Annotated in this window: 89 protein-coding genes, 2 tRNA genes and 2 pseudogenes (2 of these 93 running past the window's edge); 26 read left to right on the forward strand and 67 right to left on the reverse strand. The window is 48.7% G+C overall.

The window, feature by feature from the left end:
- The 7 genes from mutS to DW915_RS02525 form a co-directional block, all read right to left on the reverse strand.
- On the reverse strand, window positions 1–449 hold the 5' end (the start) of the coding sequence (mutS, locus tag DW915_RS02495; protein ID WP_118741546.1) for a DNA mismatch repair protein MutS. 2,188 nt of this gene lie to the left of the window's left edge; 449 of the gene's 2,637 nt are visible here — the first part of the coding sequence; it begins with the start codon at window positions 447–449; the stop codon falls past the left edge of the window.
- A gap of 280 nt (window positions 450–729) precedes the next feature.
- Window positions 730–1,497 carry a hypothetical protein gene (locus DW915_RS02500; RefSeq protein ID WP_022461039.1) on the reverse strand — a complete coding sequence of 256 codons (768 nt, stop codon included), beginning with the start codon at window positions 1,495–1,497 and terminating at the stop codon, window positions 730–732.
- 18 nt (window positions 1,498–1,515) lie between these two features.
- Window positions 1,516–2,181 carry a hypothetical protein gene (locus DW915_RS02505; protein ID WP_118741489.1) on the reverse strand — a complete coding sequence of 222 codons (666 nt, stop codon included), beginning with the start codon at window positions 2,179–2,181 and terminating at the stop codon, window positions 1,516–1,518.
- A gap of 22 nt (window positions 2,182–2,203) precedes the next feature.
- On the reverse strand, window positions 2,204–3,301 hold the full coding sequence (locus tag DW915_RS02510) for a hypothetical protein (RefSeq protein WP_022461041.1): 1,098 nt from the start codon (window positions 3,299–3,301) through the stop codon (window positions 2,204–2,206).
- Between the two features lie 187 nt (window positions 3,302–3,488).
- On the reverse strand, window positions 3,489–5,123 hold the full coding sequence (locus tag DW915_RS02515; protein WP_118741490.1) for an ABC transporter ATP-binding protein: 1,635 nt from the start codon (window positions 5,121–5,123) through the stop codon (window positions 3,489–3,491).
- Window positions 5,113–6,852 (reverse strand): ABC transporter ATP-binding protein, encoded by a 1,740-nt coding sequence (locus DW915_RS02520; protein WP_118741491.1) that lies wholly within the window; start codon window positions 6,850–6,852, stop codon window positions 5,113–5,115. Before DW915_RS02520 ends, DW915_RS02515 begins: the two co-directional genes overlap by 11 nt.
- Window positions 6,842–7,354: a MarR family winged helix-turn-helix transcriptional regulator gene (locus tag DW915_RS02525; RefSeq protein ID WP_022461532.1), complete on the reverse strand. Its 513-nt coding sequence runs from the start codon at window positions 7,352–7,354 to the stop codon at window positions 6,842–6,844. The genes DW915_RS02520 and DW915_RS02525 overlap by 11 nt, the downstream gene beginning before the upstream one ends.
- Before the next feature lie 190 nt (window positions 7,355–7,544).
- Between DW915_RS02525 and DW915_RS02530 the strand changes: the two genes are divergently transcribed.
- Window positions 7,545–8,945, forward strand: coding sequence for a sodium-dependent transporter (locus DW915_RS02530; RefSeq protein ID WP_118594444.1), 1,401 nt, complete (start codon window positions 7,545–7,547; stop codon window positions 8,943–8,945).
- Between the two features lie 204 nt (window positions 8,946–9,149).
- On the opposite strand, the gene DW915_RS02535 is transcribed toward DW915_RS02530, so the two are convergent.
- Window positions 9,150–10,904, reverse strand: coding sequence for a glycoside hydrolase family 13 protein (locus DW915_RS02535; protein WP_118741492.1), 1,755 nt, complete (start codon window positions 10,902–10,904; stop codon window positions 9,150–9,152).
- 342 nt (window positions 10,905–11,246) lie between these two features.
- Between DW915_RS02535 and DW915_RS02540 the strand changes: the two genes are divergently transcribed.
- A complete protein-coding gene (locus DW915_RS02540; RefSeq protein ID WP_055228127.1) occupies window positions 11,247–12,248 on the forward strand; it encodes a LacI family DNA-binding transcriptional regulator in 1,002 nt (333 codons plus the stop codon).
- Here DW915_RS02540 and DW915_RS02545 read toward each other — a convergent pair.
- Together DW915_RS02545 and pdxR are read right to left on the reverse strand one after the other, a co-directional pair.
- Window positions 12,243–13,010: a GNAT family N-acetyltransferase gene (locus DW915_RS02545; protein ID WP_022461528.1), complete on the reverse strand. Its 768-nt coding sequence runs from the start codon at window positions 13,008–13,010 to the stop codon at window positions 12,243–12,245. The two genes, DW915_RS02540 and DW915_RS02545, sit on opposite strands and share 6 nt — an antisense overlap.
- Before the next feature lie 124 nt (window positions 13,011–13,134).
- A complete protein-coding gene (pdxR, locus tag DW915_RS02550) occupies window positions 13,135–14,550 on the reverse strand; it encodes a MocR-like pyridoxine biosynthesis transcription factor PdxR (protein ID WP_118741493.1) in 1,416 nt (471 codons plus the stop codon).
- Between the two features lie 158 nt (window positions 14,551–14,708).
- Between pdxR and pdxS the strand changes: the two genes are divergently transcribed.
- Together pdxS and pdxT are read left to right on the forward strand one after the other, a co-directional pair.
- Window positions 14,709–15,590 carry a pyridoxal 5'-phosphate synthase lyase subunit PdxS gene (pdxS, locus tag DW915_RS02555; RefSeq protein ID WP_118741494.1) on the forward strand — a complete coding sequence of 294 codons (882 nt, stop codon included), beginning with the start codon at window positions 14,709–14,711 and terminating at the stop codon, window positions 15,588–15,590.
- Complete coding sequence (gene pdxT, locus DW915_RS02560; RefSeq protein ID WP_118741495.1) at window positions 15,590–16,162, forward strand: pyridoxal 5'-phosphate synthase glutaminase subunit PdxT; 573 nt, start codon at window positions 15,590–15,592, stop codon at window positions 16,160–16,162. The genes pdxS and pdxT overlap by 1 nt, the downstream gene beginning before the upstream one ends.
- A 151-nt stretch (window positions 16,163–16,313) precedes the next feature.
- On the opposite strand, the gene DW915_RS02565 is transcribed toward pdxT, so the two are convergent.
- The gene (locus DW915_RS02565; protein WP_118741496.1) at window positions 16,314–17,438 is read right to left on the reverse strand and encodes a DUF362 domain-containing protein; all 1,125 of its coding nucleotides are present in this window, start codon (window positions 17,436–17,438) and stop codon (window positions 16,314–16,316) included.
- Between the two features lie 180 nt (window positions 17,439–17,618).
- Between DW915_RS02565 and DW915_RS02570 the strand changes: the two genes are divergently transcribed.
- A complete protein-coding gene (locus DW915_RS02570; protein ID WP_118741497.1) occupies window positions 17,619–18,278 on the forward strand; it encodes an HAD family hydrolase in 660 nt (219 codons plus the stop codon).
- Between the two features lie 78 nt (window positions 18,279–18,356).
- Here DW915_RS02570 and DW915_RS02575 read toward each other — a convergent pair whose 3' ends face one another.
- The 3 genes from DW915_RS02575 to DW915_RS02585 form a co-directional block, all read right to left on the reverse strand.
- Window positions 18,357–20,222 (reverse strand): phage tail tip lysozyme, encoded by a 1,866-nt coding sequence (locus DW915_RS02575; protein WP_118741498.1) that lies wholly within the window; start codon window positions 20,220–20,222, stop codon window positions 18,357–18,359.
- Window positions 20,223–20,489: 267 nt separating this feature from the next.
- Entirely contained in the window at window positions 20,490–21,719 is a 1,230-nt protein-coding gene (locus DW915_RS02580; RefSeq protein ID WP_118741499.1) for an MYG1 family protein, read from the reverse strand.
- Between the two features lie 297 nt (window positions 21,720–22,016).
- Complete coding sequence (locus DW915_RS02585; RefSeq protein ID WP_118741500.1) at window positions 22,017–22,229, reverse strand: FeoA family protein; 213 nt, start codon at window positions 22,227–22,229, stop codon at window positions 22,017–22,019.
- A 286-nt stretch (window positions 22,230–22,515) separates the two neighbouring features.
- Here DW915_RS02585 and DW915_RS16010 point away from each other — a divergent pair, with 286 nt between their 5' ends.
- Window positions 22,516–22,731, forward strand: a complete 216-nt coding sequence (locus DW915_RS16010; RefSeq protein WP_243033772.1) for a hypothetical protein — start codon at window positions 22,516–22,518, stop codon at window positions 22,729–22,731.
- Window positions 22,732–22,809: 78 nt separating this feature from the next.
- On the opposite strand, the gene DW915_RS02595 is transcribed toward DW915_RS16010, so the two are convergent.
- The 4 genes from DW915_RS02595 to DW915_RS02610 form a co-directional block, all read right to left on the reverse strand.
- On the reverse strand, window positions 22,810–23,796 hold the full coding sequence (locus DW915_RS02595; protein WP_118741501.1) for a U32 family peptidase: 987 nt from the start codon (window positions 23,794–23,796) through the stop codon (window positions 22,810–22,812).
- Window positions 23,797–23,886: 90 nt separating this feature from the next.
- Entirely contained in the window at window positions 23,887–25,281 is a 1,395-nt protein-coding gene (locus DW915_RS02600; protein ID WP_118741502.1) for a hypothetical protein, read from the reverse strand.
- A 122-nt stretch (window positions 25,282–25,403) separates the two neighbouring features.
- A complete protein-coding gene (locus DW915_RS02605) occupies window positions 25,404–28,778 on the reverse strand; it encodes a TRAP transporter large permease subunit (protein WP_118741503.1) in 3,375 nt (1,124 codons plus the stop codon).
- The gene (locus tag DW915_RS02610; RefSeq protein ID WP_055217787.1) at window positions 28,775–29,275 is read right to left on the reverse strand and encodes a TRAP transporter small permease; all 501 of its coding nucleotides are present in this window, start codon (window positions 29,273–29,275) and stop codon (window positions 28,775–28,777) included. Before DW915_RS02610 ends, DW915_RS02605 begins: the two co-directional genes overlap by 4 nt.
- 684 nt (window positions 29,276–29,959) lie before the next feature.
- Between DW915_RS02610 and miaB the strand changes: the two genes are divergently transcribed.
- The gene (gene miaB, locus DW915_RS02615; RefSeq protein WP_118741547.1) at window positions 29,960–31,399 is read left to right on the forward strand and encodes a tRNA (N6-isopentenyl adenosine(37)-C2)-methylthiotransferase MiaB; all 1,440 of its coding nucleotides are present in this window, start codon (window positions 29,960–29,962) and stop codon (window positions 31,397–31,399) included.
- A gap of 76 nt (window positions 31,400–31,475) precedes the next feature.
- On the opposite strand, the gene DW915_RS02620 is transcribed toward miaB, so the two are convergent.
- Entirely contained in the window at window positions 31,476–32,777 is a 1,302-nt protein-coding gene (locus tag DW915_RS02620) for an MATE family efflux transporter (protein WP_158581004.1), read from the reverse strand.
- A 172-nt stretch (window positions 32,778–32,949) separates the two neighbouring features.
- On the opposite strand from DW915_RS02620, the gene DW915_RS02625 reads away from it, so the two are divergent.
- The gene (locus tag DW915_RS02625) at window positions 32,950–33,825 is read left to right on the forward strand and encodes an AraC family transcriptional regulator (RefSeq protein ID WP_118741505.1); all 876 of its coding nucleotides are present in this window, start codon (window positions 32,950–32,952) and stop codon (window positions 33,823–33,825) included.
- A gap of 92 nt (window positions 33,826–33,917) precedes the next feature.
- On the opposite strand, the gene DW915_RS02630 is transcribed toward DW915_RS02625, so the two are convergent.
- Window positions 33,918–36,647: a beta-mannosidase gene (locus tag DW915_RS02630; protein ID WP_158581005.1), complete on the reverse strand. Its 2,730-nt coding sequence runs from the start codon at window positions 36,645–36,647 to the stop codon at window positions 33,918–33,920.
- A gap of 287 nt (window positions 36,648–36,934) precedes the next feature.
- On the opposite strand from DW915_RS02630, the gene DW915_RS02635 reads away from it, so the two are divergent.
- A complete protein-coding gene (locus tag DW915_RS02635; RefSeq protein WP_118741548.1) occupies window positions 36,935–38,722 on the forward strand; it encodes an aminopeptidase P family protein in 1,788 nt (595 codons plus the stop codon).
- Window positions 38,723–38,804: 82 nt separating this feature from the next.
- On the opposite strand, the gene DW915_RS02640 is transcribed toward DW915_RS02635, so the two are convergent.
- The 3 genes from DW915_RS02640 to DW915_RS02650 all read right to left on the reverse strand — a co-directional run bounded on the left by DW915_RS02640 (window position 38,805) and on the right by DW915_RS02650 (window position 41,121).
- A complete protein-coding gene (locus DW915_RS02640; RefSeq protein ID WP_118741507.1) occupies window positions 38,805–39,548 on the reverse strand; it encodes an amino acid ABC transporter ATP-binding protein in 744 nt (247 codons plus the stop codon).
- Complete coding sequence (locus DW915_RS02645; protein ID WP_022462369.1) at window positions 39,538–40,227, reverse strand: amino acid ABC transporter permease; 690 nt, start codon at window positions 40,225–40,227, stop codon at window positions 39,538–39,540. Before DW915_RS02645 ends, DW915_RS02640 begins: the two co-directional genes overlap by 11 nt.
- Before the next feature lie 93 nt (window positions 40,228–40,320).
- Complete coding sequence (locus DW915_RS02650; protein WP_330422667.1) at window positions 40,321–41,121, reverse strand: transporter substrate-binding domain-containing protein; 801 nt, start codon at window positions 41,119–41,121, stop codon at window positions 40,321–40,323.
- Between the two features lie 100 nt (window positions 41,122–41,221).
- Between DW915_RS02650 and DW915_RS02655 the strand changes: the two are divergent.
- Window positions 41,222–41,419: pseudogene (locus DW915_RS02655) on the forward strand (SDR family NAD(P)-dependent oxidoreductase); the annotation flags it as partial.
- A 296-nt stretch (window positions 41,420–41,715) separates the two neighbouring features.
- Here DW915_RS02655 and DW915_RS02660 read toward each other — a convergent pair.
- The 5 genes from DW915_RS02660 to DW915_RS02680 form a co-directional block, all read right to left on the reverse strand.
- Entirely contained in the window at window positions 41,716–44,022 is a 2,307-nt protein-coding gene (locus tag DW915_RS02660) for a GH36-type glycosyl hydrolase domain-containing protein (RefSeq protein WP_242856384.1), read from the reverse strand.
- A complete protein-coding gene (locus DW915_RS02665) occupies window positions 44,003–46,492 on the reverse strand; it encodes a glycoside hydrolase family 3 protein (protein ID WP_055217770.1) in 2,490 nt (829 codons plus the stop codon). Before DW915_RS02665 ends, DW915_RS02660 begins: the two co-directional genes overlap by 20 nt.
- A gap of 5 nt (window positions 46,493–46,497) precedes the next feature.
- Window positions 46,498–48,915: a glycoside hydrolase family 3 N-terminal domain-containing protein gene (locus DW915_RS02670; protein WP_055266005.1), complete on the reverse strand. Its 2,418-nt coding sequence runs from the start codon at window positions 48,913–48,915 to the stop codon at window positions 46,498–46,500.
- An 87-nt stretch (window positions 48,916–49,002) separates the two neighbouring features.
- Window positions 49,003–50,409: an MFS transporter gene (locus DW915_RS02675; RefSeq protein ID WP_055217766.1), complete on the reverse strand. Its 1,407-nt coding sequence runs from the start codon at window positions 50,407–50,409 to the stop codon at window positions 49,003–49,005.
- A 24-nt stretch (window positions 50,410–50,433) separates the two neighbouring features.
- Window positions 50,434–52,869, reverse strand: coding sequence for a beta-galactosidase (locus DW915_RS02680; RefSeq protein WP_238061592.1), 2,436 nt, complete (start codon window positions 52,867–52,869; stop codon window positions 50,434–50,436).
- A 151-nt stretch (window positions 52,870–53,020) separates the two neighbouring features.
- Here DW915_RS02680 and DW915_RS02685 point away from each other — a divergent pair, with 151 nt between their 5' ends.
- Window positions 53,021–54,205, forward strand: coding sequence for a helix-turn-helix domain-containing protein (locus DW915_RS02685; protein ID WP_118741508.1), 1,185 nt, complete (start codon window positions 53,021–53,023; stop codon window positions 54,203–54,205).
- A gap of 372 nt (window positions 54,206–54,577) precedes the next feature.
- On the opposite strand, the gene DW915_RS02690 is transcribed toward DW915_RS02685, so the two are convergent.
- The 14 genes from DW915_RS02690 to DW915_RS02750 all read right to left on the reverse strand — a co-directional run bounded on the left by DW915_RS02690 (window position 54,578) and on the right by DW915_RS02750 (window position 72,315).
- Window positions 54,578–55,168, reverse strand: coding sequence for an IS630 family transposase (locus DW915_RS02690; RefSeq protein ID WP_118741509.1), 591 nt, complete (start codon window positions 55,166–55,168; stop codon window positions 54,578–54,580).
- Between the two features lie 84 nt (window positions 55,169–55,252).
- Window positions 55,253–55,579 (reverse strand): helix-turn-helix domain-containing protein, encoded by a 327-nt coding sequence (locus DW915_RS15860; RefSeq protein WP_173828668.1) that lies wholly within the window; start codon window positions 55,577–55,579, stop codon window positions 55,253–55,255.
- Between the two features lie 97 nt (window positions 55,580–55,676).
- Window positions 55,677–55,889, reverse strand: coding sequence for a DUF378 domain-containing protein (locus DW915_RS02700; RefSeq protein ID WP_055217760.1), 213 nt, complete (start codon window positions 55,887–55,889; stop codon window positions 55,677–55,679).
- A gap of 161 nt (window positions 55,890–56,050) precedes the next feature.
- The gene (gene gatB, locus DW915_RS02705; protein ID WP_055217758.1) at window positions 56,051–57,487 is read right to left on the reverse strand and encodes an Asp-tRNA(Asn)/Glu-tRNA(Gln) amidotransferase subunit GatB; all 1,437 of its coding nucleotides are present in this window, start codon (window positions 57,485–57,487) and stop codon (window positions 56,051–56,053) included.
- A 15-nt stretch (window positions 57,488–57,502) separates the two neighbouring features.
- On the reverse strand, window positions 57,503–58,963 hold the full coding sequence (gene gatA / locus DW915_RS02710) for an Asp-tRNA(Asn)/Glu-tRNA(Gln) amidotransferase subunit GatA (RefSeq protein WP_118601557.1): 1,461 nt from the start codon (window positions 58,961–58,963) through the stop codon (window positions 57,503–57,505).
- 16 nt (window positions 58,964–58,979) lie between these two features.
- Complete coding sequence (gatC, locus tag DW915_RS02715) at window positions 58,980–59,273, reverse strand: Asp-tRNA(Asn)/Glu-tRNA(Gln) amidotransferase subunit GatC (protein WP_022462350.1); 294 nt, start codon at window positions 59,271–59,273, stop codon at window positions 58,980–58,982.
- Between the two features lie 39 nt (window positions 59,274–59,312).
- Complete coding sequence (gene aspS / locus DW915_RS02720; RefSeq protein WP_022462351.1) at window positions 59,313–60,641, reverse strand: aspartate--tRNA(Asn) ligase; 1,329 nt, start codon at window positions 60,639–60,641, stop codon at window positions 59,313–59,315.
- A gap of 194 nt (window positions 60,642–60,835) precedes the next feature.
- On the reverse strand, window positions 60,836–60,985 hold the full coding sequence (locus DW915_RS15675) for a hypothetical protein (protein ID WP_158555021.1): 150 nt from the start codon (window positions 60,983–60,985) through the stop codon (window positions 60,836–60,838).
- A 167-nt stretch (window positions 60,986–61,152) separates the two neighbouring features.
- Window positions 61,153–62,367 carry an LL-diaminopimelate aminotransferase gene (locus tag DW915_RS02725; protein WP_022462353.1) on the reverse strand — a complete coding sequence of 405 codons (1,215 nt, stop codon included), beginning with the start codon at window positions 62,365–62,367 and terminating at the stop codon, window positions 61,153–61,155.
- Window positions 62,368–62,394: 27 nt separating this feature from the next.
- A complete protein-coding gene (locus tag DW915_RS02730) occupies window positions 62,395–62,943 on the reverse strand; it encodes an ANTAR domain-containing response regulator (protein ID WP_022462354.1) in 549 nt (182 codons plus the stop codon).
- A gap of 23 nt (window positions 62,944–62,966) precedes the next feature.
- The gene (glnA, locus tag DW915_RS02735; protein ID WP_022462355.1) at window positions 62,967–64,298 is read right to left on the reverse strand and encodes a type I glutamate--ammonia ligase; all 1,332 of its coding nucleotides are present in this window, start codon (window positions 64,296–64,298) and stop codon (window positions 62,967–62,969) included.
- Between the two features lie 139 nt (window positions 64,299–64,437).
- Complete coding sequence (locus DW915_RS02740; RefSeq protein WP_118741510.1) at window positions 64,438–65,922, reverse strand: glutamate synthase subunit beta; 1,485 nt, start codon at window positions 65,920–65,922, stop codon at window positions 64,438–64,440.
- Between the two features lie 14 nt (window positions 65,923–65,936).
- Entirely contained in the window at window positions 65,937–70,475 is a 4,539-nt protein-coding gene (gene gltB, locus DW915_RS02745; protein WP_118741511.1) for a glutamate synthase large subunit, read from the reverse strand.
- A 229-nt stretch (window positions 70,476–70,704) separates the two neighbouring features.
- A complete protein-coding gene (locus tag DW915_RS02750) occupies window positions 70,705–72,315 on the reverse strand; it encodes a CTP synthase (RefSeq protein ID WP_118741512.1) in 1,611 nt (536 codons plus the stop codon).
- A 464-nt stretch (window positions 72,316–72,779) separates the two neighbouring features.
- Between DW915_RS02750 and purF the strand changes: the two genes are divergently transcribed.
- From purF to DW915_RS02770, 4 genes are all read left to right on the forward strand, one after another.
- Window positions 72,780–74,216: an amidophosphoribosyltransferase gene (gene purF, locus DW915_RS02755; protein ID WP_022462359.1), complete on the forward strand. Its 1,437-nt coding sequence runs from the start codon at window positions 72,780–72,782 to the stop codon at window positions 74,214–74,216.
- Between the two features lie 117 nt (window positions 74,217–74,333).
- Window positions 74,334–76,034 (forward strand): S8 family peptidase, encoded by a 1,701-nt coding sequence (locus tag DW915_RS02760; protein WP_118601552.1) that lies wholly within the window; start codon window positions 74,334–74,336, stop codon window positions 76,032–76,034.
- A gap of 146 nt (window positions 76,035–76,180) precedes the next feature.
- Window positions 76,181–76,423, forward strand: coding sequence for a helix-turn-helix transcriptional regulator (locus DW915_RS02765; RefSeq protein WP_022462361.1), 243 nt, complete (start codon window positions 76,181–76,183; stop codon window positions 76,421–76,423).
- 92 nt (window positions 76,424–76,515) lie between these two features.
- A complete protein-coding gene (locus tag DW915_RS02770) occupies window positions 76,516–76,800 on the forward strand; it encodes a hypothetical protein (RefSeq protein WP_055217743.1) in 285 nt (94 codons plus the stop codon).
- An 89-nt stretch (window positions 76,801–76,889) separates the two neighbouring features.
- Here the strand turns inward: DW915_RS02770 and DW915_RS15865 are convergent, their stop codons facing one another.
- Window positions 76,890–77,039 carry a hypothetical protein gene (locus tag DW915_RS15865; protein WP_172680771.1) on the reverse strand — a complete coding sequence of 50 codons (150 nt, stop codon included), beginning with the start codon at window positions 77,037–77,039 and terminating at the stop codon, window positions 76,890–76,892.
- Window positions 77,040–77,176: 137 nt separating this feature from the next.
- On the opposite strand from DW915_RS15865, the gene DW915_RS02780 reads away from it, so the two are divergent.
- Both DW915_RS02780 and DW915_RS02785 read left to right on the forward strand, forming a co-directional pair.
- Window positions 77,177–77,539, forward strand: a complete 363-nt coding sequence (locus DW915_RS02780; RefSeq protein WP_118741513.1) for a hypothetical protein — start codon at window positions 77,177–77,179, stop codon at window positions 77,537–77,539.
- A complete protein-coding gene (locus DW915_RS02785) occupies window positions 77,536–77,835 on the forward strand; it encodes a hypothetical protein (protein ID WP_022461427.1) in 300 nt (99 codons plus the stop codon). The genes DW915_RS02780 and DW915_RS02785 overlap by 4 nt, the downstream gene beginning before the upstream one ends.
- Window positions 77,836–77,911: 76 nt before the next feature.
- Here the strand turns inward: DW915_RS02785 and pgsA are convergent, their stop codons facing one another.
- From pgsA to DW915_RS02810, 5 genes are read right to left on the reverse strand one after another with little or no spacing between them, the layout of a single operon-like run.
- Window positions 77,912–78,448: a CDP-diacylglycerol--glycerol-3-phosphate 3-phosphatidyltransferase gene (gene pgsA, locus DW915_RS02790; protein WP_022461426.1), complete on the reverse strand. Its 537-nt coding sequence runs from the start codon at window positions 78,446–78,448 to the stop codon at window positions 77,912–77,914.
- Complete coding sequence (gene rimO, locus DW915_RS02795; RefSeq protein ID WP_055217739.1) at window positions 78,445–79,770, reverse strand: 30S ribosomal protein S12 methylthiotransferase RimO; 1,326 nt, start codon at window positions 79,768–79,770, stop codon at window positions 78,445–78,447. Before rimO ends, pgsA begins: the two co-directional genes overlap by 4 nt.
- A 1-nt stretch (window position 79,771) precedes the next feature.
- The gene (gene rpoZ / locus DW915_RS02800) at window positions 79,772–80,050 is read right to left on the reverse strand and encodes a DNA-directed RNA polymerase subunit omega (RefSeq protein WP_022461424.1); all 279 of its coding nucleotides are present in this window, start codon (window positions 80,048–80,050) and stop codon (window positions 79,772–79,774) included.
- A gap of 15 nt (window positions 80,051–80,065) precedes the next feature.
- Window positions 80,066–80,680 (reverse strand): guanylate kinase, encoded by a 615-nt coding sequence (gene gmk / locus DW915_RS02805; RefSeq protein WP_022461423.1) that lies wholly within the window; start codon window positions 80,678–80,680, stop codon window positions 80,066–80,068.
- The gene (locus tag DW915_RS02810; protein WP_055218332.1) at window positions 80,673–80,951 is read right to left on the reverse strand and encodes a DUF370 domain-containing protein; all 279 of its coding nucleotides are present in this window, start codon (window positions 80,949–80,951) and stop codon (window positions 80,673–80,675) included. Before DW915_RS02810 ends, gmk begins: the two co-directional genes overlap by 8 nt.
- A gap of 151 nt (window positions 80,952–81,102) precedes the next feature.
- Between DW915_RS02810 and DW915_RS02815 the strand changes: the two genes are divergently transcribed.
- Together DW915_RS02815 and DW915_RS02820 are read left to right on the forward strand one after the other, a co-directional pair.
- Window positions 81,103–82,845, forward strand: coding sequence for an Rqc2 family fibronectin-binding protein (locus tag DW915_RS02815; RefSeq protein ID WP_022461421.1), 1,743 nt, complete (start codon window positions 81,103–81,105; stop codon window positions 82,843–82,845).
- A 215-nt stretch (window positions 82,846–83,060) separates the two neighbouring features.
- Complete coding sequence (locus DW915_RS02820) at window positions 83,061–85,529, forward strand: cation-translocating P-type ATPase (RefSeq protein WP_118741514.1); 2,469 nt, start codon at window positions 83,061–83,063, stop codon at window positions 85,527–85,529.
- A 90-nt stretch (window positions 85,530–85,619) separates the two neighbouring features.
- Here the strand turns inward: DW915_RS02820 and DW915_RS02825 are convergent, their stop codons facing one another.
- The 3 genes from DW915_RS02825 to DW915_RS02835 all read right to left on the reverse strand — a co-directional run bounded on the left by DW915_RS02825 (window position 85,620) and on the right by DW915_RS02835 (window position 91,007).
- Entirely contained in the window at window positions 85,620–86,183 is a 564-nt protein-coding gene (locus DW915_RS02825; RefSeq protein ID WP_118741515.1) for a TIGR01440 family protein, read from the reverse strand.
- 94 nt (window positions 86,184–86,277) lie between these two features.
- Entirely contained in the window at window positions 86,278–88,683 is a 2,406-nt protein-coding gene (gene leuS, locus DW915_RS02830; RefSeq protein WP_055265982.1) for a leucine--tRNA ligase, read from the reverse strand.
- Between the two features lie 233 nt (window positions 88,684–88,916).
- A complete protein-coding gene (locus tag DW915_RS02835; protein WP_055217732.1) occupies window positions 88,917–91,007 on the reverse strand; it encodes an elongation factor G in 2,091 nt (696 codons plus the stop codon).
- Window positions 91,008–91,405: 398 nt separating this feature from the next.
- Here DW915_RS02835 and DW915_RS02840 point away from each other — a divergent pair, with 398 nt between their 5' ends.
- Window positions 91,406–92,518: a prephenate dehydrogenase gene (locus tag DW915_RS02840; protein ID WP_055217730.1), complete on the forward strand. Its 1,113-nt coding sequence runs from the start codon at window positions 91,406–91,408 to the stop codon at window positions 92,516–92,518.
- A 34-nt stretch (window positions 92,519–92,552) separates the two neighbouring features.
- On the forward strand, window positions 92,553–93,836 hold the full coding sequence (gene aroA, locus DW915_RS02845; protein ID WP_022461415.1) for a 3-phosphoshikimate 1-carboxyvinyltransferase: 1,284 nt from the start codon (window positions 92,553–92,555) through the stop codon (window positions 93,834–93,836).
- Between the two features lie 151 nt (window positions 93,837–93,987).
- Here the strand turns inward: aroA and DW915_RS02850 are convergent, their stop codons facing one another.
- From DW915_RS02850 to DW915_RS16530, 11 genes and pseudogenes are all read right to left on the reverse strand, one after another.
- On the reverse strand, window positions 93,988–94,902 hold the full coding sequence (locus DW915_RS02850; RefSeq protein WP_243033773.1) for a phosphatidylserine decarboxylase: 915 nt from the start codon (window positions 94,900–94,902) through the stop codon (window positions 93,988–93,990).
- Window positions 94,899–95,534 carry a CDP-alcohol phosphatidyltransferase family protein gene (locus DW915_RS02855; RefSeq protein WP_118741516.1) on the reverse strand — a complete coding sequence of 212 codons (636 nt, stop codon included), beginning with the start codon at window positions 95,532–95,534 and terminating at the stop codon, window positions 94,899–94,901. Before DW915_RS02855 ends, DW915_RS02850 begins: the two co-directional genes overlap by 4 nt.
- A complete protein-coding gene (locus DW915_RS02860; protein ID WP_118741517.1) occupies window positions 95,518–96,579 on the reverse strand; it encodes a lysylphosphatidylglycerol synthase transmembrane domain-containing protein in 1,062 nt (353 codons plus the stop codon). The genes DW915_RS02855 and DW915_RS02860 overlap by 17 nt, the downstream gene beginning before the upstream one ends.
- A complete protein-coding gene (locus DW915_RS02865) occupies window positions 96,569–97,243 on the reverse strand; it encodes a phosphatase PAP2 family protein (RefSeq protein WP_022461411.1) in 675 nt (224 codons plus the stop codon). Before DW915_RS02865 ends, DW915_RS02860 begins: the two co-directional genes overlap by 11 nt.
- A 228-nt stretch (window positions 97,244–97,471) precedes the next feature.
- Window positions 97,472–98,497, reverse strand: coding sequence for a tRNA preQ1(34) S-adenosylmethionine ribosyltransferase-isomerase QueA (gene queA, locus DW915_RS02870; RefSeq protein ID WP_118594501.1), 1,026 nt, complete (start codon window positions 98,495–98,497; stop codon window positions 97,472–97,474).
- Window positions 98,498–98,664: 167 nt separating this feature from the next.
- Complete coding sequence (locus DW915_RS02875) at window positions 98,665–102,036, reverse strand: AAA family ATPase (protein ID WP_118741518.1); 3,372 nt, start codon at window positions 102,034–102,036, stop codon at window positions 98,665–98,667.
- Window positions 102,033–103,166: an exonuclease SbcCD subunit D gene (locus DW915_RS02880; protein ID WP_118741519.1), complete on the reverse strand. Its 1,134-nt coding sequence runs from the start codon at window positions 103,164–103,166 to the stop codon at window positions 102,033–102,035. The genes DW915_RS02875 and DW915_RS02880 overlap by 4 nt, the downstream gene beginning before the upstream one ends.
- A gap of 131 nt (window positions 103,167–103,297) precedes the next feature.
- Window positions 103,298–103,371: transfer RNA gene (locus DW915_RS02885), tRNA-Met, on the reverse strand.
- Window positions 103,372–103,392: 21 nt separating this feature from the next.
- Window positions 103,393–103,465 (reverse strand) — tRNA-Val (locus DW915_RS02890).
- Between the two features lie 429 nt (window positions 103,466–103,894).
- Window positions 103,895–104,107 (reverse strand): glycoside hydrolase family 2 protein, encoded by a 213-nt coding sequence (locus tag DW915_RS16525; protein ID WP_118741520.1) that lies wholly within the window; start codon window positions 104,105–104,107, stop codon window positions 103,895–103,897.
- A pseudogene (locus DW915_RS16530) lies at window positions 104,058–104,246 on the reverse strand (glycosyl hydrolase 2 galactose-binding domain-containing protein); the annotation flags it as partial. The pseudogene DW915_RS16530 and the gene DW915_RS16525, both read right to left, overlap by 50 nt.
- Before the next feature lie 355 nt (window positions 104,247–104,601).
- On the opposite strand from DW915_RS16530, the gene DW915_RS02905 reads away from it, so the two are divergent.
- The 5 genes from DW915_RS02905 (at window position 104,602) to DW915_RS02925 (ending at window position 110,122) form a co-directional block, all read left to right on the forward strand.
- Window positions 104,602–105,360: a formate/nitrite transporter family protein gene (locus DW915_RS02905; RefSeq protein ID WP_055217715.1), complete on the forward strand. Its 759-nt coding sequence runs from the start codon at window positions 104,602–104,604 to the stop codon at window positions 105,358–105,360.
- Window positions 105,357–107,456, forward strand: coding sequence for a DNA topoisomerase (locus DW915_RS02910; protein ID WP_118741522.1), 2,100 nt, complete (start codon window positions 105,357–105,359; stop codon window positions 107,454–107,456). Before DW915_RS02905 ends, DW915_RS02910 begins: the two co-directional genes overlap by 4 nt.
- Before the next feature lie 48 nt (window positions 107,457–107,504).
- Window positions 107,505–108,176 (forward strand): acyltransferase, encoded by a 672-nt coding sequence (locus DW915_RS02915; RefSeq protein ID WP_055267582.1) that lies wholly within the window; start codon window positions 107,505–107,507, stop codon window positions 108,174–108,176.
- A gap of 217 nt (window positions 108,177–108,393) precedes the next feature.
- Window positions 108,394–109,086, forward strand: a complete 693-nt coding sequence (locus DW915_RS02920) for an iron-sulfur cluster assembly scaffold protein (protein WP_055217708.1) — start codon at window positions 108,394–108,396, stop codon at window positions 109,084–109,086.
- Window positions 109,087–109,111: 25 nt separating this feature from the next.
- On the forward strand, window positions 109,112–110,122 hold the full coding sequence (locus tag DW915_RS02925; RefSeq protein WP_055217706.1) for a GGGtGRT protein: 1,011 nt from the start codon (window positions 109,112–109,114) through the stop codon (window positions 110,120–110,122).
- 447 nt (window positions 110,123–110,569) lie between these two features.
- Here the strand turns inward: DW915_RS02925 and asd are convergent, their stop codons facing one another.
- From asd to DW915_RS02950, 5 genes are all read right to left on the reverse strand, one after another.
- Window positions 110,570–111,655 carry an aspartate-semialdehyde dehydrogenase gene (gene asd, locus DW915_RS02930; protein WP_055217704.1) on the reverse strand — a complete coding sequence of 362 codons (1,086 nt, stop codon included), beginning with the start codon at window positions 111,653–111,655 and terminating at the stop codon, window positions 110,570–110,572.
- A gap of 87 nt (window positions 111,656–111,742) precedes the next feature.
- On the reverse strand, window positions 111,743–113,122 hold the full coding sequence (gene argH, locus DW915_RS02935) for an argininosuccinate lyase (protein ID WP_118741550.1): 1,380 nt from the start codon (window positions 113,120–113,122) through the stop codon (window positions 111,743–111,745).
- A 193-nt stretch (window positions 113,123–113,315) separates the two neighbouring features.
- Window positions 113,316–114,209, reverse strand: a complete 894-nt coding sequence (locus DW915_RS02940; protein WP_118741523.1) for a recombinase family protein — start codon at window positions 114,207–114,209, stop codon at window positions 113,316–113,318.
- Window positions 114,210–114,281: 72 nt separating this feature from the next.
- Complete coding sequence (locus tag DW915_RS02945; RefSeq protein WP_118741524.1) at window positions 114,282–115,220, reverse strand: DNA/RNA non-specific endonuclease; 939 nt, start codon at window positions 115,218–115,220, stop codon at window positions 114,282–114,284.
- Window positions 115,217–115,343: the 3' portion of a hypothetical protein gene (locus DW915_RS02950; RefSeq protein WP_055217698.1), read on the reverse strand. It continues 290 nt past the right edge of the window; only the last 127 of its 417 coding nucleotides appear in the window; the start codon falls outside the window, past its right edge; its stop codon occupies window positions 115,217–115,219. Before DW915_RS02950 ends, DW915_RS02945 begins: the two co-directional genes overlap by 4 nt.

The following is a 115,343-nucleotide window of genomic DNA, read 5'->3' on the forward strand; positions in this document are numbered from 1 at the left end:
TCCGTGACGAGGCACTGGCCGGTCGAGATATCTGCTGTAGAGATACCGAAGCATCCCTCCATGCAGACGATCGACATGATGTAGTTGTTCTTCGTCTCATCAAGTCCCTGCGGGATCAGCGTCGTACCCGGTGTGACAACGCGGATGACTTCGCGCTTTACCATGCCCTTTGCCTGTTTCGGGTCCTCCATCTGCTCGCAGATCGCAACCTTATGGCCGTTCTCTACAAGACGGTTGATATACCCTTCTGCAGCGTGATACGGGATACCGCACATCGGAGCGCGATCCTCCATGCCGCAGTCCTTTCCGGTCAGCGTAAGCTCAAGTTCTTTGGATACCAGGGTGGCATCCTCGAAGAACATTTCGTAGAAATCACCTAAGCGGTAAAACAAAATGGTATTAGCCGGATCAGTCAAGCCCGTCTTCGTCTGGCAATAATGTACCATCATCGGGGAAAGCTTCTCACACTGATCCAGCGCATCCTGTGCTGTCACAGGCCGCGTGGACATCAGTGCCGGCGCTTTTACCGCTGTGTTTTTTGTTTCTGTATCGTTCATTTGTATTTCATACCTTTTCTCAAGAATAAATATAAGAAGTATAACAAACGTCATACCTGCACAATTTTAGCATGAAACCAGAAATTGTGCAAGATTCACAAGCGTATAAAATGCCCCCTTCCTGTCAGTGGTTTTTTCTCAAAACCAGCCGTCCAGGAAGCGAGCATTCCCTTTAATTTTTCTTTTTTTGTCTCCATTTTGAGAAAGACGAACCAATCAACAGGATCAGCACAAAAACAACGGCAACCGTTTCATAAATCTGCACGCCGGTGTTGACAGGATTGTCGTCAATTGAGCGGTAATCGCGCTCCAGACGCCACAGCATCGCCATCCGGTCCATGAAATCAATCTGCCGCGTGCCGTCCGTCTCGGTCTTAAAGACGGCACAGTAAAGATTCGTGTACCACTGGTCAAGAAGACTGACCCCTGATCGCCCGATCTTTCCGCTGCCGATCTCCTCGTCATTTTCATCATACAGAATCCTGCCGCTTCTCGAACTCTGGTAATCGAGCGGCGTTTCATCTACATCAAGGAAAATCAGTCTTGTATCTTTTCCATAGGAGGTATCAACATACTGCTCCTGCGCATAGCCAAGACACGTACCGGATGCGTCGTAATAGCCGTACGTCGTGCCGGAGCCTTCTCTGTCATTGATGGGCTCATCCTCCACATAGTCAATCGAAAACCACTCCTCCTCGTTGATATAGACCGTATTCTTCTGAAGATAGCCCGCCACTTTTCCGTCTGCCACAATCTTCGTCTTTCGTTTACTTCCATACAGGTCAAAGTAGATTTCTATGGTTTCTGCCGATGTAAGCGCCTCTTTTGCCTCATCCGCAGTTGCAAACTCAGATTCCGGCACTTTTTCTTTTCCGCAGCCGCCAAGCACCAGAGCGGCGGCAAGAAAAAGACCAGCGGCTGTATATATTCTCTTTTTCAACTGCCTTTTTCCTCCGCCTTACTTGTTATCTTTGTAATACTCATTTGCCTCATCGTACATCATATCGAGCAAGGCGTATTTATCCTGGAAATCCATCACCTGCGTACCGTTATCCTCCAGGTTCACATAGAGATTGCACTGTGAACCGGACCAGTCCATCTCTTTTTTCGCAGAACCGATCACCGTTCCGCCCTCTGTATAAATGGTATGTCCATCCTCTGATGCGTAATATGGTTTTTCGTTCAGATCTGCATCGAGAAAAATAATGTAATACGCTTCCGGCATCTGATCCGGTGTCGTCACGCGCTCCTGTGCATAGCCAAGCAGGTTGTTGTCCGGATCATAGAATGCATAGGTAGTAGCGGATTTTGTCATCTTATTGACTTCTTCGTCCGTCACAATTTTCATATGGAACCATTCTTCGCCGGAAATAGAGATCGTCCAGGTCTGATCAAAGAGACCGCTGTTTTTCATATACGCGGCAGCCTTTTCATCCGCATAAATGTTTCCCGAAGCGTCAACGTTATCCAGATCACAGCGCATGCGAACGGACGAAGCCGATGCAAGGGCTTCTTTTGCCACATCCGCGTTTTCATACCCTAACTTTTCTTCTGCCGCCGAGCATCCGCACAGAAGCAGAAGTCCTGTTGTAAAACCCAAAAACAATTTTGTCGTTTTTCTCATAGATTCCCCTCTCTTTCTTTTGTCAGGACCTGTTGGAAAAACCGCCGTCCTTGTCGCGTGCCAGTTCTCTTGCCGCCATCACAGCGAGTGCTGTCAGCTGCGGCAGATATTTTGCATCGTAGACAATTAGAAATGCATTGTCGAACATGATGTTTCCGACGGTAAGATCCATATTGTCGACGATGGTGCCGATCATGGTTCCGTTCAGTTTTACCGAGTAATTGTGGCCAATGGAGCCGGCATATTCCCGGAGTTCCAGTTTTCCCTCCGGCAGTTCCATCGAGAACTGATCCCGTACGAGTGCAAACTGCTTTTTCAACACACCATACGGCTCGCCGTACAGATAAAAGCGGTACGTCGGCAGTGCGTGGAGCAGTTCCTTCGTCATACGGAAGATTTCGGTGTGCATCGCATCGTAGATATAAAATGTTTTCAGCGGCACGGTGCTGTCGATCTCGTAAACCAGGTTTCCATCTGTATCCTCCAGATCGAAATGCTGGCCAGTCAGGCGGTAATCCTCCGTGAAGGTGTAAATCTGGGACGCCGAAATTTTCTGAAACGGCTGTACCGTTCCGTTCTTGACAAAATGCTCCAGATTCGCTTTTAATTCACTCTGGAACATCATCAGATCGGAATGGTAGCTTAGATGGTCTGCGAGGTTTTCCGCAACATCCTCATGGATCGGATACACCGGTGTGGTGAGTTTCTTTTTGATAAAGTCTTCGATGAAGGAATATCCCAAATAGCCGACATGGCCGTCTTTGGTCAGCCAGAAGTAGAGATATTCTCCCTTGGCGTCCGGTCCGAAAACGAGTGCTTTCTGCCGCATCGTGTAGAATTTTGCAAGCCACGCGGAACCGAACGGCGTATCGACGTTCTTGTATGCCTCGTAAAACTCTTCGATTTTCCGCGGCTTCTCCATGGAGATCATGGCAATCATATCCGTCATGGAATTGTAGCTCTCCGGGGTTGCCATGGACCAGATGGCAATGCCGAAAATCAGGACAACCGTGGCGATGGTGAGTGTGATCGTCTCTCCGTAGCCGACCGCCATCAGATAGATGCCCAGCAGCGTGACAGCGCCGCCTGCGATGCGGAATTTCCATTTTCTCTTTTTCAACTGAATACCGCCTCCTCTCTTTTCGTTACTTTTATTGTACTTGCTCCCCTTTTTTGTGTCAATTGAAACTCGCTCCTCCGCTCTATTTTGTTCTGCCTAGCGGGACAAAGAAAGCGTGTCGGCGCATCTTTTTTGTCAGAATGCATCCGGCACACTTTGTTTCAAAAATTTAATGAACGAAAAGAAATTATGAAATTGGAATCACGCGTCCCGTTTCTGCCATAGTTCGGTGGGAAATGGAAATTACGGTACGGTCTTTGGATACTCTCCGCAGTGCATTCAACACCGTTTTCTCGGTTTCTGCGTCGAGGTTTGCCGTAATCTCATCGAGGAGCAGGATTTCCGGCTCTGCCGCAGCCGCGCGGGCAATCGAGAGAAGCTGCCACTGGCCCTGGGAGAAGAGGTCCGGTGTGCATAAGGTATCGTACTTGTCCGGAAGCGCCTCGATCGTCTCGGCAAGTCCGGTCAGCTCCGCAGCCTTTTTCACATTTGCATCCGAAATCTTCGTATCGTACAGCGTAATCTGGTCTTTTACTGATCCCGGCACCATATGGAACGACTGCTCCACATAGCCGAAAACATTTCGTTTCTTTTCATCCGTCAGATCAATGGACGGAACGCCCTGGATCAGAACCTTTCCTTTCTGCGGCTCATATAAGCCGAGCAGCAGTTTGAAAATGGTACTCTTTCCAGCACCTGTTCGTCCGGAGAGCGTTACCTGCTCGCCTTTTTTGATCTGCAGACTCACATGATTCAGAATGACCTGGTTTTCATCGTATCCGAACGTAACGTCTTTTAACTCCGCGGCTATATCCTGCTCCGCACGTTCCGCGATGGCAGCAGGCGCTTTTTTCTCCTCCAGACCGTAGAACTCATTGATTCTTGCGATACCGGCAAGGGCGGACTGAATCGTCTGGATTTCCATACCAAGGCTCTCGACCGGAGTAAAGATCTGGGAAATGTAGTTCATGACTGCAACGGCGGTTCCGGCGGACATACCGAACAGTTTTAACACGGTCGGATTGCCGGATGCGGAAAGCAGCATGACAACAGCAACCACAATGGCATTTAAAATCAGAATAACCGGAGAATAGACGGCATCGTAAAAGTTGGTCTTCTCCATCGCACTGTAGCTGTCATCGATATAGCGCGCATACTGCTGCTCCATATACGTCTCTTTCTGCAGGCAGTGGATGGTCCGAATGTTGTGCAGCGTCTCCGGAACGTGGCCGGAAGCACGGCTGACCGCGCGGCGGTTGGCAATCTGGGATGCCAGCATGTTTTTCTGTACGTAACGGGTAAAGAGGAACAGGACCGGCAGCAGAACAATCAGAACAATCGTAAGTCCGCGGTTCGTCACCCAGATGGCAACAAGAATACTTAAAATCTTGCACGCATCGGCAAACATACTGATGATACCGGAGGTGAACAGATTTTCCACGGTATCGACATCACCGACGAATCTCGATACCAGGGCACCCGGCTCCTGGCGGTTCAGTTCATTGGCAGAAAGGCGTCCGAACTTTTCCATCAGACTGCTCCGGAGTGCATGCGTAATTCTCTGGCCGAATACCGTCAGAAGACTCTCCCTTGCGGATTCGAGAAAACCAGTCAGGGCGAGCAGTCCGAAATACAGCAGAATTCCGCCCGTCCAGAGGGTGTGATTCTTGGTGAGCCGGTCAATCAGCTGTGCCAGAATAAGCGGCGGGAGCAGTGCGAAAATAACGGCACCGCAGACGGTTGCAAAAAGTCCGGCGGACAAAACACCGTGTTTTCGGACCGTCTCTTTGATGACCTGCAATACAGATTCTTTATTTTTCATCGTTACTGCCTCCCTTCGTCTGATCACGGCAGAGTTCTGCGTAGGACGGAACCTCTGCGAGGAGCTCCTCATGTGTGCCGACTTTCGTATGTCCCTCATCCATCCAGATCACCTGATCCATCTGATCGAACAGATAGAGACGATGAGAAATCAGAATGACAATGGAATCCCGTGCCAGCTCTTTTACGTTTGCAAAAATCTGTGCTTCCGTCTTTTTATCGAGTGCCGAGAATGGATCATCGAGAACCAGAACCGGCCGTTTGTGATACAACGTTCTCGCAAGGGCAAGGCGCTGCGCCTGGCCGCCTGAGAGACGGACACCGCTTGTTCCGACCAGGGTATGAATGCCGTCCTCCATTGCTTTTGTCTCTTCTTCGAAGCAGACAGTCCGAATCATTTCCTCCGCGCCCTGTTTTCCGCCGAGGCGGATATTGTCTTCCACACTTCCATGAAGCAGCTCCGGATCGTGGCCGAGATAACCGATGATGCGGTTCCGGTCTGTTTTTTCCATTTTTCCAAGCTCTTTTCCGCCGAAAGTGATGCTTCCCTCATACGGTGATTCGCAGAGGAAGGTCTTTCCAAGCGTTGATTTTCCGCATGCAACCGGTCCCGTCACACCAATGATCTGGCCCGGAGCTGCTTCAAACGACAGATCATGGATGATCTCTTTTCCGTTCGGATAGGCAAAATGCAGATGACCGACCGAAAGCTTTGCAGGCGCTGCGGCCGGAAGCTCTGGTTCTGCTTCGGAATTCTGCAAGAGCGGCTTGATTCGTTTCCAGGAAACCTGTGCTTTATGTACCGCGTTGAACAGCTTTGCCGCACTCGATGATTTAGTAGCAAGCTTTGTGTAGCAGGACAGGAACGTCGTAAATACGGCGATAGTCCACGGTGTCCAGCCCTCATGAAGAACATTTCTGCCTCCGAAGTACAGGATAAACAGAATGCTCGCCATCGAGATGATCCGGTAAATCGGCGGCATTGCCGTGTTCCAGATATTGGCACGGACAGCAGCATTCTCGTAAGCGGAAAGGTTTTTCTCATATGCAGCTTTTCGGTCTTCCTCGCAGCCAAAGACACGATAGGTGATCGCGTTTGCCGCACGGTCCAGGGTTGCGGCACTTAATGCACCCGACTGCACCTTATAGGCGGCACCTGTTTTCTGTACAATGACCTTCATCTTTTCCGCAATCACGTAGGAAACCGGCGGGAAAATCATACAGAGAAGGGCCAGCTTCCAGTCGTACCAGAGCAGCATGCACGCATAGGCGAGAAGAGCAACACCGGTATCAAAGATTTCCGTTGTAAATTTCCGCATTCCTTCTACGCAATCGTCTACGTCGAGAATGGCCTTCGTCAGTACATTTCCGGTACCTTCCGCTTCCAGCTCCAAGCGGCTTTTGCGAACCAGCGTTCCGTAAAGAATCTGCTTCATATGCCGGTTGACGTTGTTGGCAAATCTTCTGACATAGAACCGTTTGAAATAGCGGGAAACCTGCACAATGCCAATACTCACGACATAGGCCGTGACCAGCATCAGCATCTGGTGGAAGGTTCCTGTGCCACCCAGGAGATCAACCAGCTTTCCTGTCATTTTTCCCTCAAACCAGGGGCCTGCAAGAAGTCCCAGATTATAGATGAGACCGGAAACCGTAACAAAAAAGAGAATTTTCCATTCTTCCTGAAAGTAAGAGAGCACCCGGTTCGGGCGAAAGGTTTCATCCTTCATCGCTGCTGCCTCCTTCTGCTGTTGCTTTTATTGTTTTATCTGCTTTTTCACTTAAAATTTTTGAAAGTTCCGCAAAATGATTCTGCCGTTCTCTCTTCGATTTCCAGTACAGCTTATCCAGTGTTTCGCAGAAGCTTTCTGCCTCCTTTTCCGGAAGCTCCAAAAGCAGCCATTCATAAAAAACCGTTTCAATTTCTGCTTTGGAATTTTTCAAAGTTTCTGCTTTTTCCGTAGCATACAGAAGCTGGCTTCTGCCGTCCCACGGATTCGGTTTCCGGATCAGATATCCCTTTGCCTCAAGGCTTGCAGCGCGTCTTGCAGCGGCTCCTTTATCAATCTTTAACTGTTCGCGCACTTCCGTCTGCGTGATGCCCGGATGATGGCGCACCAGATGGATAAAGTCAAATTCTGCTGTGCCGATGCCCTCTTCTTTCATTGCCTGAACCGTAAATTTCCCGGCTTCCCGCGCTATTTTTGTTATTTTCCGTTCTGTTGGATCCATTTTTCTGTTCCTCCTGTCCATTCTCGAGCTGTTTCAAATAGATGCATATACAACTAATTAGATGATAGTACAACTAATTAAAATTGTCAATCGCTAGATCTTCTGGTTGACGAAGTATCGTCCGGACTTTATAATAGAAGTATTCGGCTGTTAAAAACAGTCAGTCTATCAATAAGGAGATGTATCTTATATGGAAAAGAAACATACGCGCGGCAGCTTTACCGGATCGATCGGCTTCGTGCTTGCTGCCGCAGGAAGCGCAGTTGGACTGGGAAATATCTGGCGTTTCCCTTATCTTGCCGCAAAAGACGGAGGCGGAACCTTTATTTTAGTTTATATCGTACTGGCTCTGACCTTTGGATTTACCCTGCTGACAACTGATATTGCCATCGGAAGAAAAACCGGACAAAGTCCGCTTGTCGCTTACGGTAAAATTCACCCGGGCTGGAACGGTCTTGGCCTTCTCGCCAGTATCGTGCCGGTTGTCATCCTGCCTTACTACTGCTCCATTGGCGGCTGGGTATTAAAATACCTGTCTGTGTTTCTCACCGGACATGGCACTGCTGCTGCCGAGGATGGTTACTTTACCGGCTATATTACCGGTACATGGCAGCCGATTGTGTGGTTGGGAATCTATCTTTTTCTTACCGCATTCGTTGTATATCGTGGTGTCAATAAGGGAATTGAAAACTACAGCAAAATTCTGATGCCGATCCTTCTGATTTTAATCATCGGAATTTCTGTTTTTTCTCTGACCCTGACCCATACCGATGCAGACGGTGTCGTCCGTACGGGACTGCAGGGTATGAAAATTTATCTCGTTCCAAATTTTAAAGGAATGACGCCGCAGAAATTTTTCACCGTCTTTGTCGACGCACTCGGACAGCTTTTCTTTTCGATCAGTGTAGCGATGGGTATTATGGTTGCCTATGGTTCCTACGTAAAAAAAGAAACAAACCTGATGAAATCGATCAACCAGATCGAAATTTTCGACACCATTGTTGCGCTGCTCGCCGGTTTGATGATCGTTCCTGCCGTATTTACCTTTATGGGGACAGAGGGTATGTCTGCCGGCCCTGGTCTGATGTTTGTCTCCCTGCCGAAGGTCTTTCAGTCCATGGGAGCAGCAGGCGGCGTAATCGGAACCATTTTCTTTCTTATGGTCTCCTTTGCAGCCATTACATCTTCCGTATCGGTCATGGAATCCATTGTTTCCTGTATGATCGACAAATTTCACATCAGCAGAAAGAAGAGTACTGTGATTGTAACGGTTTATGCGTGTCTCGTCGGTATCATCGTATGCCTCGGCTACAATGCGCTTTATTTTGAACTGAAGCTTCCAAATGGCGCAACGGCTCAGATCCTGGATGTCATGGATTTTATCAGCAATAACCTTCTGATGCCGCTTGTCGCACTTCTCTCCTGTATTCTGATCGGATGGGTTGTAAAGCCACAGGTCATCATCGATGAGGTGACGCTGGGAGGATATAAGTTCGGTCGAAAGAGACTGTATATCGTCATGGTGAAGTTTATTGCACCCGTGCTCCTTGCCGCACTGCTGCTGCAGTCGTTCGGTATTTTAAACGTCTGATCACTGTGATACCAGATTGCTATGTGCTTTGCACTCACGCAATCTTCAAAAACATTCGTAATCCGCTCATTTTCCTTCGAAAAATGGCTCCTTACTTATGTTTTTGGCGAGTCAAGAGATCAAAAAAGCATGTTTTCCGGTGGCTTTTCCAGAAAACATGCTTTTTTTGTGCCTGTCTGCACATATTTCTAACAGGTGAAACCCTTACATCCTGCGAATTAACGTTCCATTTACACCAAGTATCTCTCCGTCAAATTCCCGGGCGAAAAGTACTTCCCCGTCTCCTTTTACTTTTATTTCCTCATCCGATGCATTGAGCAGAACTTCGATTCTATTTCCCTCTTCATCTAATTTAATATATTCTACACACCGATCATTCTCATAGACATTCGGGAAATGGAAATGCAGGCTTCTGCACACTTTTTCATTTCTTCGAAGCATGATCAGTTTCCGCATCGTTGCAATTTTTTTCTGATTCTCTTCGCTTTCAATTTCACTCCAAGGCATACATCTTCTGCAGTCCGGATCATGAGCACCTTCCATTGCGATCTCCGTTCCATAATAAATACAGGGGCTTCCCGGAAGCGTAAAAAGGATTGCAAGCTGCTGGTAGAACTTGTCCAGATCGTGAAAACGGTTCATCAGCCTCTCGGTATCGTGGGAATCCAGGAGATTAAAAAGTACATCGTTATTCTGCTGCATATACATGGTATAGCAACGGTTTACCATATATTCAAATTCTTCTTTTTTCATTGTTTTATCAAGAAAGAAATCATGGATTCCACTCAGCAGCGGGTAGTTCATGACAGAATCATATTCATCTCCCTGCAGCCACTGGCTTGCATCATGCCAGATTTCCCCCAGAAGATAAATATCCGGCTTTATCGTTTTTAAATGCTCCCTTATCCGCTTTAAGAACCTGTGCGACACTTCGTTTCCTACATCGAAACGAATTCCGTCGATATCAAACTCCCGTACCCAGTCCTCACAGATTTTACAGAAATACTGTATCACCTCTTCGTTGTTTGTATTCAGCTTTGGCATCCCGTCTGTAAATGCAAAGGAATAGAACCGTCGGTCTCTGGTGTCTCCCCTTTTTTGAACCTGTTCCCAGTCCTCTACCATAAACCAGTCCGCATAACGAGACTCTTTTCCATGCTCCAGGATATCTATCCACGGCTCAAATTTTCTTCCACTATGATTAAACACTGCATCTACCATAATGCGGATTCCTTTTTCATGTGCTTCTTTGCAAAGCGCTTTCATTGTATCCGCATCGCCAAAAAACGGATCTATTTTTGTATAATCGGTCGTGTCATATTTGTGGTTGGACTCTGCTTTCATGATCGGATTCAGATAAATACCGGTAATCCCAAGTTCCTGCAGATACGATAATCTCTGACGGATCCCTTCCAGATTTCCTCCGAATTTTTCTTCGTTTGTTACGGTTCCGTGATTTCTCCAGGGTGTGATATCATCTCCGTTTTTTTCCGGTGTCCCGTTGCAGAACCGATCCGGGAAAATCTGATACCAGATCGTTTCGTTTACCCATGCCGGTGTGCGATTGATATCTGCCGGGTTCATCCAGGGCACAATAAAGCACTGCTGCATACGGCCATCCATCCGGAGCTGTTCTTCTGTCAGGAAACCATCCTCAAAATAATACCAGACTTCCTTTTCCGTCCGCAGTTCAAAGTAATATTTGCATCTTTTGTATTCCGGAAGAAGCGTTGTTGTCCACCAGATCTGATAAGGCAGACGTTTTTTATATATCATTTCCTCTCTTTTTCCGATCCACTTTTCTTTTCCGCCCAAAATTCCGGCTTCATAAGGATCTCCGTAATGGATAAAAACCTGTTTTACATCATATCCTGTCTTGATATTGACAATCAGTCTGTCCTCATCCAGGGCATAACTCATCTGTTCTGAAGTTTTATGGTATACACCACTAAATTCCATCTCATTTTCCTCCCGCATAGCTCTAAAGCTGTTTTTTGCATCCTTGTAAGAAACACGATCACTTTTTTGTTTCGTATTGTTTCGTAGCTTTACTATAAGCCTTTTTTATTTCTTCGTCAATCAATTTCCATTTTTCCCTGCGCTTTCGTAAAATTCAGATAATTTTCAGGATGATTTTTGTGCAGGATGCTTTCTTCGAAACTTAACGAAACATTTCTTTTTCAAGGTATTGATTGCTTTTTATCTTATGATTTTATATAATGATACCGGGATCAAAAGGTCTTTTAACACCTATGATAGCTGGGAGTTTACATTTTTTGTTTTGTGAAAGGATTGCCGATTATGACTACCATTCAGGATATTGCTGATAAAATGGGAGTTTCCAAGAGCACGGTATCCAAAGCGCTCAATGACGCGCCTGATATCAGCGAAGCTTTACGGAAACAGGTTTTGGAAACTGCCGTAGCTCTGGGTTATACGAAGCTGCGGCGTTATAAGAAACCGACAAAAAAAGTCTGTATTATAATAGAAAAAGAGAATATGCGGTATCAGGAACCGCATCATTTTGCCTATGATATCCTGGTGGGTTTTCGTCAGATGGCAGAACCGGCCGGATTTGATGTTGAAATTGTGCCTGTTGATATTAAGACCCAAAGAAGCCAGCATTATGATGTTTTCATGCTGAAGCATGATTATATAGGAGCTTTTGTGGTCGGCTTTTCCCTGAGCGATCCCTGGATTCAGGACTTTAAAATCAGCCGCACACCGGCTGTTCTTTTCGACAACTATATAGTAGGGAATCCTTCCACCGCTTATGTAGGTATTGATAATGAGGAGGGAATGGAGCTTGCCGTCTCTTATCTTGCCGGACTTGGACACCGGAAGATCGCTTATCTGAGCAGCTCCCTCGGTGCCCGGGTTCTCCAGGCACGCCATGCTGCCTTTCTCCGTTCCATGCACCAGCATGGACTGAAGACTTCTCCTGCTGCGATCGGCTGTTCTTATTATCTGTCAGAATGTATGGAAAAGCATCTTCCCCGTTTCCTGGAAAACGGAATTACTGCTATTATTTGCAACCAGGATACCCTTGCAAGTGCAACGCTCACGCAATGTCAGCAGCTGGGATTCCAGGTTCCTGATGATATCAGCATTATCGGATTTGATGACCTGCCGATTGCCGCTTGTACGTCACCGCCCCTTACAACCATCAGACAAGATCGGCTGGAGCTCGGAAAAAGTGGATTTTTTGCATTGTCAAGTCTTCTCAATCACATCCCAATCAGTACGTATTTGTTGCATGCACAGCTGATTCAGCGGGAATCGACAAGGAAGATCCCTCTATAAGTTCATCTCATCAACAATATTTGCCGGTTTTGCAGTCATTTCTACCCATGCCGGTATAAAACCGCTTTTGACAGCGTTTCTTACAGATCTGACATTAGACCAGGCGGTACAGTAAAAAGGTACTTTTCCCCTGTTTATGATCTCTTTTGTAAGTCTGCTTGTCAGTGCAGAGGCAATCCCCTGTCGTCTGTATTCCGGCAAGACATCCACACCAATCTGCCACATATCGTCGCAATCGGCAGAACAGGCGGCAAGTCCCACCAGCGTGCTTCCGTCATATGCGCCGACGCCAAGTACATCCAGATTCTTCCGATCTTCGCAAAGCGCATTGCCCCATTCCGGTCGATACAAATCCGCAAAATCTTCCTGTGTCAATACTCGTGTCACATAGGCGCAGGAAAGAGTCGGTATCCGGCTGATGTCCGGCAGATAGTATTCTGCCATGAAACATATTTTGTGCCCTTTTTCAACTAAACGTTCATTCAGCCAATGCATGTTTGGTGTCTCAAAACAGTGGTAAAATTCGAATTTGTCTACATACGCAGATACCAGATCCATCGTCTCCGGTATGGAAGCCGCCATGATATTATTTCCATAGGAAACCAGATTGCAGGTAATAGGCTCTTTCAAATATTTGCGGGCCTTCTTTCCTAAATTTATGGGAACAACAACATTTTTGTCCGCCTTGAGATCTTCCACACGGCACCCCATATCTTCCGCAGACTGCCTCATGGCAATCTCCATCATTTCACGATTCGTCATATGCTTTTCTCCATTCTATCAGTTCAGTAACTTGGGGATGCGCAGACATGTCCATTTTGGAAACAGTGTCTATCATTCTCTGCATCCAGCCACTCAATCCTTCCGATTCTTTTCGCTTCGCAGATCATCTGCCAGGTATCTGCAGAATATGAAGCAGCACTCCCGCTGCCCGCTCCATTGCTGCCGGATCAATGGAGGAATAATTCATGACATACGTATTTTCCTGCTTTGCCGCCTCCGCTGTGTCTGCGTAATAGCCGGAGAGCGGCTTTAATTTCACACCACGGGATTTCGCCTGCGTGACAATCGACTCTTCTTTCAAATCCGTGCGAAGATGCATCAGAAAATGAACGCCGGCTTCTTCCTCCTCGATGGTCACGTAATCACCGAGCGGCTTCTTTTCGAGTGCCTGTAAAATCAGATCTCGTTTGTTCTGATAATAGTTTCGCAGCCGGTTGATATGTTTTTCGAAACTGCCATTCTCAATAAACTCTGCCAGTGTGTACTGCTCAAAGTTGGAGACGGTGCAGGAATAAAACGACAGCTCGCGGTAAAATTTCTCTGCCAGTGTCTGCGGAAGCACCATGTAGCTGATCCGTACCGTGGAGGCAAGTGTTTTCGTAAAGGTATTCATATAGATAACTTTGTCCGAAACGTCGATACTCTGCAGTGTCGGAAACGGCTTTCCGCCGAGACGCAGCTCACTGTCATAATCGTCCTCAATGATATAGTGATGATCTGATTTTGCCGCCCAGCCGAGCAGTTCATAACGGCGGCTGACCGGCATGACTGTCCCGGTTGGAAAGTGATGGGACGGGGATGTATGAATAATATCAACCGATCTTTTTTCCAGCTCCTGCACCGAAACACCGTCCTGATCGAGCGGCACTGGCTCGTACCGTACCTTCATACTCTCATAAATCCGCGCAATTTTGTGATATCCGGGATCCTCTACTCCATAAACAAGATCGTTTCCGAGAAGCTGAATCAGAAGGTTATGCAGATACTCCGTTCCTGCGCCGACAATAATCTGCTCCGGCAGCACCTGCATTCCACGAAACTCGCGCAGATATTTTACAATCGCACTGCGCAGCTTTAAAATCCCGGCGCACGGAGAATTGATCATGAGCTGGATCCGGTTGTCATTCAGGACAGCACGCACCGTCCGCGTCCAGATTGTAAACGGAAAAATCTCGCTGTCCGTCTGGTTACTGGAAAAATCCGCAAAATAGGAAGTCTCCCCGTTTGCCACCTGCAGGATCTCTTTTGGCACCGCATCCCGCATGGAATCCTCAATTTCCAGATCAGCTGCATAAAATCCGCGCTTTGGCATGGAATACAGATAGCCTTCCGCAACAAGCTGCGCATAGGCATTCTCGACGGTAATGACGCTGATACCCAGATTTTTCGCGAACGTCCGTTTCGACGGCAGCTTCTCTCCAGGGCGGATATTTCCCAGCAATATGTCATTTTTGATACATTTATATAAATATTCATACAGGGAATCTGACCCTATATTCGCAAAATTATACGTCAGCATCCGACCGTTCTCCTCTCATCTGACCTTACTGAATATATTTGTTTTGGCAATTTTTTTATAGTCACTTTACCAGTATACTGTGTGGCAGAGCAAAAGTAAAGCTAAAACAGGAACCAAAATTTATCACCTGTAATTTATCAGACACGGAGGAGATTATTATGACAGCAGTAAACGAGAGATACAAGCTGAACAAAGAACTGGCTCAGATGTTAAAGGGCGGCGTCATCATGGATGTTACCACTCCGGAGCAGGCACATATTGCAGAGGAAGCTGGTGCCTGTGCCGTTATGGCACTGGAGCGGATTCCTGCAGACATCCGTGCAGCCGGCGGCGTTTCCCGTATGAGTGATCCGAAGATGATCCGTGGCATTCAAGAAGCCGTTTCTATCCCGGTTATGGCAAAATGCCGTATTGGGCACTTTGTAGAGGCGCAGGTACTCGAAGCCATCGAAATCGACTACATTGATGAGAGTGAGGTTCTCTCTCCGGCAGATGATGTTTACCATATCAACAAACGAAGCTTCAAAGTACCGTTTGTCTGCGGTGCAAAGGATCTCGGTGAGGCACTCCGCCGGATCAATGAGGGCGCATCCATGATCCGTACCAAAGGTGAACCGGGAACCGGCGATATCGTACAGGCCGTCCGCCATATGAGAAAAATGAACAGCGAAATCCAGAAACTGACCTCGATGCGTGAGGATGAGCTGTTTGAGGCAGCCAAGGTCCTGCAGGTTCCGTACGACCTTGTTCAGTATGTTCATGACAACGGCCGTCTCCCGGTTGTCAACTTTGCAGCCGGCGGTGTGGCAACTCCTGCCGATACAGCACTGATGATGCAGCTCGGAGCAGAGGGTGTTTTTGTTGGTTCCGGTATTTTCAAATCCGGCAACCCGGCAAAACGTGCGGCTTCCATCGTAAAAGCCGTTACCAACTACACCGATGCGAAACTGATCGCAGAACTCTCCGCTGATCTCGGCGAGGCTATGGTCGGCATCAACGAGCAGGAAATCGCTTTACTGATGGCAGAAAGAGGAAAATAATGAAAATTGGAGTGCTTGCACTGCAGGGTGCGTTTACAGAACATGAAAAAGTATTAGAGCAGCTTGGCGCCGAATGCATCGAACTGCGTCAGGCCCGCAATCTTTCCGAGCCTTACGATGCACTTGTACTGCCGGGCGGTGAGAGTACCGTTCAGGGAAAGCTCTTAAAAGAGCTTGGCATGTTCGATACCATTAAAAGCCAGATTGAAAACGGTATGCCGGTTCTCGCGACCTGTGCCGGTGCGATTCTTCTGGCCGAAACGATCGACGGACAGATCAAGGGACAGCCGGAGCAGTATTTCGGCACGATTCCGATGTGCATCAGGCGGAATGCCTACGGCCGCCAGTTAGGCAGCTTCCACACAGAAGCACCGGTTGCGGTCATTGGAACAGTGCCGATGACGTTTATCCGTGCGCCGTATATCGCATCTGTGGGGGACGGCGTGGAAGTACTCGCGGTTGTGGAAGAGCGGATCGTCGGTGTAAAATACAAAAACCAGATGGCCTTCTCCTTCCACCCGGAACTCGACCCGGATGTGCGGATTCATAAGGCGTTTTTGAAGATGATATAAGACGGATAAAACAATAGCAGACTCAAAAAGCAATGCAAAAACCTGATCGTAAAAAGCTCCAGTTTCTCTTTGAAGCTGGAGCTTTCTCATTGTGTTTCGCTGCTGTTTCGCCGCACAGGAGTGTGACGCAGCGCTTTTTCTGTTTGAGAAACTATTTGATTCGTTTCAGTTCATACTGTCTCGTACCAAGGCCGATCTTTTCCGCCTGATCAAGGGTTGCCTCCCATTCAATATTCGGGTTGGAATCTTTGAAATGATCGTGGTGGCAATGCCATCCCGGCTCTGTAAGGTGCTCGCCAAGCTGACTGTTTTCGATCGGAGTTGCCTTCAGGCAGGCATCGGCACACGCCTGGTCAAGGGCAACCGGGTCGAAACTTGCAAACATTCCGATATCCGGCAGGATCGGTGCATCGTTCTCACCATGGCAGTCACAGTTCGGGCTGATATCCTGTACCAGAGAAATATGGAAGCACGGACGTCCATGACAGACAGCCTGTGCATACTCAGCCATTTTCCGGTCGAGAAGCTCGTTTGCACTGCTGTTTGGATTGTAAACCGCATCAAAACTGCAGGCACCGATGCAGCGGCCGCATCCTTTGCATTTGTCATAGTCAATGACTGCTTTTTTATCCACATAGGAAATTGCATCGCTTCCGCATTCTTTTGCACAGCGGTGGCAGCCACGACAGACATCCGTATTGATCGCCGGTTTTCCACTGGCATGCTGCTGCATCTTTCCGGCGCGGCTTCCGCATCCCATACCGATATTTTTCAGTGCACCGCCAAAGCCCGTTGCCTCATGGCCTTTGAAATGGCTCAAGCTGATAAAGATATCTGCGTCCATGATCGCATGGCCAATCAATGCTGTTTTGCAATATTCTCCGTTGACAACCGGAACTTCTACTTCATCGGTTCCGCGCAGACCGTCTCCGATGATAATCTGACAACCGGTCGTGATGGTATTAAATCCATTCAGATTTGCGCAGTCAAGATGTTCCAGCGCATTCTTTCTGCTGCCTGGATACAGCGTATTGCAGTCTGTCAGAAACGGAAGACCGCCCTGCTCTTTGCAGAGATCGGCAACCACTTTCGCATAATTCGGGCGAAGAAACGCCATGTTTCCTAGTTCGCCGAAATGCATTTTGATTGCGACGAATTTCCCTTCCATATCAATATCTTTGATGCCGGCAGCGATACAGAGTTTTTTCAGCTTGTCAAGCTGACTCGTTCCAACCGGACATCGAAAGTCGGTAAAATAAACCGTTGACTTTTCCATTTTGTCATTCCTCCTGATGTGTCGTTTTTTGACAGCATATCACTTCAAGCCAGGTTGAAGTCAAGTATAATTTGTGGTCTTCTGTTTGTCTCATGGACTTGTCTTTTTTCGGGATTTTTCGTATACTGAACATAGTATTTAAGCAACTGAAAATACAGAAGTGCTTTGGAGGTCATGTTTATGATAAAGGCAGTATTATTCGATATGGATGGTATCCTGTTTGATACCGAGATTGTAATGAAAGAGGGCTGGCTCAAAGCTGCCCGGGAGCTGAATTTTACGCTCACGGAGGAACATCTCTCACAGATGCGCGGCAGCGCGCTTCCACGGAGCAGAAAGCTGTTTGAGGAGTGGTTTCACGGAGAGGTGACATACGATGAGGGACGCGCGATCCGCTCGGCGTATCTGAATGATTATATTCAGCGAAATGGTGTACCGGAAAAGCCGGGACTTCACGAGTTTCTTTCCTGGCTGAAGGAACATTCGATTAAAGTTGCGGTTGCCACTTCCACAACACGGCGCGTTGCGGAAGGATACTGGAAACAGTCCGGCATTGACCAGTATATCGATGCTTCGGTCTGTGGAGATGAGGTTGTAAACAGCAAACCGGACCCGGAGATTTTCTTAAAGGCCGCTTCTCTTCTGCAGGTTCCGATTGCAGAGTGCATGGTAGCCGAGGACAGCATCAACGGTCTCAAAGCTGCCCGCGCCTCCGGCGCTGTCTCCTGCATGATCCCGGATCTGACACCGTATACGGAAGAACTCGCACCGATCTGTGATCATGTGAGTCCGTCGCTTCTGGACTGCAGGAAAATTATTCTGGATTCACAAGAAAAATAATCAATCGTAAAGAAAGTGCCTGTCAGTGTTTTTCAGCCTGACAGGCACTTTCTTTACGATTGATTATTTTTTGTTCTTTTATTCCACATCCACCGGTGAATCGTACGATTCCATCACATTGTAGATCTGCTCTGCTGCTGTTGTGCGGAGTTTCTGCTGCGTACCCTGATTTGCGCATTTTTCGTATTCGCGCATAAAAGATGTCGCTGCTGTGTCGACATCTTCTGCGTTTTTCAGGCGGTCCAGAAGATTCGGATTGTAATCGTTCAGATAAGCGAGCAGACTGTCGAGCTGTCCGGACAGGCTTCCGAGACTCTTTCCGAGGTCGATGGTATAGCGGCACAGATACTCTTTGATGGTCGGATCCGTGAATCCGCAGAGACCGTAGCCGTATCTTCCGCCGCTGTAAAGGCCGAAGCGGGCGCTGCGGATGACTTCATCTCGTGAGATGATTCCGGCATCGACAAGATTGGTGTACTGCTCTCCGCTGAGGCTCGTGCGGCTGGTGGAGCCGTACTCAAGCAGTGTCGGATTGAGGTCTGTAGATGCCTCGTTTGCAATATTTCCCATGATTCCTGCGGCTCCTTCTTTTGTGAAGCCGTGCATCAGGAAGTAATTCCAGATCTTTTCGGCGTTTGTTCCGCCGATTTCATCATCGGCTGCAAAGCGGCGGATCGTCAGAATCGTGTCGCAGTCTACCGGGCGGTTGCAGGTGATGCCTGCTTTTTCGTTCAGTGCCTCCACGATTTTTCCCTCGCCGTCGTACAGTGCGACATGGCCGTTATAGCAGATGACATCGCCTGTACGCGCTTCATCGAGGCTTGTAACCTCGGTTCCAAGACTGCGCCAGCCATCGGATGTTGTATATTCACCATCGTATGCGCCGCAGCGGGTCAGAATCTGCCATACAAAGTGGGAGCAGTCAATGCCGTCCGTTAGAGAGTTTCCGCCCCAGACATACGGTCTGCCGACAAACTGTTTTGCAAATGTAATGATACCGTTTCCGGTTGAAGTTTTTACTTCATATACAGTCTCTTTTTTATAGTTGAATGCTTCATTTTCAGATGGATCGATGATCTGATCCGCAAGTTTCATCTGGTCTTCTCCAGTGCTGGTCACATATTCCAGGGCTTCCTTTCCCTGCTGCAGATAATCCGTACGGACAAAACCGCGGACATCACCGGACTCGATGTAAACCCACTCCTGATCTGCATCAGCAATCACAAAGCAGAGTGCTTTTGCCGGAAGGGTTCCGACGATCCGTGAACTGGTGGAACCGCTCTCACGGACATTTAACTTCGTGTCGACCTTGGCGTAGGCGTATGTTTTATCGATCTGCGCAAAGCCTGCACGGAGATCTTTTTTCATGGCGCTGATATATTTTCCATAATCAATCGTCTGAATCCAGTCATCCGCCTGTGTTTCATCGCTCTTTGGCGTTTCGGTCGGCGTTGGTGTTGGTGTCTCAGTTGGAACCGGAGTTTCTGTCGGCGCCGGTGTCTCGGACGGGGTTGGCGTCGGTGTTTCGCTTGGCTCCGGGGTCACAGACGGTTCCGGCGTTTCGCTCGGAGTTGGTGTCGGTGTTTCACTTGGCGTTGGCTCCGGCGTCTCACTCGGAGCCGGATCTTCCGGTGTCTCGCTAGGAGTTGGATCCTCAGCAGGATCTGGTGTTTCCGGATCTTCCGTGGAAGCTGCAGTCTCATCTGACGATGCTGCTGTTTCTTCCCCCGGTTTCTCAGTCTCTTCTGCCGGAGCAATCATTTTTTCTGCGTTCTCATTCTCCGTTTCACTCTGTGTGGACGGTGCATCTGCCTGTTCTTTCTGCGTTTCCTGCACCGTTTTCGCCGTCTCCTCCGCATGAGCCGGTGCTGCCGAACCGAGAAGCATTCCAGCTGCCACACCGAACGCTGTTACTGTTGTGCCAAATTTTTTCTTTGAAATCATATTTATTGCCCTCTCCTCTCTGCTGTTTGTCGATTTCTTATAACCAGGCCATTCGGATTTCGGATTACAAAATTGTATCGTTCCTGTGAAGTCTGGCCTGTTTTTTCGAAGTTAAACGAAAAATACTATCATTTTTTTCCATTGTTCCAAAATTTCACGTATTTTCTATATTGTATCACAGATAGCAGCAGATGCAAAGGAACAAGTTACATATTGAGGAATTTTTCTGTTTAACGCGCGAAATTGAGAGAGATTATCTGTAATTTTTCAGGAACCGGACGGAATGCGGACCAGAATCCGCTTTCCGTTCTGCTCCGATGCGGTCAGAACCGGAATATGTTTCTTCCGAAGCTGATGCATGACCGGATAAGCCGCAAAGAGATCGCCGCCGATGTACACTGCTTCTGGTTTTTCTTTCAAAAGATCGGAAATGTATTCACGCAGCAGTGTCTTCCATTCCGTCTTTTCAAGCACTGATTCCGCATAACTGCCCTCGATCTTCAGTTCCGGTCTGGCAGGCATCGGTTTATGAACTATCTCGGCGTTCTCCATGCCCGGCATCTGATGGATCAGCTCGTCCTCTGTATCCGTGCCGACGCAGAGCACAACCGGCGCTTTCGGCGATCCCATAAGGCTGATACGGCAGGCAGAGACGGCATCGGCAAGTGTCTCTGTAGTGAGAAGGAATCCCCCTTTGTGACAGAAGGATGCACCCGCAAGACCTGTCACTTCCTGCAGAGCTTCATTTTCCAGTCCAAGCCAGTTTTCCGGAAATTCATACTTATAATTAAACGAGTTTTCTTTTCTCACCGGCTGAACACAGTAGCCGCCGCGGTTGGACGGAAAGACCAGAAAAGCGATTTCCGTCGCGGAGAGCTGCTTCTGGCATGGGAAAAACTCGGAAAGAACCAGAATCTTTTCATCCATCGTTTCCGTCTTTTCCTCTGCGGCGATCCGCTCCCGATGTGCGCTGAGGAGTTCCGCAAACTGCTGCTCCATCCGCTCATCCGCGCGGAAACGTTCCCATTTATGCTCCAAAATCCGGCCGGCAATCGTTACCGCTTCAAAGAAAGCAGCATCACTTCCGCGGTTGTCATCCCACACAGGATTGAACATACCGATCAGGCCGGCAAGCTCGTTCTTTTCACCCGTATTATCATTGTTGTCGAGCGGCTGCACAAATTTCTCATCAAAGCATTCTGCCATCTTGGGGCTTAAAATTTCTGTACCAAGCTCCTCCCACAAAAGGCCGAACGCCGCGTACGGCGCTCCGTTCTCCCGGATGCGGCTGTCTTTCTGGTGATGATCATACTCCCCTCTTCCAATGTCAAAAACAATCCCGGCAAACTCCTCCGGCACACGGTTTCCGCGCTGAATCGTAAGCTTCGGGTTGAAATGCAGAAGCAGTGCGGCAGAAAACACATCATCCGCATGAAATTTTCCGCCATGTGTGAATGCAGCAGCGTTTTCTTTTTGTATCATTTCTAGTAATGTCATAAATTTCTAACTTCCTTTTTTCTTAAGATCTGCTCTATTTTACCCTAACTGATGTCTGCTCCGCAACGGTTCTGCGCAAAAAATCTGCGAAGTATTTCTGCACCGCTGGTGACGCTTTATGCTGCATCGACATTTTTTTCAACATGCTGGTTCTTCCTTTGTCTTGTATCAAGTATTCCTCTCGCTGCCGTTATCGGCGGCGCGGAAGTTCTCATCGGACGATTTCTGTAAACAGAAAACGAGCGGATCCTTTTTTCAAGGTTCCGCTCGTTTTCTATTTGCCGGGCAGATCCGATTTCACACCTGAATCCGGTCTGCTGCTTCGTCGCACAGTGCGATTCGCTTTCCGTCCATGCCGAGGATTAATCCGCCGTCCATTTTCTGGATGACCTGTATGGTGCTGCCCTCTTCGATTTTGTGGCTCCGCAGGAAATCCAGAATCTCAGGGATTCCAAACATCCATTTGATGGTACAGATATCACCAGTTTTTTTCTTTGAAAGTGCCTGCATGTGGTATCCCTCCTTTTTGTCTTTTCTACATTGTATTCCCAAAGGGAATATTTAGTCAATAAGAACAATTGGAATACACTTCTAACCAAAGTTTGTGTGCAAAACGCCGATTTTCGCAGGCATGCCGGAACCTACAGAAACAGCTTGATGCACGCAATCGCAATCGAAGCTACGGCCACGATGTGTTTCAGCAGGGTCTGGTTGATTTTTGTTGCATTTTTGCTTCCCGCAAAAACGCCAATTCCGTGCGCGACAAGAAGTACAGGAAGAAGCAGAAAGGAATGTATTGCATTATAAACTCGAGAAATTCGGCATCATCACAAAGGGCGAGCACCGCGTGATCAATGAATTTCAGAATGGCGATATCTATATGATTGAGAAAAACAAGCCGATCGACTTTGTGGGCGAGGTGACGATTCTTCCTATAACCGCGGCGCGCGGCTTTTTCGATCTTTCTGCTGCTCGACTATATCTTAAAGCAGGCGGCGCTGATGGACATTGAGAAGAAAAAAAGAAATCGTGATCCAGAAGACGCGGCAGGAGCTGTATGAAGAGTGCGGCATTTCCCAGAAAAGAAGCATCAACGGTAGTAACAGAGATGACCGCAGCCCTTCGGAAAGAGTTCGGTTTTCATCTTCCTTCGATATTCTGCATCACTTTTGGCCGTATCAAAAATATCGAGTGCCCAGCGCAGATTCCGGATGTCGCGTTCCATAAAGTCGGCATAGTTTCCGCGTCCGACGAGCTTTAAATGTGTGATTCCCGCATTGGATAACTGCTTTAATGTACAGAGACCGCAGCCGCTTTCTCCGCAGAGATAGCCGCTCTCATCGCAGAGATCCTCTCTTTCTTCCACCATAATTTCTCCCGGGACTGTCCCTTTCACGGACAGTTCCGGTATTTTTTTCTCGACCGGTCTTTTCCAGTACGGCACGCGGCACAGGTATCCCATCTCATCGCAGTGCAGCGAATTGCAGAACGCGCCGCTGAACTGGCACATTTCATTGAGGGCAAACGCTTCAAACTCTGTAATGGTCTGCGCCTTATGTTCCGTGCGGATATGGCGAATCACTTCCTGCATTTCCGCAATCGTATTTTTCCGCTGAAAGATGATGCGCTTCGGGGTAAGCTTTGCAAAAACGTCGGTCATCGCTGTATTCACGGTTCCCAGATCGCCGCTTAGATGCACCTCACAGTCGATGCCGTGTTCCCGCAGATAGACAAGGAGTGCGGGATCCGCAATGATATAGCTCTCGAAGCCGATCCGACAGCACTTCTGGATGATTCCTGTGATTTCGGCGTACTGTTCCGGGAGATAGTACAGAGAATTAAAGGTCAGATGAACCGGCTTTTGATAACGGCGAACCATCTCCGATAAGATTTCCAGCTCACTGTACGACCCGATCTGTACATTATAACTCAGCACTTCTCTCCGGTTCAGCGCCATGACCGTGCCGTATTTCTCCGCCCAGGAAAACGGAACGTAACCGCAGAAAAGCTCGTCCGCACCGGCTTTCACATAGCGGACATAATCGTCCACGGATCCAATTCCTGCTGTAATTTTCATGTTTTCGTCTTCCTCTCCTGTTTTCTCTTATGATCTCCCTGCTTCCTCTCCGGAAATGCAGCATCTTTTTTCGTTCCCATCAGCACATTTCTACAGCAGATTCAGGACAAACCGTTTCACTCCATGTGCTGCATATGCCCGTCCCATTTCCGCCGGATTCTGGAACAGCGCGGGGGCCAACGCAAAAAGAGAATTGTATCGTCCCATCATCTGCAGATGCTTTGGATAAAGAAATGCCTGCCGTTCACAGTACCGTGGGCAGTCCGTCACCTGCTCCTGTGCGCCCCGGTTTCCATTGACACATTCCGCGTACAGCGTACAGTGCTGTGAGGTATTGGTCTGGTAAAACGGGAAATGCAGACTGTTTTCCCCTGAAGGAAATATCTGTGGGAAGCCGAAGCTCTCCCACTCGTACCGATCGATTCCAAAGTTTTCTTTTAAATACGTTCGATAGAACTCTGCATTCAGACTGTTTTTACGAAACAACGCGTCATTTCCCTGCTTATACTTCATGCGGGGATCTTTTTTTCGCTTGTTCAGCAGAATGCCAAGGCAGACCATAAAATTTTTCCGTTCTGCCGCCAAAGCTGCTGTTCCCCAGTCATTTACGACGATTTCCAGTTTCTCCTGATGCTGTCCGCACCAGTTATCCAGCATTTCCAGCAGGTATTCTGTCTCATGGCGTTTTCTCTCTTGCAGGATGGGAAAGACAAGTGTCACAACAAAATGCTCCCGGCAGGCTTTTTCAATCAGTTTTTGCAGGATACGCTCTGACGGAAACAGATGCGGGCAGAAGGCATTTCCGAAATACAGGCGGTCCGGCTGAAAATCCAGCGCTGGCGTGATTTGATTTTTCCGAAAATACATCGTAAAAAAGGCGGGTGCATCCAGTTCCAAATATTTTTCATACCATGCGGGGCAGTCAATCTCCAGTGCCAGTTCTGGTTTCACCAACGGATTTCCTTCCCAGGCTCCGCGCCGGATCTCCTCAAATGTATTCTCCTGGATCAGCGCAAACCACACCTGTTTCTGTTCTTCCAGACTTTCAAAGTGCTGCGCATCCTCCCTGGCCGGATATCCCGTCATCTCCTCCGCGAGCACTGCGTCGTCACCTTCCGTCTTCCAGCGGATATAGCGGCTGTATTGCATCGCAAGGTGCTGTACCTCTCTGCGGTATGCTTCCAGTTCTGTTGTAAACGTATAAACCGTAAAAAACTGCTCCTGTTTTTCACGCACCAGGCGTGCATCGCAGATAGAAAGCCGATGGTACGATGCCGTATGATAATCATAAAACGCCAGTTCCGGCGGCTCCTGTTTCTGCGCCTCAGATGCCGGATGCGCAAGACGGATCTGAAAGCCTTCTTCTGCAAGCGCCGTGATCCGCACTTCCATCGTTCCCCAGTATCCCGCCAGAAGCCCGAACGGAATCATCGGAATAAATGCCCAGTCATCGATATTTACTTTTGCTGTCCTTCCGTCTTCCATTCGCTTCTCTCCGTTCCTTTTTCAAACTCTCTTCAGTATACGCACTTTCCCGCGAAAACACAATCCATAAAAACAGAAAATCCACCCGCATACACGGATGGATTTCCCCCTTTGCTTATTTTCTATTTTGTAAAGGTATCAATCAGATCTTTCGCACCCTCATACCCCTGGCTTTCGAGTTCGTTCTGGTACCACTCGTCTACGCCGTCCACTGCTTCTTTGAAGGAATCAATGTCCATGTCGTCGTAGTTTGTGATGGTCACACCGTTTTCATTCTGCCAGCGATCCATGATCTCGTCGTCACCGGCGCGGTTGATCTCGCGCTCGTACTCGGTTGCGAGGCGGCCGCACTCATCGATGACTTCCTGCTGCTCCGGCGTCATGCTGTCGTAGATGTCACCGTTGATGCAGAAGAACAGGCAGTCATAGATCGCGTTCCACATCGAGCAGTATGGCTGTACTTCCTGTACACTGGCTGCATCGATTGCCGGAAGCGGATTCTCCTGTCCCTCAACGGTCTTCTGCTGCAATGCAGTATATGTCTCGGACCAGTTCATGTTGGTCGCATCGGCGCCCCAGCGTTTATAGCATTCCATCAGCAGGTTGCTTCCTGCCACACGGATTTTCAGATTCTTGATATCATCGACAGATTTCACTTCCTGCTTGCTGTTCGTCAGCTGACGGAAACCGTTCTCCGCGATTCCCATGCAGTGCAGACCGTACTCGGCGAGGATCTCTTTTAATTTTTCACCAGCCTCGCCGTCGAGTTTTGCATCCGCATCTTCTACGGAGTCAAACAGGAACGGAAGAGATACCACGTTGAATCTCGGGTCAAATGCAGAGTAGATCAGGTTGCTGTGCATCGAGATCTGTACCGGGTCACCGTCGATCAGCGCCTGAATACCTTCGGACTGGTTTCCGTTGGTCAGCTGGTCTGCAGCGTAAACATTAACTTTGATTTTGCCGCCGGTCGCTTTTTCCATGAGCTCACCGAACTTGCGTCCGCCCTCTGCCCAGGTACTGGTCTCGGTGGTGGAGCAGGTAAAGTTCCATGTCTGCTCCGGCCAGTCAAGGTCGCTTCTGTCTTCTACGTCATACTTCGATGCAGAAGAAGTATCTTCCTTCGTAAAGGTTTCAATCAGATCCTTGGCATCTTCATAGCCCTGGCTCTCCAGTTCGCTCTGATACCATTCATCCACACCGTCAACTGCCTGTTTGAAAGAATCAATATCCATATCCTCATACTTTGTGATCTTGACACCGTTCTCATTCTGCCAGCGGTCCATGATCTCATCATCACCGGCACGGTTGATCGCACGCTCATAATCCACAGCCTTCTGGCCTGCCTCATCGACAACCTTCTGCTGTTCCGGTGTCAGAGAATTGTAAATATCTCCGTTGATGCAGAAGAACAGGCAGTCGTAAATTGCATTCCACATTGAGCAGTACGGCTGTACTTCCTGTACACTAGCTGCGTCGATTGCCGGAAGCGGATTCTCCTGTCCCTCAACGGTCTTCTGCTGCAGCGCGGTGTATGTCTCGGACCAGTTCATGTTGGTCGCGTCAGCACCCCAGCGTTTGTAGCATTCCATTAAAAGGTTGCTTCCTGCCACACGGATTTTCAGGTTCTTCATGTCATCGACAGATGTTACTTCCTGCTTGCTGTTCGTCAGCTGACGGAAACCGTTCTCCGCAATTCCCATACAGTGCAGGTTGTACTCGGAAAGGATCTCTTTTAATTTCTCACCGGCCTCGCCGTCGAGTTTGGCATCCGCATCCTCTACAGAGTCGAACAGGAACGGAAGGGAAACAACGTTGAATCTCGGGTCAAATGCAGAGTAGATCAGGTTGCTGTGCATGGAAATCTGTACCGGATCTCCGTTCATCAGCGCCTGGATACCCTCGGACTGGTTTCCGTTTGTCAGCTGGTCTGCGGCATAAACATTGACTTTGATCTTTCCGCCGGTTGCTTTTTCCATGAGCTCGCCGAACTTGCGTCCGCCCTCTGCCCAGGTACTGGTTTCGGTGGTCGAGCAGGTGAAGTTCCATGTCTGCTCCGGCCAGTCAAGATCGCTGTAATCTGCGATATCATTGTAATCTTCGCTGTTTCCATTATCCCCGCTGGTACTGGTCTGGCTGTCATCTCCAGACGCATCGGAATTCGTGGCAGCAGCTACCGTACCGCTGTAGGAACCATCTTTTCCTGCGAGAGCTTTCGGAAGGAACGTGGAAATCTGCGGAACGTAGGTGATCAGCAGAAGTACAGCAACGGATGCAGCGATCATCGGCATAACGGCCTTTGAGATCTGCTGGATCGTAACTTCCATTCCTTTTTTCAGTTTGACAGAAATAGCAACAAACAGGTTGACGCCGACCGGCGGAGTTACCTGTCCGATGGCCAGGTTGACCGTTGCCACAATACCGAATGCAACGACATCATAGCCAAGTGCCTTGCAGACCGGAAGCATGATCGGAATGAAGATGTACATGGCAGAGTTTGCATCGATAAAGCATCCTGCAATCAGGAAAATGATATTGACGATCAGCAGGAATGTGAACTGATTATGTGCAACGCTTCCAAGCAGATCGGAAGCTGCCTGCGCAATACCGAATTTGGTGCAGACAAAGGAAAACAGGGAAGCACTTGCTACGATGAGCATAATACCGCCGGTGGTCTTTGCAGAGTCTACCATCAGATCCCACAGATCTTTGATCTTAATTTCTTTGTAGATAAAGATTCCGACAAACAGACCGTATACAACGGAAACGGCTGCTGCTTCTGTTGGAGTGAATACGCTTCCATAGATACCGCCAAGAATAATAACCGGCATCAGGAATCCCCAGAACGCATCCTTAAATGCATCCCATCTCTCTTTTGCCGTTGCCTTCTTCTGCGTCGGCTGAATGTTGTGTTTCTTTGCCTCAAGAAGAACAACGATTACAAGAGCAACACCCATCAGGATACCAGGAACGATACCTGCGGTGAACATATCTGCAATGGATACGCCGGTGATGGATGCGTAAACAACGAATGCAATACTCGGCGGAATGACGATTGCGATCGAACTCGATGTCGCCATCAGCGCTGTGGCAAACGGTGCGGAGAAGCCGCCGCGCTCGATCATGGCAGGAATCAGAACCATACCAAGAGCTGCAACAGTTGCCGGACCGGAACCGGAAATAGCGCCGAAGAAGCAGGCAACGATAACGCACACGATGGCGATACCGCCTTTTTTGTGGCCGACACATGTATCAACGAAACGGATCAGCCGTTTGGAGATACCCGCCTTTGCCATGATATTTCCGGACAGGACAAAGAACGGAATGGCAAGCAGCAGGAATTTACTGATGCCGGAATACATGTTGGTGGCAACGATCGTCAGCGATGTGCCGGAATATAAAATTGCGCAGATCGAGGATAAACCGAGGCAGATGCCGATCGGAATACCAAGGATCAGGAAAATAAAGAATGAAATAAAAAGGATTGCACTGATCATTTTTCTTCTCCCTCCTCTTTCGCTTTTACAAAGGTATCAATCAGATACTCGATCATGTGGAGCGTCATGCAGGCGGCTCCGATCGGTACGAAGGACCAGAAAATCCATTCCGGCCAGTTCAGCACGAAGGTTCTCTTTCCGTTGGCTAACTGGGTCAGAACCTTGTCCATGCCGTATTTAAACAGGACTGCGGTAAATGCAACACTGAAAGCCGTGTTGACCACCAGCAGAATTCTTCTCGCTTTTTCTGAAAGACGGTCCGGCAGTAAAGAAAGATTGACCAGCTCTCCGTCACGGGCAGCGAGCGCTGCAGCGAGAAGTGTAATCAGGACAAATACCGCAACAACGAGTTCCTCGGTAAATGACCAGGATTGATGCAGAATCTTACGGGACAGGACATTTCCGACCGTAAGCACAACAATCAGGATCGTGGACAGCACAAGAATCAATTTCTCGACAAATGCCACGCCGTTCATGATTTTTTTGTACACTTTCATATGTTTCCTCCCTTTTCCTGTCTGCGCGTGTTTTGCAGCAGGATTTGTTTCTTGCCAGGCTGTATTACCAGTGTTTCTGCATAAAAAAAGCCGCCCCACGATAACCAGGGACGGACCATATTTTTTCCGCAAACCACCCTTGTCTCTCCTTTGAAACAAGTACGAATACACGCACAAGCATACGCGGTTTCTGTAACGGGAAACTCCCGTGAAAACCTACTGGAATCCTGTCTTTATCTTAATGAAACAATAAAAACAGTTCTTTGGGTTTCCCTTCTCCGAGATGATGTTCAATCCGGACACGCTGCTGTCTCGCACCTTCTCCGACAGCTCTCTGCAAACGCTTTTTCCGCATTTACTTTTTCTCTTCCCAGAATTTATCTTACACGACGGCTGTAATTTTAGCGCGATTTTTGTCATTTGTCAAGAATTGGTTCTGAAATTTTGTTATAATTTTGAAAAACCGTAAAATTTTCGGTTTGCTGTTCTATTTCGATTGCAGCACCTTTTTTCCTTGCTATTTTCCCACAGATACGATAAAATAACAGACAGATAAGATCCGATGCGACGGGTCTTTTTTCTCGGCATTCTGCCACGATTTTTACTACTCAGAAAAGAGGAACAGCAACTATGAAAATAGATCTTAGAACGATTCCGGATGCAGAGGTTTCCGGCATCGACCTGATGGACGTTGATATCACACTCCCGGCTCCGGAAGCAGAACCGCAGCGCCAGTATTACTTTATGGCGCTCTTAAAACAGCAGCTCGTCCCGGAACGCGCGAAAAAGAACGGTAAAGAATTCCTGACTGCCTGTATCACAACATTCGGATGCCAGATGAACGCCCGCGATTCTGAAAAACTCGAGGGAATCCTGGAAACCGTCGGCTACCACATTGTGGAGACCGAGGATGCTGACTTTGTCGTTTACAATACCTGTACCGTCCGTGAAAACGCCAATCTTCGCGTCTACGGCCGTCTCGGACAGCTTGGCAAATACAAAAGGAAAAATCCGGGCATGATCATCTCCCTCTGCGGATGCATGATGCAGGAGCCGCTCGTTGTCGAAAAGCTCAAAAAAAGCTATCATTTCGTCAACCTGATTTTCGGAACCCACAATATCTACCGCTTCGCTGAATACCTTGTCCGCTGTATGACCGAGGACCGCATGGTGATCGATATCTGGAAAGATACCGACAAGATCGTGGAAAATCTTCCGGTTGACCGGAAATATCCGTTCAAATCCGGCGTCAATATCATGTTCGGTTGCAACAACTTCTGCAGCTACTGTATCGTACCGTATGTGCGCGGCCGCGAGCGCAGCCGGAAGCCGGAGGAAATCGTTGCAGAGATCAAACGCCTCGTTGCAGACGGCGTTGTGGAGATCATGCTGCTCGGTCAGAACGTCAACTCTTACGGAAAGAATCTCGAGGAGCCGATGACGTTTGCCCAGCTTCTGCGCGAGGTTAATAAAATCGAAGGGCTGAAACGCATCCGTTTCATGACCTCCCACCCGAAGGATCTCTCTGAAGAGCTGATCGATGCGATGCGCGACTGCGAAAAGGTCTGCCTCCATCTTCATCTCCCGCTCCAGTCCGGAAGCAGCCGCATCTTAAAGCTGATGAACCGCCGCTACACGAAAGAGCAGTATCTTGACCTTGTTGACCGCATCCGCGCGAAAGTACCGGATGTCTCCCTGACAACCGATATCATCGTCGGTTTCCCTGGCGAGACAGAGGAAGATTTCCTCGAAACGATGGATGTGGTACGTAAGGTCCGCTACGACAGCGCCTTTACCTTCCAGTATTCCAGAAGAACAGGAACACCGGCTGCCGCTATGGAGGATCAGATTCCGGTCGATGTTGTGAAGGACCGTTTCGACCGTCTTCTTGCTGAAGTACAGGAAATCTCCCGTGAGGTAACGGCAAAACATACCCACACAGTTCAAGAAGTTCTCGTCGAGAGCATCAATGAACAGGATCCGTCCCTTGTGACCGGCCGTATGAGTAACAATACGCTCGTTCATTTCAAAGGTGATGCTTCCCTGATCGGCACGCTGCAGAATGTATATCTGGATGAGTGCCGCGGTTTCTATTACATGGGAACACCGGTGGAAAACAACTAAATCTTTCAAAAACAAAAATCCCGGATTTTCGGTTCCTGCTTTTACGGCAGGTATCCAGAATCCGAGATTTTTATTTTTACTTCGAAACACCTTTTGACAGCCGCACCTGATACACCAGATACGTAACCATCAGCATCGCTCCCGCGCCAATCCATGCGGAAATCTCAGCGAATGCGACACCGCGGAACGCAAAGTGCGGAACCGCAATCTGAACGATGCCGACACGCATCACAACTTCAACAACACCGGAAATCATCGGCAGTACCGTTTTTCCCATGCCCTGACAGGCGTTTCGGAATACGAAAAGCCATCCAAGCGGAAACAATGCGATTCCGGTGAGCGGAAGAAAGATACAGGTGTAGGAAATGACGGTCGGATCGTTCAGCATCAGAGATGCCAGGAATTTCGGCGCGAAAATTTCCAGCGCCGCAAACGGCAGATTGACCAGAATCGACAAGATCACACCGGCCCATACGCCGCTCTTGATTCTGTCATACTTCTTTGCTCCATAGTTCTGTCCGGTAAAGGTCAGAAGCGCCAGTCCGACGGTCACACCCGGCTGCTCAAACAGACCGCAGACCTTCATGCATGCCGCATACGCAGCCACATAGGCGGTTCCCATCTGGTTGACAAAGACCTGAAGCACCATTCCTCCGATGGCAGTAACAGAATTCATCACTGCAACCGGAAGACCTTTTCCGGTCAGCGCGGCAAGAATTTTTCCATCCGCTTTCCAGTCCCCCTTCTGTGGAAGCAATTCCGGTGCACGGAGGATGTGCCTGAAGCAGTACAGCGCGGAAATCGCCTGCGCCAGAACCGTGGCAAGTGCTGCTCCAAATACACCCATGTGAAGCGGAAACACAAAGAGAAGATCCAGCACAATATTGGCAATGGCAGAAAGCACCATGGAGACGAGCGGAACCTTGCTGTTTCCGACCGAGCGGAGCAGTGTCATCACAAAGTTATTGAAAATCGTGATGGCGCTTCCGGCCAGGATTGTTCCGAAATACACGAGAGTATCCGTCATCATATCCTCCGGCGTCTGCAGAAAGATAAACAGCCGCCGCATCAGAAGCAGGCTGAACGTTGTGATCACAATTCCGATGGCAAGGCAGATATAGACCGACATGGCAATCTCTTTCCGCAGCTTTTTTGTATCGTTTGCACCAAAAGAATGCGAAATACAGATGCCAAGGCCACCCGTCAGTCCGACGGCAAAGCCGATAATCAGAAAATGAACGGAGCTTGTATTTCCAACTGCGGCAAGCGCCGTATCTCCGATTCCTTTTCCGACAACCATGGAATCCACGAAGCTGTAAAGCTGCTGGAACAGATTTCCGATCAGAATGGGCAGGAAAAACTGAAAAATCAGTTTCATGCTGTTCCCTCTTGTCATATCATTTGTTGTGTTCTGCATGGTATTTTTTCTATCCTGTCCTTTCTCTTTTAGAATTTCCTGTTTCTTTATTGATTCCCCCTCGTCTTGTCAAGACCGCAAAATGCGGCTATAATAGAGCATAACTTAGACGAAAGGTTTTTACATCACTGGCATGAACAATTTATACGAATACATCGATCCAATTGCTTCTCCCTATGAGGCATTTCTTTTTGACAGCACCCGCGATCTCCTGCCGATTCCGGCGCACTGGCATTATTATGTAGAACTTCTCTACGTCCGCAAAGGCGAAATCGAAGTTTCCCTTGACAATGTCGTATCCACCTGCACGAAGGGCGCTGTCATTCTTTTTCCGCCCAAATGCGTCCACTCCATCGCTCTTGCGAGAGGTTCTTCTCCAGTTCAGTACGATGTGATCAAATTCGATCCCAATCTTCTGCCGTCCTGCAAAACGGATGAAATCGATCTGCGCGCCATGCTGCATGGGATTCACGCCTACCGCTGTCCCTGTATCTTTTCTCCGGAACAGACGGCCCAAATGAATCTTTTTCCGCTTTTTTCCGATATTCTTTCTGAATATCAGAGTAAAGAATTCGGTTATTCGATGGTATTAACTGCCGATCTTCGGAAAATCGTCACCAAGTTTGCGCGGATCTGGCAGAAAAATGGTGATTTCTTTCTGGCTCCTGGCGTTCATCCTTCTTATGAAATCGGGTTTGACCTGATTTCCGAATACATCGATTCCCACTACTTTGAGGAGCTGACCGTAGAAAAACTGGCCGCGATGTGCAATATGTCGCACTCCACCTTTTCCATGAATTTCTACCGCCGGTACAATATGACCTGCAAGGAATACATTACAGCAACCCGGATCAATGCAGCCGAAAATATGCTTTTGTTTTCCAGCCACGACATCTCGTTTATCGCGCGGGAGGTCGGTTATACGGACTGCAGTTACTTTATCCGCTGCTACAAAAAACTGAAAGGCGTCACGCCGAAGCAGGCACGAAAACTCCAGCTTGGACGGTAACAATCATCTGTTTTCGAATTTTTTCAGAGAAAGAACGCACAGGCATTTGCTGCACGCTCTTTCTTTTTTATGTATTTCTTTAAACTTTTTCCTTATCTCTCTGCAGTCTCATAAACGCTTCTTACGCGGTATGCGCCCGATACGCCGGTTCCCTCTGCGGTAAAGTCTGCGGTCGGCAGAATGCGGAAGGTCTTTGTTCCGGCTTCCATATCCACAAAGTTATCGTCCAGACGAAGCACACCGTTCTCAGTCTCTACGCTGACAGATTTTGCAAAGTTCTCTGCGGTTACGGTTACGGTATCGCCGTCTACTGATACAGAAAGCTTCGGATCTGCAAAATGGTAATGCTTCGGTGCGCAGAACAGAGTTGATCCGGAAGATACTACGTTTCCATCAACAACCAGCTCATAGGTCAGATGAACTTCCAACGGATCCTGATCGTTGAAATCAAGATGCGGCATCCACTGTCCGCCGTAAGCCGGTGCATTCACCTCGAAGGCTCCCTCTTTGACTACGGAAGAATCCGGACGGCACAAGGACCATTTTACGGTTCCGACGATCGGCTCACCGGTCTCATTGGCAACATGAAGGTCTGCACTGACATCAATCGGATGCGGCAGTGTGTTGACAAACGGTTTCTGATCGATCTCTCCGTGCTCCTCGCAGGAAAGCAGGACCGGTGCAAACATCTTCTTCTCTGCGTACTGCAGGGCTTTCCAGTTTCCATAGTAGTCCACGCTTGCCCAGGATGCTACCGGCCAGATATCGTTCAGCTGCCATACAACAGCACCCATGCAGGTACCGCGGAAGCGGCGGAAATGCTCAACGCCGTAACGGATCGCATCGGCCTGAAGAAGCTGTGAGCAGTACAAAAGCTCGTCGAAGTTCTTCGGATACAGGTATGTCTGTGAAATGTAGTTCAGGATCTTTCCGTTGGCAGCCGTATTTCTCTGGTGCATTTCCATGACACGGGAGAAGATGTTGCGGTCGCCGTCTTCGGTAAACCGTTTTACAGTCTGCAGTGCCGGGAAGGACTGGAATCCGAACTCGGACAGGAAACGGTAATGGTGGGAACGATAAGCAGTGAACGGCTCGCTTCCGTGCCATACACCCCAGTAATGGGTATCGCCGACGTTCTCTGCATTGCTGTTTTCGTAATTTCCGCCTGAAGACGGGGATGACGGCCAGTAGAATTTCTCCGGATCCTCTTCTTTGACGATTTTCGGAATGATGTACTCATACAGATGGATGTAATCATACGTCTGTTTCTTAGATTTCTGCCATGCCAGCGTTTCGTACTGGGTTTCCATCTCGTTGTTTCCGCACCACAGAGCAATACTTGCATGGGAACGGAGTCTGCGCATATTCTGACGGATCTCCGCGGAGATATTCTCTTCGAAGTCATCTGTCAGCTCGTAGGATGCGCAGGCAAACATGAAGTCATGCCAGATGAGGAGTCCTCTCTCATCGCAGACATCATAGAAAAAGTCATCGAGGAAGTATCCGCCTCCCCATACACGCAGAGAGTTAAAGTTTGCCTCCTGTGCGGATTTCAGCAGCAGATCGGTACGCTCTCTCGTCTGACGGGTTAAGATATTGTCCTCCGGAATGTAGTCAGCGCCCATCGCGAAGATCTGCAGTCCGTTGATTTCGTACGCAAAGTTACGGCCCTTTACGGTCTTTGCAGGTTTATCGGTAATGATGATTTTTTTCTCACCGTTGGTCATGATCATGTTGTCGCCGTCATCGTAATCCGGTGACTGGCCGGTCATGTGCTCATCAAAGACTTCATCTTCCATCACGTCAGTATTTACGGTGATGGTACGAAGACCCATCTTCTTCTCCCAGGTATCCAGGATATCGTCTGCAACGAGCTCTACCTTTACCTGATACAGTGCCTGTGCACCATAGCCGTTCGGCCACCACAGCTCCGGATTTTCTACGGTAAGGGAAGCCTGTACATGATTGCTGCGAAGATCACAGGTAAGTCCGGTCAGATTCTTTGCCGGTGCAGAATTGGTCAGCGGATCCATTGTGCCGCTTTCTGCGGACAGAACGGTTTTTCCATCCGGGGAAGTAACGGTCATTACGACCTTTACTTTACCGTCGGTTACACCCGGCATCCACTCGATTTCAGCATCTGCGGTCAGGCGGACGAAGTCAACCACATTTCCATGAACGGTTTTTCCAGTTACATGATGCTCCTGTCCTACAAATACCTGTGCCAGACGGGCAGTTTTTACTGCGAGAACAGAAGCCTCACGGAACAGTCCTGCATCTGGAAGACGCGGACCCCAGTCCCAGCCGTACATGCAGGCTGCTTTACGAATATGCGGAAATCCCGGCATTGCATCGGATGCTGCTCCAACCGGGCATTTTGCTTCTTCTTCTGCGATGAATTTTGTCGGGGAATGCAGAACCACTTTTACCTGATATACGGTATCGGCTGCATCACCTGCAACAAGATCGGTAATATCATACTCCCAGACACGGTTCATGTTGTCTGCGGAGCCGATTTTCTCTCCGTTCAGATAAACATCTGCGATGGTATCAATTCCGTCGAAGTGTAAAAACAGACGGTCCGCTTTTCTGTCTTCCTCACTGATCACGATCGTTGTCTCGTATGCGAAATCGTTCTCCATCAATTTCAGTGCATCGAGCTCATTGTCACGATAAAACGGATCCGGGATCAGGCCTTTCTCCAGAAGGGTGCCGTAAACGGTAGACGGTACCTTCGTTTCAATTGGAGTTTCCGGAATATCGTAAACATTTTTTCCGAGGACAGTTAATGTCCAGTTGTCTTTCAGACATATTGTATGCATTACAGTATGTCCCCCTTTCTTCATAGTTTCTGCTTTTTCGCGTAGTTTCACCACGCTTTTCACTTTATTTTTATCTTACTGCTTTTTTAACCAAAATGGTACAAAAAAGCTCTTGAAAAATAGGAAAAATCTCCAAATGCGAAACGATTTTAGAAAATTTCGGAAACAGTGAGACAAATTCTCAATCATCACTTTGACAGATCTGGAAAATGTGATAGAATAAAAATGTCGGCATCCTGAAAAAAATGCCGGCAGTATTTTTCGAAAAGAAAGATGAGGAAAAAATTATGATACCAGAAAGATTAGCTGCTCTCCGCGAAAAAATGAGAGCCTACGGCGTGGACGCTTATCTGGTTCCGACCGCCGATTACCATGAATCTGAATATGTAGGAACTTACTTTAAAGCAAGAACGTATATCACAGGCTTTACCGGTTCTGCCGGAACCGCCGTTATTACCCAGGATGAAGCGTGCCTCTGGACCGATGGCCGTTACTTCGTACAGGCAGCCAAAGAGCTTGCCGGAACCGGCGTTACTTTAATGAAAATGGGCCAGGAAGGTGTTCCGACCGTAGAGGAATACCTGCAGGCAAATACAAAAGAAGGCATGACCATCGGCTTCGACGGCCGCGTTGTCAATGAGATGCTCGGTGAGACACTGGAAAAGACACTTCCGGAGCGTTTTCTCTCCTATCGAAGTGACCTGATCGGTGAAATCTGGTCCGACCGCCCGGCGCTTTCTGCAGAACCAGTCTGGATTCTTGATTCCAAATATACTGGCGAGTCCGCTGCTGACCGTCTTGCCAAAGTCCGCGAAAAGATGAAAGAGAACGGTGCCGAAGTGCATATCCTGACCGCGCTCGACGATATCGCCTGGATGCTGAATATCCGCGGAAACGATATTCCGTGCAATCCGGTTGTCCTCTCCTACCTCATTCTGACTGAAACCGAAGGCCATCTGTTTATTCAGGAAGCAACTTTAAATGATGAAGTGAAACAGTATCTTGCCGGTCTTGGTATTTCGATTCATCCATACGATGCTGTCTATGATTTCGCTGCCAGCATCACAGGAAAAACGATTCTTCTGGAGAAAGCCAAAGTCAACTACACGATCTGCCAGAGCGTCATGGGCGAAAACACGATTGTCAATGTGATGAACCCGGCTTCTTCCTTAAAGGCAGTGAAAACACCAGTTGAGATGGAAAATATCCGCAAAGCCCACATCAAAGACGGCGTTGCTGTGACCCGTTTCGTTTACTGGTTAAAGAAGAATATCGGAAAAATCCCGATGGATGAAGTTTCCGTTGCGGAAAAACTGGAATCCTTCCGAAAAGAGCAGGAAGGCTATATCGAGCCAAGTTTCGGAACAATCTCCGCTTACGGCCCGAATGCCGCTATGTGCCATTATCAGGCAACGAAAGAAGATTTCTCCGTTCTACAGCCAAAAGGCATGTACCTGGTAGATTCCGGCGGACAGTATTATGAAGGAACAACTGATATCACGAGAACGATCGTTGTCGGACCGCTGACCGAGGAAGAAAAAGAGCATTTCACCATCACCACGATGGGAACCCTGCGTCTTGGAAATGCAAAATTTCTCCATGGATGCATTGGCATCAACCTCGATTACCTCGCAAGACAGGCATTCTGGGAGAGAGGTCTTGACTTCAATCACGGAACCGGCCACGGTGTCGGCTATCTCTTAAATGTCCATGAGCGTCCAAACGGTTTCCGCTGGAAAATGGTTCCGGAGCGCATGGAAAATGCCGTTCTCGAGGAAGGTATGCTGACCTCTGACGAACCTGGTATCTACATTGAAGGAAGTCACGGTATCCGTACTGAGAACCTGATGCTCTGCCGCAAAGCAGAAAAGAATATGTATGGCCAGTTCATGCGCTTTGAGTTCGTCACCATGGTTCCGATCGACCTCGACGGTATCGATACGCAGTATATGACAGAGAAAGATGTCGAGCTGCTGAACAATTACCACAAAGAAGTGTATGAGAAGATTTCTCCATATCTGGAGGGCGAAGAGAAAGAGTGGCTGAAAGAGGTTACACGGCCGATTTCGAAATAAGTTCTTTCTTTCATAAAAGCTAAAAAACCGATGTTCTGTGCGATTATTTTCACAGAACATCGGTTTTTCTTATCTCTGTTGCTTATAATACTTTCGATAAAAATTCTCTCAGACGCGGATTCTGCGGATTTGCGAAGAATTCCTGCGGAGTATTCTCCTCCTGAATATTTCCCTCGTTGATAAAGACGACGCGGGTTGCCACCTCCCTGGCAAAGCCCATCTCATGTGTGACAACAACCATGGTCATGCCCGATTCGGCAAGCTCTTTCATGATTTCCAGAACCTCTCCTACCATCTCCGGATCGAGTGCGGAAGTCGGTTCATCAAACAGCATAACATCCGGATTCATCGCAAGGGCGCGTGCGATGGCGATTCGCTGCTTCTGTCCGCCGGAAAGGCTTCCCGGATAGGCATCTGCTTTGTCCGGCAGTCCGACACGGGTCAGGAGCTCCATCGCTTTTTTCTCTGCTTCTTCCGGTGTCATCAGTTTTAACGTCACCGGAGCGAGCATGATATTTTCCTTAACGGTTTTGTGCGGAAACAGATTGAACTGCTGGAATACCATTCCGATCTTCTGACGCACATGGTCAATGTCGGTTTCCGGTGCTGTGATGTCAACACCCTCGAAATAAATTTTTCCGCCGGTTGGAATTTCCAGACGGTTTAAGGAACGCAGAAACGTCGATTTTCCGGAACCGGAAGGACCGATGACAGCGACAACTTCTCCCTGACGGATCTCTGTGCTGATTCCGTCTAAAACTTTATTATCCTCGAAGCTCTTCTGCAGATTTTCAACTTTAATTAATACTTTTTCGTTAGTGGTCACTCTTACGCAGTCTCCTTTCCAGTTTGCCCATGAAATAGGTCAGAATCATAACAAGAATCAGATAAAAGATCGCTGCGGAGAGAAGCGGAACCAGTGCATCGTATGTACGGCTCTGTACCAGGGTTGCTGCTTTTGTAATATCGATGGTTCCGATATAGCCGATGATGGCAGTCTCTTTCAACAGCACGATCATCTCGTTGATCAGCGCCGGAAGAACGTTTTTAAACGCCTGCGGAATGATAATCAGACGCATGGTCTGTGCCGGGTTTAAACCAAGGCTTCGTCCCGCTTCCGTCTGTCCTTTATCCACAGACATGATTCCGGAACGGAAAATCTCGGCAACGTACGCACCGGAGTTGATACCAAAGGCAATTCCGCCGATCACGATATTGTTCAGGTTTACGGTTGCAAAAATAACGGAATAGAAAAACAGAATCTGAATCATGGACGGCGTTCCGCGGATGATCGTCAGATAGACGCGTGCAACAATATTCAGAAGTTTTAATTTACCGGTCTGCTCGTGTGTTGAACGGATCAGTGCGATGAGAAGTCCGAGCACAACACCGATGCACAGTGCGATTACCGTGACAAGCAGCGTCGTCTTCAGACCGGTCAGCCACCACTCTGTAGCACCGTTGTCTACAAAGTAACGGTTAAACTGATGCTGTAAATTTTCCATAAAATACATCTCTCCTTTGTGGTTTCATTTCCTGCAAAAAGAGCGGCTGCACCATTTTGCCTGGCGGACAGCCGCTCTTTTTCTCTCATTAGATTACTTTCTTACAATAACAACCTGTGTTGCATTTGCATAAGTATCGGTGAAATCAACGCTCTCCTCACGCTCCGGAGTAACAGTCATTCCGGCTGCGCCAAAATCTGCTTTTCCGCTGTTGACGGATGCAAGGATAGTTTCAAATGCCATATCCTCGATTTTCAGCTCATAACCAAGCTTATCGCAGATGGCCTGGGAAATATCAGCGTCGATACCAACAATATCGGTTCCCTCTTTGTACTCCCACGGCTCGAACTCAGCGTTGGTTGCCATGGTAAGCGTTCCGTTGGAGCGGTCCACGTCTGCCGGGGACTCATACGGATGCTGGCCGACTTCATCACCGATGTAGTTGCTCATGATCTCATCAAGAGTTCCGTCCTCTTTCAGCTCTGCCAATGCGGTGTTAAATTCGTCTCTTAACTCATTTCCTTTTTTGAAGCACATCGCGTACTCTTCGGTATCAAAAATGCCTTCTACAATTTTCAGATCATCGTTTGCTGCAACGAATTTCTCTGCCGGCAGGGAATCGATGACAACACAGTCAATCTTTCCGTTTTTCAGTGCCTGAATAGCATCGGCGCCTTTGTTGTAACGCTGCATCTGGGAATCTGCATTAACGGCATCGCTCGCCTGAGAATCACCTGTTGTTCCGGTCTGTACACCAATCTTCAGATCTGCCAGATCCTCTACGGATGTTACTTCTACTTTCTTTGCGGTAGATGCAGAACTCCCGCATCCTGCCATCGAAACAGCAAACAGAACGGACATTGCAAGTGCTGTTGCTTTTTTTGCAAAATTCATTTTCATAATAATCTCCTTCTCTCCTCATGTGATGTATATTTATTCACTTTTCCTTATTATAACAGCATCTTTCTAAAAAGCAAGGAAAAACCGAAAAAAAAGCATCAGAAATGAAAAAGAGGGCGATGTTACCTTCCTGAAAGCCGATGTTTCTTCTGCAGATGACTGCCGCAATGTGGTTGAAACTGTTATGAAAAAATACGGAAGAATCGATGTACTCGCCAACGTAGCCGGTGTCGTCGGCACACGCGGCGCTTTTGTCGATCTCGATCTTGCTGACATCCAGAACACGATCTGATGTTGTCTGCAACGTAATAGAACGCTTCGACCATTTCCGACCTCATAATCATTTCCCAGCTCAATCACTTCACTTTCGTTTCGGCTCTGTTGCTCCCTGTCCTACGCTTAAATCTAACGTTACCGCTTCAATTCCAAGGACTCGGTACAAGGCGGTTGGTTAGACCTTACCTTGGTGGGTTTCCCACTGTATTTTATCAGCTTCAGGTGAGAGAAAAAACAGGCACTGATTTTCTGTCCCATTCCAAGCCATTTCCCCCTACATCGACGCTTATCAGTAGCGTGTGCTAATAATTTTTATTGAAGGATAACCTTTATTTCATGCTTTTTATTGTCTGCAAAATCCGGAATCCTGTTTCCTTTTATCTGTGTTCCGTCCACAATAATTACGGATGTGACAGCCTTCCGACACTGCGGATTCTCAATTACAATATGATAATCTGCGTTTCGGAAATGTCTCGTCATCTCAGCCCGTTCCCATTCTTTCGGAAAACATGGGGTAATTTCCAGCCCGTCATATCCGCGTTTTACCCCCATAATGCCTTCATACAGTCCCTTCATGCACCATGCAGAGGTTCCGGTTGTCCAGGACCAGTAAGATTTGCCGTAATATTTCGGATGTGTGGAATAGCAGTTTGTAAATACATATGGCTCGGCGCCGGACTGCGTGGACGGATTCTTTTCACTGTCCGGCATGATTTTTTTCAGAGTACAAAGTGCCTTTTCAGCTCTGCCGAGTTTGCAGTCCATAAGGATCTTAAATCCCGTTGCATGGCAATATACTCCGCCGTTTTCAAACAGCCCCGGCAGCATTCCCGACATCCGTCCAACATTCGGAGAATATTTCTCATACGGCGGCATATTCAGAGGGAAACCAAAATCATGTTCCATACTGTCAACCGAAGTCAGAAGCTTCGGAAGCTTTTCTTCATCTACCACGTCTCCCAGAACTGCCCATGTCTGGGCGTTCAGATAGATTTTACTGCCTTCACTTGTTCTGGAACCAATGTTTTCCTTCTTACTGAGTGCCCGCATATACCATTCACCATCCCAGGCTTTCTCATTAATACTCTTTCTCATGGTATCATATTCTTTTTTCAGAAATTCTGCATAATCAGTCTCCCCGATTTTTTCCATAAGCAGCTTCAGTTCTCTGAAAGCAAGACAGAACTGATGAGAAAGCATGACGGATTCCGCTTCCGGATCGGTTGTGATATTCAGCGCATCATTCCAGTCTGCAAAATAAATCCGGCTCAGCCCATTTCTTCCCTTATCCCGGATAAGACAATCTGCGGCTGCTTTTAAGTGCTCCACTACAGCCGCAGCACCGCCATCCTGCCACTCAATCTTCTTTTGCAGAATCGTGTAATCTCCCGTCTCCTTGATAAGTTCACACACCGCCCAGATAATCCAGAACGGCTGGTCTGAATACCTGGTGTCGTCATACGGATACCAGGTCAATACGGCATGACCATCCCGAAACTGATGGCGCAGACATTCCAGAATCTCCTCCCTGGCCTTCTCCTGACGATAATTCAGAAGTGCCACTGCAATCTGCAGATTATCCCGCACACCCTTTTTCCCAACAATACAGCAGTCTATCTGCTTCTTCAGCCACTGGTTCATAATATGATTGATTTTGCTGTCCGGTGTGGTGACGGACAGGGAACTGTATTTGTCCAGATTATACTCCACGGTCTCCTTACAGGCACTTTCCGTACGCTTAGCATCCGCATACATTTTAGCTGTCGCTCTTGCCTCATCCAGAGATTCACTGACGCCGAAGACCATCCGGATTTCCTTTGTCTCGCCCGGCTGCAGTATGAACTTATGCTGCAGCACACCGCCAAGAATAAACAGTGCCGCCTCAGAATTCGTACAGTCACCGCCATTTACTACTACATCCGGTCTCTGAAACAGTGCATAAGCAGAAGCATCCAGCTTCGTGACAGATCCTGCCGCTCCACAGAATCTGGCCAGATCCCCGTCATAAGCATACACAGGCTCGGAAGAAGCCAGATAAGCATTGTACCGTTTATGCGGTGCAAACGGATGAGCGGATCTACAATATATTCCATTTAATTCCCTGTCAAAGGAAGTTTCAAGGCAACGGTACATTTCATAATAACGGGGATATGAGAACCCCTCCAGTTCAAAAGTTACCGCTGAAAATGTACTGAGCATACGGGCTCTGTCACTCTTGTTCCTGAGTCGAAACGTCCACACTTCCTGGAATCCGGTCTGCGGCACAAAAATTCTCCAGGAGCTTTCTATCCCCTGACACTCGGACTGAAGTCTGGAAAATCCAATACTGTGCTCACACTGATAGCTTTCTACCTGTTCATTCAGCGGTGCCGCACCGATATTCCAGCTTTTATTCATTTCATCATCCCGGATATAGAAATATCTTGCATCATTGTTATTGATCATACACATATCTGCTCTTTCATTCAGGTAATAGCTGCGTCCATGCCCGTTCTGGGAAACCTGCGCGCAGTAGCCGTTTTCATTCCACAGATAGTTAAACCAGTATCTTGGCGGCTTTGCATCATAAATCACACAGGAATTGCCGTCGTTTGTAAATTCATATATCTTCTTTTCCATTCTTTCCATTTCTTCCTTTCAAACTCTTGATTACCCGCAGCAGATGACTCGCCGCTGTCTCCAGCTGCCTGCGTGTCACTCGCCCTTCCCGGTATCCATTCAGAATCTGTTTAATCACCGGCGGTCCGCCTGGCATGACAACATCATTTCCGGCCGCAACTGCATCCGCGCCATCCACCACAATATCCATATCCCCCCAGTCAGTCACCAGAAATCCTTCATATCCCCATTCTTCCCGCAGAATCCGGTTGCACAGGTCGCTGTTTCCACCTGCAAATATCCCGTTAATTTTATTAAAAGAAGTCATAATGCAGCGTACATTTGCTTTTTTTACCAGCATTTCAAATGGTTTCAGATACAGTTCCCGGGCTGCCCGTTCCGTAATAACAGAATCTACTGCGTCATACTGTTTCTTTGCGTTTCCCCTGCGGTAGGTTTCCTGCTCATTAACTGCGAAATGCTTTGGACACACCAGTACCTGATGATTTTCCTGTACGCCTTTTGTAATTGCGCAGGCACACACTCCTGTAAGAAAAGGATCTTCTGAAAAATACTCAAAGTTTCTACCACACAACGGATTTCGGTGAAGATTTACTGCAGGTGCGAGCCACACATCAACCTGTGCTTCCTCACACTCTGCCCCCACTGCTTCTCCAAATCTGTACCACGCCTCTTTATTAAACGCACATGCCAGCAGCATTTCCGTCGGCCACGCAGTTCTCCCGATTCCGGCAGGTCCATCCATATAGAAAACAGAATGGATTCCTTTATCTTTGATTGCTGGTGACACATATCCATTATGCCCTGCCGGATGATCATTGCAGGTCAAAGGCTTTCCTTCTTTATCACAGATGGTCTCCGGAAACGCTGTATCCAGAAATCCTGCAAAGGGAATTCCGGAACCGTAGCCTACGAGAAGTGCCGCAAGCTGTTCCTCTGTGAAATCTGAAAAATCTCTTACCTGCCTTCCCTGCCCCGCCTCTCTTTTCTCCGGTTTGACATCAATTCCTGAAAGCGTTAGTTTATACATTGGATTTTCTTCACAGACTCCGCCGCATGCATCACTCGGCAACTCCTGGTCTTTCAGGCAATTTTTCTTTAAAAACGTAAGTTTTCCATCATTACATGCTTTCAACCCAAGCGCTGAACGACAAATGCTGTATATAATGTCCTCCGAAACATCTAACTCACAGATGCAGACGGTCTCTTCCGAGGACGTTCCCATTCTGAGCTTATATCGTCCCTTCTCAATCAGCCATACGGAGGATTTTTCCTCATAACACGAAAGTCCATCCCATGGTATATGGATTGACACACTTGTTTTCTCTCCCGGTTTCAAAACTTCTGTCTTGGCGAATCCCTTTAATTCTCTCTCTGCTTTTTCTGTTTTTCCATCCGGCATAGAAACATAGATTTGCACGACTTCCCTGCCTGCACAGAGTCCGACATTCTTCACATCAATTATTATAGTTATCCCGTCTTCTTCTTTTGAAACAGCGGCCGCATCTAATGCAAATTTTGTGTAGGAAAGCCCATGTCCGAATGGAAATAGTACCTCTTTCCCAAAAGAACTGAAATACCGGTAGCCGTTATAGATATCCTCCTGATATACGGTCACCGGGCTTTTTCGGAAACCGAAACTCCCGTTTTCTTCCGCATCCAGTCCATAATCCTCATAAGTCAGAATATGCTCTTCCTTCTCCTTGTCCCATGAAAAATGCTTTGCAGAAGGATAATCCTCATACCGGTGTGCAATTGTAAATGCCAGCTTTCCGGAAGGGGAAACATTACCTTTAATGATTTCTGCAACAGCCTTTGCACCACCCTCTCCCGGAAGACCAAGGAACAGAATACTTTTTACGGAAGTATACTTTGTTGTCCATTCCAGGTCAATAAGTCCATTTACATTAAGGATTACAATGACTTCCGGGAAGTTTTCGCACACCTGGCTGACCAGCTTCTTTTCTTCTTCGGTAAGATAATAATCTCCTTCCAATCTTCTGTCACATTCCTCTCCGCCTGCATTTCTTCCTAGCACAAGAATTGCGGTGTTTGTCTTGTCTCTCACATTAGTCAGCAGACATTCCGGAATCGGATACTCCGGAACCGGCGCATGGTACGTTCCAAATATCTCATACATCAGGCCACTGTTTACCGCCTCCTTCATCTGGGAAAAATCGAATTCTTCCTGCGGATTCGCTGCTTCCGCTTCCCGCTGCTGCAGATAGTACTGTTTTAACTCCTCACATACAGAGATTCCTGCTTTCTCAAGTTCTATTATGATATTACTGCTTTCTGCTCCTCTTGCCGCTCCGGAACCATTTCCGGAAACATAGGTCACAAGTGCTGATCGTCCGAACACAGCAACTGTCTGTCCTTCCTGAAGCGGAAGAAGCTGATTCTCATTTTTCAGCAGAACAACCGATTCTTCTACCAGCTGCTCTGCAAGCAATTTTCTATTTTTAACCATTCTCTTTACTCCACTGTCACATCTGCATAAAACGCTCTGTCTCTTCCGGCAACCCATCCATTTTCTACAATCTCAAAAGCGCCGCTTAGTCTGATATCCTCTGAAGAGCCTCCTATTTCTGCCTCAATAGTTCCTTTCTCAATCTTCCATTTCATCCTTCTATCCAGAAATGCAAGCTGTGATGCTTTTATCTCAAAGATTACTTTTTTCTTTTCTCCCGGCACTAGCGTAATTCTCTTAAATCCCGCCAGTTCCTTGACCGGTCTTGCCATGCTTGCATGAATATCCTTCAGATAAAGCTGAACGACTTCATCCCCCTTGTATTCTCCTGTATTTTCCACATCACACTGAATCCGGATACTTTCTGTCGGCATAATGCAATCCTTGGATAACTGCAGATTGCTATATTCGAATTTTGTATAAGACAAACCATGTCCGAAATAATACCTCGGTGTATGCGGCATATCCACATAATTCAAAAAGCCGATGCTTCCGGTCTGATGCCATGCGGAATTATGCGGGTGATTGTAATAAATTGGAATCTGACCGGAAGTATAAGCTGTCGTTACCGGCATTTTTCCTCCAGGATTATACCTGCCAAGCAGAGTGCTCACAACTGCCTCCGCCCCCATCTCGGACGGATTCCAAGCCTCCAGTATTGCATCCAGATGTGCATCTGCCGCATCACTGGATATAGGGCGTCCGTCAAAATGAACTCCGATCAGCGGTTTCCCAAGCTTTGCTGCCTTCCTGATAAATGCATCCTGGCATTCCGGAAGATTGATATTTGTCGCATCCACACCCTCTCCCATGGAGGCCATAGAACAGGTTCCGTGCTTTCCTCCTAAAGTAAGAATCACAATATCGGCATCCTCTGCAATTTCAAGCGCCCGGGCATAACCGGATTGATCCGCTCCTGCAATCGGGTATCCATAAGCATAACGAATCTCTGCATCCGGCATCTGAGCTTTCAGTTCCTCCAATATACTTCGGCAGTCCGGTTTCTGACGTTTCAGAATCACGTCAAATTCCGGCGTTTCATCTGACTGAATATTGGTTCCCGGAACAGTCACGATTTCTTTGTTGTCCACATTTTCACTTCCACTGACCCCGGCAATCGAGTTGGCAATTGCATAGGTAGATTCCATCATACACATATGCGTATATCCTCCGAAAAACTTTCTCGGACTGTCTGCGTGAGGTCCGATCAGTGCAATCTTTTTTACGGATTTTTGAATCGGAAGCACACCATTATTTTTAATCAGTACCATAGATTCTTTTGCAGACTGCAGGGAAATTTCTTTATCCTTCTTATTCATAAAAACTCTGCGAAGCTCTTCTCCTTCCAAAGCAAAAGGATGTTCAAACAGCCCCATACGAAACTTTGCCGTCAGGACTCTTTTTACAGCCCGATCCAGAATGTCCATATCTGCCCTGCCTGACGCAAACAGATTCTTAAATGCTTCCCCATAGCCCTCAACACTTGGAAGCTCCATATCCATTCCCGCCTCCAGGCATAACAGTCCTGTTTCCTCTTTGGTTTCCCCGATTCCCTGAAACATAAATGCATTATTAATGGCGCCATAATCACTGACGCAAAGTCCGTCAAACCCCATCTCTTCTCTCAGCAGTTCTGTCAAAAGATGATGCGATGCGGAAGCCGGCTCTCCATTGATCAGGCAATAGCAGGGCATGATTCCTCTTAAACCTGCTTCTGTAATGGCTGCCTGAAATGGCTTTCCATAGATTTCTTCTAACAAACGTTCCGGTGTATCACTATTGGCCCCATGAATACCTGCTGCTGAATTATGAAATGCCAGAAAATGCTTGGCTACACTTTCTGTTCTGCGTCCTGCTGTCTCATATTTCTGGCACCCTTTTGTATAAGCTGATCCCAGGCTGGCTGTAAGAACCGGATCCTCTCCATACGTTTCTCCCTGCCGTCCCATTCTGGAATCTCTGGAAATATCAAGCACAGGGGCAAAGACATGCGTAATACCACAAGCAGCTTCCTGACGGCTTACAATTTCTGCAATTTTCTCCTCCAACTTTGGATTCCATCCGGCACCCCTTCCAATTCCGGAAGGAAAGCTTGTGGAATCCTGAATAAATGCTCCACAGAGTCCTTCCATATGAAAAATTGCCGGAATACGGTGCGGACTGTTTTCCATAACGATTCTCTGCACCTTTCTCTGCCACCGGACCACTTCATCCAGACTTTCCATTCTCCGCATTTCCAGCGTACTTACCTGTCCGATTCCATGCTTTGTCTGTTCATTGATTCCGGCAAAATCATAACTCGCCTTGTCAAATGGAAAAACACAGTTCAACTGAGCCACTTTTTCATCCAGACTCAGTTCCTCTAAAAGATATGCCGCCCTTTCCTCCGGTATCAATTCTGTATTCTGATATTTGTCGCTCATTTTATCATCTCTCCACTTTCCATTTAATTTCTGATATAGCATGAAGCCAGTCATAAATGGCCGGCTCCATACCTGATATATTTTTATTTAGTTATTCTGACCCTTTCTACGTGCTTCAACTTCCGCTCTCATTTTTGGAAGCTTCTCTTCCAAATCAAACTTTGTAAATACAAAGAACATCAGCAAATTCATCACTAACGGCAGATAATTTGAGAACCCGTAAATTGCATATCTCATAGAAGTAGTTGCAACTTCCAATGTAGCATCATAGGCTCCGATTGCAAGAAAGACTGATAAAATAATGCTTCCCAGTCCGCCGCCTACTTTACTTCCAAATCCGATTGCTCCTGAAGATACTGCTACCAGCTTCTTGTCGTATTTCCATTCATTATAATCGACAGCCATTGCAAGAAGCACTCCATATAAGCACATCAGCGGAATCTGTACTAAACTTCCGATTAAGGACATCACCGTACATGCCATGAAATTCGTCGGAACGACACACCTGACCACACAGGTAATTGCCTGACCTAACACCCCAAAGTAAACCGTTTTCTTAATTCCGAGTTTAGAAATGATTGGCTTCGCAAGCACAAATCCAAGTAAAGTTGCCGCAAGCCCTGCGATACCTGTTATAGCCACCAGATTATCATTTCCGAAGATCCATTTACAGTAATAAGTTCCGGATACCGCTGCAATCGCATTTGTAACATTTGTAATAATATTGAATAAGAGAACAATCACCCAGTATTTGTTTCCAAAAAGCATTTTAATCGCATCTTTAAACGGAACTGCCTCTTCCTCCTCTACTTCATTTAGCGTTTCTGTATCTTCTGAATACTTTGCCTTGCGTCCGTTGTTATAACAAATTGCAAGCAGCAAAAGAACAATTAACGCTAAAATCGCTCCAAATTTAATCCATGCACTCTGTGTTCCACCTAACATATTAGTAACAGGAATAATAATAATCGAAATGATCATCCCTGCCCCATAGTTTCCTACTGCACGGAAGATACCCATATTGCTTCGTTCTACCTGGCTGTTGGTACGCACAACCATAACTGCACCAAACGGTGTTGCAATCATCGTATAAATTACGGCTGTCAACAATACATTAGTCACAAGTACATAAATCATTCCGATTGTCTGACCTTTCGGCACTGTAAACATCAAAAATGTAATTACTGCCGCCGGAATCATCATGCGGAACATCCATTTGTAAAATTTACTGTTTCCGCCTTTTGAATGCTCGATTACATTTCCAAACCAGATATCAGTAAGTGCATCAATAACTTTAGCGATTGCCATCACAATACCGACACCGCCAACAGCAAGACCCACCTTGTCTGTATAGAAGTATGTAAGCTGACCGACTACATTTGCCATAAGTCCAAGTGCCCACTGCCCTGACATATCTGCCATATAGTCTCTTTTTCGCATGACTTTTTTTGCGCCGTCACTGTCGAAACCAAGTTCTTTTTTCTTTTTTCCCATTGATTTTACCTCTCTTAAAAAGTTTTATGCTTCGTTTATTGATAAATGGTACATGATACCCGGCACCATTCCATCCAGATGAAAGAGTACAGATTCTCCAATCTTCTCTCCGTCCATAATTCTGATGACTTCCCCCACCGGACTTAAAATCTCAAGTGTTGCTTTCTTTCCTTTTACTGAAATTGTACCTTCCAGCGTATCTGCAAAAAGCTTTCCTTTCATTGTCACAGCGGTAAATTCATAACCCATCAGTTCAATCCCCGTCTGCATCTCTGTTTCATCCATTCCCGTCTCACCCATTGCCGTGAGGATAAACTCTTTTGCATCTGCAAGCTTGTCCGTATCCATCGGAAGCACCGAAATAGATATTCTGCTGTTATTCACTTCTGCATTAATTTTTTCCGTCAGGCGGATATTTTTCTCCGGGGATCCGCTGAAAAAGCTGCAATAATCGGTGTTCAGTGAAAATCTGGAATTATCCGGATCAAATATCATTTCTTTGGTAACTGAAATCATTTTCCCGTCCACAAGTCCTGCATCCTTTGGAACAATCCCCCACTTCTTAAAGGCCTGATCCAGGATTTCTGCAAATTCCCGGTAATCTCCGTCCCCTGCAATCTTTTCAATCTTATCAAAAACCAGTGTTTTTTCGCCAAGATGTATACCCGGCTGTATCTCTTTGGTATCCCTTGCCGCAAAAGTCAGCCGGTTTTTATCCGGATATCTTCTCATTGCATCCCTGTAAGGAGACCATGCATAATAGACTCCTTTCTTTGCCTCGGAAAGATCGGCTCCATTTAAAAAGCCTGCATTGATGGCCGCATCCGCGTCACCGGTGTACCTCTCACCTCCATCCAGGAAAACGTTTCGCATACCTGTGATGTAAGGTAACATCGTTGTCAGCATGCCATGCCCGTTTGGAAGCGTCTTAAGGTCATCCTGTGTATATACAACATCTACTTTTTTATCAGAAACAGCCACAAGGCCCTTCAAAAATACAGATGCCATAAATCCCCACTGACAGGCCACCGCCGGATCATTGTATGCATCAAATACACTTAAAATCTCGTCCGCTGGCTGATCATCCCATTTTTCAGATGTCTGATAATTATAAAGAATCAGTCCGTCCCAGTCATTTAAGCATGCACAGGCCACTGTCTGCACTGCCGCTGTGGAATGGAACGGATGAAGTCCGTATTCATTCCATTCACTCAGCATAAACGGCTTTCCTTTTATAATGGCAGTTGCACCCATGCTCGGGATCGTTGTTGCTATGGCACCTGCACCTTTTTGTATGGTCAGCGGATTGGTGGAAACATATTCCATCGGACCCGACACCATAAATGTCGTTCCCTGTACCGGAAGCAGCGGATGATTGAAATAGCTGTTATTTTCCATTACGTCCGCATCGCTGTGTCCGTATACATCAGCCGCACCGCCCAGCAGGTTACTGGTGTTAATCGGAACCTTCACCCCGATAGAATGCAGATAATTTTTCATCATCTGATAAAATTCCCGGTTAATAAAAATTCCAAACTCCATATAATCTGCATATCTTGCCGGGCTGTTCATTCCTTCCCATGAACCCATCGGATCATTCACCGGCTGGACAAAATCTCCCTCCGTAATACGTACTGAGCAGTCTTCCGGATTCTCATCCTCCTGCAAAGCTGAAACACCGTCAAATGTCCAGGCTTCTTTTAATTTTTCCCTTGTATCGTATTTCATTAGAAGAAAATGATTAAATTTTCTCTGAACCTCCTGCCTATAAGGCTTCATATGTTCAACATGCTCCAGCTCCGCTGTTCCCTTAATCGCCGATTCTTCATTATTGATCTGAACGGTAATGACTGCCGGATCATCTGCCAGTGCAAGCCCGGTATACGGATTCACATGCAACAGAAGCTTTCTTGCATAATCCTTCTGCAGTTCAATCAGTCTTTCATTAATCATCGGAAAGCATTTTGTACAGGAATCCACTCTATCGGAATATTCAATTCCATCTTCCTTATTAAATGCTCTTGCAACTAACAGATCAATGTGCAGATAGATTCCCTTTTCTTTCAATTTTGCGACAAAATAATCAAATCTGTCGAGACCTGCTTTGTTAAATTCCAGGCTGTTCCCTCTCTCGTAATCCAAAAGCGGTGCTTCCTTACAACTGCTCCACGTACACGGTTCTTCACCGATAGGAGCATCTGCTGCATGCAGCCTAATGACATTCACACCCATACTGGCAAATCTTGCAGCCAATTTTTCCGCTGTCTCATGATTCGGAGTATTGGATCTTGCTGCCATATTGAAGCCCAAAAATCTAATGCGTGTTCCGTCTTCAAAATAAAAATGTCCGTCCTTTACACGTACAAACCCATGCTTTCCTGCAGGTGCATCCAACAGATGTGAAAAATCCGCTGCGCCTTTGTTCGTTTCAGCTTTATGGATTCTTATTCTCTGTCTCACTTCACTTTCTCCTTCCTTCTTTCTTTCTTTTTGCTTATAAAATACTACATTTTCCATGATTCATATTTCATAATTTTATTTTATATTATATTTTTCTGTATTTTTAAAATTTTTGTGATATACTTTTGAAAAAAGGAGAGAATTATCAATCATGGATTATATTGATTTCTGTAAAAAGTATTATGCCACAACCAAGATTCCTATTAGTTTACTTCTCGGAACGGCCGAAAAGTACTCAACTATCGGTGAGCTTTTTTCTGTAGAACCGCTTACAGATTACCCTGTTCTCGCAGGTGGTCCTAATCCGTCCATACATTTTTATTCTTCTGAAATCATATACGGATGTATTTGTATAGAAGAGACCGACTATGTTATCATTCTTGGTCCTATTTTCGAGTGCCCCGTCACACCCTCACAGATCAATCTGTTCATGCAAGAGAGTGCTGTTCCGGCAGCATACCGGGAGCAAATCGTCGAATTTTTATATACAATACCGACAACCAGCCGCCTGCATCTTGCAAGACATCTGTCATTACTTCATCTGATTCTGAACCGGAAGAATGCCGATATTCCGGAAATACTGGAAATAAGCTTTGGTAATACTGTGAACCGCAATTCACACAATGTAAAGCAGTTTATTGAAAATAAGGAAAATGAAGAACTTCACTCCACCCATTATATGGAGTTGGAGCTCTATGAACATATTCGAAACGGGAATCCAAAGAAACTGGCGGATTTTCTCAAATCTACTCCTTTGAATCTCAATGAAAAGAAACTGGCAAAATCGCCTTTACGCCAGGCCAAAAATATTTTTATCAGTACGGTGACAAATGTAGGGATGATCGGCGCAATTCCGGGCGGTGTTGACGTTGAACGTGCTTATCATCTTATGGATATGTATATACAGGAATGTGAACAGCTTCAGACGCTAAAAGAAATCAACGATTTACAGTATCAAATGCTTTTCGACTTTTGCGAAAAAGCCGGTGAAACCCACCTACCAAGCGGGATATCTGCTGATATCTACGACTGCATGAATTACATCAGAAGTCATACCAATGAAGCGATTCGTCTGGAAGATGTTGCCGCTCATATTGACCGCAGCACCTCTTTCATTGCCAAAAAATTCAAATCCGAATTAGGATTTAACCCCGGCGCTTATATCAGCCGCTGCAAACTGGAAGAGGCAAAAAGTCTCCTTACTTTTACGGAAAAAAGTCTGACCGAAATAAGCAATTATCTTTGCTATTCCAGTCAGGCCCACTTTCAGACTGCTTTTAAAAAGAAATATGGTATGACTCCGAGACAGTATCGAAATAAAACACAGCAGATATAAACTCAAATCATAACCACCAGTATTTTTAACGAACTTTTGTCCTTTATAGATTCCATAAATGATGATACGCTTTGATTTGATGGAGTTTTACAAGCATAGGTTTTACAAGCATATGGATCTTTACTTTGTACTATTTTTATACTACCACTACTTACAGTCCGTCCGGGCGGCAAGGATAGCGTCAATCACGTTGCTGCGGGCTTCCTTTGGCTTCATCTGCTTTCGGTAGTCGGCGGCAGATTTCCCTGTTCAGGTTGCCGATGTTGGTCTGAATCCCACGCTTTTCCGGGTAGTGCTTCACTTCTTGATCGTATTCACAGAACAGCTTTTCGCCGCTGTGTGGGCGGCGGGTATTTATAGCAATCCAATAAATTATTGCACATAATTACACGAACGAAACCACCCTATGCAGTCCTTTGGACGAATTGTTAAAAATCCTTTTGAAATAGCTGATGGTAATTCCGATGCAATCCGTATCTTTTCTTTCCTTAAAGATGCTTTGAGTTTTGACCACATCTTTTCAATCGGATTCAGATCCGGACTATACGGGGGCAAATACAGATAGGTTACTTTTGAGCTGTCCAGTAGCTGTTTCACCGCTTTTGCATGATGGGAACGCATATTATCCATAACGATAATGTTTGCTTCTGAAAGCGTCGGCAGCAACTTTGTTTTCAGGTACTCTGCAAACCGCTCTACAGTAGTTCCTCCCGGATAGACTGTATAGGCACAGTCTCCATTCAGACGTATGGAAGAAAGAACGGTTGTATTGCAGGGCGTGTTGAGTGGAGTTTTATCTACTGCTCTCCGGTTTTTCCATGCTCTGGCATAATGTCGCGTCATATTGATGTTTACTCCGCTTTCGTCCAGAAAGACCAGATGATTTATGTCTTTCTCCGACATATGTTTTTTCCAGTTTCTGCGTTTTTCCCTGACATAGGGGACGCTCCTGCTCTGAGGCATGAAGAGATTTTTTCTTGTAAGAATACCCGAGTTTATAGCAAGACCAGAAAATAACGCAAAAAAGGCAGTGCGGCAGGGCGCGAATTACAAGGAACGGATTTGAAGGCGTACCGGGGTACGACGAAAATCTGTGACGCAGTAATTCACGTTCTGCAGTGCTGAATTTTTTGCATTATTTTCTGGAATTGCTATAATAACTGCCTTGCGGACTGTTTCATTACAAACATGCAGACCAAGTTTATCAATGATTTCATCAATTGTGATATCTGGTTCCTGCTGAACCACCCGGTCAATGTTTTGGAGATCTTCCGGTGTCAGGGCATGTTTACGTCCTCTCTGTGATGTTCTTGTTTTTACAGAACCTGTTTCACGCATTTGTTTTTCCAGGCGGTAAACAGTATTGGTATTCACAGAAAAACACTCTGCGATTTCTTTTGTCTTTTTAAAAACGGCAGAAGAAAACCCTCTCACACCGCCTTTCTTGGCGTATATGAGAGGGTTCCTGTTCTTACGCCTGCCCCAGTACGTGGTCGGAAATTCTTCCGTAGACGGAGATCAGGTAGAGGCCGCAGATGCCGACAACTGCGTAGATGATGCGGCTCAGCCACGTCATGTTTCCGAAGACCAAGGCGACGAGGTCGAGGCGGAAGAATCCGATCAGGCCCCAGTTGACGGCTCCGATGATCGCAACGGTGAGCGCGGTGTAATCCAGTCCTTTCATGTAAAGAAACCTCCTTTTCCCGGATTTTGTATCGTCTTTCTATCTCTTCCGGTTTCTTTATAAATCATTTCCCAAAGGGAGGCAGCTTATGCATTTTCTTTGATTTTTCGGGCAGAAAAATGGAGACCATTTTCAGGCCTCCATTCGTGCAATTTTGTTTTTTATTCAGACAGCAGCTTCTGCAGCAGCTCTCCTGCCGCTGCCGGGTTGGCTTTGCCTTTCATTTCTTTCATGACCTGGCCGACCAGGAATCCGAGGACTTTTGTCTTTCCGGATTTGTACTGTTCTACCGGGCCAGGATTGTTTTCCAGAACTTTTCTCGCGGTTTCTTCCAGAAGGCCGGTGTCGTTTACGGTTTTCAGTCCGTGTTCCTCGACGTATGCTTCCGGATCGACATCCTCTGCAAAAATCTGCTCAAATACCTCTTTCGCCACCTGGTTGTTGACCGATCCGGCTTCTGCCAGTTCGATCAGGGATGCCAGATGCTTCGGTGAAAACTGCAGATCCTCCGGCTCCTGCCCGTTCTCTTTTAAGAGACGTAAGGTCTCGCCCATCAGCCAGTTTGCCACTTTTTTCGGTTTGCCGCAGAGCGCCGTCGTCTCCTCAAAGAGATCGGAGAGCTTCTTGGAACCCGTCAGAATGCCCGCATCGTACTGCGGCAGTCCGTACTGCTCCACGTAGCGTGCCTGTTTCTCCGGCTGGAATTCCGGCATGGATTTCACAATGCGGTCGATCCACTCGTCGGAAATGTGCACCGGCGGCAGATCTGGGTCCGGGAAGTAGCGGTAATCCTTCGCATCCTCTTTCGAACGCATCGCATAGGAATACTCTTTGTTGTCGTCCCAGCGGCGGGTTTCCTGGACAACGGCTTTTCCTTCCTCGATCAGCTCGATCTGCCTTGCACGCTCTCCCTCGATCGCTCTTCCGATCGCCTTGAAGGAGTTCAGGTTCTTCATCTCTGTACGCGTTCCGAATTTCTCGCTTCCAACCTCGCGGACCGAAAGGTTGACATCGGCACGCATCGAGCCTTCCTGCAGTTTGCAGTCGGATGCGCCGAGATACTGAATCATCATACGCAGTTTTTCCAGATAAGCGATAACTTCCTCCGCGGATCTCATATCCGGCTCGGAGACGATCTCGATCAGCGGAACGCCGCTTCGGTTGTAATCGACGAGAGAACAGTCCTCCCACTCATCGTGAATCAGCTTTCCTGCATCTTCCTCCATATGGATCTCGTGGATGCCAATTTTCTTCTTTCCCGCTGCGGTGTCGATCTCCACATATCCATCGTGGCAGATCGGCAGATACAGCTGAGAAATCTGATAGTTCTGCGGGTTGTCGGGGTAGAAATAGTTCTTTCGGTCGAATTTGCAGAGCTGGTTGATTTTGCAGTTTGCAGCCAGTCCGACGCGCAGGGCGTAATCGACAACCTTCTTATTTAATACCGGAAGGGATCCCGGCATACCGGTGCAGACCGGGCAGGTATGGGTGTTCGGCGCACCGCCGAATGCGGTAGAGCAGCCGCAGAAAATTTTTGTTCTCGTCGCAAGCTCCACATGTACTTCAAGTCCGATGACGGTTTCATACTGTTTTGACATTGTTTTGCTTCCTCCTTACCGTTTTTCTGGCTGCCCGAATGCACCGCGTGCCTGCTCATAGGTGTACGCTGCACGGAACAGTTTTTTCTCTGAGAAACAGTCTCCGATAAGCTGCATGCCGATCGGAAGACCCTTGTCATCCATGCCGCACGGAACGGTGATGCCCGGAAGACCGGCGAGGTTGACGGATACGGTGTAAATATCGCCCAGATACATCTGCAGCGGATCGGAAAGCGATTCTCCAAGGCGCGGTGCCGTCGATGGTGCTGCCGGGCTTAAAATCATATCGTATTTCTCAAATGCGCGGTCAAACTCCTGTTTAATCAGGGCTTTCGTGCGCAGCGCTTTCAGATAATACGCATCGTAGTAACCGGAGCTCAACACGAAGCTTCCCAGCATAATCCGTCGTTTCACCTCCGGACCGAAGCCCTCGGAACGGCTCTTCTTATACATATCGTGGAGTCCTTCGTACTCTTTGGCACGGAAGCCGTATTTCACACCGTCGAATCGTTCCAGGTTGGAGCTTGCCTCGGCGGATGCAATGACGTAGTAAGCCGGAATCGCATAATCAATGAGGTCGAGATCGAAATACTCTACTTCTGCTCCGCGTGCCTTCAGGACATCGGCAGCCTTTAAAATGGATTCCTTTACCTGCGGATCCAAACCTTCGCCGAAATAGCTGTTCGGAATACCGATTTTCAGATCGGAGACATCTTCTTTTAAAGCGCTCATGAAATCGTAATCATCGCGTTTCATTGATGTCGCATCTTTTGCATCATACGAAGCAACGGTCTGCAGCAGTGCTGCACAGTCTGTCACATCCTTTGCGACCGGTCCGATCTGGTCGAGGGAGGAACCGTAAGCGATCAGTCCATAACGGGAAACGGTGCCGTACGTCGGTTTCATGCCGGTTACGCCGCAGAAGGAACTTGGCTGACGGATCGATCCGCCAGTATCGGAGCCGAGTGCCATCGGTACTTCTCCTGCTGCAACGGCTGCACAGGAACCGCCGGAGGAACCGCCTGGAACGTGTTCGGTGTTCCACGGGTTTTTCGTCACGCCGTACGCAGAAGTCTCTGTCGTACTTCCCATCGCAAACTCATCCATGTTCGTCTTTCCAATGATAACGGCTCCCGCCTCTTCAAGCCGTGTAATAACCTCCGCATCGTACGTCGGAACGAAATTCTGCAGGATCTTTGACGCACACGTCGTCGCAAGACCCTTCGTACAGATGTTGTCCTTGATCGCGATCGGAACGCCGGCCAGCGGACCGGTGAGCTCTCCTGCGTCAATTTTCTTCTGCACTTCTGCTGCGCGTGCTCTCGCACCCTCTTCATCCACAAGAAGGAAGGCGTGAATCGCATCCTCAGACGCTCTGACTGCCGCAAGGGACGCTTCCACAGCGTCCGATACGGTGATCTTTCCTTCTTTGATCGCGGCAGAAAGCTGTACTGCTGTCATATCTTTGATTTCCATATCGAATCTCCTCCTGCTATTCTACCGTTTTCGGAACCTTGTACTGGCCCTCTTTGACTTCCGGTGCATTGGCAAGCATTGCATCGCGGTCGTCGCCATTGGTTACTTCATCCTCGCGGAATACATTTCCCATCTCGAAAATGTGGGTCATCGGCTCGACCTTGCTGGTGTCGAGCTCGTTTAATTTATCTACATAATCCAGCATTTTCTGCATATCCTGCCGTGCGGATTCTTTTTCCTCATCCTTTAATTCCAGCTTTGCCAGGATGCCGACATATTCCATCGTTTCATCTGAAATCACATTTGCCATTTCACTCATTCTCCTTTTTTATTTTCCAGCAGGATCCGCTTACGGCTCCAGTCTTGTAAGATCACGCGGGAACAGCGTTGTCTCGCGGACGTTGTCCTCACCGATCAGCTTCATGGTCAGACGCTCCAGACCGATGCCAAGACCTCCGTGCGGCGGCATACCGTGTTTGAAAGCACTTAAATACTGCTCCATGCCCTCTTCTGTCATGCCGCGGGCTGCGATCTTTTCAGAGAGCATCTTGTAATCGTGGATACGCTGGCCTCCGGTTGTAATCTCCAGACCGTGGAACAGCAGGTCGAAGCTCTTTGTGTATCTCTTATCCTCCGGGTCGTCCATCGCATAGAACGGTCTCTTTTTCGACGGATATTCGGTGACGAATACGAAGTCTGCGTCGTACTCCTCTTTGAAATACTGGCCGATCAGAAGCTCCTCCTCCGGCTCAAGGTCGAACGGGTTGCGGATCTTTCGGTTGTATTTCTCGGCTACCAGCTCTTTCGCTTTCGTGAACGGTACAGTTGGGATTTCTTCTGTCTTTGGAAGCATAACTTTCAGGATCTCCAGCTCTTTTGCGTAATCCTTTTTAAGAAGCTCCACCATGTACTGTAAAAATCCGGTTTCCATTGCCATGATGTCGGTGTAATCCTCGATGTAGCCCATCTCAAAGTCAAGGCTGGTATACTCGTTCAGATGACGTTTCGTGTTGTGTTTCTCTGCACGGAAAACCGGTCCGACTTCAAAGACACGGTCAAACACGCCGACGAGCATCTGTTTGTAGAACTGCGGGCTCTGTGCCAGGACAGCCGGACGGTGGAAATATTCCAGCTTGAAGATGTTTGCGCCGCCCTCAGCGCCTTTCGCGCCGATCTTCGGTGTATGGATTTCGGTGAATCCCTGGGAATGAAGGAAATCACGGAACGCCCGTACCACGCCTTCCTGGATGCGGAATTTTGCACGCTCTCTGACGTTTCGAAGAGCGATCGGCCGCATGTTCAGCATTGCTTCAAGGGAGGTGTTCATTTTCCATTTGTTGACTGCGAGCGGCATTGGCTCGGTCGGCTCGGAAAGAACGGTGATGGTCTGCAGCCTGACTTCGACGCCGCCCGGTGCGCGGTCCTCTTTTTTGACCGTTCCGGTTACGGCAACTGCCGATTCCTCTTTCAGATCTTTCAGCGGGAAGTCAACGCTTCCTTCTTCGTACACACACTGAACGAGTCCCTCGCTCTTTCTTAAGATGACAAAGGCAACCTCGCCCATGTCACGGATGATGTGTACGGCTCCTTCGAGTTTTACTTCTGTGCCTTCCGGTGTCTCCAGCAGAGTTTTTACGGAGATGTCTTCTTTTTTCTTTACGCCTGTCATAAATTCCATGTCTTGTTCTCCTCTCTTTCTCGCCTGTCCCGGATTGCTTTTTCAAATAAAAAAGCCCCGGAACAGTTTTTTAACTACTGTTCCGGGACGGGATATTTTATGTTCCCGCGGTACCACCCGCATTGCATTTTTCTCTCCGGTTTTCCGGGGGAAAACGCCCACTCATTTATACTTAACGCGTATCACGGATCTGCCTACTTGATTTCCTGTTCGGATCTCATGTTCAGCAGACCGGCTCCGGAATGTTCCCCATTGTATGTTTCCTCCATGCTGATGCTCTCAGTCGGTGACATCGGCTTCCTGTCAGATTCCGCATACGGAGTTTCCTTCACTGCCTTTTTCATACTGTGCATTATAGCACAGCAGTTTTGCATTTGTAAACACCTGATTTTTACGGATTTTATATAAATTCTAATGCATTTTTTCGTGAATTTTATCTATACAAAATTATTTTTTCGCGTGTTCATAAAATTGCGCAGAAATTTCGTTTTATTGGTATTTCGCACACAATTTACAGTTTTTTGATTCTCTCCACTGCCTCTACTGTATTCTCATACGTACCGAATGCAGTCAGACGGAAGTAGCCTTCTCCGCTCGGGCCAAAGCCTGATCCTGGTGTTCCGACTACGTTTGCGTCTGCAAGCAGGTGATCAAAGAACTCCCAGGAAGTCATATTTCCCGGTGTTTTCAGCCAGATATACGGAGCGTTGACGCCGCCGGATACGGTGTAGCCTGCGCCCTTTAATCCGTCGTAGATGACTTTTGCGTTCTTCATGTAGTAAGCAACCTGCTCTTTTAACTGTGCTTTTCCTTCCGGAGAGTAAACAGCCTCGCCGGCTCTCTGAATGATGTACGGAGCTCCGTTGTATTTCGTTCCGTGACGGCGTGCCCACAGGCTGTGCAGAGTCACATCGCCGGATTTGATGTCTTTCGGGATAACGGTGAATCCAAGACGCATACCGGTAAAGCCTGCGTTCTTGGAGAAGCTGCGCATTTCGATGGCACATGTTCTTGCACCCTCGCACTCATAGATGGAATGCGGAATGTCTTTTTCTGAGATATATGCCTCGTATGCAGCATCATACAGGATGATGGCTCCTACTTTATTTGCATAATCAACCCATTTCTGCAGCTCGGCTTTGGAAACCATAGCGCCGGTCGGGTTGTTCGGGAAGCACAGATAAATCAGATCCGGGGTTTCTTTCGGGAGCTCCGGGGTGAAGTTGTTTTCTGCGGTACACGGCATGTAAATCACATTCGTGAAACGCTCGGTTGCTGCGTCGTAGTCACCGGCACGGCCTGCCATTACGTTGGAGTCTACATAAACCGGATAAACCGGGTCGCATACAGCGATCTTGTTGTCCAGGCTGAAGATCTCCTGAATGTTGCTGCAGTCGCATTTTGCGCCGTCCGATACAAAAATTTCATCAGATGAGATATCGCATCCTCTGTCCTGATAATCATTTTTTGCGATGGTATCGCGAAGGAAAGCATATCCAAGATCTGGTGCATATCCGTGGAAGGTCTCTGCGTGTCCCATCTCATCCACTGCTCCGTGCAGCTTTTCAATGATCGCCGGTGCGATCGGCTGGGTTACGTCGCCGATTCCAAGACGGATGATTTTCGCATCCGGATTTGCCTCGGTGTAAGCTGCAACTTTTTTTGCAATGGTGGAAAACAGATAGCTTCCCGGCAATTTCAGATAATTGTCATTGATTTTGAACATTATTATGTCGCTCCTTTTCACTTTTTCTTACTCTGTCAAAAGCGTCAGCACCATCTGTGCCGTTTCAACCAGATTGGTGCCGCTGTCCATGCTGCATTTCTGCATGTAGCGATGGGCCTCCGACTCGGTCATGTGATTTCGTTCGATCAGAAGGCTTTTTGCACGATCGATGATGTGCTGTTCCTCGGCGCTGCGCACCTTGGGCTTTGCCCGCTCTTTCTTTCTGCGCCGTGCCGCACTCTGCAGCATCATCTCCAGTGTATTGACCAGCTCGTACACGGAAAGCGGCATCGTAACCGCCATGATTCCGGTTCCCTCCACCGCACTTAATGCGCGGCTCGATGCAATCAGAAGCATCTGGAAGCCGGACGGCATACACTCATTCAGATCCGTAAAAAACATATCCGGGAGCTTGTAGCCGCAGATGACGATACCGCCGTTTAAGTTGTTCATCTCTCCGAGCGCCGCTGCCGCTGTCGAACAGACAGCATCGATTTCATATCCTCTTTTTGCCAGAATATCCCGGATGCGCTTTCCATCTTCTATTTTGGGAAGTACTATCACTATGCTGCTCATGCATTTTCAGGCCCCTTCGTCGTCTAAATACGGTACAGATATTTCTCGGTCTCCCAGTCGGATACCTGGCGGAGATACTCATGCCACTCTTCTTCTTTGGCATTGATATATCCATCCACAAATTCCTGGCCGAGTACCTGACACAGAAAATCGTCTTTTTTTAACTCTGCGACCGCTTCTCCAAGGCTTCCCGGGAGAAGGGTGATCTGCATCGCGTTTCGTTCTTCTTCTGTCAGATCGGAAATATTGCGGTCCACCGGGGACGGCGGAACGATTTTCTGTTTGATACCGTCAAGTCCTGCTGCCATGCAGACAGCAAGTGCCAGGTACGGATTGGCTGCCGAATCCGGGCATCGAAGCTCAATGGCCATGATACCGTCTCCCGTCAGCGGAATGCGGATCAGCGGGCTTCTGTTCTTTGCAGACCATGCCACGTAGATCGGTGCACCGTATCCCGGTGTCAGACGTTTGTAGGAATTTACAAGCGGGTTGGTAATCGCTGCGATTCCGCTGATGTGTTTCATCAGTCCGCCCATAAAGTAATATGCCTCTTTGCTGAGCCCGTATTCATCGGATTTGTCGGCAAACACATCTTTTCCCTCCTGAAACAGGGAGAAGGAAAGATGAAGACCCGATCCGTGAACTCCGGTTTTTGGTTTTGGCATAAAGGTTGCGTGAAGGCCATGACGTTTTGCAATCGTACGGATAGCAAATTTGGCAGTCATCAGCTGATCTGCCGTCCGAAGTGCTGCAGCCGGACAGAAATCCAGTTCGTGCTGGCCTGCCGCTACCTCGTGGAAGGAAGACTCAACGTCGATTCCCATTTCTTCGAGGGTCAGCACCATATCGCGCCGCGCGTTTTCTCCCAGGTCCAGCGGTCCCAGATCCAGATAACCGCCTTTGTCGTGCGTTACACTCGTTGCTCCGCCGTCCTCATCGGTGTGGAACAGGAAAAATTCACACTCCGGTGAGATTTCAAACTCATAGCCCATCGCTTTCGCTTCGAAAATTACCTTCTGAAGGATGGTTCGGGAACTCTTTGCATAAAGATTCCCCTCTCTATCATACACATCACAGATCAATCTTGCAACCTTTCCTTGCTGCGGACGCCACGGAAGTATTGCAAAGGTGTCGAGATCCGGGTGCAGAAACATGTCTGCTTCCTCGATGGTGACAAATCCTTCGAACGAAGAGCCATCGAAAACACACTGATTATTCAGGGCTTTTTCCAGCTGTCCGGCGGTGATGGCCATATTTTTCATCGTTCCAAACATATCGGTAAACTGCAGGCGGATAAATTCAACATCTTCTTCCTCCGCCATCTGAAGGATCGCTTCCTTCGTATACTTTGTCATATCGATTCTCTCCTTTATCAAAGACGATTCTAAACGAAAAGGGTGCTTTCACGCGGCAGGGCAGAAAGACACCTTGCGTAAAAACACCCTTGTTTTGGGCATATTATAGCAATTTTTCGCGTGTTTTGTCAAGAAAAACTTAGAGATTCGTGTATCCCATCAGGGATTCATCGACTGCCTTTGCTGCCTCGCGTCCCTCGCGGATCGCCCATACGACCAGGGACTGGCCGCGGTGCATATCGCCTGCGGTGAAGACATTTTCTTTTGTTGTCTGGTATTTTCCGTCATCTGTCTTCACGTTGATGCGCTGGTTGACTTCCACTTTAAATGCATCGGTCACATATTTCTGGGATCCTAAAAAGCCTGCTGCAATAAGAACGAGATCTGCCGGGAGAATCTCTTCGGTTCCCTCAACCGGAACCATCATCATGCGGCCAGATTTCTCATCTTTTTTCGGTGTCAGTTTTACGGTCTTGATCTGGCAGACTTCACCTTTTTTGTTTTTGATAAATTCCGTTACGGTTGTCTGGTAAATCCGCGGATCATGGCCGAATACGGCGATTGCCTCTTCCTGGCCGTAATCCGTCTTGCAGATCTTCGGCCACTCCGGCCACGGATTGTTCTCGGCACGCTGATCCGGTGCTTTCGGCATCATCTCAAGCTGTGTCACAGATTTGGCACCGAGACGGATGGAAGTTCCGACACAGTCATTACCGGTGTCGCCGCCTCCGATGACAACAACGTGTTTGCCCTTGGCATCGATGTAGGCATGATCCTCAAAATTGGAATCCAGAAGACTCTTCGTTACGGAAGTCAGGAAATCGACAGCAAAGTAGATGCCCTTTGCATCTCTTCCCTCTGCCTTGATATCTCTTGGATTTGCCGCACCGCAGCAGAGCAGGACACGGTCAAATTCTTTTAAGAGTTTGTCAGCTTTTACATCTTTTCCGATATCAGCATTCGTCACAAACTCGATGCCCTCAGCCTTCATCAGATCCACACGGCGGTCGATGACGCTCTTATCGAGTTTCATGTTCGGAATACCGTAGCGTAAAAGTCCGCCCACGCGGTCGCGGCGTTCAAAGACCGTAACAGAATGGCCGCGGCGGTTGAGCTGCATCGCTGCTGCAAGGCCGGAAGGACCGCTTCCTACAACGGCAACGCGTTTTCCGGTGCGCACTTTCGGCGGCTGCGGCGTAATCAGGCCGGTTGCCCATGCGTTTTCGATGATCGCGCGTTCATTTTCCTTCGTGCAGACCGGGTCTCCGTTTACGTTGCATGTACAGGCTGCTTCGCAGAGTGCCGGGCAGACGCGGGAGGTAAATTCCGGAAAACAGTTTGTCTTGGTGAGGCGGCGGTATGCCTGCTCATAGTTTCCAAGATACACAAGGTCATTCCACTCCGGAACGAGGTTCTGCAGCGGACAGCCGGAGGCCATTCCCGCAATCATGGTTCCCGCCTGGCAGAACGGTACACCGCATGCCATACAGCGGGCAGCCTGCATCTGCTGCTCCTTTTTCGGGAGCTGCAGATGAAATTCCTTAAAGTTTTTGATACGCTCAAGCGGGGCAACGGTGTTTCCCGTCTTGCGCTGATATTCCATAAATCCAGTTGGCTTACCCATAATTCTTCTTCCTCCTACTTACGCATGCTTTCGTAAAATGCTTCAATCTGTGCCTGTTCGCTGCTAAGGCCCTTGTCTTCCATCTGGGCACTCAGCATCATCATGCGCTTATAGTCATTCGGAATGATCTTCTTGAATTTCGGCAGATATTCGTCAAAGTGTGTGAGAATTTCTTTACCTTTTTCAGAGCCGGTGTGTGCGACGTGTTTTTCAATCATGTTTTTCAGCTCTGCAATATCGTATTTGCTTTCTACCAGTTCAATCGAAATCATTTCCTTGTTCAAATTGCGGTACAGGTTGCTCTTTTCATCCAGGACATAAGCGATACCGCCGCTCATGCCGGCTGCAAAGTTCTTTCCGGTTGCGCCGAGGACAACGACACGGCCGCCGGTCATATACTCGCATCCATGCTCACCGACACCCTCGACAACGGCGTAAGCACCGGAGTTTCTGACACAGAAACGCTCTCCTGCGATACCGTTGATGTACGCCTCACCGCTCGTTGCGCCGTAGAGGGCAACGTTTCCGACGATGATGTTTTCTTCCGGTTTATACTTTCTTGCTTTCGGCGGGTAGACAACCAGTTTTCCGCCGGAGAGGCCTTTTCCGAAGTAATCGTTCGAATCGCCCTCAAGTTCCAGGGTCAGTCCTTTTGGAATAAATGCTCCGAAGCTCTGTCCGCCGGCACCCTTGCACTGTACGGTGTACGTATCCGGCTCCAGAGAGGTGCCGAATTTTCTGGTGATCTCGGCACCAAGAATCGTTCCCACGGTACGATCGGTGTTGGTGATCTCGACTTTGACGGTCTTCTTCTCTTTCTTATCCATTGCCGGACCGAATTTCTTTAAGAGTACCTTCTCATCCAGGGTTGCGCCAAGTTTGAAGTCGTAAACATCTTTCGGATCGAACGTTACCTTCTCGCCTGCTTTTGCAAACGGATTGTTCAGGATCTGGCTTAAGTCTACGCGGTCTGCGTGCTCGTTCGTCACTTTATCATTTCTCTTTAAGAGGTCGGAGCGGCCGACCATCTCGTCAACGGTGCGGAAGCCAAGTTTTGCCATGTATTCCCGCATCTCTTCTGCGATGAAGCGCATGAAGTTGATGACGTACTCCGGTTTGCCGCGGAAACGTTTGCGCAGCTCCGGGTTCTGGGTTGCAATACCCATCGGGCAGGTATCGAGGTTGCAGACACGCATCATAACGCATCCCATCGTTACAAGCGGTGCGGTCGCAAAACCGAATTCCTCGGCGCCAAGGAGTGCTGCAATCACAACGTCACGGCCGCTCATCAGCTTTCCATCGGTCTCGATCATGACACGGTTGCGGAGGCCGTTTTTGATCAGCGTCTGATGGGTCTCGGCAAGGCCTAACTCCCATGGAAGTCCTGCATTGTGGATGGAACTTCTCGGTGCTGCTCCCGTTCCTCCATCATATCCGGAAATCAGGATAACCTGTGCTCCGGCTTTTGCAACACCGGCTGCGACAGTACCAACACCTGCTTCGGATACCAGTTTAACGGAGATTCTTGCATTCACATTCGAGTTTTTCAGGTCATAAATCAGCTGTGCAAGGTCCTCGATGGAGTAGATGTCGTGGTGCGGCGGCGGGGAAATCAGGGATACACCCGGTGTGGAGTGACGTGTTTTTGCAATCCACGGGTAAACCTTTCCGGCCGGTAAGTGGCCGCCCTCGCCCGGTTTTGCACCCTGGGCCATCTTGATCTGGATCTCTTTTGCACTGACAAGGTATTTGCTGGTAACGCCGAATCTTCCCGATGCTACCTGTTTGATCGCGGAGCATCTCTCCGGGGATTCGAGACGGTCATCACTCTCACCGCCCTCACCAGTGTTGGATTTTCCATGCAGACGGTTCATGGCAATTGCCAGTGTCTCATGTGCCTCCTGGGAAATAGAACCGTAGGACATCGCACCTGTTTTGAATCGTTTTACGATAGAATCTACGCTCTCGACTTCTTCGAGCGGAACGCCCTGCTCCGGATAATCGAAGTCCATCAGGCTCCGCAGATAGCCGCTCTCCTCGCTGTCGACCATTGCTGTGTACTCTTTGAACATCTTGTAGTCGCCGCGTCTTGTGGACTCCTGCAGTGTATGAATGGTGCGCGGATTGTAGCGGTGCTCCTCGCCCTGGCTTCTCGATTTATGACGGCCGATACTGTCCAGTGTCAGATCGGTAGACAGCTCCAGCGGATCGAATGCCTGAGAATGACGCTCATCGACATCTTTTGCAATGTCTTCCAGGGTAATACCGCCGACACGGCTGACCGTACCGGTGAAGTATTTGTCGATGACATCTGCTGAGATACCGATGGCCTCGAAGATCTGGGAACCCTGATACGACTGGATCGTGGAGATACCCATCTTCGCTGCGATTTTTACGATACCAGAGATGACTGCGTGGTTGTAATCTTCAACGGCTGCGTAGTAATCTTTCTTGATCATACCCTCTTCGATCAGCTCATGGATCGTGTCGAGTGCCAGATACGGGTTGATTGCGCAGGCACCGTAGCCGAGCAGTGTTGCGAAATGGTGCACCTCGCGCGGCTCGCCGGACTCCAGAATAATCGCAAGAGAAGTTCTCTTTTTCGTTTTTACCAGATGCTGATGAACCGCAGATACAGCCAGGAGGGATGGAATCGCCACATGGTTCTCATCGACGCCGCGGTCAGAGAGAATCAGGATGTTGGCTCCTGCCCGGTGTGCACGGTCAACCTCGACGAAAAGGCGGTCCATCGCACGGTCAAGCGGTGCGCTCTTGTAGTAGGTGATCGGAACGGTCACTGCCTTGAAGCCTTCGACTTTCATGTTCTTGATCTTCAGCATATCGGTATTGGTCAGGATCGGATTGTTGATCTTTAATACCTGGCAGTTCTTCGGCTCCTCCTCAAGCAGGTTTCCGTCACGTCCGACGTAAACGCTTGTGGAAGTTACGATCTCCTCACGGATGCAGTCGATCGGCGGGTTCGTTACCTGTGCGAAGAGCTGTTTGAAATAGTTGAACAGCGGCTGATGCTCATGGGAGAGAACGGCAAGCGGGGTATCGATACCCATCGAAGCGGTTGCCTCGACACCGTTTAATGCCATCTTTCCGATGGAGGAACGGTACTCCTCGTAGGTGTAGCCAAACGCTTTCTGCAGGCGCATCCGCTCTTCTTTCGTGTACTCTTCGACCGGCAGATTCGGGATTTTGATATCCTTTAACTGTACCAGATAACTGTCGAGCCATTCGCCGTACGGCTGTTTCTTTGCGTAATATTCTTTGACTTCCTCATCGTTTAAGACTTTTCCCTGTACGGTGTTGACGAGAAGCATCTTGCCCGGATGGAGACGCTCTTTTAAGACGATTTTTTCTTCCGGAACTTCCAGAACACCGACCTCAGAGGAGAGGATCAGAAATCCATCGTTAGTGATGTAGTAACGGGAAGGACGAAGACCGTTGCGGTCGAGCACTGCTCCCATCACATCTCCGTCGGAGAACAGGATCGATGCCGGTCCGTCCCACGGCTCCATCATCGTTGCATAATACTGATAGAAATCACGTTTCTCCTGGGAAATCGTATCGTTGTTTGCCCACGGTTCCGGGATCGTGATCATGACAGCCAGCGGAAGATCCATACCGCTCATGGTCAGGAACTCGAGTGTGTTGTCGAGCATTGCAGAGTCAGAACCCTGGGTGTTGACAACCGGCAGAACCTTGTGCAGTTCATCCTGCAGCATCGGGGAGGACATCGTCTCCTCACGGGCCAGCATCTTGTCGGCGTTTCCGCGGATGGTGTTGATCTCGCCGTTGTGTACGATGAAACGGTTCGGATGGGCTCTCTCCCAGCTTGGGTTCGTGTTCGTGCTGAACCGGGAATGCACCATGGCGATTGCAGATTCATAATCGACATCCTGCAGATCGTGGAAGAAGGTGCGGAGCTGTCCTACGAGGAACATACCTTTGTATACGATGGTACGGCTGGAAAGGGATGGCACGTAGGTGTTGTCGTTGCTCTGTTCGAAAACACGGCGTACGACGTACAGACGGCGGTCGAAAGCGATTCCCTTTTCCACATCCTCCGGTTTTTTGATGAATGCCTGCATGATGTAAGGCATACACTCTCTTGCCTTATGGCCGAGAACTTCCGGAACGGTCGGCACGGTTCTCCATCCAAGGAGTTCCAGTCCCTCTTTTTCCACGATGATCTCAAACATCTTTTTTGCCTGGTTCCGTTTCAGCTCATTTTGTGGGAAGAAGAATACGCCGACGCCGTATTCCCGTTCTCCGCCTAATGAAAAACCGAGGGTCGAACAGGCTTTGGAAAAGAATTTGTGCGATATCTGCAACAAGATTCCTACTCCGTCTCCTGTTTTACCCTCGGCGTCTTTGCCGGCTCTATGTTCAAGATTTTCTACGATTTTTAATGCGTTTTCTACGGTCGCATGGGATTTTTCACCTTTGATATTCACGACGGCTCCGATACCGCAGTTGTCGTGTTCAAAGGAAGAACGGTACAGCCCTTCTTCTCCCATGACACGCTCTTTGCTCTGTGTCATACGGCTTCCCTTCCTTTACTTTCCTTATTTTCGGTTATCCTTTGTCTTTTCTGAAAAGAATGGAGGGGAATCTTTTGTTCCCCGCCGTTCTTTCTGGATTGCCCTTACTATACTCTATTTTTTTCGTCCTGTAAAGAGCAAATTTAATTTTTATATAATTTTTTATATTTTTTCTTAACTTTCTTAGGTTATTACTGCATTTTACCTAATTTTTCATACCATTTATCGATTATTTTGCCGCATGGTACTCGGCTGCTGCTGCGATCAGGCCGCGGAACAGCGGATGCGGACGGTTCGGACGGGATTTGAACTCCGGATGTGCCTGCGTTGCGATGTAGAACGGATGATCTGAAAGTTCTACCATCTCAACGATTCTTCCGTCCGGAGAAACACCGGAGAGAACCATGCCGTTTTCGGTCAGTGCTTTCCGGAAATCGTTGTTTACTTCATAGCGGTGGCGGTGACGCTCGGAAATCTCTTTCTCACCGTACAGCTCCTGTGCTTTCGATCCGTCTGCCAGGACGCATGGATATGCGCCGAGACGTAACGTACCGCCGATATCCTCGATTCCATCCTGATCCGGCATCAGTGCGATCACCGGGTGCATGGTGTTCGGGTTCATCTCGATGCTGTGTGCGTCGTGGTAACCGAGAACGTTTCTTGCATATTCAACAATCGTCAGCTGCATGCCGAGGCAGAGGCCGAGGAACGGAATCTTGTTCTCTCTTGCATATCGAATCGCTGTGATCATGCCTTCGATACCGCGGTTTCCGAATCCGCCCGGTACCAGAACACCGTCCACATCGCTCAGATACTCTGCCACGTTCTCCCCGGTTACCAGCTCGGAATCCACCCATTTCAGGTGTACGTTTGCATGGCTTGCAATTCCGCCGTGTTTTAATGCCTCAACAACGCTCAGGTATGCATCATGCAGCTGGATATACTTTCCGACGAGCGCAATCGTCACCTCTTTGTTCGGATGGCGGAGTGCTTCTACCATATGGGTCCAGTCGGACAGATCCGGTTCCGGGCATGGAAGGTGAAGGCTCTCGCAGACAACCTGCGCCAGGTTCTCTTTCTCCATGGCAAGCGGAGCTTCATACAGATACTCCACGTCCAGGTTCTGCAGAACATGGCTTGACGGAACGTTGCAGAACAGAGCAATTTTATCTTTGATCTCGGTGGTCAGCGGATGCTCGGACCGACATACGATGACATCCGGCTGAATACCGATTCCCTGCAGCTCTTTTACGCTCGCCTGCGTCGGTTTTGTTTTCATTTCACCGGAAGCTTTCAGATATGGAATCAGGGTAACGTGGATCAGAATGGCGTTCTCGTGTCCGACGTCATGCTGGAACTGGCGGATTGCCTCCAAAAACGGCTGGCTCTCGATATCGCCGACGGTTCCGCCGACCTCAATGATGGCAATACGCTCCTCGTCTACTTCTTTTCCGCGGTAGAAACGGCTCTTGATTTCGTTTGTAATGTGCGGAATGACCTGTACGGTGCCTCCGCCGAAATCACCGTGGCGTTCTTTCTGCAGAACAGACCAGTATACTTTTCCAGTCGTCACGTTGGAATTTTTATCCAGGCTCTCGTCGATGAAACGCTCGTAGTGGCCGAGATCGAGGTCTGTCTCTGTGCCGTCATCGGTAACGAAAACCTCGCCGTGCTGAATCGGGTTCATCGTACCCGGGTCAACGTTGATGTACGGGTCAAATTTCTGCATCGTCACTTTGTATCCTCGGGCTTTTAAAAGCCGTCCAAGGGACGCCGCCGTGATTCCCTTTCCAAGGCCGGAGACTACTCCGCCTGTCACAAAGACATATTTTACTGCCATATTGATTTCCTCCTGCTTTTCTCTTCTGATATTTTCTTTTCCGTCACAAGTTTCTCTAAAAGGAAATGTCGCCTGCCGGCGACATCTCTATGATGAAAGCCAGTTACTCCGCGCCTGCGTCGCTCCCGTAACTGCTGACAACATTCGTAATCCGGGCTATCGCCCTACTTACTCATGTCGTCTTGCCCGCCCAATATCTATGAATTCGCTCATGCAAGCATGGCTCATTCATAGCTGCTGTCCGGGGCTTTCATTCAAAATCAAAAACGATTATAACACATCTCGAATTTCCTGCAACTTTTTTTTACTATTTTTTATTATTTTCGACATTTTCCACGAAATCCTAAATTTCTGCACCATATTTTATACATATCACGATTTTCTTGACATCATCCGCAAAAATGAGTATGATAATCAATGTTTTTAAAACATGCAGGTCTACAACTGAAAAAAGGAGAATACCTATGCAGCCATCGTCAAACAATTGTTATGATACCGGTCTCCGGGAGGAATGTGGTGTTTTCGGCATTTACGATCTGGATGGTGCCGACGTCAGTCCTTCGATCTACTATGGCCTTTCCGCCCTGCAGCACAGAGGACAGGAGTCCTGCGGAATTGCCGTCTCTGACACCAGCGGTCCAAAGGGCCATGTGAAATCCTACAAAGGCCTTGGCCTTGTCAACGAAGTTTTCAAAGAATCCAAATTAGAAGAGCTGTCCGGCAATATCGGCATCGGCCATGTCCGGTACTCTACCACCGGTTCCACTACCGTAGAGAATGCACAGCCGCTCGTTCTGAATTATCTGAAAGGCTCCCTTTCCCTTTCGCACAACGGAAATCTGGTCAACGCTATGGAACTGCGCGAGCAGATGGAAAACACCGGCGCAATTTTTCACACTTCGATTGACTCTGAAATCATCGCCTACGGCATTGCGCGGGAACGCGTTCATTCCAAAACGGTAGAAGAAGCGATTCTGCGCACAGTAAAAGAAATCCGCGGCGCCTATGCCCTTGTCATCATGAGCCCGAGAAAACTCATCGGCGTGCGCGACCCATATGGCTTAAAACCGCTCTGCATCGGAAAGCGGGACAACGCCTGGGTTCTCGCCTCGGAAAGCTGCGCCCTCACTTCGATCGGCGCCGAATTCGTCCGCGATGTCGCTCCGGGAGAAATTGTAACGTTTGACAAAACCGGAAATCTGAAATCCGAATTTATGCCGGTTGACGTAAAAAAAGCGCATTGTATTTTTGAATATATTTATTTTGCCCGCCTCGACAGCAAAATAGACAATATCAGTGTCTACGAAGCCAGAATCCGCGGCGGTGCAACTCTCGCAAAGACCTACCCGGTTGATGCAGACCTCGTCTGTGGTGTCCCGGACTCCGGACTTGCCTCCGCAAAGGGCTATTCCGAAGAATCCGGCATCCCGTTCGGTCTTGCGTTCCACAAAAACAGCTATGTCGGCCGTACCTTCATCAAGCCGACCCAGAAGGAACGGGAATCCAGCGTCAAAATCAAGCTGAGCGTTCTCGAATCTGTTGTAAAAGGAAAACGGATCGTGCTCGTCGACGACTCCATTGTCCGTGGAACAACGATTTCCAACCTGATCACGATGCTTCGCAAAGCCGGCGCGACCGAAGTCCATGTCCGTATCAGCTCTCCGCCGTTCCTGTATCCGTGCTATTTCGGCACCGATGTTCCTTCGAACAAACAGCTGATCGCAAGCTCTCACTCCACGGAGGAGATCCGCCAGCAGATCGGAGCCGACTCTCTTGGCTACATGCCGATCGAGGAACTCCAGAACATGGTCGGCGATCTGCCGATCTGCCGTGCATGCTTCGACAGCCATTACCCAATGGAAGTACCGAAACAGGATATCAGCGCTCTTCTCGAAAGCTAATTCTATTTCGTCCCCCTTACCGCGCAGACACTGCGTCAGGTAAGGGGGCTTTTTTGTTTCATGCATACTTTGACGTAATGTTTGCATACAATAGCATCAAAAACAAAGGATCTCTTCATGGATCTTACAGACATCATTTATTCCAACGATTACATCAACATTCTGATCCAGAATTACGTGGCACAGTCCGAGCGGTACCAGATGCTGTTTCCGGAATCAAGTGCTCTTCTTACGCTGAACCCGCAGTATTCCGTTCTCTTTCTCGAGCGGAGTCTGCTGCCGGAAAATCTCTTCGGCGCAGTTCCCTTTACCGGGCTTCCAAAACTTTTTACGCCGCTCTCCACGCTCTCACTGGAAGTCTCCGGGATTGTCCAGACGCAGAATCTCTACGGCGGCGGATATACAGGCAAAAATGTAATCTTCGGTTTTCTGGACACCGGCATTGATTACCGCCACCCCGCATTTCTGCATGCCAACGGACAGAGCCGGATTCTCGCCGTCTGGGATCAGACGGACTGGACGGGAACGCCGCCGGCGCAGTTTCCTTACGGCAGTCTCTATACCAAGTCCGATCTCGACGCGGCACTTGAAAGCGGCGATCCACTCTCCCTTGTTCCAGTCACCGATCCCGACGGGCACGGCACGTATGTCGCAGGCGTGGCCGGCGGTACTCCGGATGCCTCCGCCGGATTTCTCGGCGTCGCACCGGAGGCAGATTTTGCCGTTGTTAAATTAAAACCCGCCAAACAGAATCTGAAAGATTTTTATCTTGTGTCCTCCAATGCTCCCGTCTTCGAGGAAGATGACCTGCTCTCCGCCATGCACTTTCTGAATGAAACCGCAGCTGCGGAAGGAAAACCGCTCGTCCTCTGTCTGGCACTCGGGACGAATCAGGGCAGCCACTCCGGCACGCTCCCCGTTTCTCTGACCTTGGCGCGCTACGGCAACACGCCTGGTGTGATCCCCGTCTGCGCGACCGGCAACGAAGGAAATGCATCACACCATTATTATGGCTCTGTATCCGAAACTTACACCCCGAAAAATGTAGAGTTTCTCGTTTCTGAAGGAAACCGCGGTTTCACCCTGGAACTCTGGGGACAGGCTCCACAGCTTTTTTCTGTCGGTTTCCGCTCTCCCGGCGGCGAGACGATTCCGCGGATTCCCGTCTCTTTGAATCAGGAACAGCGGATCACCTTCGTTCTGGAGCGCACCGTGATCTACGTCAACTACGAAGTGGTCCAGGCCACGACCGGCAGCCAGCTCATTCTGATCCGCATGCTGGATCCGACCCCCGGTATCTGGACGCTTCAGGTTTACCGCGCTTTTCCATCGCCGCCGGATTTCCACATCTGGCTCCCGATCACCGGATTTTCCACCTCCGATGTGACATTTCTGGAACCGGATCCATACACGACACTGACGACACCTTCTGCCACGGTTCCTGTTCTTTCTCCCTCCACGTATCAGGCAGCAAACAACAGTTTTTCCCCGGAATCCGGCCGCGGCTTTACCCGGCTTGGTGAAATCAAGCCCGACTTTGCCGCTCCCGGCGTCTCCGTTACCGGACCGGGACCGGCCGGCTCCTATGTAAGCTTCAGCGGTTCGAGTGCGTCCGCCGCCATTACATCCGGCGCCGCTGCTCTTTTTCTGCAATGGGGCATCCAGCGCACTCCCGCCCGCTATTTCACGGCACAGGAGGTAAAAAACTACCTGATCCGCGGTGCAGACCGAACTGATACTATTACGTATCCGAGCAGAGAATGGGGATATGGCCGATTACAGTTATATCAAAGCTTCACAAGCCTTATGACAAACTGATTTTCCCGCTCACAGGTTTGCTTCTATGGTATATCCGTTTGTTGATGCAAACTTTTAATGTGCAACTGCCTTGTTTTTGATTGTTTTCCGTTGTATCATTACGTATTATCATTATATTTATAAAACTAAAAGGGGGATTCCTGACTATGAATTACGAACGCTTGAACGATCTTCGCCTTCTTGGACTTACGATTGCCTACTACCGAAGAGCAAAAGGAATGACGCAGGCCGAACTTGCCGAGGCGGTACATATCAGTCGTACCCATATGAGCAACATCGAAGCGCCAAATACAAAAACCTCTATTTCGTTGAATCTTCTGTTCGATATCGCTGAGGCACTTGACATTCCGGTGAAAGAGCTTTTTGATTTTCAGGGACGCAGTCTGTAGGGTCTTTGAATTTTTCTCTTTAAGAGTAACCCCGCCCGGCAGTTTTTCATATCATGAATTGTAAGCAAAATGATTCCTTTGGAGGAACAAACATGAGTGATTTAGCTGCTACAAACTGTGGATGCGGATGTGACAACGGCTGTGGCTGCGATAATGGATGCGGTGTTTCCAACAACAACCTGTTCGGAAACAATGGCTGCAGTATTATCTGGATTCTGCTTCTCCTCTCCTGCTGCGGCGGATGTGGATGCGGAAACAACAACAATGGCTACAATTCCGACTGCTGGCTCGTTCTGATTCTTCTGTTCTGCTGCGGCGGATGGAACAACAACGGCTGTGGATGCGGCAACAGCAATAACTGCGGATGCGGCTGCTGACCTTTTTTCAGTCCTCCCAGATGTTCGGGCAGAAAAAGCCCCGGGTGCGGATCAACCGCCCCGGGGCTTTTTTTCACCAGAATTCTCTTTCAGCGAAACCGTTTCGGTTTCCGTGCTTCTCTTTCCCGCTTTTCCATCTCTTCTCTTTTTTCTTTTTTTCTCATACATTCCAGATCTATTTCATAAAAGGCATTCCCTTCGAGTACCTGTTTTCTTTTTGCTGTTTCTTTTCCATCCATTTTCCGGCGGTCTCCTTTTTCTTTCTTCCTCTTATCATATGTTTTTTCCCGCCTTCTGTCATTTTTTCCGGCCTGGAACATAAGATAAAGAGAAATAAAAAGACAAATGCAGGAATGCTGCCAGGAAGGATCTTAATTTGAATCAGGAACAGGAACAAAATGTGGAACAGATAACACCGCTGGACCAGATGATCGCACAGGATCAGCTTCAGATGCTGAAGGCTGCCATTCCCTACGCCTCCTTCGGCCTGCAGCCCTCCCTTGCGATTTTGAGCAAATGGCTCGAGCTCCAGCGGACCATTCAGCTTTTTTCCCGTCCGGCCGACCTTTCCATGATGTCTGTTGATGCCCCGCACGTCTCTCCGCTTGAGATGCTGCAGGATATTTCCCGTTTTGCCGCCGGTCCGCAGCGGGATCTTCTCTCCCAGATGTTTCAGACCATGCAGATGGTCCAGATGCTTCAGAATATAAATCCCGGAAATGAGGAGGATCTGCTATGAGTTCGGATGATAAGCAAAACGACTGGTCGCAGGACCCCTCTCTTTCCGGAATTGACTTTGCCCGGCTTCAGGCACTGCAGCAGATGGCCTCTCAGAGCCGCGGAAAATCCCAGGCGGAAATGATGCCGTTTCTTCTCTCCCTGATGCAGGGAAATCAGGGCGGCGCACAGTTTTCCGCCTCCGAGGCGGACCTGATCATCTCTGCCATCAAAGCCGGAAAATCCAAACAGGAAGCGGCAAAAATTGACCAGATGGTACGCCTCTTCCGCTCCGCTGCTTCCGGGAAAAAACGCTGAAAAACCACAAACCAAAAAACGCTGCCGGTCTGGAATCCCAAACCGGTCAGCGTTTTTATTCTGTGCTTTTTCCTGTCTAGTTCTGCATGGAAAGCACGTTTTTATTTTTTACCAGGTAATCAATCAGAGAAACAACGGTCAGAATCAGTGCAACCCAGATCAGCACGGTATTCAGCACGGAAAGTGCCGGAATGTCGGCGATCAGAAGAATGATCATAATCATCTGGCTGATTGTTTTCGATTTTCCCCACCAGCTTGCTGCGATGACAATTCCATTGTCCGAAGCAACCAGGCGGAAACCGCTGATGATAAATTCTCTTGCGATGATAATAATAACCATCCACGCCGGAAGCTTGTCCAGCTCTACAAAACAGATCAGTGCAGAGCATACCAGCAGCTTATCTGCCAGCGGATCCATAAACTTTCCGAAATCGGTAATCAAATTGTCACGTCTTGCAATGTAGCCGTCCAGAGTATCCGTGATGCTGGCAGCGGCAAAGATTACCAGTGCAATCCATTTGGACGCGCTTCCGCCCACGCCAGACAGCAGGAAGAACACGAAAAACGGAATCATAATTATCCGCAGAATCGTTAATTTGTTTGGTAAATTCATTGGCTTATCTCTCCTATCAGATCATATTCCAGAGCGCCGGTAATTTTCACTCTTACGAAATCGCCGGATACGAGTGTTTCCGGTGTATTGACAAATACATAGCCGTCTACACCCGGTGCGTCCGCCTGGCTTCTGCCCACATAGGCATCCTCATCCGCCACTTTGCCCTCGATCATAACAAGAAGCTCCTGGCCGATCCTGCGCTCGCCGAGTTCTGCAGAGATATCCTGCTGCAGCTCCATCAGTTCTGCCTGACGGTCCAGTTTTACCTCCTCGTCGATCTGATGCTCCATCGCAGCAGCCGGTGTTCCCTCCTCCGGAGAGTAGGTGAATACGCCGAGACGGTCGAACTCCATGTCGTTGATAAACTCGAGGAGTTCTTTGTGCTGCTCTTTTGTCTCTCCCGGGAATCCTGTGATCAGCGTGGTGCGCAGTGTGATATCCGGCATCTCGCTTCTCAGGAAATCAATTTTGTCGATCAGCTCCTGTTTGGATGTTCTGCGACCCATGCGGCGCAGGATCTCATCGTTGGCATGCTGAATCGGCAGATCCAGGTAGTGACAGACTTTCGGCTCTTCCTTCATCGTCTGAACGAGTTCCGGATAGATGTCCTCCGGATAGCAGTACAGAATCCGGATCCAGTAGAGCTCCTGAATTTTGCAGAGCTCTTTTAACAGAAGGTGGAGAGACGGCTTTCCGTACAGATCGATACCATAAATGGTTGTCTCCTGCGCAACGAGAACGAGCTCTTTGACACCCTGTTCTGCCATCGTCTTCGCTTCTGCTATCAGTTCCTCCATCGGAACGGAGCGGTACGGTCCGCGCAGCTTCGGAATGATGCAGTAGGTACAGTGCTTGTCACAGCCCTCTGCAATTTTCAGATATTCGTAATGGCCGCCTGTCGTTACAACGCGCTGTGCGTCAATTTTCGGCAGTCCTTTCAGATCGGCATACTCCTGGAAACGGTCGCCGCCGAGGACATCCTGAATGGCATCCAGGATTTTGTCATAGCTGTTCGTTCCAAGTACGGCGTCAACCTCCGGAATCTCCTCAATGATTTCATCGCGGTAGCGCTCTGCCATACAGCCCGTTACCAGAAGAACCTTACAGCTTCCCGCTGTACGGTACTTCGCCATTTCAAGAATATTTTGAATGCTTTCTTCTTTGGCGTCGTGGATAAAGCAGCATGTGTTTATCACGATAACCTCTGCATCTTCCTCGGAATCGGTGATCTCGAAGCCATGCTCTACCAGAAGACCCAGCATATGCTCGGAATCTACCAGGTTTTTATCGCATCCAAGGGAAATAAACAGAATTTTCATATTATTCAATTACTGGCTCCTCTTTTGTTTCCTCTTCCGCTTCAACTTCAGATTCCGGAAGGATTGTAACCTCTCCTTTGTACATCTCCTCTACGGCGATGGAGAGCGGTTTCATGCCTTTTTTCACTTTTACAAGCGGTTCAGCTCCGCCAATGATCTGTCTTGCACGTTTGCTTGTTGCAAGTACCAGAGAGTAACGGCTGCTGACAACCGGTGCCTCGTCCAGATCCTGGCCCTCGTTAATAGTTGCAATCAGTTCCTGATAAGATGGATGAATCATAATAAATGCTCCTTTCTATTTTTCCAGACTTTTTTTCATCTGTTCGATAAAGTCTTTCTGGTTGCTGCTCATGAAATGCTGGCTCTGAATGGTCTCATGCATCTGTTTTACGCAGGTTTCGAGGTCGTCGTTGATCAGGACATAATCGTACTGGTCCATGCCCTGTGCTTCCTCTTTTGCACGCTCCATTCTGCCTTTGATAACTTCTTCTGTTTCCGTTCCGCGTCCCCGTAGGCGTCGTTCCAGCTCCTCGGCGGTCGGCGGTGTGATGAACACAAGAAGGGTGTCCGGACGTTTTTCCTTGACCTGAAGTGCTCCCTGGATTTCAATCTCAAGCAGAACATCTTTTCCGGCATCCAGCTGCTCCTCTACGTATGCCTTCGGCGTTCCGTAGGAATGTTTTACGTAACGCGCATACTCGAGGAAGGCATCCTCTTCTACCATGCGGTCAAACTCTTCTTCTGTACGGAAAAAGTACGATACGCCGTCTTCCTCGCCCGGACGCGGGTCTCTTGTGGTGACGGAGATGGACAGCGCATAGTTGTCGTACTCCTCCATCAGGCGTTTCATCAGTGTTCCTTTTCCTGCTCCGGAAAAACCGGATACTACAGTAAGTATTCCTCTACTCATTTTCAGATTCCCCTCGCTCTTTTTCTGTTTCCCAGCCGCCGTTGAATCTGCGGCTGATCGTTTCCGGCTGCAAAGCCGAAAGGATGATAAATTCTTCTCCGGTGATGAGCACTGCTTTCGTGCGTCTTCCCTGCGTCGCATCGATGATGCGGTTGCTTTCCTTTGCACGCTGCACCATACGCTTGACGGGCGCCGCCTCGGGACTCACCACTGCTATTATTTTATCCGAATTTACGACATTGCCGAATCCGATGTTGATCAGTTTTGCCACAATCCGTCCTTTCCTGTACCTTCTGAAGTCTTTTTCAGAAAATACATCTACCTATACAGATTTATTATAATTCATTCAGAAAGCCTAGTCAAATCTTTTTTTCTGTATTATAATGAAAATACTAGAATTTCAAACAAAGGAGATATTTTCTATGGCTTTTGATGGAATTACCATTGCAAATATTGCACAGGAACTGAATCAGACCATCGTCGGCGGAAAGATCAACAAGATCGCACAGCCGGAAAACGACGAGCTGATGATTACAATAAAAAACAACCGTACCGTTTACCGTCTTCTCCTCTCGGCAAGTGCTTCGCTTCCGCTGATCTACCTGACGGACAACAATAAGCCCGGCCCGATGACCGCACCGAATTTCTGTATGCTGCTCCGCAAACACATCGGCAGCGCCCGCATTCTCTCCGTTACCCAGCCGGGACTCGAGCGTATTCTTATTTTTGAGCTCGAGCATTTGAACGAACTCGGCGATATCTGCCGCAAGAAGCTGATTGTGGAGATCATGGGAAAACACAGCAACCTGATCTTCTGTCAGGAGGACAATACGATCCTTGACAGTATCAAACATATTTCCGCCAACATGAGTTCTGTCCGTGAGGTTCTTCCGGGCCGCACCTGGTTCATTCCGCACACGCAGGATAAGAAAGATCCGCTCACGATCACAGAAGAAGAATTTTTCGATTTCGTCTGCACGAAACCGATGGCTGCCGCAAAGGCAATCTACACTTCCCTTACCGGCTTCAGCCCGCTGATGGCGGAGGAAGTCTGCTGCCGCGCCGGCATCGACGGCGGATTTGCGGTCAATGCACTCGAAGAAAATGCGAAGCTTCATCTGTTCCGCACCTTCTCTTATCTGATTGAGGATATCAAAAACGGCGCATTTACGCCGAACATCGTATACCAGGGCGATGAGCCGAAAGAATTTTCCGCACTGAAACTGACGCAGTATCAGGATTTGCGGGAGGAAACATACGATTCGATCTCCGGTGTACTGGAAACATACTATGCCATGAAAAACCGCATCACCCGCATCCGTCAGAAATCTTCCGATCTGCGCCGTGTCGTCAATACCGCACTCGAACGGAATGTCAAAAAATACGACCTGCAGCAGAAACAGTTAAAAGACACCGACAAGCGGGAAAAATACCGGATTTACGGTGAGCTTTTAAATACGTACGGCTACAGCTGCCAGCCGGGCGATACTTCGCTGAAAGCCGTCAATTACTATAACGGCGAGGAAATCACGATTCCGCTCGACGGAACGCTCTCTGCCGGCGAAAATGCGAAAAAATACTTCGACCGATACGGAAAGCTGAAGCGGACCCGTGAGGCACTCGAGGAACTTCTTGTCGAGACGAAAGAGGAAATCGACCATCTCGAATCCATCAGCACGGCGCTTGATATTGCGCTCGATGAGGCGGATCTGGTGCAGTTAAAAGAAGAGCTGATCGAGTACGGCTACATCCGCCGCAAGGGACCGACAGGGAAAAAGCAGAAAATCACCTCCCATCCGTTCCACTACCGCTCTTCCGAGGGCTTTGACATTTATGTCGGCAAGAACAACTTCCAGAACGAGGAACTTTCGTTTAAATTCGCCTCCGGCAACGACTGGTGGTTCCACGCGAAAGGCCAGCCGGGCAGCCATGTCATCGTAAAGACGAACGGTAAAGAGCTGCCGGATTCCGTCTACGAAGAGGCCGCTGCTCTCGCCGCCTATTACTCGAAAGGCAGACAGGCACCGAAGGTGGAAATCGACTACACCTTAAAGAAAAACCTGCGCAAACCAAACGGAAGCAAACCGGGCTTCGTTGTTTATTACACCAATTACTCCATGATGGCGGAGCCGAACATCCGCAATCTTCAGGAAGTACAGGACTAAATTCAGAATACAAAAGACTTTTCGCACATTCCTATCTGTTCCTCTTTGCGAAAAGTCTTTTTTTCGTAAAATTTAATACTTCCTTCATTTCTTTTTCGATGCTCTATGGTATACTTCTTAGTATGGAAAAAGATTCCAGACGTGATCTTTTTCAAACAAACCACAGTGAGGCTGTCTCTTCTTTATCAGGACAGCCGGAGAGGAATATAACTGTTATGAACAAAACAATTCCCGAAATCATTCACTGCCGTGTTCCAACGACGCGTTATGAGGCAGACCCTTCCGAAGGCCTTTCCGCCGAGCAGGTTGCCGAGTACCGCGAGAACGGCTGGACCAACCGCGCGGTGGAACCTCCGTCCAAGACAACGGCCGAGATCGTAAAGAGCAATGTCTGTACGTATTTCAACCTGATTTTTCTGATTATTGCCATCTTTCTGATCCTTGCCGGTTCGTTCCGGGATCTTACGTTTCTGCCGGTCATCATCGCGAACACGCTGATCGGTATTGTACAGGAGATCAAGGCGAAAAAGACGCTGGAAAAGCTGTCTGTTTTAAACGCGCCGAAGGCTACTGCAATCCGTGACGGGGCTGAGGTAACACTCGCCGCGGAGGATCTCGTACTCGATGATATTGTTGTATTTACCGCAGGAAAACAGATCTGCGCTGATGCCGTCGTGCTTGAAGGTGAGGTACAGGTCAACGAATCGCTGCTTACCGGTGAATCCGATGAGATTACCAAGCGCCCGGGCGACGAGCTGATGTCCGGAAGTTTTATCGTCTCCGGAAGCTGCAAGAGCCGTCTGACCCAGGTCGGTGAAGATTCCTACATTTCCCGTCTGACCCTCGAAGCAAAGGCCATGAAAGAGGGCGAACAGTCCGAGATGATCCTCTCCCTCAACAAGCTGGTAAAGGTTGTCGGCATTCTGATCATTCCGATCGGTCTTCTGCTCTTCGGCCAGCAGTTTTTCGTCTCCCACGAAACGTTCCGTGAGAGCATTACCTCGATGGTGGCCGCCGTGCTCGGCATGATCCCAGAAGGTCTTTACCTGCTTGCGAGTGTTGCCCTTGCCGTCAGCGTTATGCGGCTGGCTTCGCAGAAGGTTCTCGTGCATGATATGAAATGTATCGAGACGCTGGCTCGCGTCAACGTGCTCTGTGTCGATAAGACGGGAACCATCACCGAGACAAATATGAAAGTACATGATCTGATTCTGGTCGGCTCCAGTTCAGTCCCTGATACAGAATCCGGCGAAAATGCTCCCGCACCGCAGAAAGAAGAGCTTTCCCTTGCGGTCGGTGATTTCGCATCTGCCATGTCAAACGACAACATTACTATGGCGGCACTGAAAGAATATTTTAAAGACAACAACGGCAAAACTGCCGTTTCGATGACTTCGTTCTCCTCGGAATTCAAGTATTCCAGTGTGACATTTTCGGATGTCTCCTACGTGCTCGGTGCCCCGGAGTTCGTTCTCCGCGATGATTTTGCACGCTATCAGAGTGAAATTGAAGCGTATACCTCAAAGGGATTCCGTCTCCTCGTCTTCGGCACATCCGAAACTGTACCGGATGGAAAAGCACTCTCCGGCCGTGTCACGCCGCTTGGCTACGTGCTTCTCTCCAATCCGATCCGAAAAGAAGCACCGGAAACGTTCCGCTACTTCGAAGATCAGGGTGTCCATGTCAAGGTCATCTCCGGTGATACTCCGGTAACGGTATCTGAGGTTGCCCGCCAGGCAGGGATTGCGCACGCAGAGGATTATATTGATGCTTCCACTCTAAAGACACCGGAAGAGCTCGAAGAAGCAATCCTGAAATACACCGTGTTCGGCCGTGTCACACCAGACCAAAAACGCCAGTTTGTCCAGGCTTTAAAGAAAAACGGCAAGACCGTTGCGATGACCGGCGATGGTGTCAACGATGTGCTCGCATTAAAGGATGCCGACTGCTCCGTTGCGATGGCATCCGGAAGTGACGCTGCCGCACAGGCTGCACAGCTCGTTCTGCTGGACAACGACTTTTCGAAGATGCCTTCTGTCGTACTGGAAGGCCGCCGCGTTGTCAACAACCTGCAGCGCTCGGGAACGCTGTTCCTGGTAAAGAACATTTTCTCGTTCCTGCTGTCCATCTTCTCACTGATCTCGATGGTGACGTATCCGCTGGAGCCGTCCCAGATCTCGCTGATCAGTATGTTTACGATCGGTATTCCAGGCTTCCTGCTCTCGCTGATGCCGAACAAAAACCGGATCGCGGGCCACTTTATCACGAACATTCTGACACGGGCCCTGCCTGCGGCGCTGACCGACTTTTTGATGGTCGCAACACTCGTCGTCTTCGGCCAGGAATTTGCGGTCGGCTCGGAAGATATTTCGACCGCTGCCACCGTACTGCTCGCCATTGTCGGTTTTATGATTCTCTACCGGATCAGCAAGCCGCTCAACTGGATGCGCTGGACGATCCTGATCGGCTCGATTATTGCCTTCATTTTCTGCAGTACCTATCTGAACCAGCTGTTCGCCATTTCTGATATGTCCAGAAAATGTATCATGCTGCTGGTCGTATTCTCTGTCGCAACAGAGCCGGTTCTGCGATATTTGAGCATCCTCGTAGATTCCATTTCCTCTTTTTACCGGAAGCAGAAAATTTTCTTCCTGCGAAAACGGGAAGCGAGAAAAGCGAAATAAAACGTAAAACCAAACATCAAAAATGCCGTACAGCGTTGGAAATTTTTCCTCCGCCTGTACGGCATTTTTTGATTTACCAATCACAGTTTCTTACTTTCTCATCTCCGGATCTTCCGCGTAATGCGTCCGCTCGCCGCCGATGTATTTCGGTCTTGTCCGCGCGCAGACAACGTGCGCATCTCCGATCGTTTTCTGCGATACCCGGACCGGAACGGCTACTGCCTTCAGCTGCATGCCGATCAGCACATCACCGATATCAATACCTGCATGCGCCTGCACACGCTCTACGGTGACAACGTCCTCCAATCCATAGTATGCCGCCATCGCAAACGATCCGCCGCCATGCAGCCACGGTACCGCGCAGACCGGCTCGTAACCGTATTTTTCTGCCGCCGCACGCTCCAGAACAACCGCGCGGTTCAGATGCTCACAGCACTGCGCCGCCAGATACAGCCCGTGCTCCTTCGTACACGCATACAGCGCCTCAAACACCGCCTGCCCGATCTCCTGGCTGGAATCCGTTCCGAGCTTACTGTTGTGAATTTCACTCGAAGAACATCCCACTACCAGAATCTGTCCCGGTTTCATCTGCGCCGTCGTAATCAGCTCCTCTGCGACGGCACGCGCTTCCTGTCTGATTGTTTCAAGATCCATTTTGTATCCCTCCTTGCTAAACAGCAATATTTATGCAAAAGGAGACTGACTCTTTTTCCAAGAATCAGCCTCCTTTCTTCAGCTTACATAATTATTATTTCTGAACGATATTCACAATTCTTCCCGGTACGTAAATTTCTTTTACGATGTTTCCGGTCAGTTTGTCTGCAACTGCCTCTTTTGCAGCGGCGATTGCGGTCTCTTTATCTGCATCTTTGGCGATTTTGATCGTTCCGCGCATTTTGCCGTTGATCTGAACAGCGATCTCGGCTACTGCCTCTACGGTCTTCTCCTCGTCAAACTCCGGCCATGCGGTCTGATACAGACGGCCTTCGTATCCAAGGTCTGCCCACAGTTCCTCGGTCATATGCGGTGCAACCGGATTCAGCAGGATCAGAAGGGTTTCGAACTCTTTTCTCGTTACTTTTCCGGCTTTGTAGAACTCGTTGACCAGGGTCATCATGGCTGCGATCGCTGTGTTGTATTTCAGGGACTCATAGTCGCTGGATACTTTCTTGATGGTCTGGTGCATTTTGGACTCCAGCTCTTTGGAGTAGGAATCTCCGTCTACCAGGCTGTCCTGCAGTTTCCATACACGCTCGAGGAAACGACGGCATCCTTTTACACCTTCCTGAGACCAGGATGCACTTAAGTCGAAGGCACCGATGAACATCTCGTACGTACGCAGGGTATCTGCACCGAACTCAGCTACGATATCATCCGGGTTGACAACGTTTCCACGGGATTTACTCATCTTCTCGCCGTTCTCGCCGAGGATCATTCCGTGGGAAGTACGTTTCTGATACGGTTCCGGGCAGGTAACTACGCCCTGATCGTACAGGAATTTATGCCAGAAACGGGAATACAGAAGGTGAAGGGTGGTGTGCTCCATTCCTCCGTTGTACCAGTCAACCGGCAGCCAGTATTTCATAGCTTCTTTGCTTGCCAGAGCCTCTTTGTTCTTCGGATCGGTATAGCGGATGTAATACCAGGAAGAACCAGCCCACTGCGGCATGGTATCGGTCTCACGTTTTGCAGGTCCTCCGCAGCACGGGCAGGTGGTGTTGACCCAGTCTGTCATGGCAGCCAGCGGAGACTCGCCGTTATCGGTCGGCATGTAGCTCTCTACATCCGGCAGCTCCAGCGGAAGGGATTCTTCCGGAACCGGAACGTAACCGCATTTGTCGCAGTGTACGATCGGAATCGGCTCACCCCAGTAACGCTGACGGGAGAATACCCAGTCACGCAGCTTATAGTTTGTTTTTGCTTTTCCAACGTGGTTCTCTTCGAGCCACTCAAGAATTTTCTTTTTTGCTTCCGCAACGGAAAGTCCGTTCAGGAAACCGGAGTTGACAAGAGTTCCCTCTGCAACGTCGGTGTAAACTTCGTTCTGTACGTCGCCGCCTGCAACAACCTCGATGATCGGCATGTTGAATTTCTTTGCGAACTCCCAGTCACGCTCATCGTGTGCCGGTACTGCCATGATGGCGCCGGTGCCGTAGCTCATCAGTACATAATCGGAAATCCAGATCGGGATCTCTTTTCCATTAACCGGGTTGACTGCGGAAAGTCCGTCGATCATGACACCGGTCTTGTCTTTTGCAAGCTCGGAACGCTCGAAATCGGATTTTCTGGCTGCCATCTCACGGTATGCGCAGACCTCATCCCAGTTCTTGATCTCATCTTTGTACTGGTCGATGTACGGATGCTCCGGGGAGAGTACCATGTACGTAACACCGAACAGGGTATCCGGGCGTGTGGTGTAGATAGTCAGCTTCTCCGGTTTATCTTTCAGGGAGAAATCAACCTCTGCTCCGTGGGAACGTCCGATCCAGTTTTTCTGGGAAGTTTTGACACGCTCAATATAGTCAACGCCGTCCAGACCGTCGATCAGCTTGTCTGCATACTCGGTGATCTTCAGCATCCACTCGCTCTTTACTTTGCGGACAACCGGGCTTCCGCAGCGCTCGCACACGCCGTTTACAACTTCCTCGTTTGCAAGACCTACCTTACAGGAAGTACACCAGTTGATCGGCATTTCTTTCTTGTAAGCAAGACCTGCTTTGAAGAGTTTGAGGAAGATCCACTGGGTCCAGTGATAGTACTCCGGATCGGTGGTGTTGATCTCTCTGTCCCAGTCAAAGGAATATCCAAGGGACTGAAGCTGATCTTTGAAGTGATGTACGTTGCTTTTGGTAACGATCTTCGGATGGATGTGGTTCTTGATCGCATAGTTCTCAGTCGGAAGACCAAATGCATCCCATCCCATCGGATACAGTACGTTGTAGCCCTGCATTCTGCGCTTTCTGGCTACGATATCCAGTGCGGTGTACGGACGCGGATGGCCTACGTGAAGTCCCTGTCCTGACGGATATGGGAACTCAACGAGTGCATAGTATTTTGGTTTTGTATAATCATCTGTGGCGGCAAAGGCTTTCTCGTCCTGCCAGATCTTCTGCCACTTTTTCTCAATGTTCTGTGGCTCATATCTTTTACTCATGGGTAACCTCCTGCATGTTCAAGTTCAAAGTTCTTTTTTCTCACACTGCCGCATAGGACAGCATGCACATTTGAACATATAGCTGTATTCTATCACTCTTTCCCTGTTTTTACAATTTATTTTTTCCTATATCCTCCGTTTTTCTTCAAAAACAGCAGAAAAATCCGGTTTCCGGGCGAATTCTGCTCCCGAAACCGGATTTTCTCTGTTTTATCACACTATTTTATAAAGCTTTATTCTTCTGCTTTTTCAACCTTCGAAGCTCTTGCCTCAATCTCTTTTGCCTGGATATCGGACGGAGCCTGCTCATATCTCGCAAACTCATAGGAGAAATCACCGCTTCCGCCTGTCATGGAGCGGAGTGTTGTGCCGTATCCGTAGATCTCAAGTTCCGGAACATCAGCCTCGATAATCGTATGGCCCTTGTGATCCGGGTTCATGCCGAGCACACGGCCGCGGCGTTTGTTGAGATCGCCCATGATATCGCCGGTGTATTTATCGTCTACAGTGATCTTCATCGAAACGATCGGCTCAAGGAGAACCGGGGATGCTTCCATAAAGCCTTTCTTGAACGCCTGGATCGCTGCGGTCTTGAATGCCATCTCGGAGGAGTCTACCGGATGATAAGAACCATCATATAGAACGGCTTTGACGCCGACTACCGGATAAGCAGCCAGAGGGCCTTTCTGTACGGCTTCCTGGATACCTTTTTCAACAGCCGGAAAGTAGTTCTTCGGAACGGCGCCGCCGACAACTTCCTGCTCGAAAACGTATGGTTTCTCGAGATCTCCGGAAGCGGAGAAGCGCATTTTTACATGACCGTACTGGCCATGGCCGCCGGACTGTTTTTTGTATTTTGCTTCTACATCCGAATTTTTGCGGATCGTCTCGCGGAAGGCTACCTTCGGACGGGACAGCTCTACTTCTACTTTGTAGCGCTCCAGCAGCTTGCTGACGATAATATCGATGTGCTGGTCGCCCATGCCGTACAGTAATGTCTGATGGTTTGCAGAATCATTGACTGCCTTCATAGTCAGGTCTTCCTGCATCATCTTGGCAAATGCCTGGGAGATCTTATCTACATCGGCTTTGTTCTTCGGTTTATATCGTTTTGCGGTGTACGGAGTCGAAACATCCGGTTTTCCGTAGCGGACCTGATTGTTCTTTGTCGCAAGGGAATCGCCGGTTCTTGCATCGCCGAGTTTTGCGATGGCACCGATATCTCCTGCATGAAGCTCCGGTACTTCGATCGGCTTGGAGCCTTCGAGCACGTACAGCTTGCTCAGTTTTTCTTCGGATTCCTGATCTACATTATAGAGCACATCATCGCTTTTAATAACGCCGGAGCAAACCTTAATCATTGAATATTTTCCAAGGAACGGATCCACGATCGTCTTGAAAATGGTCGCGCTCTTCGGTTTCGCGAAGTCGTAATTTGCCTCGAAAATTTCGTTCGTATCGAGATTGATGCCGGCACACGGACGGGTGGACGGATCCGGGAAGTATCCGCAGATATCATCAAGAAGGTTCGATACGCCCTGCAGATTGACCGGGGAGCCCATGCATACCGGAACGATGGTGCCGTCTCCTACGTTCATGGCAAGCGCTGCGGAAATCTCTGCTACCGAGAACTCTTCTCCGCCAAAGTAGCGGTCCATAAACTCTTCACTTGTTTCTGCCACGGATTCCATCAGGGTTTCACGGTACTTCTCCAGATATTCTACGGAGTAATCCGGAATCGGGCATTCTTCTTTTTTATCTTTTTCGATATATCTGCGGCCTTTGTTCTTTACAATATTGATATATCCTACAAATTTACCGTTTTCACGCAGAGGCATATGAAGCGGTGCGATTCGTTTTCCGTACAGTTCGGTGAGCTGCTCAACGACTTCTCGGTAGCTGACATCGTCCTGATCCATTTCCGTTACGAAGATCATACGCGGAAGATTGTATTTCTCGCAGAGTTCCCATGCTTTCTGGGTTCCGACCTGCACGCCGGCCTTTCCGGATACCACGATTACAGCGGCATCTGCTGCGGAAGCGGCTTCCTGTGCTTCTCCTACGAAATCAAACATTCCAGGAGTATCCAGAACATTGATCTTATTTTTTCCCCATACGACCGGGACAAGCGTTGTGGAAATAGAGCATTTGCGCTTGATTTCTTCTTTGTCAAAATCGCTGACGGTATTTCCGTCTGTCACTTTTCCGAGACGGTTTGTCATACCGGAAAGATAAGCCATAGCTTCGGTCAGACTTGTCTTTCCGGAGCCGCTGTGCCCCAGCAGCACCACATTTCTGATTCGGTCAGTTCTAAAAACGTCCATATGTAATACCTCCCATGTAAGTAAATTTGCAGATTGCAAGGCCGCTCTTATTCGCCTTTCTGCTTTTTATCAAGATTCACGTCTTCCGTTCCTCTTATCATAGTCACTATTCTACTAAAGTTTTTGCTTTTTTGCAAGTATATTATTCATATTTCACAATATATTTCTGAATTTTTAAATTTTATATGTATTTTAGCTGGCTATTCTGCCTTTCTTCCGCTTTTCTGTCCGGCTTTTCTGTGGAATCTGCCGGATTTTGCAAAACAAGCAAAATTGCTGCCTTTCAAAAATACTTTGTCACTTTAAAGCAAGAAATCTTTGACATTTGATTTCAGATGCTTTACAATGTCTTTTATACGATTTACCTACGAAAATTGTCAGAAAGGACTACTTGAATTATGTGTGATACATCCGAAAAAATCTGTATCGGCTTTATCGGCCTTGGCCTCATCGGCGGCTCCATTGCAAAAACCCTCAGAAAGGTTCACCCGGAGTATAAACTGATGGCCTACTGCCGCACCAAAGCGACGATCGAAGAGGCAATTCAGGAAGGCGTGATTGATATCGCGCTGGAAGAACGGGACGACCGCTTTGCCGACTGTGACTATATCTTCTTATGTGCTCCTGTCAGCACCAACATCTCCTATCTTCCGTTCGTGAAAGGCATCGCAAAACCGGGCTGTATCATCACAGACGTCGGAAGTGTAAAAGGAGAAATCCATCAGGCGGTTGAGACCCTCGGCATGACGCACCAGTTTATCGGCGGCCATCCGATGGCAGGCTCCGAAAAGACGGGATATTCCAGCGCCACCGATTACCTGCTGGAAAATGCTTACTATATGATTACACCCGGACCAGATGTTGAGATCGCGACAGTTTCCGCTTTCGTTGATCTTGTCCAGTCCTTAAAGGCGATCCCGATGGTTTTAACATACGAAGAGCACGACTACATCACCGCAGGTGTCAGTCATCTGCCGCATATCGTTGCCGCTACCCTGGTCAATGCACTCGCATCCCTGGACACACCGGAAGAGCAGATGAAAACCGTTGCTGCAGGCGGCTTCAAGGACATCACCCGCATCGCTTCCTCCTCCCCGGAGGTATGGCAGCAGATCTGTCTCTCAAACCAGAAGCAGCTCTCGAATGTGCTGGATTCCTATATCCGCCTTCTCGTCCAGGCAAAATACCTGGTTGACAACAAAAAAGGCCACGAGCTCTACAATATGTTTGAGAGTTCCCGCGAATACCGGAATTCCATGGAAGATTCTTCCTATGGACCGACAAAGAAAGAATACGTCGTTTACTGCGACCTGCTCGATGAAGCCGGCGGAATCGCAGCCGTTACAACAATTCTTGCCATCAACCAGATCAATATTAAAAATATCGGCATTACGCATAACCGCGAGTTCGAAGAGGGTGCTCTCCGCATTGAATTTTATGAAGAGCAGGCAGGCATTCTTGCCCGGAAGGTCTTAAAAGACCATGGCTATACCATTCATATCCGCAATTAAAAGCGCGTATATCTTGACAGGAGGAAGTTACGTTATGCAGTTCCAGAAAGCAGTACGTCCTCTGCGCGGAGAAATCTCCGTGCCGGGCGATAAATCCATTTCCCACCGCGCCGTCATGTTCGGTGCCATTTCAGAGGGAACCACAGAAGTCACAAACTTTTTACAGGGTGCCGACTGTCTCTCCACCATCTCCTGCTTCCGCAGTATGGGCATTGAGATCGAGAACACGCCGGAGCGCATCCTCGTTCATGGAAAAGGCCTGCACGGGCTTTCGGCTCCGTCCGCCGTTCTCGACTGCGGAAACAGCGGAACAACGACACGCCTGATCTCCGGCATTCTTGCCGGCCAGAACTTTTCCAGTACACTGACCGGTGACGCTTCCATTCAGAAACGGCCGATGGGACGCATCATCAATCCGCTGACCCAGATGGGCGCTTCCATCCGCAGTATTCCGGAAAACGGCTGTGCGCCGCTTGCGATCAACGGCCATCCGCTCCACGCCATCTCCTATCTTTCGCCGGTCGCATCCGCACAGGTCAAATCGTGTGTCCTGCTTGCCGGACTGTATGCTGACGGAAAAACAAGCGTTACCGAACCGGCTCTTTCCAGAAACCATACGGAGCTGATGCTGAAATTCTTCGGCGCCGACGTTGCCTCCGAAGGGCTGACCGCATCGGTTCTGCCGGACCCGGATCTCCATGGAAATCTCGTCCGTGTGCCGGGAGATATTTCCTCCGCCGCCTACTTCATCGCCGCCGCGCTGATAGTTCCAGGCTCTGAGGTGCTCCTGAAAAATGTCGGCATCAACCCGACCCGCGACGGTATGCTCCGCGTCTGCCGCGCCATGGGTGCTGACATCACACTTCTGAATGAGCAGAACTCCGGCGGAGAACCGGTTGCAGACCTTCTCGTGCGCTATACGCCGTCTCTTTCCGGCACTGTCATCGAAGGCGAACTGATCCCGACCCTGATCGATGAAATCCCGATCATCGCGGTTCTTGCCGCCACAGCGAACGGTACAACCGTGATCCGGAATGCGGAGGAGCTGAAAGTCAAAGAATCGAACCGTCTTGATATCATGGTAAACGAACTCACCGCGATGGGTGTTTCCCTGGAAGGCACGGACGACGGCATGATCATTGAGGGCGGAAAACCATTCCACGGCGCCCAAATCGACAGCCGCCTCGACCACCGCATTGCGATGTCGTTTGCAATCGCTTCGCTTGCCGCAGAGACACCGACGGAAATCCTGCGCGCCGGCTGTGTGGATATCTCGTATCCGACATTCTACCAGGATCTGGCACGGCTGCAGGCATAAAAAACGTTTAAACAAAAAATGGATTGTGAAGATCATTTTCTCACAATCCATTTTTTTGCTTTTATTTACGCGGGCAACGAGCCAAAGTCCGTGCTTGCACGAGACCTTGGTGACTGCCGCGATAACTTGAGAAACTCGCGGAGCGTGTTTCTCATAGTTCTGTTCTTCCGGCCATTCCAACCGTTTCTCCCTGCCGTACCCGCGTTTCGATTCCAAGCCGCGAATAATTCCAGATCCGTTTTTCCGGCACTGCGCTTCCCTTCTGTGCCAGAACGATCACTGTCGAACCACCGAAGGCAAAATAGCCTTTCTCTTCGCCGCGCTGTACACGTCTCGCCGCTCCGGCATTTTCATTGACAATCTTTCCGACCATCATCGCGCCGACCTCCATCTGCAGCAGTGTGCCGAAATTTGCGGACTGCAGCAGCGTGTAGGTTCTCGTATTTTCTTTATAGATCGGGCAAAAATCATTCGCCGCCGGATTGACCGTGTGGAGCACACCCTCAATCCGCCGTTCCGTCGAGCAGACGCCGTCATCCACAAAGAGATACCGGTGATAATCGTCCACGGAAAGCCGAAACAGAAATAACGTTCCGCCCTCATACCGTTTTGCCAGCTTCCGGTCGCGCAGAAGCTGTTCCAGCGTATATTCTGTGTTCTTGATCTCAAACTTCCCGTTCTCATGAATCGGATAAACCGTAAGCCGCGCATCACACGGGCTGATAAAATCCTGCGGCGCATTGGAAAACGGACGTGCATCCATTTTCAGCTTCCGCACAAAGAAATCATTGAACGAGATAAACTGCTTTGCGGTACATTCCTTCAGTGAAATATGATTTTTCTTTACAAACGGTGCAACCAGCGGCACCGATAAGCGGCTTTCCAGAAAGCAGCCTGCCGCACGAGATACAAATGGCTGAACCAGCGGCTGCATCGCGGCTCTTCCGGCGGTATGGCTGTACATCATGTGCAGAAAACGGTCCTGCAGATCATTTTCCTCGCGGATCAGATCAAGCTTTGGATGATTTTTCCCCTGTTTTCGGTAAGGATAAGCGCAGAGTCTCAAATCGTTCTTCCTCCCTTCCAGATCAGAAGTCCGCGGAGCACAGCCACTCCAACGACCGCTACCAGCACAGCAAGCTCTTTATTCGTCGGCTTGCGGAAGCGGAAATCCGTGATAAACAGAACGCCGACCGCCAGCACCAGCAGATGCAGCCAGATCAGAAAGTATCCGCGGCAGAACGGTGCAAAGACGAACAGCAGCGGCAGAGCTACTGACATCGAGGTAATCGGCAGTCCCTGGTAATATTTCCGGTTCTCCGAAGTTTCATTCTGACGCTTCTCTTCCATCACGTTAAAATATCCCAGACGGATCACGCCCGCAAGACCGTAGAAAATAAGAATCGGAATGCTGTAAAAATGTGTCATGCCAAGCTCATAGCAGAGCACGATCGGAAAGACGCCGAAACAGACCACATCGCAGAGCGAATCGATCTGAATGCCGAACCGCTTTTCATCTTCGGTCCTGTTTTTCTTCGTCCGCGCAATTTTTCCATCGAACATATCGCACAGTCCGGAAAAAGCAAGACAAAAAATCGCCCAGTTAAAGTGTCCCCGCGTTGCAAGAAAAATGCCGCTGATGGACGATGCAAAGCTGATATATGTTAATATTACGGTATAATCATAGAACCCTATCATATGTAGTTCCCCCTCTTTTTTCTCTTTTCGTATTCCCGATCGTAAGCTGTGCGACGATGGTAAAGACTGCACTCACCAGCAGCTCCCCGTAGTAGCCGAGCCCTCTGGAAAGCACCATTGCCGGAAGAAGCAGCGTGCTTCCAAAGACCGGCGGGAAAATTTTCAGGAACAGTGTCTCACTGATTCCCATTCCTCCCGGAAGCGGCAGCATGTCAACCGATACGGAAATGACCGCCTGCAGCAGCACAATGGTGATAAAGGAAATGCCTGATAAATGGAAGGCGCGGTACACAAACCATGTTGCTGCAAATAAAGCAAACCTCTGTGCAAAGGTAATCGCAAGGACATTGACCAGCACCATTTTGTGGGTGCCAAGATACACTGCCGTATTCTGGTAGACTTCCATGGAAGCTTCCAGTTTTTTCAGGCGGTTTTCTTTTCGTTTCATCAAATGCAGTTTTTCCACGATTTTCAGTCCAAAAACCAGAATCGTCCGCGCAAGCGCCGGATGAAAAACCAGAATAAGCATGGCTGTGACACAGAAGACATTCAGACCGATTCCCAGATAGAAAACCGGAAGGATTTCTGTCATATACCGGTGCAGGAAGCCCTGTCCGAACAGAACAAGCCCAAGTCCCACCACGACCAGCACCGCTTTGTAAGTGATCGTGACGATCATCAGAATCACCGTTGATACCGGAAGAGATATTTTCTCCTTTTTCATATAGTAGAGCTGCATCGGCTGGCCGCCGCTTGCGGACGGTGTGATACAGCTGAAAAAGAATCCGACGGAAGAAAACAGAAAACACGTCCGCCTCTTCACCGGAATCTGGAAGGAATGCATCATGTACCAGATGATGATCGATTCTCCCCAGATAAAAAACACGACACAGAGCAGTCCCGGCAGCAGCCACCGCACATCTGCGCGCCGCATTGCTTCCATCATTGCGCCAAGGTCTTCGCCGTGGAAAACACCATATATCGTCAACGCAAAAATCGCAACGAGAAAAACGGTATTCACGATCATTTTCTTCTTACTCTGCACGGCGTTTCCACCTCCTTCGTTCCAATATCATGCCATACCAGGCCCCAAGATGCGTGCGTCCCGCGATCTGCCACGTCACTTCTGCCAGAAGCGCTCCGCCAATCACATCTGCAATCACATGCTGCTTTGTCGTCAGTGTAGAGACAAACACGGCAAGTGCCGCCCAGAAAGAGAACCGCTGATACCAGCGCGGAATCTCCCGTCTGCCACGGACTGCGATATAGCAGAACCAGCTGTTCAGGCAGTGAATCGATGGGAACAAATTGTCCGCCGCATCCATCTGGTAAAGCAAGGCAAGCATCTGATTCCAGAATCCCTGTTCCGGAATCGACGGCCTTACGTTCGTTGTCGGCAGCAGCAGATAAAATGCCATACAGACAAGCCGCGCCAGAACATCTGCTGCAAAGAACCGCCAGACAAATTCTTTCTCTCTGCTTGCGGCAATCAGATAATTTACAATCCAGACCAGATAACAGCCAAAATAAATCACGATCGTCCACGGGATCACCGGGATCTGCTGGTCCAGCACCGTTTCTATGTTGTAATGTTTCCACGAACTGGTAAACGGCCGCGTTCCAAAATAAGCGATAAAATTCGCTGTCAGCGTCAGAATTAGCGGCAGGATACCATAGTATGGAAACTTTCTTCTCTCGTCTCTCTTCAAAATCCGTCCTCCCTTGTCTCAAACACGTATCAGTATACGCAAAAACATTCCCTGACACAACCCAGTTCCGCTCGTTTTCAGAAACCTTAATAAAATCTTCTGTTTTTCGGCAGGGAAAAAGAAAGATTTAGAAGATTCGCTGGACAAAAAACGACCATATAGGGCTTCGCTGGTGTTCCTATATGGTCGTTTTCTTTCAGCATCGTATTTTTGTCATAAACGAATTTTTTATTCAATCATCATGGCATCGCCGAAGGAGAAAAAGCGGTATTTTTCTCTTACAGCCTCTTCATAAGCTGCCATAATATGCTCTTTTCCAGCCAGTGCCGATACCAGCATCACCAGTGTGGACTCCGGCAGATGGAAATTGGTGATCAGTCCGTCGATCATCTTGAAGCGGTAGCCCGGATAGATAAAGATCTCGGTCCAGCCGCTTCCGGCTTTTAAAATGCCGTCCTCGCCGGTTGCCGACTCCAGAGTACGGCAGCTCGTTGTTCCGACTGCGATCACACGGCCGCCTGCTGCTTTCGTATCGTTGATCAGTTTTGCCTGATCTTCTTCTACCACATAGAACTCAGAGTGCATGTGATGCTGGGTGACATCCTCCACTTTCACCGGACGGAAGGTGCCAAGGCCGACATGCAGGGTTACATGGGCGATCTTTACACCGGCATCCTGTACCTGCTGCAGAAGCTCTTTCGTAAAGTGCAGTCCTGCGGTCGGAGCGGCTGCGCTTCCCTCGTGTTTCGCGTATACCGTCTGGTAGCGGTTCTTGTCCTGCAGTTTGTGTGTGATATACGGTGGCAGCGGCATCTCGCCAAGCTGGTCGAGGATCTCCTCGAAAATGCCGTCGTAATGGAACTGGATCAGACGGTTTCCCTCATCGACAATATCTACAACCTCTCCGGTCAGAATGCCGTCGCCGAAGGAGATCACCGTGCCGACCTTACATTTTTTGCCCGGTTTTACGAGGGTCTCCCAGATATCATTTTCTCTTCTTTTTAACAGAAGGATTTCGATTGCTGCATCGGTGCCGACTTTCGAACCGTAGAGACGCGCCGGAATTACTTTGGTATCGTTGATCACAAGGCAGTCGCCCGGTTTTAAGTATTTCAGAATATCACGGAAATGGCCATGCTCATATTCACCGGTTTCTTTATTCAGATGCATCAGGCGGGAGGCGCTGCGGTCTTCGAGCGGATCCTGCGCAATCAGTTCTTTTGGCAGATCATAGTAAAAATCTGAAGTTTTCATTGGTTTCCTCCATTCTATTGCAAGCCGGCGCATAAGGCCGGTGGTCTACAAAATATTGAGTTCTATAACTCGCTGCACGCTTTCTTTTTAAGTCCAACGCCCCTTATTATACCATTGCATCTGCCATCTGACAAGAAATTTAGGAAACCATTTCTGCGATTTTTCTTTTATTCAATCACCGCTGTGCTTCCCACACCGTCACGGCTTCTGTTTTTTGTCACAACGATCTTTTTCTCGATCCGTTCTTTTAATTCCGGCACATGGGAGATAATGCCGACCATACAGTTTCCGCCGGCAAGTCCCTCCAGTGCCTTGACTGCCTGATTCAGAGACTCCTCGTCGAGCGAACCAAAGCCCTCATCCACAAACATCGCATCGAGCTGGATCCCTCCCGCGTACGACTGGATTTCATCAGAAAGGCCAAGTGCCAGTGAAAGCGATGCCTGGAAGGACTCACCGCCGGAGAGAGTACGGACGCTGCGCTCTGTTCCGTTATAATGATCGATGACATTCAGATCCAGACCGGCTTTTTCTTTTTTATTTGCACCGTCCTCCTGCCGTTTCAGTTCATACTGCCCGCCGCTCATAGTCAGGAAGCGGAGATTGGCTTTTCGCAGAATCCGGTCAAAATAGGCCATCTGAACGTACGTCTCGAGTTCGATTTTCCGCTTTCCGCCAAGAGTGCCGCCAGCCGTATCAGCGAGTGCGCGTACCCATTTGTACTCCTCTTCCACTGCCTGCATCTGGCTCTGCTGATTCTGCACTGCCTGATATATGGCCCGGTTCGTATTCGCCGCATGGTACTGTTCGCTGTGTTTCTGATCAATCTTTCGTTTCTGCTCTGTCAGCTCTGCAATTTTTTCCTGCAGTTCTGTTTCAGAAGGAAGGGTATCTTCTGTCTCTGCAGTCTCTTCGAGGGAACGGATTGCTGCAATGGCTGCGCGCACTTCGATCAGATGATTTTTTACCTTGTCGAACAATTTTTGGGCTTCCTGCTGTGCCTGCTCTAACTGCGCTTTTTTCGCACTCCACTGGGAAATGTCGGTCCGCAGCTGTGTTTCATCTTTTCCAGCAAGCTGTGCTTCTTTTTCCCCGATCTTTTCCAGCAGCGTTTTTTCCATTTCCCTTACTTTTGTTTCCAGCAGTTCTTTTTCGTGAATGGCTTTTTCCCGCTGTTCCATCTGCTCTGTCCCAGTCTGAATGATCCGTTTCAGGGCTTTCCATTCTTTTTGTTTTGCAAGAAGCTCTTTTTTACGTATCGAAACTTGATTTTTCTCCTGCTTCAGAGCTTTTTCACATTCCAATGCCGCCAGCATCAGCTGCTGAAGCCTCTCTTCTTTTTCCGGTTCCCGTTGAAAAGTACCCAATCTGTCTTTAGCTGTCTGCAGCTGTCCTGCATCGGCCTTCTGATCTTCCGCCGCAGTTTTTAAGATCTCTTCTATTTTCCGTTCCAACTGTACAGAAAACGTCTGTTTTTCTCCTTCCAGCCGGCCAATCTCTGCCTGTTTTTCTGCCATCACCTGTTTCCGTTTTTCCCGCTGCTTCTGTTCCTGCTGCTGCTGTTTTTCATATGCCGCATATTCTTCCCGGCGCGTTTTCTGACGCTTTTCTTCTGATGCAAGCTGTTTTTCTGTTTCCTTGGCAGCCTGTGCAAACTGCTCTTCTGATAGCTGTGCCAGACGTTCCTGCTCTTTTTGGCATTTCTGATCCGCTGGTGCTTCTTTTGTCCTTGCCGGAGCAGCGGCTCTCCAGGCAATCCGCCGTGCCAGTTCTTCCCTTGCCGCTTCCGTCTGTCTTCCGAAGTTTCCCGCCGCTTCGCTTAATGCCGCGGTCACTTCATTCTGCTTCTGCAGTTCTTCTTTTTTCTGATCCAGTGTTTCTTTGTCCGGCGCATGCTCCGCCTTTTTTGCCAGTGCCGGATGATGCACAGATCCACAGACCGGGCACGGGGTTCCCTCTGTCAGATTTTCTGCAAGAATCCCCGCCTGCGCATCCAGAAACAGCCTTTCCATCTCCTGATATGTTTCCCGCACATCATTTCTGATTTCCAGACTTTTTCGATACGCCTCCTGCTTCTCCTTCCACTCTCTCTCCGCTGCCGTCCAGTTTCTCAGCAGCTGTGAAAATTCTTTTCCTGCCTGCCGCCATTTTTCCTCCTGCAAGGCAGCATCCTGTCTTTCTGCCAGCCGCACCGCCGTCGTTTCCATCTGAACCGAAAGCGCATTTTCCTGCTCCTGCAGATGCTTTAACTCTTCGGTCAGAACTGCGGCCTTTTGATTCGCCGCAAGAACCGCCTCACGGTAGGATGTCATCGTTTCAAGCCGTTCCCGTACCTGTGTCTCTTTCTGCTCCGCCCGTGCCAGAAGCGTCTCCGTTCTGGAAAGTGCTTCTTCCTGTTCTTTTTGTTCTGTAATCTGCGCTTTTGCCTGTTCCTGCTCCGTTCGCAGCCCTTCTTTTTCTTCCGCTGCCGTCTGCAGTTCCTTTCGCCGTTCCAGAAGTTCCTCTTTTTCCTGTTTCATCTTCCGCAGCAGTTCCAGGCTTTCCTGCCCTGTGCGGATCTGTGCTTCCAGTTCTTTGCAGACAGAGGCCTCCCGGTCTGCCTGTTCGCTCTTCTGCCTCTTCTCCGCCTCTTCCGGGATCAGCTCCTCCAGTTCTTTTTCTTTCTGGGCTTTTTCCCCCTGCCGCTTCCGGCTCTCTTTTACCTTTCCAAGCAGCCGGTTCTGCTGTTCCATCTGCGTTCCCAGTGCACTGCGCTCCTCTTCCAGCCTGGAAAGGCGCTCCTGATCCATCTCGATGCAGAGCGCCAGCAGCTCCATGCCGCGCATCACCTCTCCGTCAAATTTTTCTTTTTTCAGCTTTGCAAGTTCTTTCTGAAACACCGCATCCTCCGGGCAGACAATCCCCTCGAGATACTGGCTGATGCTCCGTTTTTTCTCATCATACGTTTTCCACCGCGCTTTCGCCGCATCCCGCAGCCGGTTCTGCAGTTCCTGATAAATTTCCGTATGAAACATTTTTCGGAAAATTTCGCTCCTGTCTGCCGTCCCCGCAAGGAGAAGTTTCTGAAAATCGCCCTGCGCAATCATGGCAATCTGCCGGAACTGACGCTGATCCAATCCAAGAAGCTGCGTTACTGCCTTGGTCACTTCCGTACTTTTTGTGACCGGCTGCCGCTCGTCCGGGAAAATCAGCTCTGCATTCGCCTTCTCTGTTGTCATCCCCTGGCCGCGGTCTTTCGGGCGCAGATACTCCGGATTCCGTTTTACGGTGTAATCTTTTCCGCGGTATGTGAAGGTGAGTTCTACAAAGGTGCGTACTTCCGGTTTCGCATATTTGCTGCGGAACATCTCCCCTTTCCGGATTTCACCGCTCGCCTCGCCGTAGAGTGCAAACGTGATCGCATCAAAAATTGTCGTTTTTCCCGCGCCGGTATCTCCTGTGATCAGATATAATCCACCGCCGCCCAGCTGTGTAAAATCCAGATCCATCCGGTCCGCGTACGGGCCGAATGCGCTGATGGTCAATTTCTTTGGCTTCATTCCTTCATCCCCCGCAATAGTTCTTCTACAAACTGCTCCTGCACCTCTGTCATCGACTGGTTATTCTGCAGCTCATAAAACTCCTGAAACAGCTCCAGCTCTGACTTCTCCTCCACACGTTCAGCCGCACGGACTTCTGCATTCGACCGCGTTCGTTTATTATCATATTCGAGGCGCATCAGATTGGGATAAATGGTCCGAAGTTTTGCCATGCCGTCCGGCACATCCTCTTCATCCGTCAGGGTCACCTGCAGGTAATCTTCGCAGTCTCTGTTCTCATAAAATGATTTCGCCGTCACTTCCAGATACATTCCGCGGATTTTCCGGAGATCATGGAGCGGTTTCAGCGGAATCGTACGAAGGTCCACGCTGCCTTTTTCTTTTAATTCCACGACGGTAATCGACTTCTCCTGACCCGCCTCGGAAAACGAATATTTAAGTGGTGCACCGCAGTAGCGCACCGTCTCGCGGCCGACTTTCTGCGGACTATGGATATGGCCGAGCGCCACATATTCAAACGAAGCAAAGAGTTCTGCCGGTATCTGATCCACATCACCGACCTGCAGTTCTTCGGCATCGCACCGCTTCGCCCCTGTCACAAACTGGTGCGCAAGAAGCACATTCCGCTCCTTCTCATCGATTTTGGTCTGCTCCAGCGCAATCCGCACAGCGTCCGCCGCAGACTGCACCTCCTCCGCACGCTCCGGAAGAGCATGACGTATCGTCGACGGCCGTAAAAATGGAAGAAGGTAAATCCAGACCGTTCCATATGCGTCCTGCATCGGAATCTTTTCTACGGTTCCGTCATATACCTTTGAAAAATAAATGCCGCTTTTCCCCATCAGACTCGATCCAAACGCCAGACGCTCCGCCGAGTCGTGATTACCGCTGATGATAAAAGCCGGAATTTTCTGCTCCGAAAGCCGGGTCAGAAACGCATCAAACACCTGCACCGCCTCTGCCGTCGGAATCGTTCGGTCATACACATCCCCGGAAATCAGAATCCCATCCGGCTTTTCCTGATCTGCTGCATACAGAATCTGCGTTAAAATATATTTCTGATCCTCGATCATGGAAAACTCATTCACACGCTTTCCAATGTGAAGATCGGATAAATGAAATAGTTTCACGAAAAACCTCCTCTGTACTTATATTCTTTTCTCATTATACAATATCCACCTTCAAAAAGAAATCATCTGTTCGATTTTTGTAAGTATTTCAGGATGCAAAAAAACTCCCGTTCACACAGGAGTTTCTGACGTAGCGAGAGGGGGATTCGAACCCTCGACACCGCGGGTATGAACCGCGTGCTCTAGCCAACTGAGCTATCTCGCCATATGTAATTTTTGATAAGTATGGGACCTATAGGGCTCGAACCTATGACCCTCTGCTTGTAAGGCAGATGCTCTCCCAGCTGAGCTAAGATCCCATATCTTGTTTTTCGTCAGCGCTTATATCCTGCTGACATTTATAGATTCTAGCACTGTTCTCTCAATTTGTCAACGGTAATTTTTAAAATTTTTCAAATTTTTTCTTTTATTTCTACAATAGCGTCGATTTTAATTCCATAATTCTATAGCAATCCAATAAATTGTTGCACATAATTACACGAATGAAACCACCCTATGCAGTAGTTCCTCCCTGATAGACTGTATAGGCACAGTCTCCATCCATGTAAATCTGCTGGAATTGTCTCGATATGCAAAAAAGCATGGTAAAAAGCTAATTGATCTTACCTCGGAAGAAGTCAAAAAATTCTCAATATAATATTTTTTTCTAAAATAATCAAAAGGTCTGAGCAAAATCGAATTACACTACATCAACTCGATTTTTGCTCAGACCTTTTTAGTAAATTACGCTATTCTCTTCCAATTTGGTAATTACTCAAGACAATCAATTCCTCTTCTATCGTCTTCACGTCAATGTGCTCCGCTGACCGTACTTCTTCCACAGTAATCACGTGGCTCTCGCCCGGCAGCAGATCGAAGAAGTTGTCGGAGAAGATTACGTCGGCTTCTTTTAAATGTTCTGCGGTACGTATAATCGTTGTAGGAAAGATCCCGCACCTCATCCTCGTTTTCTCCTACATACGGGTCTTTCATCTGTCCATTGCGAAGCAGATCGGTGTAAACCGTTCCCGGCACCTGTCCTTCCTGCCAGGAGTCTTCCCCCTTGCAGTTCATCTGCCATGTTCCATTTAATGTAATCATGTCGTTCTCTCCTTCTTATATTTTTCAGGATCCATGCGCTTATTATATCAGCTTCCTGTCTGGTATCGTATGACAGAACGCCAGAAAAATAGGACAAATCTCCAATCTTAATTTCTTTTCTCATTCTCATACAATGTGTTACTTTCTCTTCCATTTTCTGACATTTCTGCGGAAATGCAGTTTTTTCGCGTTCCTTCATTGCGAATTTTCCCCGGGGATGATATAATAGCCAAAGTCGAAAGAGCGAACCCGGTGACCGTTCCACAAAGTGTCCCGGGAATAATGGCCATCCCCAGGACACAAAAAACGGGGATATGTCCCCTGCTGCACGCGGGGCATAAGAAAGGAGTAACATATGCCTTATGATGACGTACAAAAATTTTCAGAGGCAGCGGTAAACAAGGCGAAGCTGCTGAAAGAACAGCCTGGAAAATACTTTCTCCGCTCGGTCATGGCAGGCTTTTTTATCGTCGTTGCCATGATCTTCTCCAACGTAGTCGGCAATGTCTTCCAGGGTTCCGATCCTGCGTGGGGCAAGCTGCTTGGCGGTATCGTGTTTGCTATCGCGGTTCTTCTGATCGTGTTCATCGGCGCAGAGCTTTTTACCGGAAACAATCTTGTCATGGCGTTTGGTGCCTTCGATAAAAAAGTATCGTGGACGCAGGTTGGAAAAGTATGGCTCGTCAGCTACATCGGAAATTTCGTCGGATGTCTGATCCTCTCCGTGATTTTCGTACTGGCAGGCGCTTCCGGCACCGCTGATTACTATGCGGGCTTTATTGGGAACAAACTTTCCATTCCTGTGGGAGAAATGTTCTTCCGCGCCATTCTCTGCAACTTCTTTGTCTGCCTTGCCGTTGCCTGCGGCATGAAATGCAAAAATGAAGTTGCGAAATTTTTCATGATCATACTTTGTATCTCCGGATTCGTTGTTGCCGGTTTCGAACACTGCATTGCCAATATGGCAACCTTCGTTACCGCCGCACTTCTCGTTCCGGGCGGTATCTCTCTTACCGCCGCGCTGAAAAGTATGGTAATTGTAACTATCGGAAATATGATCGGAGGCGGACTGCTCCTTGCCTGGCCGCTTCGAATGATGAGTGCAGATAAATGACAAAATCCTTATACATTGCGGAGAAGCCGAGCGTCGCTCAGGAATTCGCAAAAGCATTAAAACAGAATATGCAGCGCAGGGACGGGTATCTGGAGTCGGAAACTTCCATCGTAACCTGGTGCGTCGGCCACCTGGTTACGATGAGCTACCCGGAAAAATACGATCCTGCGTTAAAAAGGTGGAGTCTTGAGACCCTGCCTTTTTTGCCTGAAAACTTTAAATATGAAGTAATCCCGGAAGTAAAAAAGCAGTTCAACATCGTGAGCGGCCTGCTCCACCGGGAAGATATCGAGACCATTTATGTCTGTACCGACTCCGGGCGCGAGGGAGAATATATCTACCGCCTCGTCGCACAGATGGCCGGTATCAAAGACAAGAAGCAGAAACGTGTCTGGATTGATTCACAGACAGAAGAAGAAATCCTGCGCGGCATCCGCGAAGCGAAGGATGAAAGCGAATACGACAATCTCTCAGCTTCCGCTTATCTCCGTGCCAAAGAAGATTACCTGATGGGCATTAACTTTTCCCGTCTTCTCTCGTTAAAATACGGAAACGCCGTCGCATCGTATCTCGGCACCAAATACCAGTCCATCTCCGTCGGCCGTGTCATGACATGCGTGCTCGGCATGGTCGTGCGCCGCGAACGCGAAATCCGCAGTTTCGTAAAAACACCGTTCTACCGTGTCATCGCCGGTCTTTCTTTTAACGGGCGGAATTTCGAAGGCGAATGGCGTGCCGTTAAAGAAAGCCGCTATTTTAACTCGCCGCTTCTCTATAAGGAGAATGGATTCCAGAAAAAAGAAGACGCACAGAAGCTGATTGACGAATTAAAAGCACAGAATCCTCTGATCCCGCGCGTTCTGAAAATGGAGCGGAAAAAAGAGAATAAAAATGCGCCGCTGCTCTACAACCTTGCGGAGCTGCAGAACGACTGTGCCCGCTTCTTCAAAATCAGCCCGGATGAAACACTGAAAGTCGTCCAGGAGCTTTACGAGAAAAAGCTGGTTACCTATCCGCGTACCGACGCCCGTGTGCTTTCTTCTGCCGTTGCAAAGGAAATCAGCAAGAACCTGCGCGGCCTGCAGCAGTACAACATCTGCCGCGGTCTTGCGGATGAAATTTTACAGGGCGAGAGCTGGAAAAAGATCGGTTCCACCCGTTATACGAATGATAAACAGATCACTGACCACTACGCAATCATTCCAACCGGACAGGGCCTTGGCAATCTGCGGAATCTTTCGGAGCTTTCCGCCAAAGTATACGAAACGATTGTCCGCCGTTTTCTTAGCATCTTCTATCCGTCGGCCGTCTATCAGAAGGTCGCGCTTGTGACGGAAATCGGCGGCGAACAGTTCTTTTCCAACTTCCGTGTTCTCGTGGAAGAGGGCTACTTAAAAGCAATGCACTACTCCTTCTTCCGTAAAAAGGATGAGGACGAGGACGGAAAAAAGGACGAGGAAACAACGTGCGATCCCGCATTTCTTGTCGCGCTGTCCCAGTTAAAGAAAGGCAGCGAACTAAACCTGCTCGGCCTTTCAATTAAAGAGGGCGAAACCTCCCCGCCGAAGCGTTATACTTCCGGTTCCATGATCCTTGCGATGGAGAATGCCGGACAGCTCATCGAAGATGAGGAGCTGCGTGAGCAGATCAAGGGAAGCGGCATCGGAACGAGTGCAACGCGTGCGGAGATCTTAAAAAAGCTTGTCTTTATCAAGTATCTCGCGCTGAACAAAAAGACACAGGTCATCACACCAACGCAGCTCGGTGAAATGATCTATGACGTCGTCCACCAGTCCATCCGCCCGCTTCTGAACCCGGAGCTGACAGCAAGCTGGGAAAAGGGACTCACCTATGTGGCGGAGGGATCCATTACCTCTGAGGAATATATGGGAAAACTGGAAAACTTTGTAACACGCCACACCGTGAATGTAAAGCAGATGCGGAACCAGTTCCAGTTAAAGAGCAGTTTTGATGCGTCTGCGCCGTACTATAAAAAAGCCTCTTCCACACGTTCCGGTGCCGGAAAAAGCACGTCTTCAAGAAGCTCTTCTGCAAAGTCTTCTTCGAACAGAAAAAAGACCGCACAGAACACCTGAAATGTGGTAAGATAAACAGGAACAGAAAAAAGAAAGGATGAATCACTCATGAAAGATGCAACCATTTCTGAACTTTATGATTTAACCCAGACCATTGCCGCAAAAATCTTTGAAGGCAAAACGTATCCATGGGAAGTGCTTCCGCTCATCAAGGACTTTATTCTTGAACTCGGTGAGACGCTTGATCCGGCAGAATACGAAAAACGCGGTGAAAATATCTGGATCGCAAAAGATGCCAGTATCGCACCGACCGCTTCCATCAGCGGCCCATGCATCATCGGAAAAGGCGCGGAGATCCGCCAGTGTGCTTTTATCCGCGGAAATGCCATCGTCGGCGAGGGCGCTGTCGTTGGTAACTCCACCGAGCTGAAAAATGTCATTCTCTTTAATAAAGTACAGGTTCCGCACTACAATTACGTCGGTGACTCTGTTCTTGGCTACAAAGCGCACATGGGTGCCGGTTCCATTACTTCCAATGTAAAATCCGACAAGAAGCTTGTCGTTGTCAAAAGCGCCGATGAGCAGATCGAAACCGGACTGAAAAAATTCGGTGCGATGCTCGGCGATGAGGTTGAGGTCGGCTGCAACAGCGTGCTGAATCCGGGAACCGTTGTCGGAAGAAATTCCAACATTTACCCGCTATCCTGCGTCCGCGGTGTGATCCCGTCGGGTCATATCTTTAAAAATGCGAAGGAAATTATCAAAAAATCTGATAATTAAAAATATTTTGTTTTATCGCAAGAAAATCAAACAGATCGTTTGCAAAGACCGCCGGAAATTTTATCGTTTTTCGGCGGTCTTTGCAATTTTTTATCAAAATAGGCTGGACGAATGGCCAATTTTGTGAGACAATAACCATAGGTCTGTGAACAGGCTGGAAACGGTCCGTTCGAAAGACAAAAGCTCAAATAAGTACATATTTGAAAGGAGTTTAACAATGACTTATTCACACGAAGTAGAAATGATGTGTCCGGTTACCCAGGGCGTGCATCACGGTGCAGCTCCGATTCCGGAGGAAGCAAAATGGGTAAAAGCAAAAGAGATCAAAGACATTTCCGGATTCACTCACGGTATTGGCTGGTGCGCACCGCAGCAGGGTACCTGCAAACTGACTCTGAACGTAAAAGAGGGCGTTATCCAGGAAGCTCTCGTTGAGACCATCGGATGTTCAGGAATGACTCATTCTGCAGCTATGGCATCTGAGATTCTTCCGGGACTTACCATCCTTGAGGCTCTGAATACTGACCTTGTGTGTGATGCCATCAATACTGCAATGAGAGAACTCTTCCTTCAGATCGTTTACGGAAGAAGCCAGAGTGCATTCTCCGAGGACGGACTGGTTGTAGGTGCCGGACTGGAAGACCTTGGTAAAGGACTTCGTTCCCAGGTTGGTACTATGTACGGAACCCTTGCAAAAGGACCTCGTTACCTTGAAATGACCGACGGTTATGTAACAGGTATCGCACTGGATGAGGATGACGAGATTATCGGTTACAAATTCATCAACTTCGGAAAGATGATGGACTTCATCAAAGCCGGCGATGATGCAAACACAGCATTCGAGAAAGCAAGCGGACAGTACGGACGTGTTGCTGATGCTGTTAAGATCGTTGACCCGAGAAAAGAGTAATCAGATAATTTAGGAGGATAGGAAAATGGCTTTATTTGAATCATATGAAAGAAGAGAGAAACAGATTCTGGCTAAGCTCGCTGAGTACGGAATCAACTCGATCGAAGAAGCAGCAGAAGTTACAAAAGCCGCTGGTCTCGACGTATACAAAATGATCGAAGGCATTCAGCCAATCTGCTTCGAGAATGCAAAATGGGCTTACACAGTAGGCGCAGCTATTGCAATCAAAAAAGGATGTCGTAAAGCTTCTGAAGCTGCAGCAGCTATCGGTGAGGGACTTCAGTCCTTCTGTATCCCGGGTTCTGTAGCAGATCAGCGTAAAGTTGGTCTTGGCCATGGTAACCTTGGCAAAATGCTTCTGGAAGAGGACACCGAGTGCTTCGCATTCCTGGCTGGACATGAGTCCTTCGCAGCTGCTGAGGGTGCTATCGGTATCGCTGAGAAAGCAAACAAAGTACGTCAGAAACCTCTGCGTGTTATCCTGAACGGTCTTGGAAAAGACGCTGCTCAGATCATCGCACGTATCAACGGCTTTACTTATGTAGAGACCGAGTATGACTACTACACCGGCGAGCTGAAAGAAGTATACAGAAAAGCATACTCCAACGGCCCGCGTGCGAAAGTTAACTGCTACGGCGCTAACGATGTTCGCGAAGGTGTTGCTATCATGTGGAAAGAGAACGTTGACGTTTCCATCACCGGAAACTCCACCAACCCGACTCGTTTCCAGCATCCAGTTGCAGGTACCTACAAAAAAGAGCGTATCGAAGCTGGCAAGAAATACTTCTCCGTTGCTTCCGGCGGTGGTACAGGACGTACTCTTCACCCGGACAACATGGCAGCAGGTCCTGCTTCCTACGGTATGACCGATACAATGGGACGTATGCATTCTGACGCTCAGTTTGCAGGTTCTTCTTCTGTACCGGCTCACGTAGAGATGATGGGTCTGATCGGCGCAGGAAACAACCCGATGGTTGGTATGACTGTTGCTGTTGCTGTAGCTGTTGAAGAGGCAGCAAAAGCTGGCAAATTCTAAAGTTAGCCAATACTTGCGTAAATAGAATTATTTGAGCAGAAAAGAAGCGCCGCGGGATTTTCCGTATGGCGCTTCTTTTTTGTATATTTCTGAAAATGTATATGAGTGTATCGTGGTTATCTCATCACTGGAATATCCGATCTGAGCGCCTAAATAGTTGCTATAATTCTCCGACAGATCTTCTCCGGTTTCCTTATCATACATTTTTCCTCCGGTTCTCGTAGATATTTAACGTAAAAAAAGACCTCATAACCACATTTCTATGGTTACAAGGTCTTCATTTTGTTGTTTTTCAATTACTCCGGCTTGTGTCCGGGCTGATGATCGGGGTAAGGGGCGGTCGGTGATCTGTTAGCGAACGGCTAGAGGATCAGTGACTTTGCCCTTTTGCGGATCAACTGGGTTGCCCTGGGACAACAAGCGTTTCTTTTCACATATTTATAATTCTTATTTCGCGCTGATATATTTCTTAGCAACAAGTGTCTCCGCACACAGTACAGCTCCGCCGGCTGCGCCGCGGACAGTGTTGTGGGAGAGGCCTACGAATTTCCAGTCGTAGATGGTGTCTTCTCTTAAGCGGCCTACGTTGATTCCCATGCCGTTCTCGTAGTTGACATCCAGGGTTACCTGCGGACGGTTATCCTCGGTCATGTAGCGGATGAACTGTTTCGGTGCGCTTGGGAGGTTCAGTTCCTGCGGAAGGCCTTTGAAGTTCTCCAGTTTCTCGATGAGCTGCTCTTTCGTTGGTTTCTTGCGGAATTTAACGAAAACAGCTGCGGTGTGTCCGTTTAATACCGGTACACGGATGCACTGGCAGGTGATCTTCGGCTCGGTTGCTTTTACGATCACGCCGTTCTCGATTTTACCCCAGATACGAAGCGGCTCCTGCTCGCTCTTCTCTTCCTCGCCGCCGATAAACGGGATGATGTTGCCTTCCATCTCCGGCCAGTCTTTGAAGGTTTTTCCTGCTCCGGAAATTGCCTGATATGTGGTTGCAACAACCTCATACGGCTCAAACTCTTTCCATGCAGTTAAAACCGGCGCATAACTCTGGATGGAGCAGTTCGGTTTTACCGCAATAAATCCTCTCTTGGTGCCCAGACGTTTTTTCTGGAACTCGATGACATCGAAATGTTCCGGGTTGATTTCCGGCACTACCATTGGCACATCCGGTGTCCAGCGGTGTGCGCTGTTGTTGGAAACAACCGGTGTCTCGGTCTTTGCATATGCTTCTTCAATCGCTTTGATCTCATCTTTCGACATATCAACAGCGGAAAATACAAAATCTACGGTAGATGCCACATGCTCTACATCATTTACATTCATCACAACGAGCTTTTTCACTGCTTCCGGCATTGGAGTATCCATTTTCCAGCGTCCGCCGACTGCTTCCTCATATGTTTTTCCGGCACTTCTCGGACTTGCTGCCAGGGTCACAACTTCAAACCACGGATGGTTCTCCAGCAGAGAAATAAATCTCTGTCCTACCATACCGGTTGCTCCTAAAATTCCTACTCTCAATTTCTGCTCCATTGGTTTCATCTCCTTGTTCTTCTGTGGCGTACATTTGTGCGTCTCATGTCATACTATACCAATTTTTTCAAAATTGCAACTGTTTTTTCAATTTTCCTGTAAATATTTTTTATTCTGCTCGATGACAGCCTGCATCGCATCTGCTCCCGGCGCGCCGATCGTATTGCGTCGCTCCACGCAGTTTTTCATGCTGATCGCATCGTAAATGTCATCTTCGAAGACCGGGCTGATCGCTTTGTACTCTTCGAGTTTCATATCATCAAGGGAGATTCCTTTGTCAATGCAGTACAGAACGAGACGGCCGACAATGCCATGTGCATCGCGGAACGGAACGCCTTTTCCAACAAGGTAATCAGCTGCGTCCGTTGCATTCGTGAAACCGTTCTTTGCACTGTTCTCCATGCGGTCTTTTTTGAAGCGCATGGTAGAAAGCATGCCATTGAACAGAGCCAGGCAGCCTTTTACGGTGTCGATGGCATCGAAGGTCAGCTCTTTATCCTCCTGCATATCTTTGTTGTACGCCAGCGGGATTCCCTTCATAGTGGTGAGCATTGACATCAGAGCTGCGTAAACGCGGCCTGTTTTTCCTCGAACAAGCTCTGCGATATCCGGATTCTTTTTCTGCGGCATGATACTGCTTCCGGTGCTGTATGCGTCGTCGATGTCCACAAACTGATACTCATTGGTATTCCAGATGATGATCTCCTCGGAGAAGCGGGAAAGATGCATCATAATCGTAGAAAGAGCACTGAGGAGCTCAATGACATAGTCACGGTCGGATACGGAATCCATGCTGTTTAAGGTCGGGCCGTCAAAGCCGAGCAGCTCTGCGGTGTAAGCGCGGTCCAACGGATACGTCGTTCCAGCCAGCGCACCGGAACCGAGCGGACAGTAATTCATTCTCTTGTAGATGTCTGCAAGGCGGCCTCTGTCGCGGCGGAACATTTCAAAATATGCGCCCATGTGATGTGCCAGTGTGATCGGCTGTGCTTTCTGCAGATGGGTGAATCCCGGCATATAGGTGTGAATGTTCTCTTCCATGATTTTTTCGAGTGTTACCAGCACCTCTTTGACGAGTGCATCAATCTCGGTGATCTCATCGCGGACATAAAGTTTCATATCGAGGGCTACCTGGTCATTGCGGCTTCTTCCGGTGTGCAGCTTCTTTCCGGCATCTCCGATGCGGTCAATCAGGTTTGCCTCCACGAAGCTGTGGATATCCTCATACTCGCTGGTGATTTTCAGTTTTCCGCTCTCTACGTCGGCAAGAATGCCTTCCAGTCCTTCCAGAATCTGATCTCTTTCGTCTTCTGTCAGAATGCCCTGTTTTGCCAGCATCTTTACGTGTGCCATGCTGCCTTTGATGTCCTGTTTATAGAATTTCTGATCAAAGCTGATGGATGCATTAAAATTATACACTAACTTGTCGGTCTCTTTTGTAAACCGTCCGCCCCATAACTGTGCCATTTTCATTCCTCTTTTCCTGTAAGTTTTTTAAATTATCATGTATTATTATACAAGACTCCCCTCTTCCTTTGCAAGTCAAATCACCTACTTTCCCGAATTTCGGCGTTTTGTGTAGTTTTTTTCCAGCCAGCCCAAGATGCCGTACAATCCTGCCGCAACGAGGCAGAGGATCAGGATGGACAGGATTACCCAGTCAAGTCTGAACAGATTTGCCCACCTTTTTGCGGCAGAGACGCTCGTCAGCCGCCCGATTTGCCGCTATCCAGAGCTCTTCAGAGACGATAGCAGGAATTTTCCCCGCATAGACGTACTGCCCGCCCGGCGGTGTAGGGAGCGTTTTTCCGGTGTTAAAATCGTAATGCTTCCTGTTCATGACTACGGTGCCTTTATTCATGGGATTCCGCACCATGCGGATAATGTCTGTTCCAGAGAATGGTTTTCCGGCGCGGCTGCGGACGCCCTCTGCTGCCAGAACCGCCGCAATTTTCCGTCCGCCGAGACCGTCTGCACAGAGTTCGTACATACGGCGCTTCACTGCGGCCTCCTCCGGGATGATCTCAATCGCTCCGTCTGCCGTCCGCCGGTAACCATAACTTTTTGAGGTCAGCACCGGCTTTCCATTATTCTGCTGCCGTTTCTGGTGCGCCAGATTCATCTTCTTGCTCAGCTCCCGGCTGTACTCCTCCGCCAGAATCGCCTTAATGCCGGTCAGAAGCGCGTCTTCCGGCGAATAGAATGTGTTCTCCAGATAAAAATACAGCCGCTTTCCGGCGCAGTTTAAGCGGTCTGAGAACAGATACCAGTCCCGCGTGTTCCGCATCAGGCGGTCCTGCGACTTGATTACGACGACATCAAACCGGTTCTGCTCGAGATCCTCGTACAGGCGGTTATATTCCCGTCTGCCCTTCCGGCTCGTACCGGAGCGGCTCTCCACGTAGGCATCCACAAGCCTCCATCCTCTTGCCCGGATTGCCTCTTCCGCCTCCGCCGCCTGCCTTACCAGCGCATCCTTCTGGTTTTCCTCCTCGGTGCTGCACCTTGCATAATAAACCGCACGCAGCTTCTCCTCTTCCATCTCCTGTCTCACTTTCCAGATGCTTCTCTTTACTATATAGAAAAAAGGACCGGAAAGTTCCGACCCTCTTTTTGTAATTTCTTTTTACGGATTGCACCGTCCGCACGGCTCATAGCCTTCGGCGATCAGGTCCTCGCGCGGTCCCTGATATGTCGCCTTGTTTTCATCCTTAATCGAGCTGACGCTGGAGCATGACGGCAGGTGGAATTTCATGCTGGATGTGTTCATGACATATTCCTGCTGATCCGTCATCGTTCCGCTGCTTTCGCTTAACGTGCTGTCTCCCGTTGCATAATTAATCGAGATGCCCGGCTGATTGTTGTATGCGAAGATATGGAAGGAAATGCCCTCGCCGTCATCTTCCATGGAAAGTGCCTCCATCTCCACACCGTCCGCTACAAGGTCGTCCCCGGTAAAAATTGGTGTAACGCGGTACAGCACATGGTTTCCGGTCTCTTTGACGTAGTCGGCAACCATGTTTTCAAACGGCAGCATGCCCTCGACATTCAGATAACGTGTTCCAGTGATCAGATTCTTCTCGTTTGCATTCTCACCGGTCAGCTGGTATCCGATCAGATGGCAGCGGTTGTACAGATATTTACCTTCCACCTGATCGTATTTTACCGTATGCCAGCCCGTCGGCTTTACCTGGCCGATCGCGCCGCGCTTCTCCGTCGGCATCAGATCCTGGCCGATATTCGCCTCTGCCACGCCGCACCGTCCCAGGCTGTCCAGATCGCTGTAATGCTCGTACGACTCGGTCGTCTTTTCCTCATCGGTAAAATCCGGCTCATTTCCGTTTAAAACGACATACGGTTCACCGGAAAACTCCGGAACATCAAGAACTGAAACAGCCGTCGGTGCCTGATCGGTAATCTGGGATTCCGTCATCGTATAAGCGGCCGTAACCTCCGAACCGGAATCTGCTCTCTCCGTCGAGAGAAGATCCTGCGCCTCACAGCCGGTCAGTATCAGAACAAGAAGCGCCGCCAGCAGCAGAAGCTGTTTTCTTGGTTTTTTCATTTCTCATATACCTCTTTCGTTATTTTCTCATGGGAATAGCCTGCAAACTCCTCCTCGGACACTTTATTCCATTTGGAAAGATCCAGGTCGAATTTCCGGTCAGACGGATAATGCCGGTTCCAC

It is taken from the genome of Blautia sp. AM42-2 (assembly GCF_003480245.1).
GTDB classification, from domain to species: domain Bacteria; phylum Bacillota; class Clostridia; order Lachnospirales; family Lachnospiraceae; genus Fusicatenibacter; species Fusicatenibacter saccharivorans.

Excerpts from the sequence above, each read along its gene's own strand:
- DW915_RS02905 (WP_055217715.1), top strand. The coding sequence starts at position 104,602 with ATGCCTTATGATGACGTACAAAAATTTTCAGAGGCAGCGGTAAACAAG.
- glnA (WP_022462355.1), bottom strand. The coding sequence starts at position 64,298 with ATGACAAAGTATACGAAGGAAGCGATCCTTCAGATGGCGGAGGAAGAA.
- queA (WP_118594501.1), bottom strand. The coding sequence starts at position 98,497 with ATGAAAACTTCAGATTTTTACTATGATCTGCCAAAAGAACTGATTGCG.
- DW915_RS02665 (WP_055217770.1), bottom strand. The coding sequence starts at position 46,492 with ATGGTTAAAAATAGAAAATTGCTTGCAGAGCAGCTGGTAGAAGAATCG.
- DW915_RS02835 (WP_055217732.1), bottom strand. The coding sequence starts at position 91,007 with ATGGACGTTTTTAGAACTGACCGAATCAGAAATGTGGTGCTGCTGGGG.
- DW915_RS02535 (WP_118741492.1), bottom strand. The coding sequence starts at position 10,904 with ATGGAATTTAGTGGTGTATACCATAAAACTTCAGAACAGATGAGTTAT.
- aspS (WP_022462351.1), bottom strand. The coding sequence starts at position 60,641 with ATGGAATTTATGACAGGCGTAAAGAAAAAAGAAGACATCTCCGTAAAA.
- argH (WP_118741550.1), bottom strand. The coding sequence starts at position 113,122 with ATGGCACAGTTATGGGGCGGACGGTTTACAAAAGAGACCGACAAGTTA.
- pgsA (WP_022461426.1), bottom strand. The coding sequence starts at position 78,448 with ATGAATTTACCAAACAAATTAACGATTCTGCGGATAATTATGATTCCG.
- DW915_RS02515 (WP_118741490.1), bottom strand. The coding sequence starts at position 5,123 with ATGAAAAATAAAGAATCTGTATTGCAGGTCATCAAAGAGACGGTCCGA.
- DW915_RS02685 (WP_118741508.1), top strand. The coding sequence starts at position 53,021 with ATGGATTATATTGATTTCTGTAAAAAGTATTATGCCACAACCAAGATT.
- DW915_RS02600 (WP_118741502.1), bottom strand. The coding sequence starts at position 25,281 with ATGGAAGACGGAAGGACAGCAAAAGTAAATATCGATGACTGGGCATTT.
- DW915_RS02530 (WP_118594444.1), top strand. The coding sequence starts at position 7,545 with ATGGAAAAGAAACATACGCGCGGCAGCTTTACCGGATCGATCGGCTTC.
- pdxT (WP_118741495.1), top strand. The coding sequence starts at position 15,590 with ATGAAAATTGGAGTGCTTGCACTGCAGGGTGCGTTTACAGAACATGAA.
- DW915_RS02520 (WP_118741491.1), bottom strand. The coding sequence starts at position 6,852 with ATGAAGGATGAAACCTTTCGCCCGAACCGGGTGCTCTCTTACTTTCAG.
- DW915_RS02580 (WP_118741499.1), bottom strand. The coding sequence starts at position 21,719 with ATGACATTACTAGAAATGATACAAAAAGAAAACGCTGCTGCATTCACA.
- DW915_RS02585 (WP_118741500.1), bottom strand. The coding sequence starts at position 22,229 with ATGCAGGCACTTTCAAAGAAAAAAACTGGTGATATCTGTACCATCAAA.
- miaB (WP_118741547.1), top strand. The coding sequence starts at position 29,960 with ATGGACGTTGATATCACACTCCCGGCTCCGGAAGCAGAACCGCAGCGC.
- DW915_RS02750 (WP_118741512.1), bottom strand. The coding sequence starts at position 72,315 with ATGGCAGTAAAATATGTCTTTGTGACAGGCGGAGTAGTCTCCGGCCTT.
- DW915_RS02575 (WP_118741498.1), bottom strand. The coding sequence starts at position 20,222 with ATGATTTCAAAGAAAAAATTTGGCACAACAGTAACAGCGTTCGGTGTG.
- DW915_RS02605 (WP_118741503.1), bottom strand. The coding sequence starts at position 28,778 with ATGATCAGTGCAATCCTTTTTATTTCATTCTTTATTTTCCTGATCCTT.
- DW915_RS02910 (WP_118741522.1), top strand. The coding sequence starts at position 105,357 with ATGACAAAATCCTTATACATTGCGGAGAAGCCGAGCGTCGCTCAGGAA.
- pdxS (WP_118741494.1), top strand. The coding sequence starts at position 14,709 with ATGACAGCAGTAAACGAGAGATACAAGCTGAACAAAGAACTGGCTCAG.
- DW915_RS02570 (WP_118741497.1), top strand. The coding sequence starts at position 17,619 with ATGATAAAGGCAGTATTATTCGATATGGATGGTATCCTGTTTGATACC.
- DW915_RS02540 (WP_055228127.1), top strand. The coding sequence starts at position 11,247 with ATGACTACCATTCAGGATATTGCTGATAAAATGGGAGTTTCCAAGAGC.
- DW915_RS02690 (WP_118741509.1), bottom strand. The coding sequence starts at position 55,168 with ATGCCTCAGAGCAGGAGCGTCCCCTATGTCAGGGAAAAACGCAGAAAC.
- gatB (WP_055217758.1), bottom strand. The coding sequence starts at position 57,487 with ATGTCAAAACAGTATGAAACCGTCATCGGACTTGAAGTACATGTGGAG.
- leuS (WP_055265982.1), bottom strand. The coding sequence starts at position 88,683 with ATGAGTAAAAGATATGAGCCACAGAACATTGAGAAAAAGTGGCAGAAG.
- DW915_RS16525 (WP_118741520.1), bottom strand. The coding sequence starts at position 104,107 with ATGAGGTGCGGGATCTTTCCTACAACGATTATACGTACCGCAGAACAT.
- DW915_RS02625 (WP_118741505.1), top strand. The coding sequence starts at position 32,950 with ATGAACAATTTATACGAATACATCGATCCAATTGCTTCTCCCTATGAG.
- DW915_RS02545 (WP_022461528.1), bottom strand. The coding sequence starts at position 13,010 with ATGACGAATCGTGAAATGATGGAGATTGCCATGAGGCAGTCTGCGGAA.
- DW915_RS02840 (WP_055217730.1), top strand. The coding sequence starts at position 91,406 with ATGTGTGATACATCCGAAAAAATCTGTATCGGCTTTATCGGCCTTGGC.
- gmk (WP_022461423.1), bottom strand. The coding sequence starts at position 80,680 with ATGAGTAGAGGAATACTTACTGTAGTATCCGGTTTTTCCGGAGCAGGA.
- DW915_RS02820 (WP_118741514.1), top strand. The coding sequence starts at position 83,061 with ATGAACAAAACAATTCCCGAAATCATTCACTGCCGTGTTCCAACGACG.
- asd (WP_055217704.1), bottom strand. The coding sequence starts at position 111,655 with ATGGAGCAGAAATTGAGAGTAGGAATTTTAGGAGCAACCGGTATGGTA.
- gltB (WP_118741511.1), bottom strand. The coding sequence starts at position 70,475 with ATGACACAGAGCAAAGAGCGTGTCATGGGAGAAGAAGGGCTGTACCGT.
- DW915_RS02915 (WP_055267582.1), top strand. The coding sequence starts at position 107,505 with ATGAAAGATGCAACCATTTCTGAACTTTATGATTTAACCCAGACCATT.
- DW915_RS02660 (WP_242856384.1), bottom strand. The coding sequence starts at position 44,022 with ATGGAAAAGAAGATATATGAATTTACAAACGACGGCAATTCCTGTGTG.
- DW915_RS02525 (WP_022461532.1), bottom strand. The coding sequence starts at position 7,354 with ATGGATCCAACAGAACGGAAAATAACAAAAATAGCGCGGGAAGCCGGG.
- DW915_RS02760 (WP_118601552.1), top strand. The coding sequence starts at position 74,334 with ATGGATCTTACAGACATCATTTATTCCAACGATTACATCAACATTCTG.
- DW915_RS02700 (WP_055217760.1), bottom strand. The coding sequence starts at position 55,889 with ATGAAAGGACTGGATTACACCGCGCTCACCGTTGCGATCATCGGAGCC.
- DW915_RS02730 (WP_022462354.1), bottom strand. The coding sequence starts at position 62,943 with ATGAGCAGCATAGTGATAGTACTTCCCAAAATAGAAGATGGAAAGCGC.
- gatA (WP_118601557.1), bottom strand. The coding sequence starts at position 58,963 with ATGGAAATCAAAGATATGACAGCAGTACAGCTTTCTGCCGCGATCAAA.
- DW915_RS02920 (WP_055217708.1), top strand. The coding sequence starts at position 108,394 with ATGACTTATTCACACGAAGTAGAAATGATGTGTCCGGTTACCCAGGGC.
- DW915_RS02945 (WP_118741524.1), bottom strand. The coding sequence starts at position 115,220 with ATGAAAAAACCAAGAAAACAGCTTCTGCTGCTGGCGGCGCTTCTTGTT.
- DW915_RS02645 (WP_022462369.1), bottom strand. The coding sequence starts at position 40,227 with ATGGAAAATTTACAGCATCAGTTTAACCGTTACTTTGTAGACAACGGT.
- DW915_RS02825 (WP_118741515.1), bottom strand. The coding sequence starts at position 86,183 with ATGGATCTTGAAACAATCAGACAGGAAGCGCGTGCCGTCGCAGAGGAG.
- DW915_RS02595 (WP_118741501.1), bottom strand. The coding sequence starts at position 23,796 with ATGAAAATTACAGCAGGAATTGGATCCGTGGACGATTATGTCCGCTAT.
- pdxR (WP_118741493.1), bottom strand. The coding sequence starts at position 14,550 with ATGCTGACGTATAATTTTGCGAATATAGGGTCAGATTCCCTGTATGAA.
- rpoZ (WP_022461424.1), bottom strand. The coding sequence starts at position 80,050 with ATGATTCATCCATCTTATCAGGAACTGATTGCAACTATTAACGAGGGC.
- DW915_RS15865 (WP_172680771.1), bottom strand. The coding sequence starts at position 77,039 with ATGGATGGAAAAGAAACAGCAAAAAGAAAACAGGTACTCGAAGGGAAT.
- DW915_RS02635 (WP_118741548.1), top strand. The coding sequence starts at position 36,935 with ATGATACCAGAAAGATTAGCTGCTCTCCGCGAAAAAATGAGAGCCTAC.
- DW915_RS02630 (WP_158581005.1), bottom strand. The coding sequence starts at position 36,647 with ATGCATACAATATGTCTGAAAGACAACTGGACATTAACTGTCCTCGGA.
- DW915_RS02565 (WP_118741496.1), bottom strand. The coding sequence starts at position 17,438 with ATGGAAAAGTCAACGGTTTATTTTACCGACTTTCGATGTCCGGTTGGA.
- DW915_RS15675 (WP_158555021.1), bottom strand. The coding sequence starts at position 60,985 with ATGAAAAAGGCAGTGAAGGAAACTCCGTATGCGGAATCTGACAGGAAG.
- DW915_RS02875 (WP_118741518.1), bottom strand. The coding sequence starts at position 102,036 with ATGAAGCCAAAGAAATTGACCATCAGCGCATTCGGCCCGTACGCGGAC.
- DW915_RS02740 (WP_118741510.1), bottom strand. The coding sequence starts at position 65,922 with ATGGGTAAGCCAACTGGATTTATGGAATATCAGCGCAAGACGGGAAAC.
- DW915_RS02505 (WP_118741489.1), bottom strand. The coding sequence starts at position 2,181 with ATGAGAAAAACGACAAAATTGTTTTTGGGTTTTACAACAGGACTTCTG.
- DW915_RS02770 (WP_055217743.1), top strand. The coding sequence starts at position 76,516 with ATGAGTGATTTAGCTGCTACAAACTGTGGATGCGGATGTGACAACGGC.
- DW915_RS02855 (WP_118741516.1), bottom strand. The coding sequence starts at position 95,534 with ATGATAGGGTTCTATGATTATACCGTAATATTAACATATATCAGCTTT.
- DW915_RS02620 (WP_158581004.1), bottom strand. The coding sequence starts at position 32,777 with ATGAAACTGATTTTTCAGTTTTTCCTGCCCATTCTGATCGGAAATCTG.
- DW915_RS02785 (WP_022461427.1), top strand. The coding sequence starts at position 77,536 with ATGAGTTCGGATGATAAGCAAAACGACTGGTCGCAGGACCCCTCTCTT.
- DW915_RS02670 (WP_055266005.1), bottom strand. The coding sequence starts at position 48,915 with ATGAGCGACAAATATCAGAATACAGAATTGATACCGGAGGAAAGGGCG.
- DW915_RS02610 (WP_055217787.1), bottom strand. The coding sequence starts at position 29,275 with ATGAAAGTGTACAAAAAAATCATGAACGGCGTGGCATTTGTCGAGAAA.
- aroA (WP_022461415.1), top strand. The coding sequence starts at position 92,553 with ATGCAGTTCCAGAAAGCAGTACGTCCTCTGCGCGGAGAAATCTCCGTG.
- DW915_RS02675 (WP_055217766.1), bottom strand. The coding sequence starts at position 50,409 with ATGGGAAAAAAGAAAAAAGAACTTGGTTTCGACAGTGACGGCGCAAAA.
- gatC (WP_022462350.1), bottom strand. The coding sequence starts at position 59,273 with ATGGCAAATGTGATTTCAGATGAAACGATGGAATATGTCGGCATCCTG.
- DW915_RS02765 (WP_022462361.1), top strand. The coding sequence starts at position 76,181 with ATGAATTACGAACGCTTGAACGATCTTCGCCTTCTTGGACTTACGATT.
- DW915_RS02725 (WP_022462353.1), bottom strand. The coding sequence starts at position 62,367 with ATGTTCAAAATCAATGACAATTATCTGAAATTGCCGGGAAGCTATCTG.
- rimO (WP_055217739.1), bottom strand. The coding sequence starts at position 79,770 with ATGAAAATTCTGTTTATTTCCCTTGGATGCGATAAAAACCTGGTAGAT.
- purF (WP_022462359.1), top strand. The coding sequence starts at position 72,780 with ATGCAGCCATCGTCAAACAATTGTTATGATACCGGTCTCCGGGAGGAA.
- DW915_RS02815 (WP_022461421.1), top strand. The coding sequence starts at position 81,103 with ATGGCTTTTGATGGAATTACCATTGCAAATATTGCACAGGAACTGAAT.
- DW915_RS02650 (WP_330422667.1), bottom strand. The coding sequence starts at position 41,121 with ATGAATTTTGCAAAAAAAGCAACAGCACTTGCAATGTCCGTTCTGTTT.
- DW915_RS02925 (WP_055217706.1), top strand. The coding sequence starts at position 109,112 with ATGGCTTTATTTGAATCATATGAAAGAAGAGAGAAACAGATTCTGGCT.